This window comes from Phyllobacterium lublinensis, assembly GCF_020164435.1.
Classification (GTDB): domain Bacteria; phylum Pseudomonadota; class Alphaproteobacteria; order Rhizobiales; family Rhizobiaceae; genus Phyllobacterium; species Phyllobacterium lublinensis.
Genome location: NZ_JAIUDQ010000007.1, coordinates 1 through 115,343, shown reverse-complemented (window position 1 = coordinate 115,343; position 115,343 = coordinate 1). Strand labels below are relative to the sequence as shown.

101 protein-coding genes, 1 tRNA gene and 1 pseudogene (1 of these 103 running past the window's edge) are annotated in these 115,343 nt (G+C 58.2%); 42 read left to right on the top strand and 61 right to left on the bottom strand.

All coding sequences use genetic code 11. The features are described 5' to 3' along the window. A protein-coding gene (locus K9U38_RS11480) for a hypothetical protein (RefSeq protein WP_224494463.1) crosses the window boundary here: on the top strand, positions 1 to 614 show its final stretch. Its footprint begins 1,468 nt before the window's first position; 614 of the gene's 2,082 nt are visible here — the last part of the coding sequence; its start codon lies beyond the left edge, outside the window; it ends in the stop codon at positions 612 to 614. A gap of 3 nt (positions 615 to 617) precedes the next feature. On the opposite strand, the gene K9U38_RS11475 is transcribed toward K9U38_RS11480, so the two are convergent. Further along, a complete protein-coding gene (locus K9U38_RS11475; protein WP_224494462.1) occupies positions 618 to 1,130 on the bottom strand; it encodes a GNAT family N-acetyltransferase in 513 nt (170 codons plus the stop codon). A 236-nt stretch (positions 1,131 to 1,366) separates the two neighbouring features. Continuing rightward, positions 1,367 to 1,837 (bottom strand): NUDIX domain-containing protein, encoded by a 471-nt coding sequence (locus K9U38_RS11470; RefSeq protein ID WP_224494461.1) that lies wholly within the window; start codon positions 1,835 to 1,837, stop codon positions 1,367 to 1,369. 84 nt (positions 1,838 to 1,921) lie between these two features. On the opposite strand from K9U38_RS11470, the gene K9U38_RS11465 reads away from it, so the two are divergent. After that, on the top strand, positions 1,922 to 2,851 hold the full coding sequence (locus K9U38_RS11465; RefSeq protein WP_224494460.1) for a metallophosphoesterase family protein: 930 nt from the start codon (positions 1,922 to 1,924) through the stop codon (positions 2,849 to 2,851). On the opposite strand, the gene K9U38_RS11460 is transcribed toward K9U38_RS11465, so the two are convergent. The 8 genes from K9U38_RS11460 to putA all read right to left on the bottom strand — a co-directional run bounded on the left by K9U38_RS11460 (position 2,835) and on the right by putA (position 15,758). Continuing rightward, a complete protein-coding gene (locus K9U38_RS11460) occupies positions 2,835 to 3,515 on the bottom strand; it encodes a hypothetical protein (protein WP_370631904.1) in 681 nt (226 codons plus the stop codon). The two genes, K9U38_RS11465 and K9U38_RS11460, sit on opposite strands and share 17 nt — an antisense overlap. Positions 3,516 to 3,647: 132 nt before the next feature. Next, positions 3,648 to 5,351, bottom strand: coding sequence for a 2-isopropylmalate synthase (gene leuA, locus K9U38_RS11455; protein ID WP_224494459.1), 1,704 nt, complete (start codon positions 5,349 to 5,351; stop codon positions 3,648 to 3,650). 306 nt (positions 5,352 to 5,657) lie between these two features. Next, complete coding sequence (locus tag K9U38_RS11450) at positions 5,658 to 6,605, bottom strand: alpha/beta hydrolase (protein WP_224494458.1); 948 nt, start codon at positions 6,603 to 6,605, stop codon at positions 5,658 to 5,660. 296 nt (positions 6,606 to 6,901) lie between these two features. Beyond that, on the bottom strand, positions 6,902 to 7,483 hold the full coding sequence (locus K9U38_RS11445) for an NUDIX domain-containing protein (RefSeq protein WP_224494457.1): 582 nt from the start codon (positions 7,481 to 7,483) through the stop codon (positions 6,902 to 6,904). A 24-nt stretch (positions 7,484 to 7,507) separates the two neighbouring features. Next, positions 7,508 to 8,416 carry a cation diffusion facilitator family transporter gene (locus K9U38_RS11440; RefSeq protein ID WP_224494456.1) on the bottom strand — a complete coding sequence of 303 codons (909 nt, stop codon included), beginning with the start codon at positions 8,414 to 8,416 and terminating at the stop codon, positions 7,508 to 7,510. A gap of 2 nt (positions 8,417 to 8,418) precedes the next feature. Further along, a complete protein-coding gene (locus K9U38_RS11435) occupies positions 8,419 to 10,602 on the bottom strand; it encodes an anthranilate synthase (RefSeq protein ID WP_224494455.1) in 2,184 nt (727 codons plus the stop codon). A gap of 282 nt (positions 10,603 to 10,884) precedes the next feature. Beyond that, on the bottom strand, positions 10,885 to 12,564 hold the full coding sequence (locus tag K9U38_RS11430) for a formate--tetrahydrofolate ligase (RefSeq protein WP_224494454.1): 1,680 nt from the start codon (positions 12,562 to 12,564) through the stop codon (positions 10,885 to 10,887). A gap of 101 nt (positions 12,565 to 12,665) precedes the next feature. Beyond that, complete coding sequence (gene putA, locus K9U38_RS11425; protein ID WP_224494453.1) at positions 12,666 to 15,758, bottom strand: bifunctional proline dehydrogenase/L-glutamate gamma-semialdehyde dehydrogenase PutA; 3,093 nt, start codon at positions 15,756 to 15,758, stop codon at positions 12,666 to 12,668. Between the two features lie 110 nt (positions 15,759 to 15,868). Here putA and K9U38_RS11420 point away from each other — a divergent pair, with 110 nt between their 5' ends. Beyond that, entirely contained in the window at positions 15,869 to 16,330 is a 462-nt protein-coding gene (locus tag K9U38_RS11420) for an Lrp/AsnC ligand binding domain-containing protein (RefSeq protein ID WP_027233468.1), read from the top strand. 251 nt (positions 16,331 to 16,581) lie between these two features. Here K9U38_RS11420 and K9U38_RS11415 read toward each other — a convergent pair whose 3' ends face one another. The 6 genes from K9U38_RS11415 to K9U38_RS11390 form a co-directional block, all read right to left on the bottom strand. Then, a complete protein-coding gene (locus K9U38_RS11415) occupies positions 16,582 to 17,706 on the bottom strand; it encodes a DUF2333 family protein (protein ID WP_224494452.1) in 1,125 nt (374 codons plus the stop codon). A gap of 169 nt (positions 17,707 to 17,875) precedes the next feature. Beyond that, a complete protein-coding gene (locus tag K9U38_RS11410) occupies positions 17,876 to 19,162 on the bottom strand; it encodes a DUF6638 family protein (RefSeq protein ID WP_224494451.1) in 1,287 nt (428 codons plus the stop codon). After that, complete coding sequence (locus K9U38_RS11405) at positions 19,162 to 21,072, bottom strand: AAA family ATPase (protein ID WP_224494450.1); 1,911 nt, start codon at positions 21,070 to 21,072, stop codon at positions 19,162 to 19,164. The genes K9U38_RS11410 and K9U38_RS11405 overlap by 1 nt, the downstream gene beginning before the upstream one ends. A gap of 24 nt (positions 21,073 to 21,096) precedes the next feature. Continuing rightward, complete coding sequence (locus tag K9U38_RS11400) at positions 21,097 to 22,248, bottom strand: hypothetical protein (RefSeq protein ID WP_224494449.1); 1,152 nt, start codon at positions 22,246 to 22,248, stop codon at positions 21,097 to 21,099. 10 nt (positions 22,249 to 22,258) lie between these two features. Next, on the bottom strand, positions 22,259 to 23,341 hold the full coding sequence (locus K9U38_RS11395; protein ID WP_224494448.1) for a hypothetical protein: 1,083 nt from the start codon (positions 23,339 to 23,341) through the stop codon (positions 22,259 to 22,261). 124 nt (positions 23,342 to 23,465) lie between these two features. Further along, the gene (locus tag K9U38_RS11390; RefSeq protein WP_224494447.1) at positions 23,466 to 24,068 is read right to left on the bottom strand and encodes a thymidine kinase; all 603 of its coding nucleotides are present in this window, start codon (positions 24,066 to 24,068) and stop codon (positions 23,466 to 23,468) included. A 190-nt stretch (positions 24,069 to 24,258) separates the two neighbouring features. Here K9U38_RS11390 and K9U38_RS11385 point away from each other — a divergent pair, with 190 nt between their 5' ends. From K9U38_RS11385 to choV, 3 genes are all read left to right on the top strand, one after another. Next, positions 24,259 to 25,200, top strand: a complete 942-nt coding sequence (locus tag K9U38_RS11385; RefSeq protein ID WP_224494446.1) for a choline ABC transporter substrate-binding protein — start codon at positions 24,259 to 24,261, stop codon at positions 25,198 to 25,200. A gap of 110 nt (positions 25,201 to 25,310) precedes the next feature. Next, positions 25,311 to 26,153, top strand: a complete 843-nt coding sequence (gene choW, locus K9U38_RS11380; RefSeq protein ID WP_224494445.1) for a choline ABC transporter permease subunit — start codon at positions 25,311 to 25,313, stop codon at positions 26,151 to 26,153. Next, a complete protein-coding gene (gene choV, locus K9U38_RS11375) occupies positions 26,150 to 27,193 on the top strand; it encodes a choline ABC transporter ATP-binding protein (RefSeq protein ID WP_224494444.1) in 1,044 nt (347 codons plus the stop codon). Before choW ends, choV begins: the two co-directional genes overlap by 4 nt. Before the next feature lie 134 nt (positions 27,194 to 27,327). Here the strand turns inward: choV and K9U38_RS11370 are convergent, their stop codons facing one another. From K9U38_RS11370 to K9U38_RS11345, 6 genes are all read right to left on the bottom strand, one after another. Next, a complete protein-coding gene (locus tag K9U38_RS11370) occupies positions 27,328 to 27,585 on the bottom strand; it encodes a hypothetical protein (protein ID WP_224494443.1) in 258 nt (85 codons plus the stop codon). A gap of 184 nt (positions 27,586 to 27,769) precedes the next feature. Continuing rightward, complete coding sequence (locus tag K9U38_RS11365; RefSeq protein WP_224494442.1) at positions 27,770 to 28,603, bottom strand: ABC transporter ATP-binding protein; 834 nt, start codon at positions 28,601 to 28,603, stop codon at positions 27,770 to 27,772. Further along, positions 28,600 to 29,454: an ABC transporter ATP-binding protein gene (locus K9U38_RS11360; protein WP_224494441.1), complete on the bottom strand. Its 855-nt coding sequence runs from the start codon at positions 29,452 to 29,454 to the stop codon at positions 28,600 to 28,602. Before K9U38_RS11360 ends, K9U38_RS11365 begins: the two co-directional genes overlap by 4 nt. A 4-nt stretch (positions 29,455 to 29,458) precedes the next feature. Then, entirely contained in the window at positions 29,459 to 30,319 is an 861-nt protein-coding gene (locus tag K9U38_RS11355) for an ABC transporter permease subunit (protein WP_224494533.1), read from the bottom strand. Positions 30,320 to 30,382: 63 nt separating this feature from the next. Next, entirely contained in the window at positions 30,383 to 31,390 is a 1,008-nt protein-coding gene (locus tag K9U38_RS11350; RefSeq protein ID WP_224494440.1) for an ABC transporter permease subunit, read from the bottom strand. Positions 31,391 to 31,445: 55 nt separating this feature from the next. Next, positions 31,446 to 33,050: an ABC transporter substrate-binding protein gene (locus tag K9U38_RS11345; RefSeq protein ID WP_224494439.1), complete on the bottom strand. Its 1,605-nt coding sequence runs from the start codon at positions 33,048 to 33,050 to the stop codon at positions 31,446 to 31,448. Positions 33,051 to 33,382: 332 nt separating this feature from the next. Between K9U38_RS11345 and K9U38_RS11340 the strand changes: the two genes are divergently transcribed. The 4 genes from K9U38_RS11340 (at position 33,383) to K9U38_RS11325 (ending at position 36,595) form a co-directional block, all read left to right on the top strand. Further along, positions 33,383 to 34,144 (top strand): 3-hydroxyacyl-CoA dehydrogenase, encoded by a 762-nt coding sequence (locus K9U38_RS11340; protein WP_224494438.1) that lies wholly within the window; start codon positions 33,383 to 33,385, stop codon positions 34,142 to 34,144. Positions 34,145 to 34,270: 126 nt separating this feature from the next. Next, positions 34,271 to 35,470 (top strand): hypothetical protein, encoded by a 1,200-nt coding sequence (locus K9U38_RS11335; protein ID WP_224494437.1) that lies wholly within the window; start codon positions 34,271 to 34,273, stop codon positions 35,468 to 35,470. Next, positions 35,467 to 36,057, top strand: a complete 591-nt coding sequence (locus tag K9U38_RS11330) for a protein-S-isoprenylcysteine O-methyltransferase (protein ID WP_224494436.1) — start codon at positions 35,467 to 35,469, stop codon at positions 36,055 to 36,057. The genes K9U38_RS11335 and K9U38_RS11330 overlap by 4 nt, the downstream gene beginning before the upstream one ends. Before the next feature lie 148 nt (positions 36,058 to 36,205). Continuing rightward, entirely contained in the window at positions 36,206 to 36,595 is a 390-nt protein-coding gene (locus tag K9U38_RS11325; protein WP_224494435.1) for a DUF930 domain-containing protein, read from the top strand. Positions 36,596 to 36,624: 29 nt separating this feature from the next. On the opposite strand, the gene K9U38_RS11320 is transcribed toward K9U38_RS11325, so the two are convergent. Then, positions 36,625 to 37,539, bottom strand: a complete 915-nt coding sequence (locus K9U38_RS11320; RefSeq protein ID WP_224494434.1) for a cell wall hydrolase — start codon at positions 37,537 to 37,539, stop codon at positions 36,625 to 36,627. A 238-nt stretch (positions 37,540 to 37,777) separates the two neighbouring features. Between K9U38_RS11320 and K9U38_RS11315 the strand changes: the two genes are divergently transcribed. From K9U38_RS11315 to K9U38_RS11305, 3 genes are all read left to right on the top strand, one after another. Then, a complete protein-coding gene (locus tag K9U38_RS11315; protein WP_224494433.1) occupies positions 37,778 to 37,969 on the top strand; it encodes a hypothetical protein in 192 nt (63 codons plus the stop codon). 82 nt (positions 37,970 to 38,051) lie between these two features. Next, on the top strand, positions 38,052 to 38,816 hold the full coding sequence (locus K9U38_RS11310; RefSeq protein WP_224494432.1) for a HugZ family pyridoxamine 5'-phosphate oxidase: 765 nt from the start codon (positions 38,052 to 38,054) through the stop codon (positions 38,814 to 38,816). 11 nt (positions 38,817 to 38,827) lie between these two features. Continuing rightward, on the top strand, positions 38,828 to 39,670 hold the full coding sequence (locus tag K9U38_RS11305) for a TrmH family RNA methyltransferase (protein ID WP_224494431.1): 843 nt from the start codon (positions 38,828 to 38,830) through the stop codon (positions 39,668 to 39,670). On the opposite strand, the gene K9U38_RS11300 is transcribed toward K9U38_RS11305, so the two are convergent. Both K9U38_RS11300 and K9U38_RS11295 read right to left on the bottom strand, forming a co-directional pair. Beyond that, positions 39,638 to 40,690: a coiled-coil domain-containing protein gene (locus K9U38_RS11300; protein WP_224494430.1), complete on the bottom strand. Its 1,053-nt coding sequence runs from the start codon at positions 40,688 to 40,690 to the stop codon at positions 39,638 to 39,640. The two genes, K9U38_RS11305 and K9U38_RS11300, sit on opposite strands and share 33 nt — an antisense overlap. A 123-nt stretch (positions 40,691 to 40,813) precedes the next feature. After that, positions 40,814 to 41,347, bottom strand: coding sequence for a DUF1134 domain-containing protein (locus K9U38_RS11295; protein ID WP_224494532.1), 534 nt, complete (start codon positions 41,345 to 41,347; stop codon positions 40,814 to 40,816). A gap of 355 nt (positions 41,348 to 41,702) precedes the next feature. Between K9U38_RS11295 and chpT the strand changes: the two genes are divergently transcribed. The 3 genes from chpT (at position 41,703) to K9U38_RS11280 (ending at position 43,292) form a co-directional block, all read left to right on the top strand. Then, positions 41,703 to 42,332, top strand: a complete 630-nt coding sequence (gene chpT, locus K9U38_RS11290; RefSeq protein WP_224494429.1) for a histidine phosphotransferase ChpT — start codon at positions 41,703 to 41,705, stop codon at positions 42,330 to 42,332. A gap of 123 nt (positions 42,333 to 42,455) precedes the next feature. Then, positions 42,456 to 42,812 carry a response regulator gene (locus K9U38_RS11285; protein ID WP_224494428.1) on the top strand — a complete coding sequence of 119 codons (357 nt, stop codon included), beginning with the start codon at positions 42,456 to 42,458 and terminating at the stop codon, positions 42,810 to 42,812. A 93-nt stretch (positions 42,813 to 42,905) separates the two neighbouring features. Beyond that, positions 42,906 to 43,292, top strand: a complete 387-nt coding sequence (locus K9U38_RS11280; protein ID WP_224494427.1) for a cupin domain-containing protein — start codon at positions 42,906 to 42,908, stop codon at positions 43,290 to 43,292. Positions 43,293 to 43,363: 71 nt separating this feature from the next. Here the strand turns inward: K9U38_RS11280 and ctrA are convergent, their stop codons facing one another. Then, on the bottom strand, positions 43,364 to 44,065 hold the full coding sequence (gene ctrA / locus K9U38_RS11275; RefSeq protein ID WP_106714380.1) for a response regulator transcription factor CtrA: 702 nt from the start codon (positions 44,063 to 44,065) through the stop codon (positions 43,364 to 43,366). A gap of 478 nt (positions 44,066 to 44,543) precedes the next feature. Here ctrA and K9U38_RS11270 point away from each other — a divergent pair, with 478 nt between their 5' ends. Beyond that, the gene (locus tag K9U38_RS11270) at positions 44,544 to 44,927 is read left to right on the top strand and encodes a flagellar export protein FliJ (protein WP_224494426.1); all 384 of its coding nucleotides are present in this window, start codon (positions 44,544 to 44,546) and stop codon (positions 44,925 to 44,927) included. An 84-nt stretch (positions 44,928 to 45,011) separates the two neighbouring features. Here K9U38_RS11270 and K9U38_RS11265 read toward each other — a convergent pair whose 3' ends face one another. Further along, positions 45,012 to 45,308, bottom strand: a complete 297-nt coding sequence (locus tag K9U38_RS11265; protein WP_224494425.1) for a GNAT family N-acetyltransferase — start codon at positions 45,306 to 45,308, stop codon at positions 45,012 to 45,014. An 80-nt stretch (positions 45,309 to 45,388) separates the two neighbouring features. On the opposite strand from K9U38_RS11265, the gene K9U38_RS11260 reads away from it, so the two are divergent. Then, positions 45,389 to 45,847 carry a paraquat-inducible protein A gene (locus tag K9U38_RS11260; protein ID WP_224494424.1) on the top strand — a complete coding sequence of 153 codons (459 nt, stop codon included), beginning with the start codon at positions 45,389 to 45,391 and terminating at the stop codon, positions 45,845 to 45,847. Positions 45,848 to 45,898: 51 nt separating this feature from the next. On the opposite strand, the gene sciP is transcribed toward K9U38_RS11260, so the two are convergent. Continuing rightward, a complete protein-coding gene (gene sciP / locus K9U38_RS11255; protein ID WP_081816000.1) occupies positions 45,899 to 46,174 on the bottom strand; it encodes a CtrA inhibitor SciP in 276 nt (91 codons plus the stop codon). A 301-nt stretch (positions 46,175 to 46,475) separates the two neighbouring features. Between sciP and mnmA the strand changes: the two genes are divergently transcribed. Beyond that, positions 46,476 to 47,666 (top strand): tRNA 2-thiouridine(34) synthase MnmA, encoded by a 1,191-nt coding sequence (mnmA, locus tag K9U38_RS11250; protein ID WP_224494423.1) that lies wholly within the window; start codon positions 46,476 to 46,478, stop codon positions 47,664 to 47,666. 193 nt (positions 47,667 to 47,859) lie between these two features. Here the strand turns inward: mnmA and K9U38_RS11245 are convergent, their stop codons facing one another. After that, complete coding sequence (locus K9U38_RS11245; protein WP_224494531.1) at positions 47,860 to 48,984, bottom strand: DegT/DnrJ/EryC1/StrS family aminotransferase; 1,125 nt, start codon at positions 48,982 to 48,984, stop codon at positions 47,860 to 47,862. A 230-nt stretch (positions 48,985 to 49,214) separates the two neighbouring features. Then, entirely contained in the window at positions 49,215 to 50,177 is a 963-nt protein-coding gene (locus tag K9U38_RS11240; protein ID WP_224494530.1) for a Gfo/Idh/MocA family protein, read from the bottom strand. A gap of 446 nt (positions 50,178 to 50,623) precedes the next feature. Here K9U38_RS11240 and K9U38_RS11235 point away from each other — a divergent pair. After that, a tRNA-Met gene (locus tag K9U38_RS11235) sits at positions 50,624 to 50,700 on the top strand. A 222-nt stretch (positions 50,701 to 50,922) separates the two neighbouring features. On the opposite strand, the gene K9U38_RS11230 is transcribed toward K9U38_RS11235, so the two are convergent. Together K9U38_RS11230 and K9U38_RS11225 are read right to left on the bottom strand one after the other, a co-directional pair. Then, complete coding sequence (locus K9U38_RS11230; protein ID WP_224494422.1) at positions 50,923 to 51,549, bottom strand: LysE family translocator; 627 nt, start codon at positions 51,547 to 51,549, stop codon at positions 50,923 to 50,925. A 2-nt stretch (positions 51,550 to 51,551) separates the two neighbouring features. Beyond that, complete coding sequence (locus tag K9U38_RS11225; protein ID WP_224494421.1) at positions 51,552 to 52,676, bottom strand: radical SAM protein; 1,125 nt, start codon at positions 52,674 to 52,676, stop codon at positions 51,552 to 51,554. Positions 52,677 to 53,523: 847 nt separating this feature from the next. Here K9U38_RS11225 and K9U38_RS11220 point away from each other — a divergent pair. The 3 genes from K9U38_RS11220 (at position 53,524) to K9U38_RS11200 (ending at position 56,272) form a co-directional block, all read left to right on the top strand. Further along, entirely contained in the window at positions 53,524 to 53,700 is a 177-nt protein-coding gene (locus K9U38_RS11220; protein WP_224494420.1) for a hypothetical protein, read from the top strand. A 260-nt stretch (positions 53,701 to 53,960) separates the two neighbouring features. Continuing rightward, a complete protein-coding gene (locus K9U38_RS11205; RefSeq protein ID WP_224494529.1) occupies positions 53,961 to 54,728 on the top strand; it encodes a calcium-binding protein in 768 nt (255 codons plus the stop codon). A gap of 575 nt (positions 54,729 to 55,303) precedes the next feature. Beyond that, positions 55,304 to 56,272 (top strand): calcium-binding protein, encoded by a 969-nt coding sequence (locus tag K9U38_RS11200; protein ID WP_224494419.1) that lies wholly within the window; start codon positions 55,304 to 55,306, stop codon positions 56,270 to 56,272. Here the strand turns inward: K9U38_RS11200 and K9U38_RS11195 are convergent. After that, the gene (locus K9U38_RS11195; RefSeq protein ID WP_224494418.1) at positions 56,262 to 56,474 is read right to left on the bottom strand and encodes a hypothetical protein; all 213 of its coding nucleotides are present in this window, start codon (positions 56,472 to 56,474) and stop codon (positions 56,262 to 56,264) included. The genes K9U38_RS11200 and K9U38_RS11195 overlap by 11 nt on opposite strands. A 243-nt stretch (positions 56,475 to 56,717) precedes the next feature. On the opposite strand from K9U38_RS11195, the gene K9U38_RS11190 reads away from it, so the two are divergent. Then, positions 56,718 to 57,350, top strand: coding sequence for a LysE family translocator (locus K9U38_RS11190; protein WP_224494417.1), 633 nt, complete (start codon positions 56,718 to 56,720; stop codon positions 57,348 to 57,350). Between the two features lie 20 nt (positions 57,351 to 57,370). On the opposite strand, the gene K9U38_RS11185 is transcribed toward K9U38_RS11190, so the two are convergent. Then, positions 57,371 to 58,264 (bottom strand): LysR family transcriptional regulator, encoded by an 894-nt coding sequence (locus K9U38_RS11185; RefSeq protein ID WP_224494416.1) that lies wholly within the window; start codon positions 58,262 to 58,264, stop codon positions 57,371 to 57,373. Between the two features lie 124 nt (positions 58,265 to 58,388). On the opposite strand from K9U38_RS11185, the gene K9U38_RS11180 reads away from it, so the two are divergent. After that, on the top strand, positions 58,389 to 59,021 hold the full coding sequence (locus tag K9U38_RS11180) for a pyridoxamine 5'-phosphate oxidase family protein (RefSeq protein WP_224494415.1): 633 nt from the start codon (positions 58,389 to 58,391) through the stop codon (positions 59,019 to 59,021). 8 nt (positions 59,022 to 59,029) lie between these two features. Here K9U38_RS11180 and K9U38_RS11175 read toward each other — a convergent pair whose 3' ends face one another. From K9U38_RS11175 to K9U38_RS11160, 4 genes are all read right to left on the bottom strand, one after another. After that, positions 59,030 to 59,191, bottom strand: coding sequence for a hypothetical protein (locus tag K9U38_RS11175; protein ID WP_224494414.1), 162 nt, complete (start codon positions 59,189 to 59,191; stop codon positions 59,030 to 59,032). A 104-nt stretch (positions 59,192 to 59,295) separates the two neighbouring features. Next, positions 59,296 to 60,045: a response regulator transcription factor gene (locus K9U38_RS11170; RefSeq protein ID WP_224494413.1), complete on the bottom strand. Its 750-nt coding sequence runs from the start codon at positions 60,043 to 60,045 to the stop codon at positions 59,296 to 59,298. A 201-nt stretch (positions 60,046 to 60,246) separates the two neighbouring features. After that, positions 60,247 to 61,347, bottom strand: coding sequence for a helix-turn-helix transcriptional regulator (locus K9U38_RS11165; RefSeq protein ID WP_224494412.1), 1,101 nt, complete (start codon positions 61,345 to 61,347; stop codon positions 60,247 to 60,249). 171 nt (positions 61,348 to 61,518) lie between these two features. After that, a complete protein-coding gene (locus K9U38_RS11160; protein ID WP_224494411.1) occupies positions 61,519 to 63,114 on the bottom strand; it encodes a peroxidase family protein in 1,596 nt (531 codons plus the stop codon). A gap of 260 nt (positions 63,115 to 63,374) precedes the next feature. Here K9U38_RS11160 and K9U38_RS11155 point away from each other — a divergent pair, with 260 nt between their 5' ends. After that, entirely contained in the window at positions 63,375 to 66,041 is a 2,667-nt protein-coding gene (locus tag K9U38_RS11155) for a patatin-like phospholipase family protein (RefSeq protein WP_224494410.1), read from the top strand. On the opposite strand, the gene K9U38_RS11150 is transcribed toward K9U38_RS11155, so the two are convergent. The 7 genes from K9U38_RS11150 to K9U38_RS11120 form a co-directional block, all read right to left on the bottom strand. Continuing rightward, positions 66,034 to 70,728 carry a hypothetical protein gene (locus tag K9U38_RS11150; protein ID WP_224494409.1) on the bottom strand — a complete coding sequence of 1,565 codons (4,695 nt, stop codon included), beginning with the start codon at positions 70,726 to 70,728 and terminating at the stop codon, positions 66,034 to 66,036. The two genes, K9U38_RS11155 and K9U38_RS11150, sit on opposite strands and share 8 nt — an antisense overlap. A 26-nt stretch (positions 70,729 to 70,754) precedes the next feature. Further along, positions 70,755 to 75,134: a hypothetical protein gene (locus K9U38_RS11145; RefSeq protein WP_224494408.1), complete on the bottom strand. Its 4,380-nt coding sequence runs from the start codon at positions 75,132 to 75,134 to the stop codon at positions 70,755 to 70,757. 334 nt (positions 75,135 to 75,468) lie between these two features. Then, positions 75,469 to 77,067 carry a CYTH and CHAD domain-containing protein gene (locus K9U38_RS11140; RefSeq protein WP_224494407.1) on the bottom strand — a complete coding sequence of 533 codons (1,599 nt, stop codon included), beginning with the start codon at positions 77,065 to 77,067 and terminating at the stop codon, positions 75,469 to 75,471. Between the two features lie 223 nt (positions 77,068 to 77,290). Then, a complete protein-coding gene (locus tag K9U38_RS11135; RefSeq protein WP_224494406.1) occupies positions 77,291 to 78,226 on the bottom strand; it encodes a homocysteine S-methyltransferase family protein in 936 nt (311 codons plus the stop codon). A gap of 120 nt (positions 78,227 to 78,346) precedes the next feature. Continuing rightward, the gene (locus K9U38_RS11130) at positions 78,347 to 79,018 is read right to left on the bottom strand and encodes an HAD-IA family hydrolase (RefSeq protein ID WP_224494528.1); all 672 of its coding nucleotides are present in this window, start codon (positions 79,016 to 79,018) and stop codon (positions 78,347 to 78,349) included. A 188-nt stretch (positions 79,019 to 79,206) separates the two neighbouring features. After that, entirely contained in the window at positions 79,207 to 79,779 is a 573-nt protein-coding gene (locus K9U38_RS11125) for a Holotricin-3 precursor (protein ID WP_224494405.1), read from the bottom strand. A gap of 127 nt (positions 79,780 to 79,906) precedes the next feature. Then, positions 79,907 to 80,533, bottom strand: a complete 627-nt coding sequence (locus K9U38_RS11120; RefSeq protein WP_224494404.1) for a TetR/AcrR family transcriptional regulator — start codon at positions 80,531 to 80,533, stop codon at positions 79,907 to 79,909. Between the two features lie 205 nt (positions 80,534 to 80,738). On the opposite strand from K9U38_RS11120, the gene K9U38_RS11115 reads away from it, so the two are divergent. From K9U38_RS11115 to K9U38_RS11105, 3 genes are read left to right on the top strand one after another with little or no spacing between them, the layout of a single operon-like run. Continuing rightward, positions 80,739 to 81,215, top strand: a complete 477-nt coding sequence (locus tag K9U38_RS11115; protein WP_224494403.1) for a (2Fe-2S)-binding protein — start codon at positions 80,739 to 80,741, stop codon at positions 81,213 to 81,215. Then, positions 81,212 to 82,195 carry an FAD binding domain-containing protein gene (locus K9U38_RS11110; RefSeq protein WP_224494402.1) on the top strand — a complete coding sequence of 328 codons (984 nt, stop codon included), beginning with the start codon at positions 81,212 to 81,214 and terminating at the stop codon, positions 82,193 to 82,195. Before K9U38_RS11115 ends, K9U38_RS11110 begins: the two co-directional genes overlap by 4 nt. Beyond that, positions 82,192 to 84,486: a xanthine dehydrogenase family protein molybdopterin-binding subunit gene (locus K9U38_RS11105; protein WP_224494401.1), complete on the top strand. Its 2,295-nt coding sequence runs from the start codon at positions 82,192 to 82,194 to the stop codon at positions 84,484 to 84,486. Before K9U38_RS11110 ends, K9U38_RS11105 begins: the two co-directional genes overlap by 4 nt. A gap of 67 nt (positions 84,487 to 84,553) precedes the next feature. Here the strand turns inward: K9U38_RS11105 and K9U38_RS11100 are convergent, their stop codons facing one another. Continuing rightward, complete coding sequence (locus tag K9U38_RS11100) at positions 84,554 to 85,567, bottom strand: Tim44 domain-containing protein (RefSeq protein ID WP_224494400.1); 1,014 nt, start codon at positions 85,565 to 85,567, stop codon at positions 84,554 to 84,556. Positions 85,568 to 85,767: 200 nt separating this feature from the next. Here K9U38_RS11100 and K9U38_RS11095 point away from each other — a divergent pair, with 200 nt between their 5' ends. Then, positions 85,768 to 87,525 (top strand): adenylate/guanylate cyclase domain-containing protein, encoded by a 1,758-nt coding sequence (locus K9U38_RS11095; protein ID WP_224494399.1) that lies wholly within the window; start codon positions 85,768 to 85,770, stop codon positions 87,523 to 87,525. A 33-nt stretch (positions 87,526 to 87,558) separates the two neighbouring features. On the opposite strand, the gene K9U38_RS11090 is transcribed toward K9U38_RS11095, so the two are convergent. The 3 genes from K9U38_RS11090 to K9U38_RS11080 form a co-directional block, all read right to left on the bottom strand. Continuing rightward, a complete protein-coding gene (locus tag K9U38_RS11090) occupies positions 87,559 to 88,332 on the bottom strand; it encodes a molybdopterin-binding protein (RefSeq protein ID WP_224494398.1) in 774 nt (257 codons plus the stop codon). Further along, on the bottom strand, positions 88,322 to 89,206 hold the full coding sequence (locus K9U38_RS11085; protein ID WP_224494397.1) for a cytochrome b/b6 domain-containing protein: 885 nt from the start codon (positions 89,204 to 89,206) through the stop codon (positions 88,322 to 88,324). The genes K9U38_RS11090 and K9U38_RS11085 overlap by 11 nt, the downstream gene beginning before the upstream one ends. An 81-nt stretch (positions 89,207 to 89,287) precedes the next feature. Continuing rightward, positions 89,288 to 89,557, bottom strand: coding sequence for a hypothetical protein (locus K9U38_RS11080; RefSeq protein WP_224494396.1), 270 nt, complete (start codon positions 89,555 to 89,557; stop codon positions 89,288 to 89,290). A 228-nt stretch (positions 89,558 to 89,785) separates the two neighbouring features. On the opposite strand from K9U38_RS11080, the gene K9U38_RS11075 reads away from it, so the two are divergent. Both K9U38_RS11075 and K9U38_RS11070 read left to right on the top strand, forming a co-directional pair. Continuing rightward, complete coding sequence (locus K9U38_RS11075; RefSeq protein WP_224494395.1) at positions 89,786 to 90,340, top strand: sigma-70 family RNA polymerase sigma factor; 555 nt, start codon at positions 89,786 to 89,788, stop codon at positions 90,338 to 90,340. Continuing rightward, complete coding sequence (locus K9U38_RS11070) at positions 90,327 to 90,968, top strand: NrsF family protein (RefSeq protein WP_224494394.1); 642 nt, start codon at positions 90,327 to 90,329, stop codon at positions 90,966 to 90,968. The genes K9U38_RS11075 and K9U38_RS11070 overlap by 14 nt, the downstream gene beginning before the upstream one ends. A 49-nt stretch (positions 90,969 to 91,017) precedes the next feature. On the opposite strand, the gene iolB is transcribed toward K9U38_RS11070, so the two are convergent. The 6 genes from iolB to K9U38_RS11040 form a co-directional block, all read right to left on the bottom strand. After that, entirely contained in the window at positions 91,018 to 91,815 is a 798-nt protein-coding gene (iolB, locus tag K9U38_RS11065) for a 5-deoxy-glucuronate isomerase (protein ID WP_224494393.1), read from the bottom strand. Between the two features lie 61 nt (positions 91,816 to 91,876). Further along, positions 91,877 to 92,089 (bottom strand): DUF3329 domain-containing protein, encoded by a 213-nt coding sequence (locus tag K9U38_RS11060; protein ID WP_224494392.1) that lies wholly within the window; start codon positions 92,087 to 92,089, stop codon positions 91,877 to 91,879. A gap of 14 nt (positions 92,090 to 92,103) precedes the next feature. Further along, positions 92,104 to 93,021 (bottom strand): myo-inosose-2 dehydratase, encoded by a 918-nt coding sequence (iolE, locus tag K9U38_RS11055; protein WP_224494391.1) that lies wholly within the window; start codon positions 93,019 to 93,021, stop codon positions 92,104 to 92,106. Between the two features lie 220 nt (positions 93,022 to 93,241). Then, positions 93,242 to 95,092, bottom strand: a complete 1,851-nt coding sequence (iolD, locus tag K9U38_RS11050) for a 3D-(3,5/4)-trihydroxycyclohexane-1,2-dione acylhydrolase (decyclizing) (protein WP_224494390.1) — start codon at positions 95,090 to 95,092, stop codon at positions 93,242 to 93,244. Positions 95,093 to 95,118: 26 nt separating this feature from the next. Beyond that, on the bottom strand, positions 95,119 to 97,047 hold the full coding sequence (locus K9U38_RS11045) for a bifunctional 5-dehydro-2-deoxygluconokinase/5-dehydro-2-deoxyphosphogluconate aldolase (protein WP_224494389.1): 1,929 nt from the start codon (positions 97,045 to 97,047) through the stop codon (positions 95,119 to 95,121). A 302-nt stretch (positions 97,048 to 97,349) separates the two neighbouring features. Further along, the gene (locus K9U38_RS11040; RefSeq protein WP_224494388.1) at positions 97,350 to 98,183 is read right to left on the bottom strand and encodes a MurR/RpiR family transcriptional regulator; all 834 of its coding nucleotides are present in this window, start codon (positions 98,181 to 98,183) and stop codon (positions 97,350 to 97,352) included. 129 nt (positions 98,184 to 98,312) lie between these two features. Here K9U38_RS11040 and K9U38_RS11035 point away from each other — a divergent pair, with 129 nt between their 5' ends. Together K9U38_RS11035 and K9U38_RS11030 are read left to right on the top strand one after the other, a co-directional pair. Continuing rightward, on the top strand, positions 98,313 to 99,422 hold the full coding sequence (locus K9U38_RS11035; RefSeq protein WP_224494387.1) for a Gfo/Idh/MocA family protein: 1,110 nt from the start codon (positions 98,313 to 98,315) through the stop codon (positions 99,420 to 99,422). A gap of 148 nt (positions 99,423 to 99,570) precedes the next feature. Next, positions 99,571 to 99,722 (top strand): annotated as a pseudogene (locus tag K9U38_RS11030) (Gfo/Idh/MocA family protein); the annotation flags it as partial. A 173-nt stretch (positions 99,723 to 99,895) separates the two neighbouring features. Here K9U38_RS11030 and iolG read toward each other — a convergent pair. The 4 genes from iolG to K9U38_RS11010 form a co-directional block, all read right to left on the bottom strand. Then, entirely contained in the window at positions 99,896 to 100,885 is a 990-nt protein-coding gene (gene iolG / locus K9U38_RS11025) for an inositol 2-dehydrogenase (protein WP_224494386.1), read from the bottom strand. 120 nt (positions 100,886 to 101,005) lie between these two features. Next, the gene (locus K9U38_RS11020; protein ID WP_224494385.1) at positions 101,006 to 102,034 is read right to left on the bottom strand and encodes an ABC transporter permease; all 1,029 of its coding nucleotides are present in this window, start codon (positions 102,032 to 102,034) and stop codon (positions 101,006 to 101,008) included. A gap of 22 nt (positions 102,035 to 102,056) precedes the next feature. Then, positions 102,057 to 103,598: a sugar ABC transporter ATP-binding protein gene (locus K9U38_RS11015; protein WP_224494384.1), complete on the bottom strand. Its 1,542-nt coding sequence runs from the start codon at positions 103,596 to 103,598 to the stop codon at positions 102,057 to 102,059. Positions 103,599 to 103,734: 136 nt separating this feature from the next. Continuing rightward, positions 103,735 to 104,664, bottom strand: coding sequence for a sugar ABC transporter substrate-binding protein (locus tag K9U38_RS11010; RefSeq protein WP_224494383.1), 930 nt, complete (start codon positions 104,662 to 104,664; stop codon positions 103,735 to 103,737). A gap of 439 nt (positions 104,665 to 105,103) precedes the next feature. Between K9U38_RS11010 and K9U38_RS11005 the strand changes: the two genes are divergently transcribed. From K9U38_RS11005 to K9U38_RS10995, 3 genes are all read left to right on the top strand, one after another. Continuing rightward, positions 105,104 to 105,760, top strand: a complete 657-nt coding sequence (locus K9U38_RS11005; protein ID WP_224494382.1) for a phytochelatin synthase family protein — start codon at positions 105,104 to 105,106, stop codon at positions 105,758 to 105,760. A gap of 255 nt (positions 105,761 to 106,015) precedes the next feature. Continuing rightward, entirely contained in the window at positions 106,016 to 108,505 is a 2,490-nt protein-coding gene (locus K9U38_RS11000) for a GH92 family glycosyl hydrolase (protein ID WP_224494381.1), read from the top strand. A 345-nt stretch (positions 108,506 to 108,850) separates the two neighbouring features. Next, positions 108,851 to 109,261 carry a GFA family protein gene (locus tag K9U38_RS10995; RefSeq protein ID WP_224494380.1) on the top strand — a complete coding sequence of 137 codons (411 nt, stop codon included), beginning with the start codon at positions 108,851 to 108,853 and terminating at the stop codon, positions 109,259 to 109,261. Positions 109,262 to 109,312: 51 nt separating this feature from the next. On the opposite strand, the gene K9U38_RS10990 is transcribed toward K9U38_RS10995, so the two are convergent. Both K9U38_RS10990 and K9U38_RS10985 read right to left on the bottom strand, forming a co-directional pair. After that, positions 109,313 to 110,140, bottom strand: a complete 828-nt coding sequence (locus K9U38_RS10990; RefSeq protein ID WP_224494379.1) for a TIM barrel protein — start codon at positions 110,138 to 110,140, stop codon at positions 109,313 to 109,315. Between the two features lie 299 nt (positions 110,141 to 110,439). Beyond that, positions 110,440 to 111,471, bottom strand: coding sequence for a LacI family DNA-binding transcriptional regulator (locus tag K9U38_RS10985; RefSeq protein ID WP_224494378.1), 1,032 nt, complete (start codon positions 111,469 to 111,471; stop codon positions 110,440 to 110,442). 188 nt (positions 111,472 to 111,659) lie between these two features. Between K9U38_RS10985 and K9U38_RS10980 the strand changes: the two genes are divergently transcribed. The 5 genes from K9U38_RS10980 to K9U38_RS10960 form a co-directional block, all read left to right on the top strand. Beyond that, positions 111,660 to 112,745, top strand: coding sequence for a fatty acid desaturase family protein (locus K9U38_RS10980; protein WP_370631906.1), 1,086 nt, complete (start codon positions 111,660 to 111,662; stop codon positions 112,743 to 112,745). Positions 112,746 to 112,771: 26 nt separating this feature from the next. Then, positions 112,772 to 113,086, top strand: a complete 315-nt coding sequence (locus K9U38_RS10975) for a MocE family 2Fe-2S type ferredoxin (RefSeq protein ID WP_224494377.1) — start codon at positions 112,772 to 112,774, stop codon at positions 113,084 to 113,086. A gap of 5 nt (positions 113,087 to 113,091) precedes the next feature. Then, the gene (locus K9U38_RS10970) at positions 113,092 to 114,324 is read left to right on the top strand and encodes an NAD(P)/FAD-dependent oxidoreductase (RefSeq protein ID WP_224494376.1); all 1,233 of its coding nucleotides are present in this window, start codon (positions 113,092 to 113,094) and stop codon (positions 114,322 to 114,324) included. A gap of 8 nt (positions 114,325 to 114,332) precedes the next feature. Next, positions 114,333 to 115,130: a 3-methyl-2-oxobutanoate hydroxymethyltransferase gene (locus K9U38_RS10965; protein WP_224494375.1), complete on the top strand. Its 798-nt coding sequence runs from the start codon at positions 114,333 to 114,335 to the stop codon at positions 115,128 to 115,130. Positions 115,131 to 115,133: 3 nt separating this feature from the next. After that, the coding region (locus tag K9U38_RS10960) for an ACT domain-containing protein (RefSeq protein ID WP_224494374.1) at positions 115,134 to 115,343 on the top strand (210 nt) is incomplete at its 3' end.

Genomic DNA, 115,343 nt, shown 5'->3' with positions numbered 1-115,343 from the left:
CACGCGGCTTCGAAGGCGGCGGCCCGCATGCGGCCCTGTACAGACGAATTGCCCATTGGCTGATGAAAGAGCCTGATCTGGAAGAGGAAGCGCTGACCGCAACCGGCAGCGGCCGCAACCTCGAGATCCATCGCCAGACAATGAAGAAGACTGCCGACCCTGCCAGCATTATTACGCCATCGGGCAAAACACTGTCAGTTCCCCTGACCGAGACAGAGCCCGGCGTATTTACCGCTACATTGCCGACCGATGAAATCGGTCTTTACCAGGTCGCGAACGGAGACCTGACAACCCTTGCGCACGTTGGACCTGTGGACGCGCCGGAATTTGCTGACAATGTTTCCACCACGGCAAAGCTCGACCCCCTCGCCCGGGAAACGGGTGGCGGTACCCGCCGCCTGCGCACCGACGCGGATCAGAGCACAATCGAAGTGCCCAATATCGTTGCCTCCCGTGGCATCGCGAGTGCCAGCGGAGACAACTGGATCGGGCTGAGACCCACCAACGAAACCGTCCTCAAGAGTGTCGACCGTCTGCCGCTGTTTTCTGGCTTTCTTGGCCTTGCTGCAATGATTCTCGTCCTGGGCAGCATGTGGTACCGCGAAGGAAAATAAGCTTCAAATCCCGCCGGAATGCGCATGACGCACCTTGCCCGCAACATCGTACAGGGCGCGGGGTTTGAGTTCACAGGCCAGGAACCGTGCCGGATCGACTGGCGCGGGCATCTCGATCTGGTGACCCGAAATCTGGCGAAACCCAAAGGGCGCATAGTAGGGCTCGTCACCCACCAGAATAACTAGGTCATGACCGGCCAGACGGGCAGCTTCCATGCTCGTTCGCATGAGCGCAGCTCCAATACCCTGATTCTTCCAGGCCGGGCGGACGGCTAATGGCCCGAGGAGCATGGCAGGCGTGGGGCCGATCAGAATCGGGGTCAACCGGATCGACGCAATCACATGCTCGCCGTTCAGCGCGACGAAGGACAGGCTCCGGTCGTGTGGGCCGCCCTCACGAATCCGGTAGGCAGCACGGGTGAAGCGCCCGGGACCAAACGCTTCCCTGTTGATCTCTTCTATGACGACATCATGCACCGGCTCTTCCGGCGCATAGGCCACGACATGATTCAGCATGCTAGGTATCTTTTCGAAGGAGTAGACAATCGCCTTGGGCTGCAAGCCACATTGGCAATACAGGAACATCCGACGCAGTCTGAGCGCCGGCCGGGTTTCATCGTCGGATGAAAAGAATTCCTGTCACAAGATGTCTCCTTTTCTGCTCGCCTAACATCAAACAAGATGCAGGTAAACCGAAAATCGCTTCAGGCGCGAAAAAGTGACGTTCCTTCACGTGCCATCAGCTGGCGCATCTACCAGGTCAGCGGCACTTCCCCGCCGTCCAATATCTCGGATAGCCTTCGCCGCGTGGACGGCGTGATACCTTCTGGCAGGGAATCGAGGTTGAAGAACTTCGCTTCGGCGATTTCCCGATTGGGCACAAACGGAGCAACCTGCCGGAACGACCGGCAGATATATAATGCAACATGGTCCCGCCGTGAGGCATGGGCGTTGTGATAAATGGCAAAAAGCTCCGGTCGTCCGGTCAGCTCGATATTGCCCTCCTCCATCAGCTCCTTCGCCAGGGTTTGCTCTAGCGTGTGTCCGGTTTCCACGCCGCCGCCCGGAAACTGCCAGCCGGGAACATAAGTATGGCGAATGAGCATCACCGAGCGCGTCGCCTCATCAATGACAACGCCGCGTGCGCCCAGGGTCATCGGACGACGAAAAAGGAAATAGGTGTGAAACAGGTGGTGACGCCATCGGGCGCGTTGCTTGACCATTCGTCAGACCTTGAGTGGAACCCTGGTGCCGTGCGACGGTTGTTTCACTGGATTTCGCTCCCATACTCTCATAAAGCTGAAATGATGTTTCGCCTCGCCCACATTTCTGACATCCATCTGTCGCCACTTCCAGCGCTGACTTTGCGCGAATTGGTTTCCAAGCGTATTACCGGCTACATCAATTGGCGTTCAAACCGCAAAGGCTCGATGACTGGCGGTACATTGGAGAACCTTGTTGCCGATATGCAGACCCAGGAACCCGATCATATCGCAGTGACGGGTGATCTGGTCAATCTGGCTCTCGATGAAGAACTGGAAACCGCACAGCGCTGGCTCAAATCACTGGGCGATCCCGCCAAGGTCTCGGTCGTCCCCGGGAACCATGACGCCTATGTGCCGGGTGCACTGAAAAAAACACGCCGCTACTGGGAACCGTGGATGCGCGGCGATCGTGAAGCTGCTGCCAACAGTCCAGTTGAGTTTCCATACTTGCGGGTACGAGGCGACGTGGCGCTGATCGGCGTTTCTTCGGCCCGCGCCACAGCCCCCTTCATGGCCACCGGTGATATTCGTGACCGGCAGGCGCGCAAGCTCGGGCAAATTCTCGATGAGACTGGCGAGCGCGGATTGTTCCGGGTGATCATGATCCACCATCCGCCTGTGCGCGGTGCGGCTCCTTCTCACAAGCGTCTGCTTGGTATCGGCCTCTTTCAGCGAACCGTTCGCGAGCATGGTGCTGAACTCGTATTGCACGGCCACACCCATCTCGCTACCCGTTATGAGATCAACGGACCTGACTGGACGGTTCCCGTCATATGCGTACCCTCGGCAAGTCAAGGGTTTGGGGGAAACCACAAGCCGCCTGCCGCTTTCAACCTGTTCTCAATCGCAAGAACGAATGCGGGTTGGTCTTGCCGGATGATCGAACGAGGAATTGTCGACGAACAGATGACAATCCGCACCACTCGCGAGCTGGATTTGAAGGTGGGAGCAGTCTTTAATCCGGCCTTATGAAGGGAGCAATATGTTCCCAGAAAAGGAGCAGGAGCGCACCGGCACCGGCCGACGCGCCGATCAGGAACCAGAACGTTGCCGTAATGAACGCACTCAAGCGCGATCGCTGGGGAGCGGCGGCATTAGCCAGGTTCTTCGCTGGCGAATCCGCTTCCTTGAAGGGTTCGGTTGGAAGCAAACTGATCCGCTTTCCTTCCATTAATCTTTGACGCTCGACAATACGCTCGGCGATATAGTTCGTAACTGCGTCCGCAATCGGCCTTATTTCGGGCGATTCTGCGACGACAATCCGCCCCAGCCGGGTGTCCCGGACGAACCTGTAAGTGCGTCGGTCGCGCCCCATCATTACATGTGAAGTTGCATCGATCCACAGCCGCGGCTGCCCGCCCTTGGAGACTGCGAAGTCCCATTGCAGATCATCGATCGGAACATCCTCGAAAACCGGGCGCAAATCGTCAGCAAGGATTTCGATCCGCGCAAGGTCCGCTTCCTTCGCATCCATTGCGATGTCGCCCCGATCGGCTGCACTGACTTGCGCGCCGCGTATTGCGTCGGCAAGTTTCAGCCTGTCGTCGTGGGTCTTCTCTCGCATGAAAGCTTCCACCATCCAGTCCGCACGGGTGTGGTCAGGTCGGTCCTGTTCTTGAATTTTCAACTTGGACATCATTAACGATCCGGCCTGCTATTGCACCTTAAACTTGTCCGAATCCGGCCTATCCTTTGGCTTAAGCAAGGATTTACCTACGAATTTACTACTCTTTCGGGTGACAGGAAAAAGGCCCCGAAGGGCCTTTGACTAGCTGCCGATAATCCGGTTTGCGGCTGAGATGATGCCCTCGAGCGAGGCTGTGACGATGTTCTTGTTGATGCCCGCACCAAAGATCTTTCCGGCCGGGTGCTCGATTTCCATATAGCTGATGGCGGCGGCGTCGGACCCGTGCTGCAACGAATGTTCCGAGTAATTCACCACTGACAGACGCATCCCGAGATAATGCGATAACGCATCGATAAACCCGTCGACAGGTCCGGTCCCCCGCCCCTCGATCCTCTTGGTTTCGCCACGATCCGTAATTTCAGCGGCAAGTATCCGCATGCCTTTTTGCTCAGTGTCCGGATAGGTGTGATGATCGACGAACTTCAACCGGGCGTTGGGTTGTTCGACGTAAAGATCCTGGAAGCGCTCGTAGATGCGCTTGGAGGGCATCTCTTTGCCTTCCTCGTCGGTTATCTGCTGGATATCCTCGCGGAATTCAACCTGCATGCCGCGCGGCAGGTTCAAACCATAATCGGCCTGGAGAATATAGGCGATCCCCCCCTTGCCGGACTGCGAATTGATGCGAATGATCGCTTCATAGCTGCGTCCAACGTCCTGCGGATCGATCGGCAAATAAGGCACCTCCCAGAGGGACTTGTTCGCCTGCTTGATCGCTTTCATGCCCTTGTTGATCGCGTCCTGATGCGAACCGGAGAAGGCGGTATAAACCAACTCGCCGACATAGGGGTGCCGCTCCGGAATCACCAGTTGATTGGAGTATTCGTAAACATCCTTCATCCGGTTGATGTCGGAACAGTCGATTTCAGGATCGACGCCTTGAGTGAACATGTTGAGAGCCAGCGTGACGATGTCGACATTGCCTGTCCGCTCGCCATTGCCGAACAAAGTGCCCTCGACACGGTCCGCACCAGCCATCAGGCCAAGTTCGGTCGCCGCTATACCTGTGCCGCGGTCATTGTGCGGATGCAGGGAAATGATCAGGTTTTCGCGATTGTCGAGCTGCCGGCACATCCATTCGATACGATCCGCATAGATGTTGGGCGTCGACATCTCCACCGTGGAGGGTAGATTGATGATCAATTTGTTGTCCGGCGTCGGCTTCACGATCTCGGTCACTGCATTGCAGATTTCCAACGCTACCTCGAGTTCGGTACCCGTAAAGCTTTCCGGTGAGTATTCGAACCGGTAGCCGCCACCAGCCTTGGCCGCCATATCGGTAATCATCTTGGCTGCGTCGGTGGCGATAGATTTGATTCCGTGTACATCCTTGTTGAACACAACCCGGCGCTGCAACTCACTGGTCGAGTTATAGAAATGAACGATCGGCTTGTGGGCGCCTTCCAGAGATTCGAACGTGCGGGTAATCAACTCGGGCCGACACTGCACCAGCACCTGCAGCGAAACATCCGGAGAGGAATTGCCTTCTTCAACGCACCAACGCGCGAAATCAAAATCCGTCTGTGAGGCGGAAGGAAAACCGATTTCAATTTCCTTGAAACCCATATCGAGCAGCAAAGCAAACATCCGGACCTTGCGGTCATGCCCCATTGGATCGATGAGGGCCTGATTGCCATCTCGCAGGTCCACCGAGCACCAGATAGGTGCCTTCTCGATGCGCTTTGACGGCCATCGCCTGTCTGTGAGGTCAACGAATGGATAGGGCTCATACTTCTTGGCTGCGCCGGGCATGCCCGCATTTTTTCGAGGGGCGATCATATCGGTCATTTGCTTCTCGTTTCTGGCCGGATGCGAGCGGTTTCTCGCGCAATCTCGGCACTTTTCTTAAGCGTTACATTCAACTTGTAAAGGGAGAAGGAGCGACAGCCTCGCGGCGGTTTCGACCGCCGGACGCTCCTCTTAACGAGCCCGGCGGTCGCCGATAAGGTCGAGAAGAAGCGGAAGCAGGAACGCGCGATTCGTCAGGCCCGCAAAGGCGGACTTGGCGAAGGACTGATGAGCCGGGCGCATTTTCATAGTTCAGACAAATAAACGACTGACTGGTCCGATGCAAGCGGAATGGTTTCGGGTCACTCAGTTCTTCTTGAGTTGTGCAGTCGCACCGGACAGCCATTCGCTGACGACTTTGACGTCATCTTTGCCAAGACCGTGATCCGACTTGATGGAACGCGCCTCTACGCGAGCGCCATGTGCCCGTAACATTTCCTCCAGAGCGGGCGCATAAGGCGCGTAAAGCTGGTCGGACGCCCCTGAGACTGTGAGTACGCGGGCATTGGCGAGGTTCGCTTGCACTGTTCCGGTCAAGACCGGCATCGAGCGCAGCAGCACGGCCTGCTTGACCAGATCCGGATACAGCATCATGACCGCGTTGATGAGGTTGGCACCATTGGAATAACCGAGAAAGGTCGTGCGGTTCGGATCGATTTTGTATTCCTGTGTCACCTGCTTCAGAAATTCCGCAAACGCCTTTGCTTCCGAGCGAATGTCCTTCTGGTCGAAACTGACTGGGGTAAGCCGGCGATACCAGCGATTCGATCCGTCCTGGATCACGCGTCCGCGCACAGCGAGGAGCAATGCGTTGGGTGCTATCTTCGCCCCAAAGGAAACAAGGCTGGTTTCGTCCTGTCCCGAACCATGCAACAACACCATCGTGTCGCCATTTGGTGCTTGCGGGCGATAGATGCGATACTTGAATGCCAAATTCTCATGGAGCGACCCCTCGTCCCGCGGACGAATTTCGCCTTTGATAACCTTTTTCAAACTGCTTGCACTGCCTGTAGCAACGATGTTGATGGGCGCAACCTTCGCCGGCTGCTGCTGCGAGACAGCCTTGTTCTGCGGCGAACAGGCATCCGCCTTTTCATTCTTATCAACATCAGGAACAGGATCAACCGTATCGGACAGAATTTCCGCCTTGGCTGTTTGCTTGTCACAATCGGCAATGCTGCGGGCGCTCGCAGGAGGCGCCACGGCAAGGAGAGAAATGCCTGTGATCAATGCATAAAAGTACAGTTTACCCATAAGTTAATCCTGGCAGTTAAAGGTTAACTAATTTTGTAAACAGCCGCGGTTATCCGCTCGGCGCTGCCATGCGTTATTGGCGCTCGATCCTCAATTTCAGGAACTGATGCGTGCCGCCAAATTTACTGTCCCCTGACGTACGCCCCCGGCGTCGCATCGAGATATGGAGAATTGCATTGCTAGGGTGACATGTGCCCCGGCAGCATTTCTATGTCAACATAATTGTAACGAAATCATGACGCTCTGAAATAATCCGTTACAAACGTTGCAGGTCTGCATCGGCTATTGGCAAAAAATCAGGCGATAAGTCCCTTGAGTTTGACATGCTGCAGCAACATGACCGTCTTGGCGTCGACTATCTGATGGCTCTCAACCATGGCCAGGGCATCGTCCAGCGACATTTCCAGAACTTCGATGTCCTCGCCTTCGTCCGCATGACCCCCTCCATCGGAAATCCGGTCTGCGGGATCGTAGGCCGCAATAAAGAAAACCAGGCGTTCGGTTACACTGCCCGGGCTCATGAAGACGTCGAATACACGCTCGATGTGCCGCAAGCGGTAACCGAGTTCCTCCTCGGTCTCCTTGCGCGCAGCCGTTTCAGCGTCATTATCGTCCAGGAGGCCAGCGCACGCCTCGATCAGCATGGGATCGTGCCCAGCAACGTAGGCCGGCAGACGGAATTGTCGTGTAAGCAGAACCTTTCCGCTTACCGGATCATAGGGCAGGACCACCGCACCATTGCCGCGATCATAAACCTCTCGCGATTGGGGCTCGGTCTGCCCGTCGCGCCGTACGAAATCATAGCTGTATTTCTTCAGGGTTCCCCAATTGTCGGAGAGCACTTCAACTGACTTCATACGGACAGGGCTGTCGCTCATGCGAAGAAACTCCAGGGATAAACACTAGGCGAAAGGAATAGCGGCCGTGCCGATCGGCAACTTCGCTTCGTCCTCCGGTTCGACATGAATAACCACGCTGGCATCAGGAATCTGTTGCATCAGCGCGTTCTCGATACGGTCGCAAATGACGTGTGCGTCGCCGACGCTCATGCTCGCTTCGACCACTAGATGAAACTCGATGAATGTCATGCGGCCGGCAATGCGGGTCTTGAGATCATGGACCTCCAGCGCACCGCCCGCATTGGCGGAAATGACATCGCGAATGCGCATCGTTTCCTCGGTGGCAACGCCGACGTCCATCAATCCCTGCACCGAACTGCCAATCACATTCCAGCCTTGCCACAGGATGTTCAGCGCGACGATGAAGGCGAGAAGCGGATCAAGGAACGACCAACCGGTCAAGATGGCTCCAACAAGACCGGCGAAAACGCCTACCGACGTTATAACATCCGTCATGATGTGCTTGCCGTCGGCCTGCATGGCCGGGGACCGGTGCCTTCGTCCAGCATTGATGAGCAAGGTTGCCCAGAAAGCATTGACGATCGTTGCCACGCCGTTGATCGCCAGGCCAAGCCATGGCTGTTCCAGCGTCCGCGGTGTCGCCCAGACAATCCAGACCTCGCGCAGGATCAAAAGCGCGGCGACGACGATCAGCACGCCCTCGAGCACTGCTGAGAAATACTCAGCCTTGTGGTGCCCAAAAGGGTGGTTCTGGTCGGCCGGCTTGTAGCTGACGCGGATTGCCCACCAGGCAGCCAGTGCCGCGACGACGTTTACGATGGACTCCAGCGCGTCGGAATAGAGCGCAACCGAGCCGGTAACGTAATAGGCACCATATTTCAGGATCAGCACCGTGATCCCAATAATAATAGACCAGAACGCCAGACGCTGAACCGTCGTGCTCTCACTCATGCTTAGGCCGCTCGCTCCTTGGCGCGTCTTGGCAGATGGGCCACGACGTTTTCGATCATGCGCATACCAGCATTGTGGCCAAGTGTCATGATCGATTCCGGGTGAAACTGAACCGCGGCGATTGGTTCGCTCTTGTGCTCGAATGCCATGATGACGCCGTCTTCGGTCTCGGCGGTAACGACAAATTCGTCAGGCAAACGAACCGGGTCGGCGAAAATCGAATGATAGCGGCCGACTGTCACTTCCTTGGGCAGACCGGAGAAGATCTTCCCCTGCTTCGTGATGCGGATGCGTGATGGTTTGCCATGCATCGGCACATGGAGCTGGCGGAGCGTTCCACCATATGCCTCAGCCAGGGCCTGCAAACCAAGGCAGACCCCGAAAATCGGCAGATTCCGTTTGCGCGCTTTTTTGATCGTCGCCTTGCAGTCAAAATCCTCCGGCGTGCCCGGTCCTGGGGAAAGCACGACGAGATCCGGTTTGATCCGATCGAAGATTTCTTCCGGTACCGGCGTTCGCACCGTGCTTACCGTCGCACCTGTCTGGCGGAAGTAGTTCGCAAGCGTGTGAACAAAGGAATCCTCATGGTCAACGAGAAGGATTGACAGTCCCTCACCGACGCGTGCCACAGCCCGTTCTTCAGGAAGGATGTTGCTCTTGTGCGCCTCGCGGACGGCAGCAATCATCGCCGAAGCCTTAAGTTCGGTTTCGGCCTCTTCCTCTTCAGGCACCGAGTCGTAAAGTAGCGTTGCGCCAGCGCGAACCTGCGCGATGCCATCCTTGATGCGGATCGTACGCAGCGTCAACCCGGTATTCATGTCACCATTGAAGTTGACCATGCCGATCGCACCGCCATACCACGCGCGAGGGCTTCGCTCATTCTCTTCGATAAAGCGCATGGCCCACAGCTTGGGTGCACCGGTCACGGTCACGGCCCATGCGTGCGACAGGAACCCGTCGAACGCATCCATGTCTTCACGCAAGCGCCCTTCAATATGATCGACCGTGTGGATCAGTCGCGAATACATTTCGATCTGCCGCCGGCCAATCACGCGCACCGACCCCGGCTCACAGACTCGGCTCTTGTCGTTGCGGTCGACATCCGAGCACATGGTGAGTTCGGATTCATCCTTCTTCGAGTTCAGCAGCTTGATGATCTGCTCGCTGTCGGCAATCGCATCTTCACCGCGTTTGATCGTCCCGGAAATGGGACACGTCTCGATGCGTCGGCCGACTACGCGAACGAACATCTCCGGAGAAGCTCCCACCAGATACTCATTATCACCAAGATTGATATAGAACGAGTAGGGAGACGGGTTGATGGCCTTGAGGCGCCGCGAAATGACCGACGGGCTGGTCTCGCAGCGCTCATAGAATGTCTGGCCAGGCACGACTTCAAAAAGGTCTCCACACTTGAAGCTGTCCTTGGCCTTCTTGACGAGTTCCGCATAATCCCCGGGTTGATGATCGCCGCGACCCGGAATGTTATCGGTCAGTTTGAATGGAGCTGCAGCAGTCTCCCGCGGCAAACCCTCCGTCGAGTTGCCATCAAAGGAATACTCGTATCGATCGAGCCATGCCTTGGCTGCATGATGGTCGACGACCAGGATTTCGTCGGGTAAGTAAAGCACGATGTCGCGCTGATCTTCCGGGCGCTTCAGCTTGTATTCGACTGGATCGAACTGGAATGCGAGGTCATAGCCAAATGCTCCGTAGAGACCGAGGTTGGCGTCATCTTCCGTAAAGAACAGGCCGACAATTGCACGCAGGACAGTGAACACGGAAGGAACGCGCGAGCGCTCTTCTTCCGTGAAGGGACGGGTGGGTAACGCTATTTCGAGTTCCAGCCTTGTCGCGCCTGCCGCTGTCAGGGATACATCCTCCAGCGCCGCAACTGTCTGCTGGATGGGAGCAAGCAGGATTTCCCCACGCTTGTTCAGTGCATCGATCGTCATGTGACGGCCGTTCGAGGTGATGACAACCGGTGGATCGACAATGGCCGTGTCCCAACGCGTATAGCGGCCCGGATACTCGTAATTGGACGAGAACACTGCGCCACGCCGCTCATCGAGCGCATCGACATAGCCGTCAATCGCACTGGCGTAAACCGTTGCGACACGTGACCTGGAGATCGTGACTCCGCCCGCCGTGTCGAATATTTCGACGTCACCCTCAATTCTATGCATCCTGATCTCCACTCTGTTGCATTTGGGCCTTGGGGGCTTCTGGCGGTCAAACAAAAAGGCCGCCCGGAAAACCCGTTGCGGCCCTGATCCCTTTTCACAAAAATGCAAAAGGCTGCGTGGCCGCTATCAGCGAGCCCACCACCAGCCATTTGAAAGAATGCGCGTGTTCATGGCGCTGATTGTTAGCTGCATGCGGCGCTGCTTGCAACAGCAAAAATAAGAGATGCCTGCAGTCTAGATCCAATCGACATTCAAGGTTTGGAGCGTGGTGTGTCGTTGGACCTAGAACAGGCCCTCGATCAATCCATCGCCATTGAGATGAATACGTTCGGCTGACGGGGACTTCGGCAGGCCGGGCATGGTCATGATCTCTCCACAGATCGCCACGATGAATCCCGCCCCGGCGGAGAGGCGCACTTCCCTCACATGGACGACATGATTGACCGGCGCACCACGCAAATGCGGATTCGTCGAGAACGAGTACTGGGTCTTTGCCATGCATACAGGCAGATCGCCATAACCGGCGTCTTCCCATTGACGCAGTTGTTCGCGCACGCTGGCATCGGCGTCCGCCTCGGCGCCGCGATAGATGCGTTTGACAATCGTCTCGATCTTGTCGAACAGCGACAGTTCATCCTCGTAAAGCGGTGAAAACTGTGCGGCTCCACTTTCGGCAAGCGTGGTCACCTTATGAGCCAACTGCTCGATTCCAGCGGAGCCTTGCGCCCAGTGCTTGCATAGGATCGCCTCGGCGCCATGCGCCGCAACAAACGCTTTCACCGCGGCAATTTCGGCATCCGTATCTGCCGTGAAATGATTGATGGCCACAACCACCGGCACGCCAAACTGCCGGACGTTCTCCATGTGGCGCCCGAGATTGGCGCAGCCTGCCTTGACTGCGGCAACGTTTTCACGACCGAGATCTTCCTTCGCCACACCACCATGCATCTTCATCGCACGGACGGTTGCTACGATGACAGCAGCCGCAGGATTCAACCCTGCCTTGCGGCATTTGATGTCGAAGAATTTTTCTGCTCCGAGGTCTGCTCCAAATCCGGCCTCGGTCACCACATAGTCGGCAAGTTTCAGCGCCGTTGTCGTGGCGACGACCGAGTTGCAGCCATGGGCTATGTTGGCGAACGGCCCGCCGTGGACGAATGCCGGGTTGTTTTCCAGCGTCTGCACCAGATTTGGCTGCATTGCATCCTTTAGCAAAACCGCCATTGCCTTGTCGGCTTTCAGGTCGCGGGCATAGACTGCCGTTTTGTTGAAGCGATAGCCGATAATGATTTCGCCCAAGCGCCGTTCCAGATCGCCCAGATCAGTCGCCAGACAAAGAATGGCCATGACCTCCGATGCAACTGTGATGTCGAATCCGGACTCCCGCGGAAATCCATTGGCTATCCCGCCGAGCGACGAAGCGATGTCACGCAGGGCACGGTCGTTCATGTCCATTACGCGGCGCCAAGTGATCCGACGTGTATCGAGATTCAGCTCGTTACCCCAGTAGACATGATTGTCGACCATTGCCGCGAGCAGGTTGTGCGCCGCAGTCACCGCGTGGAAGTCGCCGGTAAAATGCAGGTTGATATCCTCCATGGGGATGACCTGCGCATAACCGCCGCCTGCGGCTCCCCCCTTGGTCCCGAAACAGGGGCCGAGCGACGCCTCTCTGATGCAGACAATCGCCTTCTTGCCGATACGATTGAGCCCGTCACCGAGTCCGACTGTCGTGGTTGTCTTGCCTTCACCTGCCGGCGTCGGGCTTACCGCCGTGACGAGGATGAGCTTGCCATTTTTCGCGCCCCGCTTTGAATGGATGAACTCCGCAGACACTTTGGCCTTATCGTATCCATAGGGTGCAAGGTGTTCGGGTGGAATGCCGATTTTTGCACCGATCTCGAGAACTGGCTTTTTCGCAGCCGAACGCGCAATCTCAATATCGGATTTGACCATAGCCATCGACAGTCCCCCCAAAATCGGAACTACTCAAATAGCATTCTCAATGCAAATTGGGGATAGCCCGAACTGACTATCCCCAATTGCCGCGATTCTCGGACTGCCTATTCGCCCATGGCAATCAGGCTTGCATTGCCACCGGCAGCGGCGGTGTTTACCGAAACCACCTGCTCAAGTGCAAAGCGTGAAAGGTAGGCTGGGCCGCCTGCCTTTGGCCCCGTTCCCGAAAGACCCGAGCCGCCAAACGGCTGTGTCCCGACAACAGCGCCAATTGTATTGCGGTTAACATAGACATTGCCGGTGTCGAGCCGGTCGATGACCTTCGTGACCGTTGCTTCAATGCGTGTGTGCAACCCGAACGTCAGTCCGTAACCGGTTGACGCAATCTGATCGAGGACCTTGTCAAGGTCCTTGGCCTTCCAACGAACCACATGCAGTACGGGACCAAAGACTTCGCGTTCCAGCGCTTGCGGACGGTCAAGTTCGACGATGTGCGGCGCAAAGAACAGCCCGTCCTTCGGTGCATCGCCGGCATAACGGACTTTCTGGCCCTTGCGCATCGCCGCAATATGGTTCGCAAGCATCCCGAGCTGTGCCTCGTCGATAATCGGCCCGATGTCCGTCGAAGGCAGCGCCGGATCGCCCAGCGTCAGCTCCTTGGCGGCACCCTCGATCATTTCGAGCATGTTGTCGGCAATATCCTCCTGCAGATAGAGGATACGAAGGGCCGAGCAGCGCTGCCCCGCGGACCGGAATGCCGACATCACGACATCATCCGCCACTTGCTCCGACAGCGCCGTTGCATCAACGATCATGGCATTGAGGCCGCCTGTTTCTGCAATCAGGGGAACAATCGGTCCCTTCTTGGCAGCCAGAGTGCGGTTGATTGCCCAAGCCGTGTCTGTCGATCCCGTAAAGGCAACACCGGCGATATCGGTGTGTGACGTGAGCGCAGCGCCAACAGAGCCATCGCCGGGAACATAAAGGACTGCGTCCTTCGGCACGCCGGCTTCGTGCAAAATGCGAACAGCTTCGTAGGCAATCAGCGGTGTTTGCTCGGCAGGCTTGGCAATGACCGTATTACCTGCGGCGAGAGCTGCCGTTACCTGGCCAAGGAAAATTGCCAGCGGGAAGTTCCACGGGCTGATGGACACGAAAGCACCCCGGCCACGATGCCGCAATTTGTTGTCCTCGCCCGTTGGCCCGGGCATGATCTTGTCGGTGCCGAATTGCCGCCGTGCCTCGGCAGCATAATAGCGGCAAAAGTCGACCGCCTCGCGGATTTCCGCAATTCCATCATCGATCGTCTTGCCCGCTTCGCGTGACAGGAGATCGAGAAACAGGTTGCGCTTGTCTTCAAGAAGGTCTGCCGCCTTCTCCAGTGCCTTGGCCCGGATCTCCACGGGTACGCGCGACCACGATGCGAAGCCCTTGCGGGCAATGCCTACGGCTTTGGCAGCTTCATCGGAAGTAGCAAACACCACGGTGCCAACGATCGATCCGTTGACGGGTGAGACGATGTTCTGGGATTTGCCGGCAGCCTTGATACCGTCAATCAGCGGAACTGCATCGACGCTGCGAGAGGCCTTGGCGACGCCGCTCAGCAATCCGGCAAGCTCCTTCCGGTCGCCAAGTTCGACACCGGCGGAATTGGCACGTTTGCCATAGAGCTTCGCGGGTAGCGGAATATTTGGATGCCTGTAACCCTTGCCGTCGTTCAGCTTTTCGGCTGGCCGGACCAGCAGATCAGCAATCGGCACGTCATTGTCGCCTACCACCGAAACGAATGAAGAGTTTGCACCGTTTTCGAGCAGACGGCGTACGAGATAGGCCAGCAGATCGCGATAGCCGCCCACTGGAGCATAGATACGGCAGGCTATCTTGTCGTTCTTCTCGGTGATCTGCTTGTAGAGACTCTCGCCCATGCCGTGCAGGCGCTGGAATTCGAAGCCGGTCTTATCCGACCCTGCCATCTCCAGGATCATCGCCACCGTCAGTGCATTGTGCGTGGCAAATTGCGGGAAAATGCGCGGGCGCGCATCCAGCATGCGCTTGGCGCAGGCGAGATAAGACGCGTCAGTCGCCGGCTTGCGCGTGAAGACCGGATAGTCAGGCAGGCCGCGTTCCTGCGCCCTTTTCACTTCCGTATCCCAATAGGCGCCCTTGACGAGGCGCACCATCATCTTGCGGTTGTGCCGCGCTGCCAGCCGGTCGATATGATCGATCACTTCGAGCGCCCGCTTCTGATACGCCTGTATGGCGAGACCGAATCCGTCCCAACCCTCAAGCGAGGGATCCGCGAAGACCCGGTCGATCACGTCCAGCGACAGTTCCAGCCGGTCGGCTTCTTCGGCATCGACAGTGAAATTGAGGTCATAGGATTTGGCCTTCTGCGCCAAGGCGAGGAGATCCGGCACCAGTTCTGCCATGACCTGATCATGATGGGTCGCAAGATAGCGCGGATGCAGCGCGGAAAGCTTGACTGAAATGCCCATGCGATCCGGGAGTTTCTTGTTGCCCGTTGCCCGGCCGATGGCGTCTATCGCGTCCGAATAGGACTTGAAATAACCGCGCGCGTCCTTGCGGGTTCGAGCACCCTCGCCCAGCATGTCGAACGAGTGGCGATAGCCCTTTGCCTCATTGCTGCTGGCGCGCTTGAGGGCATCCTTGATGGTTTCACCAAGGACGAAATGGTGTCCAAGGTAGCGCATCGCCTGCTTGGTGGCCGTGCGTACAGTTGGCAGACCGATACGCTTGACCAAGGAGGAAATGACCCCTTCGGGCGTTTCACCCGGCTTGATGACCTTTGCCGACAGCCCAAGCGCCCAGGCGGATGCTGAGACAAACCACGTATCACCACTTGGCTCATGCTCGGACCAGTGGCCCTGCTTGAGCTTGTCCTCGATCAGTTTGTCCTGGGTAGCCGCATCCGGCACCCGCAGCAGTGCTTCCGCCAGGACCATCAGTGCCAGTCCTTCGCGGGTAGACAGACCGTACTCGCGCAGGAAATCCTCAACACCGCCAATCCCGCTCGCCTCCTTGCGAATCGTGGCGATATACTTGCTGGCTCGCGCATCGATACGGCGATTTACCTCTTCCGGGAGGCTGATCGTCTTCAGCAGCGACGCAACGAGTTGCTGGTCATCGACGGCATAGGGCGCAGAAAAATCATTGGTAGTCGGCAATTGCACGGTCATCAGGCTTCCCCTTATTGATTTTTCCCATATAATCTATTCCAAACGGGCATTCTCACCAATGAATGTTGTGTAGTTGGTGCAAAAAACTAAAAATGGGGAACAATTTAGTGATGAAAAATCTGGACAGTCTCGACCGCAGGATTTTGCGCGAGCTGCAGAAGGACGGACGCCTCTCCAATACGGAATTATCCGAGCGCATCAGCCTGTCCCAGACCGCGACAACCGAACGCGTCAAGCGCTTGACCCGTGATGGCTATATTCTTGGATACACGGCGAAACTGTCGCCTAAAAAGCTTGATCGCGCAATGCTTGTGTTCGTCGAAATCAAGCTGGACCGGACCACCCCTGACGTCTTTGCTACATTCGCCGCTGCAACGCGCCGCAATCCGGACGTCATGGAATGCCACATGGTCGCTGGCGGCTTCGATTACCTGATCAAGGCGCGCGTCGCGGATATGGAGCACTACCGGCGCTTTCTCTCGGATGCACTTCTTTCCCTACCGGGAGTGCGCGAAACCCACACCTATGCGGTGATGGAAGAAGTCAAGGAATCCTCGGCTCTGCCGGTTTGACAGCACACCCCTCCGCAACCGGGTACAGCATTCGCCACAGGCTGCTCCGACTGCGGCATCATCCATGCCTTTAACCTTGGAGATGTATGCGCGTGCGGTGTTTGCCGTTCAGCATCACCCTGGACGTGAAGAGGATCCGGAATCGCTGGCAAGTGCTCCTCCGGGTCCAATTCACAGTCTAGGAAACGAGGGTGGGCGAAAGCTCGCCCTCACTCCACAACAAATAAAGCAATCTTGCAAATCCAAGTCCACTACTGCTGCAAGACCTGCTTGATGTCGATCAGGTTCGAGCGGACGCGGAGAATATAGAAGCCCATCGTCGTCAGATGGTTTGGCAAGAGCCAGCCGCTCTCCTTGCCATTGGCGATGATCCACGGCTTGATATTCAGCGCGGCTCGGAGCTGGCCGTCCATGCCGTCCCAAAGCGGCGTCAGATGTTTCTCCTGCAAGACCTGATTGAAATCGACCTGTGCCGCATTCATCAGGCCGTAATAGGCATAGAGCTGCCCATAGGCGAACCAGAAGCGGTCGTCCGCCCGCGTGTCAAACCATCCGTAATTGTTGTTCTCGGACCTGTCTTTCAGGATCGCGGAAGTCGCGCCGATATCATTGGCGATACGATCGATGAACTGGATAAGATTGTCGGCGCGCGCATCGAATATGGCGTTGCAATTCTCCAGCTTGGAATTGAAGGTCCGCAGATCCTTCACGGCCGCGCGGTAATAGCTTGGGGTCGGCGTCTTCGGACCGAACGGATTCAAGCCGAAATACCATGCGTCTTCGGTAAATTGCAGATTGCCGCGCGCTTTCTGCAAATCAGCATCGATCTGCGAAGTGCCCCGCACACGGCCAAGTGTATCCACAAGCTCAACCGCCGTGCGCCGCACTGCATTGTTGATACCACGCTGGAAAGAAGCCTTGTTGTCCAGGAAGGGCGTATCGTCCCAGTCGATCCCGAAGAAACCGAGCTTGTAGAGGAGCATGGACGATATCCAGCCATTCTGATTGACATTGAGATCAATAAGGTCGGCGGTTACCTCGACAATTGCAGAGCGAGCGCATGTTCTCGCCCCGGTGGCAGCTGCCTGTGCGGCAACCGGCTCACCAGCCGGCGTATTCCGGCTCTTGAGGTCATAGGTATCGACGTAATCCGGATTGAAATTGCTCCAGACCTGCGTGTTATAGAAGAAATAGCCATATAGGCCGAGCCAGACGACGGCTGTGAGACCGAGAACAGCCTTGAGGATAATGCCACGCTGTCCATACCACCTCCCGAGCCATATGAACGGCCACAGCAGCAACCCGATCACGAAACCGATGCCGCGCCCAATGTAGTAGAAAACGCGGCTGAAGAAATTGATCACGGGCTCGAGCATTGTGTTTCCTTGTTACTGTTCAAGTCCATAGAGCCGTTTCAGCAGCCCTTCATTAACCCACATAGGTTGTTTCACAAGGAACGACAATGCATTCCGGAAACACGCCACCTCCAACATCAGCACAAATTGTTGGGCCGGTGAAGATGGTCACGGGTTGGCTAACCCAAAGCTACGACGTCAACCCGTATAATCTCTTCCGCAGCGTTTCCTTGTCCTTCAGATATGTAGTCTTCAGAATGTCGACAACGTGCTTCTGATAGGAGGGGCTCCAGCCCTCATAGTCGGCAAAGAATCCCTGCTTGTTGAAGACATAACGCGACAGGAAATCCCAGGGCACAAAATCACTGATCAGGTGATTGACCAGCCAGGCGTCGGGGTGCTGTGGCAGCGCGCGGACGACGAGGAAACGGCGCTTCGGATCGATCTCCGCCATGTTCAGTTGACCGGTCTGGCCGACTTCGCGCTTGACCGAGTTCAGGAACGGCCAGGTACCATCATGATTGATCAGGCCCGCATTGGCATGGATCCACGTTTGCAGCCAGATGCGGTCGATATCTGTCAAATCCCTTTCAGGCTCCAGCGACTGGATGAGATGCCGGATGATCATCTCCCCGCGATTTTCCAGATAGCCGGACTTCTCGATCCATGAGGCACGTGGCAGTTCGATACGCGAGGTGGAGGCAAGAAACTGGAATACCTGTTCGGCGTCCCTGATCGAAATGTAGTTGACCTGCCAAGGGCGGGAGCGCCGGAATCCTGGCGCCGATGGGTCGCCGATAACCGTCGTCGTGTTGTCATCCACGAAAATATACGTCCCGCCAAAATGGCTGGTCCAGAAAGCCCTGTGACGGAACAAAACCTTGTCCGGGACCATCGAATTCTCGCGGATGTCTCCCGTTACCTTGGAAAGCTCGACCATGCGGTTCAGAAGTTCGTTGTTGCGCCAGGCATCGGGCTCGTTCTGTAACCGGTCGACCAGCAGACGCAGTTCGGCTGCCTGGCCCATCACATTCTCGGCGGAGAGGACCCGGAACTCCACCTGATTGATGGACAGGAGGTCCTCGATGTCATTGACAACCGAAACAGAGTCCTCGATCTCCCCATAAAGGACGTCCTTGATCGTCAAGGCATTGATCGCGCGGGCATTGCTCGTGAAAAACTCATACATCAACTGGGACGTGTTGGAGAATTGTGTATGCACGACCGGCAAATCCGCTTGGGCCGGTGTCAGGATGATGAATCGGCGGTTGACGCCATTCGGATCGAGATAGGACGGATCCTTCAGTTCCCTGGCGATCTCCGGCGAGAAGCCGGTCCGGTCAATGTCAAAGCTCTTGAGTTTCGTCGCCCGGAAACCAAAGGATTTGAGCGCACGATTGTAGCGTTCGATCAGATGCGGCTGGTCCACTGTCAGCAGCCGTCCGTAGATCAACTCGTTTTCATAAAGAAGGTCCATCAGACGTCCCATTGCCCCTTGGCTTTGAGGGTCTCGACTTCGCGCACCGCCCGCTCGCGCAGCCGCGCGTCTCGGATCATTTTTTCCACTGCCGCATCATCGGACTTGTCCGCGTAACGGAACTCGGAATCGGCGTACCGATTGGTTTCCTGCAGCACCATTTCCATCGTGAACGGCTTGCGCAACGCCTCGATCATCGCCTTCTTGTCATCATAGCTTTTGTGCATGAACGCTTCCGGCTTTTCAAACCATTCGTCCGGCAACTCAACATCCATGGCACGCATCTTGATTGCGTCCGTGACGTTCTTGATGGCACGGCCCGTAAAGCGTGGTTCCCGCTCCTTTATCATGTGCAGATAGGTGCCTATGTCAGTCAGAGTTTCGGGTTCACCATTCTCCGCGATGAACCGGTCATAGACAATCTTCAGCCCCTCTTCTTGGGGCTTCGACAGTTCATCATAGGCGGTTTCAACTGCCCGCTCGATTTGTTGGGCTTCAAACAGCTTGTGGTCGCCGAGGGGAATCTTGTGATTCTTCCCGGCTAGTAGGGCAAAAATGTCGATATAATCGTCGCGTGTCTGGGGTCCGTCTACCAGCCACCGCGCCCCGGCGCGCTGCCTCAGGGCGTCGTCGACATTTTCCGGATAGTTCGAAAACATTCCAAAAGCACAATTGCCGCGCACTACAGTCGAGGCACCGGAAAATGCCTCCATCAGCACCCCTGTGATTTCGTGTTGACCTGATGAGGCACGGTCGTCAGAGCGCTTGGCGGCCACCTGATCGATATCATCGATCGTGCCGAAGCCGATCGCCCGGGGGTTGAGAACATTGGTCACGAATTGCTTACAGTTCTGGCCGGATTTGCCCTGATAGGACGAGATCTGGTCCACGCCGAAGTTCTCGTAGTGGAATGTATAGCCGGCCACCTGGCAATAATCGTTCACAAGACCGGCGATCATCTGGATCAGCGTGGTCTTGCCCGTTCCCGGCGCGCCATCGCCGATGAACGTGAAGAGAAAGCCGCCCAGCTCGACAAAAGGATTGAGCTGCCTGTCAAAATCATAGGCCATCAGCATCTTCGAAAGCTTCAATGCCTGGTATTTCGCAATGTGATTGCCCACTACCTCATCGGGCTTCTTGAACGTCATCACCAGCGGCGTGCGCTTCTTCGACGGCGCAACGTCGAAGCCATCCAGGGTGAAGTCATCGCTGTCCAGCCGCAGGTGGATGTCCTCGAAACTGCCTAGTCCGTCAAAGCGCCCTTTGCGTTGCAGCAATCCATCGATGGCCAGCGCGGAGTAAGCCTTGGCGCGGGACAGCATCACCTGTTCGTCACCCGCCCCCGAAATTGCACGGTCAAGCCCGGCAACCACGGACTTCAGCGCGTCATGCGCCGTGTCGAAAACGAATTCAGGAACCGCCACGTCATTGGCCGGCTCCACATCCGCTTCGATCAGTTGTCCGAGATAAGCAGCAAGCGTAAATGCGGCGACGTAGGAAGCGGCGGACAATAGCCGCTTGAATTGGCTGGCCTCATCGCCCTGCAACGGTGCTGAGGCATTGCGCGCCATGAGGCTTTCAAGGTCCGTCTGGCGCCCGAAGACATCGGCAACGGCCAGGGCGATGGCGATACCACGCCGTGTCCGGAACAGCAGCGTGTGCTGGGCGACCGACAGCATCTGATCATCCGGCCGCACCGAGTGGATCGTGTTGGCAAGCTCCACTTCCCGCGTCTTGCGCAGGCCACCTGTCGAAACGGTCGGAACAAACCGCCTGCCCGTTCCTGCAATCTCGGTACCGGACTTCGCCTCACCGGCGTCCAGGGAAACGAAACGCGTCACCATCGCCTGGGCAACGGCAAGATGCTTGACGATGTCCTTTTCCTCAATCGTGGTCAGGCCGACATCCATGCTCGTTCCTCCTAAAAATCGGTCTCAAATGCCGCTGATTACCTGGCCATTGGAGAGAATATGCGTGGCAAAGCCGTCAAACACCCGGGCAGCTTCCCCGGAGGCATAGAGCGCCTGATAGGCTTCATGCGGCACCAGGGCGTGCCGTTCATAATGGCTCACGCCCTGCCGCGTTGCCTCAAGGTCATCAGTGTTGATGTGGAATTCCTCTCGCGAGGGCTCGGACGACCACAGGCCGCGTTTGCCGGGCTTTTCCGCCGTCGAGAAGACCTCCTGCAAGGTCCATGTCAGAAGCCACGCATCCTCCGGCCTGCGAACAAGTTCGAGCACGTCGGCAACCTTCTGGTTATGTTCCGTGATCCCGGCGGTATAGAAGGGTCCAAGCACGACACGCCGCAGCTGCTTGGGGTGAAGTTCGGGAAAATCCTGATCAAGGCTTGTCGCAATCGTGACCGGCGAAAGGGAAAACGCGGAGTTCTTCGCGGCAAAATCATCGAAGCGGCGGGCGAGATCGGGGTTGAGAAGTCCCCCAACCGGCAGCGGTATCTTGACCTCGCTGTTCAGTTTTCCATCCTTGTCGACGAGCGTCTCCACCATGTTTTCGGAGGAGTCTTCAATGACTGCCATATAGATCAGTGGCAGGTTGGCCGCCCCATCGAAGGTTCCCCAATGCACGACGTAGAAAGGCCGCATCGTTTTCGGATTGACCGAAACACGGATGGTGACGGGAAGCAGGAAGGGCGAGAAGACCTCCCCTTGCGCGACAGTTTCGAGGTAAATCCGTTCTGCCATCGATTTTTGCAAGGCGCGCGGGAAATCTCGGTTACGCAGAATGAAATCTGCCATTTCACTGCGCAGTGCTTCCGCCGGCGGAATCGCCGCCAGCCGTTGCTTCGCGTCTCTCTTATCGTTCTCAAGTTCGAGGACGTTCTGAAAAACCGGAAAGCCGCTCTCAGCTTTGGATATGCGAAAGCGTTCGGCAAAGCCCAATCGGTTGCGCCAGCATTCAAAGGAAGTGTCCAGCCGCTGCAGATACTCTGAGACGGTCTGTGCCACCAGACCATGCTTGTAAAGCGGTGAATCCTGGTTATTCAGAAAGACTTCCAAACCATCCAACGCAGCGCGGATGGCGCCGAAATAGCGCTCCGCTGCCGCGAGGTCTGCATTGCCGTTCATCGCGCTAGCTCTACACGTAATCGGCGGAGTTGTGCTTCTTCAGGACTTCGGAAAACCGGCGTGAGAAGGCATCATCGGCCAGCTTCTTGCGGCGCTGGATGTCCTGCGAACTGACCATGTTTTTCTCGTGCATTTCGAGCAGGTCGCCGATGTGCTTCTGTGCAGCAGCACCGACGCCGGCCATGGTCTCCTCCGCCGCAGTATCCACCTTGCTGCCCAGCGTGTTGATCTTGTGGGCCACGTCTTGCTGGGCTGCTGTCTTCAAGGAATCTTCAAGCGCCTTGTAGAGGACTATGCGCTGTTCTGTATCGATCGCCAGCTTGTTGATCAGTGTGCTCTGTGCCGCGATCTGGTTGTTGAGCGAATCGACAAAAGTCTGGAACATGGAGGTGTAGCGTTCGAGCGTCTGGCTCTCGGCAAGGAGTTCCTGCTCCTTGGCCTGGCGTTCATTGTACTCGGTAGCAAGCTTTGACCGTTCGCCTTCAAGCTCGGTACGGGTTCCCTGGTCGGTTGACGCAGCGATGCGGTTCTCAATGTCAAGCAAAAGCGGATTGAGCTCCTCGATGCGCTTTTGTGTGGCCTCCAGATTGGCGATCGTCGCCTTGCGCCGTTCGATCACCGTTGCGAGGCTGGCCTCCGAAGTCTTGTAGCGCTCATCAAGGACCGCCTTCTGTTCCTTCAGGATGCCGACAATGCGATCGGATTTGGAGAGAAGCTCCTGCAGATTTCCCGCAAGCGACATGTTGCGAACGCGGTCGGAGCGCAGGCGCTGCGCTTTTTGCTTGGAAAAGACGCCAACGAATTTTTCCCAGCCCGAAAAGCCCTTCATGCTTTCGAACTCCGAGCCGAAGACGTTGGTTGCGTCCTCAAGGCCGATGATGAGTTCGGCAATATTGCCTTCCATTACCTTCTGCTGGCGCAGGACATCGTCTATGCGCGCATTCTCGATGTCGAAGTCCGAAGCCCCGATCTTTTCGTCAGCCTTGGCGAATTTGTCGAGCACAACGCTCGATTGGTCGATTTTCGTCCGCATCTCATTGACCATGGTCTTGGTCTTTTCGATCTCGGCATCAAAACTTTGCAAAGTCGCCATCTATCTCTTCCCCTGAATGCCCAAGAAAAATTTCTTGCTCGCTGCGAATATAGACATGCCACATTGCGAAAAAAAGCCTATCGGAAAATGACAGCCAGGGAAGAAAACCTGCAACAAGTTCGATTTACACTGCCGAGGGCGCATCAGGCGCAATGCGCCCGGTCTCCTCTTCCCAATGTTTGCGGCAGAGGGAAACATAGACGGATTTTTCAATCGCCACCTGATCGCCCTCGATCAGTGCCTTGCCCTGGTGGTCGTGTCGCACAACCATTGTCGCCTTGGCGCCGCAATGGCAGATGGTTCGGATCTCCCGCAGTGTATCGGCGATCGCCAACAGCTCTGAAGAGCCAGGAAACAGCTTGCCCTGAAAGTCGGTACGCAGCCCAAAGCACATGACCGGGATACTGAGGCGATCGGCAACACGCGCCAACTCCCAGACCTGGTCCCTGGTCAGAAACTGCGCTTCGTCGATGAAGACACAGCTCAGCCTGCTTTCACTGTCGGCCGAAGCGATACGCTCGAACAGATTGTCGTGCTCACGATAGAGCTCCGCTTCGGCGCTGACGCCAAGGCGGGAAGTGATGCGCCCAATTCCGTTCTCGGCATAGTGCGCGGCCGTGAACAGCATCGTACGCATGCCACGCTCCTGGTAGTTGTAGGAAGCCTGCAAGAGCAATGTGGACTTTCCGGCATTCATTGCCGAGTAACTGAAATAAAGTTTTGCCATAGCGTGCTTTAACCTGACTTGGATCGTCGCTTGAAGCCTCACACACCTCCTACATGCAACTTTTGTCGGAATATCAACAACTGTCGCTATTTGACTGGATTTATGCGCGCCCATGCTTGAATGACCGCCGATTTGGTGCTTGGTTCTTGCAGGTATCAACCGGGAGAAACCCGGAGAGGGAGAACTAACGATGAAAGTGTTATCCAAACTCACCATTTCTCTGGCTCTGGCGCTGTCCGCAAGCACCGCATTTGCAGCGGAGCCCGAATCTTGCAAGACAGTCCGATTCGCCGACGTGGGATGGACTGACATCACCGCAACTACGGCGGCCACAAGCGAAGTCCTGAAAGGACTTGGTTATTCAACCGATACTAAGGTGCTTTCCGTACCTGTCACTTACGCTTCGCTTGGCAAGAAGGACATTGACGTGTTTCTCGGCAACTGGATGCCGACCATGTCTGCCGATATCAAGCCGTATCTGGAGAACAAGACAGTTGACGACCTCGGCCCAAACCTGACCGGTGCGAAATACACCCTCGCCGTGCCGCAGTACCTTTATGACAAGGGCCTGAAGGATTTCAAGGATATCGCCAAGTTCAAGGATGATCTCGGCGGCAAGATCTACGGCATCGAACCAGGCAATGATGGCAACCGCTTGATTCTCGACATGATTTCCAAGGATCAGTTCGGCCTCAAGGGCTTCGAGCTCGCTGAATCGTCCGAGCAGGGCATGCTGGCGCAGGTCGCTAAGGAAACGAAAAGCGAAAAGCCGATTGTTTTCCTCGGCTGGGAGCCGCATCCGATGAATACGAACTTCAAGCTCGCCTATCTTTCCGGCGGCGATGACGTATTTGGCCCGGATTTCGGCGGCGCCATCATCCATACCAATGTCCGTGCGGGCTACACGACCGAGTGTCCCAATGTCGGCAAGCTGCTGACAAATCTCAAATTCAATCTGACGATGGAAAATGAGATCATGGGCAAGATTCTCGATGACGGCGAGGATGGAGCGAAGGCAGCGACGGAGTGGCTGAAGGCCAATCCCGCCATTCTCGACACCTGGCTGGCAGGCGTGACCACTTTTGACGGCAAGGAAGGACTCCCGGCAGTCAAGTCAGCGCTTGGACTGTAATCGCGATCTCGACCGGGATCGGCTGTAAGAACAAAGTGAACACCAACTGTCCGGCTTTCGTGCCGGACAGGTCTTTCCATTATTATCATGTGACAGAGGGATAGTTTCGCTTGGACTGGTTAACGCAAGACAAGATTCCAGTTGGCAGGACGGCGAAGGCCATCGTCGATTGGCTTACGAACAATTTCGCCTGGTTCTTTGACGGCCTGGCGACAATCATGCAGGCTTTCATCGACGGGCTTATGTTCCTTCTGAAATACCCGCATCCCTTGATCATGATCGTGATCTTCGCGGCTATCGCCTATGCGCTGCGGCGATCGATCGGCGTAACGTTGCTTACCGTTCTCGGCTTCCTGTTCATTCTCAATCAGGGTTACTGGCAGGAGACGATGGAGACCCTCACGCTCGTGCTTTCTTCCTGCATTCTGTGCATGGGCATCGGCGTGCCGATCGGTATCATCGCTGCACACCGCCCGAAGTTCTATGCGGCCATCCGTCCGGTTCTCGACCTGATGCAGACATTGCCAACTTTCGTCTACCTGATCCCCGCAATCGTCTTCTTCGGCATAGGCATGGTTCCAGGCCTGCTGGCGACTGCAATCTTCGTGCTGCCGGCCCCTATAAGACTCACTCATCTCGGTGTCTCGTCGACCCCGCTGCACCTGGTCGAGGCTGGCGAAGCGTTTGGTGCATCGTCGCGCCAGCTGTTGTGGAAGATTGAATTGCCCTATGCCATGCCGCAAATTCTGGCAGGCCTGACCCAGACCATCATGCTGTCGCTTTCGATGGTCGTCATCGCCGCACTGGTCGGCGCCGATGGCCTGGGCGTCCCGGTCGTTCGCGCGCTGAATTCGGTCAACACCGCCCTGGGTTTCGAGGCAGGACTTGTCATCGTGGTGGTTGCCATCGTGCTTGACCGAATCTTCCGCCCGGGCAAGGAGGTAGGCGAATGACCGCGATCACTCTCGAAAACGTCTGCATCATCTTTGGCAAGAAGACGGACGATTCGCTTGCGCTTGCCGACAAGGGAAAAAGCCGCTCCGACATCCAGGCGGAAACCGGCCACGTGCTCGGCGTACACAATTGCTCGATCACCATTGCCGAAGGCGAGATTGTCGTCCTGATGGGACTTTCTGGCTCCGGCAAGTCAACCCTGCTGCGTGCCATCAATCGCCTCAACCCCATCTCGCGGGGCTCGGTTGTCGTCCATAATGGCGGACGTTCCATCGACGTCGGCAAAGCCGACAAGAACACGCTGCGTGACCTGAGAAAGCACCTCGTTTCGATGGTGTTCCAGCAGTTCGGCTTGCTACCCTGGCGGACAGTGGAAGAGAATGTCGGCTTCGGCCTCGAACTGTCTGGGGTTCCCAAGGAGGAGCGCGCGAGCGCGGTGCAGCAACAGCTCGAGCTCGTCAATCTGAAGGATTGGGCCAAACGCAAGGTCGGCGAACTCTCGGGTGGCATGCAGCAGCGCGTAGGTTTGGCGCGCGCCTTTGCAACCGGCGCACCCATCCTGCTCATGGATGAACCATTCTCCGCACTGGACCCTTTGATCCGCACCCGGCTTCAGGATGAATTGCTGAGCCTGCAGGAGCGCCTGAAGAAAACCATCGTCTTTGTCAGTCATGATCTCGATGAGGCGATGAAGATCGGCAACCGGATTGCCATCATGGAAGGTGGCCGGATCATTCAATGCGGCACGGCCCAGGATATCCTGCTCAATCCCGCCAATGATTATGTCGCGGATTTCGTTGCCAACATGAACCCGCTCGGTGTTCTGACTGCGGCCGATATCATGGTACCGCTCGACCGTTCGCGTCCCGCTGACCGGCCTTTCGCCGCCACTGCGCGCCCTGAAACGCCGGTACGCGAGATCATGCAGGCGGTGGCGAAGAACAATGGCGACGTGGGCGTTGTCGACAAGGGCACGATTCTCGGCGTGATTTCCGCCGACGACATCGTCCGGGGCCTCCTGAAACACCAGAGAAATTAAATTATCCGGCTGGAACCCCATCTGGCTTGGGTCATTGAGGGTTTTGCCGGGGTGCGTGGTTCGCCAGCATCTTGCGAGGTACCGAGTGTTCTCCTTCTCTCCCTGGCCGAGGAAAGCGCGGCTCGGAAAATACCCTACTCTGCGTCCTCTTCCTCATCGCCAGCCTTGCCAGCGGGCTGCCAGGAATGGGGCGAGACCTTTTTCTGGGTGTTCGAATCCGTGAATATCCACCAGCCGGCGTCGGTTTCATCCCACTGGCCGCCGGTGGCCTTCAGCCGGTCAAGCGAACGAAACTGACCAATCGATTCGTTCTCCTGTCCGTCCTCATCGGTCCAGAAAACCTGGACCTTGCTGCCATCTTTTGGCGCCGTAGCAATCGGCTGCTTGGTCATAACTTCCCTCTCGCTGTGCGTAACTCGACAAGCTCACGATGAGGGAAGTGTTTTGACAGCAGAGAGTCAAGTCTGGCCGCAGCTATTTGTGCAGCCAGCCATTTCCCTCATGGTGAGCTTCGTCCTGAGCTTGTCGAAGGGCGAACCACGCGCAACTCCTGAGCCACACAGCAGCAGGAATCAATCAGGCCGCAGCCTTCTTCTTGGCCAGACGTGCCCTGATGCTTTCGACGTCGGACCTCGGTGTCGCTGCAAACAGCGTCTTCGTATAGCTGTGCTGAGGATTGGAGAACACCTCGTCGCGCGTACCATATTCGACGACTTCGCCGTAGTACATCACCATCACCTCGTCGGCAATGTAGCGTACCACTGACAAGTCATGGCTGATGAAAACGTAAGTGAGGTTGAATTCGTCCTGTAGATCGGCAAGCAGATTGAGCACTTGCGCCTGAACAGACAGGTCGAGCGCAGAAACCGGCTCGTCCAGCACCAGAAGGCTCGGGCTCAGCATCAAGGCACGGGCAATGGCGATGCGCTGGCGCTGGCCACCCGAGAACATGTGCGGATAACGATTGTAGTGTTCAGGACCGAGCCCGACCTTCACGAGCATCTGCATGGCCAGGTCACGGCGCTCCGCTGCGGTCTTGTTGGTGTTGAGCAGCAGCGGTTCGCCGAGCACTTCGCCAATCTTCTGGCGCGGGTTGAGCGAGCCATAGGGGTTCTGGAAAATGATCTGTACTTTCCGACGAAGCTCGGGCGTGACCCGATCGCGGGCAATGTTGATCGGCTTGCCGTCGATAAGCAGCTCCCCCGATGTCTGCGGATCGATCAGCGTCAGAATACGACCAAGGGTTGACTTGCCGCAACCGCTCTCGCCAACGATGGCAAGGGTCTTGCCCTTCTCAAGCGTGAAGCTGACACCCTTGACTGCATGCACAGTCTTGGCCTTGCCGAACATGCTTCCGCCTACATGGTAATCGCGAACGATATTGCGCCCTTCAAGCACGATCTCCGTCATGATGGGGCTCCTGAAATTGCTGCTTCCTGTTTCATGAAGTCCGCGACGGTCGACAGCCGGTCACCTGTTGCATTCTCCGGCAGGGCAGAAAGCAGCGCGCGTGTGTAGGGGCTCTTGGGCGACTCGAAGAGTGAAAGCACATCGGCCTCCTCCATCTTGCGTCCCTTGTATTGCACGATGACACGGTCGGCTGTTTCCGCGACGACACCCATGTCGTGCGTAATCATGATCAGGCCCATGCCGTACTTCGCTTGCAGACTGACCAGCAGGTCGAGAATCTGCTTCTGGATGGTCACGTCCAGCGCGGTCGTCGGCTCGTCGGCAATCAGCAGTTTCGGGTTGCAGGCAATCGCGATGGCAATCATGACGCGCTGGCATTGGCCGCCGGACATCTGATGCGGAAACGAGTTCAGGCGCTCTTCAGGAGTAGGAATTCCCACTTGCTGCAGCAACTCGATGGCCCGCTTGCGCCGTGTCGTTGCGTCCATCTTCATGTGAAAGCGCAACACTTCCTCCAGCTGAAATCCGACTGTGAAGCAAGGATTGAGACTTGCCATCGGTTCCTGGAAAATCATGGCCACGTCGCGACCGACGATTTCGCGCCGCTGTTTGTTCGTCATGGTCAGAAGGTTATGACCATCAAAGGTCATGCTGTCGGCAGTGACTGTCGCCGTCTTGGGCAACAGTCCCATCACGGCGAGCATGGCCACGGACTTGCCGGAACCGGATTCACCGACAATGGCCAGCACTTCACGCGCATCAACCGAAAGATCGATGCCCTGCACGGCCATGAACTGGCCGGTGCTGGTGTCGAAGCCAACCGAAAGGTTCTTGATTTCGAGCAGTGCCATGATCTCAGCTCCTCTTCAGCTTGGGATCGAGGGCATCACGCAGGCCATCGCCAACGAGGTTGATTGCGAGCACCGTAATGAGAATTGCCAGGCCGGGGAACGTGACAACCCACCAGGCGCGCAGGATGAACTCACGCGCTTCGGCGAGCATAGTGCCCCATTCAGGCGTTGGCGGCTGCGCGCCCATGCCGAGAAAGCCGAGGGCAGCGGCTTCGAGGATGGCGTTGGAGAACGACAACGTTCCCTGCACGATCAACGGCGCCAGGCAATTTGGCAGGATCGTCTTGAACATCAGGCGCAGGTGGCCCGCGCCCGCCAGCTTCGAGGCAATCACATATTCGCGGTTCTTTTCACTCATCACCGCCGCACGTGTCAGGCGGGCAAAGTGGGGCTGCAGGACCAGCGCAATGGCGATCATTGCATTGAACAGGCCAGGTCCCAGAATGGCGACGAGCACCAGGGCCAGAAGCAATGGCGGGAAAGCCAGGATGATATCCATGATGCGCATGATCAGCGCATCGACCCAACCGCGGAAATAGCCGGCAAGGACGCCGAGTATCACGCCGCTGAACATGGCTATGGTCACAACGATGAGACCGATGAACAGCGAGAACCGGGCGCCGTAAATCAGGCGGGACAGAAGGTCACGGCCAACTGCATCAGTGCCAAGCAGGAACATCGAATTGCCGCCTGCCTGCCATGAGGGCGGCGTAAGCAGGGCTTCGCGGTACTGTTGGTATGGCGCATGCGGTGCAATAAGCGGCGCAAAGATTGCGACCAGCAACAGGAACACCAGGACGGCGAGACCGATCACAGCGCCCTTGTTGACGCTGAAATAGAACCAGAATTCCGAGAACCGTGCCATGCGGCCCGAGCTCTGGGCGGCGGCAATCGGTACGGGCGGGGAAACTTCGTTAGTCACTGTTCCTCACTTTACGCGGATGCGCGGATTGACGACCGCATAGAGCAGATCGACGATCAAATTGACGGTCATGACGATGAGCGCGACCAGCATGAGACCACCCTGAACGACGACATAATCGCGTTTGGCGATCGCATCGATCATCCACTTTCCGATACCGGGCCACGAGAAGATGGTCTCTGTCAGAATGGCGCCGGCCATGAGAAGACCCATCTGCAAGCCGATGGTTGTGATGACGGGGATCATGGCATTGCGCAGTGCATGCACGCCGATAACCCGCTTTTGTGCAAGGCCCTTTGCTTTTGCGGTACGCACATAGTCCTCGCCCAGGACTTCCAGCATGGCCGAACGCGTCTGGCGAGCAATCACCGCAAGCGGGATCGTGCCGAGCACGATGGTTGGCAGGATGAGATGCGAAACCGCCGATTTGAAAGCGCCCTTGCCGCCTGAGATCAGGCTATCGATCAGCATGAAGCCGGTCGTCGGCTTGAAGAAGTAGATCAGATCCATCCGGCCGGAAACCGGGGTCCAGTGCAGTATGCCGGCAAACAGGATGATCAGCAGGATACCCCACCAGAAAATCGGCATGGAGTAGCCAACCAGCGCAATGCCCATGCTCAGCTGATCAAAAATCGACCCGCGCTTGACAGCAGCGAAGATTCCGGCGGGAATGCCAATAATGACGGCAAACAACATGGCACAGATGCTGAGCTCAAGCGTTGCCGGGAAAAGGGTCAGGAAATCTGCGAGAACTGCACGTTTGCTGGCTATCGACGTGCCGAAATCGCCATGGAATATGTTCCACAGGAACGAGAGATACTGTTCCCAGATCGGCCTGTTGAAACCGAACTGCTCCATCAGTAACTGGTGCCGTTCAGGGGTCATGCCGCGTTCGCCGGCAAGAGCGATGACGGGATCTCCAGGAAGCAAGCGAATGAAAATAAAGGCCACAAAGCTGATGCCAATGAACGTTGGGATCAGCAGCAGCACTCGGGAAGCGATATAACGAAACATGATAACCTGAAAAAAAGCGGTACCGGCCAAAAGCCGGTACCGCGAGGAGTTTTAATTACTCGGCGATGTCTACGTTTTCGAAGTTGTGCACGCCAAATGCGCTCGGCACATAGCCGCTCACACTCTTGTTCATTGCAGTCGTTACGAGCGAATGAGCAAGCGTTGCCCACGGAGCTTCGCGCTTGAACACAGCCTGGGCTTCTTCGTAAAGCTTGGTGCGTTCGGCAACGTCGGACGTAACGGCCGCCTTGTTGATCAAGTCGGTGAATTCCTGGTTGCACCATGCAGCGCGGTTGGAGCTGCCGACAGCCTGGCAGGACAACAGCGTTGCGAGGAAGTTGTCCGGATCGCCATTGTCACCGGTCCAGCCGATGATGACAGCGCCATCATGCTTCGGATCGGAAGCGCGCTTCAGATATTCCTGCCAGTCGTAGCTGACGATCTCGACCTTGACGCCGACCTTGGCAAAATCAGACTGCAAGAGCTCAGCCGTACGGCGACCGTTCGGCATGTAAGGACGAACAACCGGCATTGCCCAGATCTTAAGCGAGAGATCCTTGACGCCAGCCTTTTCGAGAGCTGCCTTTGCCGCTTCAGGATTGTATTCGTCATCCTTGATCGACTTGTTGTAGGACCACATCGTTGGCGGGATCGGGTTGATCGCAGGCGTACCCTGGCCAAGATAGACGGCGTCAACGATTGCCTTCTTGTCGATTGCCATGTTGAGCGCCTTGCGCACTTCAGCCTTGTCGAACGGTGCCTGCGTCGTGTTGTAGGCAAGGGTCGAAACGTTGAGGCCGCTTTCCTGCATGACGGTGAGGTTCGAATCTGCCTTCAGGCCCTCGACATCTGCAGGATCCGGATAGATCGTCAGCTGGCATTCGCCGGCCTTGAGCTTCTGCACGCGGACAGCCGCGTCTGGCGTGACCGCAAAGATCAGGTTGTCGAGTTTGACCTTGCCCTTCCAGAACGTCGGATTGGCTTCGTAGCGAATAGCTGTATTCAACTGATAGTCAACGAACTGGAATGGACCCGTGCCTACCGGCTGTTCGTTGAATTTCTGCTGAGTTCCATCAGCCTGAAGCTTGTCGGCATATTCCTTGGACACGATGGACGAGAAGTCCATGGCCAGGTTTGCGATCATCGGTGCGTTCGGCTTGGTCAGCGTGATCTTGACGGTCAGGTCATCGACCTTTTCAACCGACTTGATCAGCTTGGGGAAGTCCATGCCTTCGAAATACTCATAGGAAGCGCCGTCGACATACTTTGCCCATGGGCTGCCTTCCTTCTGGCGTTCGAAGGAGAAGACGACGTCGTCAGCGTTGAGGTCGCGCGTCGGCGTGAAATAGCTTGTGGTCTGGAACTTGACGCCCGGACGCAGCTTGAATGTGTACTGCAGGCCATCATCGGAGATGGTCCAGCTTTCGGCCAGCGCAGGCTCAACCTCGGACTTGCCGGGCTTGAACTCGACCAGTTTGTTGAACACGGCCTGTCCTGTTGCATCGAGTGTTTCACCACCCGTGTAGAGCGCCGGATCAAAACCGCCAGGAGCAGCTTCGGAGCAATAGACGAGCGTTTTGGCCGAGGCTCCACCTGCCATCAGCCCACCCGTCAGCATTGCGAGCGCCGTCGCCGCAAGGAGTTTCTTGTAGGTATTCATCTTTTCCACCTTCAGAGGTTTTTTATGTTGCAGGCCCCCATGCCTACAACGAAGGTTGCATGGAAGCCTTTGCAATGTCGCAATGCAAGCAGATTTATTCGCAGTCAACCCGTCACATGCTGCATAATTGACGATTCTGGGGAAAGTCACCCTACAAGACGAAAAAACAGTGAAATTCACCAAAAATTCGTCCACTGAGTTCCGGTATGCGGTGTAGGCTCAAATTGAAATTAGCGTGAAGAAATGAATTTCGAAGGGCAAAAGCAGTTCCCAGTCTGGCTAACTAGCGTAACTCGTGCAAGAAGACATCGGGACTAAAGGGAGGAGCCATTTTGAACATCCAAGGCCATACAGCGATCGTAACGGGCGGAGGTTCGGGACTGGGCGCAGCAACGGCGCGGGCACTGGCCGAAAAAGGCGCCGAGGTTGCCATTTTGGACATCAACTTGGAAGCCGCCCAAAAAGTGGCCAATGAGATTGGCGGAATCGCCCTCAGCTGCAACGTTTCGAGCGCCGATGATGCTCAGAAGGCCGTATCCCGCGTGACCGATGAATTGGGAACGCCCCGCATTCTGGTCAATTGCGCTGGCATTGCCAATGCCGGCCGTATCGTGGGCCGCGATGGGCCACACGATCTGGAGCTATATCGTCGGGTAATCGAGGTGAATCTGATAGGTTCATTCAACATGCTGCGCCTTGTGAGCGATGCAGCGTCAAGGCTCGAGCCGCTGGAAGGCGGTGAACGTGGTGTGATCATCTCCACCGCCTCGGTCGCAGCTTTCGACGGGCAGATCGGCCAGGCGGCCTATGCGTCGTCGAAAGCGGGAATCGCCGGCCTCACCTTGCCGGCCGCGCGGGAACTTGCGCGCTTCGGCATTCGCGTCATGGCAATCGCGCCAGGCATTTTCGGAACGCCCATGCTGCTGGCAATGCCGCAGGACGTTCAGGATTCCCTTGCTGCCTCCATTCCGTTTCCCTCCCGGCTCGGCAAACCCGAGGAATATGCTGCGCTCGCACTGCACATCATCGAAAACCCGATGTTGAACGGCGAGACGATACGCCTGGACGGTGCAATCCGGATGGCTCCGAAATAGTGCCTGACATGATCCGACCCATCATTTTAGAACGATTTCAAATCAGCATTCTGTTAATATATGCAATCTGGAATCGAGTTGAGTTTAAGGCAGATTGCTGAGACCCGGATGCTGGAAGAAAAACAGATGACGGTTGTCAATCGTCTGGTCGTGTTGTTGCCAGGCTTTGAACATATGCCTGTAGAGGCTCACCATCGTCGCTTTGTGCGCGAGGCGGCAAAGACAGCGCCTGTCTATGACATGCAACTGACCGAAACGGCTCCACTCAAGACGTCCCGTCCCGACGCAGAAGTTGCCACCGGTGAGTTTAGCCTGCACACGTCAGGCAAAGACTGGGCCACCCAAACGGATTTTGTGCTTTACGGTCTCGGCGACATTACGATGTTCTATGCATCGAGAAATCCGCTCGTGCGTTTACTCAGTGGAACCGGCGCCCTTCTCGACTTCATCGTGACGGGAACATTCTTCCGCTTCGTTGCCGTTAGCTGGCGATATTCGCTGTTCTTCCTCTACCCGGTGATACTTCTCGGCCTGGTCGTTGCGGCGTCATTTGGCGCCTATGACGTCGCATCAGGCCTGGTGTCGGGGTCTATCATCGTTCCGCTGGTCTGCGCGCTGATGACGGCAGGCATTTTGTGCTGGTTCGCCCACCGCAAGCTGCACTTGCTGCTTCTACTGGATGACTGGACATTCGCCTGGGATATCGCCCGGGGCCAACGGCCGGGTGTGCTGCAAAAACTGGATAAAGTCGTCGCCGATGCAGAAACCCGAATCGGCAGGACTCCGGCAGGTACTGAAATTGTCGTCGCTGCCCACAGCCTTGGCGCAATCTGTGCGCTTCAGGTCCTGGATGCTGCTCTACGCCGGAATGCGCCGCGCCGTTATGGTCTTCTCACTGTCGGGTCGAGCCTCTTGAAAGTGGCGCTTCATCCCTCTGCCAGGGCACTGCGCGAGAGCGTCGGAACCGTTGCGCGCAGCAACGCGACCTGGATTGATGTGCAGTCGCTGACTGATCCGATGAACTTCTACAAATCCGATCCTGTGCGCGATCTGCATATCCAGGACGCCAAATCCCCGGTTTTGGTGAGGGTGAGGTTTCGCAATCAGCTTCGTGACGAGGCATACCGTGCCATACGGCGAAACCTGTTTCGGGTTCATCGCCAGTTCGTTTTTGGAGTTGAAAAGCGAACGCATTACTCCTGGCATGCCATTTTGTGTGGACCGGAGTCATTTGCGGATATTGCCGCTCGGGGCGGATTGCCTTGTGATCGGCCCAAGCCAGCTGCTCCGGCAGCCATCAAAATTCAAGGATCTGCTGCACGATGATATCTCTGGTGACCGCTGGCAAGGCTCTTTGGGTCATGCTTGTTACGAGCTGGTATCTCTTGCGCCGTCCATTTGACCGGCGTGCCCGCCGTACAAAACTCACCGTCGACCGGCGCCCTGGCGCCGATACCGTGCGCCTTGCGATCTCCTTTACTGGCTTTGGCATCATCCCGGTCATCTATGTTCTGACCGGACAGCCGCGCTTTGCAAATTATGAAGCCCATCCGGTGCTGCTCACGCTTGGCGTGATTTCCGCCATCGCCGCACTTGTCCTCTTCCGCCTCACGCACAAGGCACTTGGAAAGATGTGGTCGGTCTCGTTGCAGCTCAAACAGGACCACAAGCTCATTACAAACGGCATCTACAGGCGCGTCCGACACCCCATGTACACGGCATTCTGGCTCATGGCCCTGGCTCAGGCCTTGCTACTGCCGAATTATGTCGCCGGGCTCTCCGGACTGGCCGGATTTGGCTTTCTGTTTTTCTCCCGCATAGGCCCGGAGGAGGCGATGATGGAAGAGGCGTTTGGAGAGGAATATCTGCAGTATCGCGCGCGCACGTGGCGCGTCCTGCCCTATGTCTACTAAACACTGCGTTTAGGCGAAGGCGGCCCGAACGTTCACAATTTGGTCCCAATCCAACTGGTATTGATGCGCGCATGAGCGACGCGACCGGAACAGCACACCCGCGCCAACAGGAACTCCCAAACTTTCAAGATTCAGAAAGCAGGCTTCGATGAGAACAATTGGTGTCATGCTCTTGCTGTCCGTTACCTTGGCAACTCCGGTGCGTGCGATGGATACAGGCACCGCTCGCGAGCTGGAACGCCTCGATCCGCAAACGCGTCTTGAACAACGGTGCGACGTCGAGGCAATGGAGCGCATACATAAGGATCCCGCCAAGCTCGTACCCGACGAATTGGTCGCCTACGCCTTTGAAGAACCGAAGATCAAAGGCGACAAGATCCGTTCGGCCGGCGCTGCATTCCGCAGCAAGGGTGAATGGTATCACCTCTCCTATTCGTGCTCGACATCGCCCGACCACATGACGGTGCTGGCTTTCGAATATGCCATAGGGGATATAGTGCCCCACAGCGAATGGGCGCACCATTATCTGGTACCCTGACGCCGTCCGCATCAGAGCTCTATCTTTGCTTAAAGGGAGTTCGGCCGATCCTGCGCCAGCAGCATCTGGCCGATCGCATCAACCGCCTTGCCGTTTGGTGCTTCATAAGCCAGCAGGCCGGGCTCCGTCGTCGACCGTACCGGCTGGGCCGCCGGCGCTGTTCTGTAATCCATGGCCTGCGGCGGCGGGTCCATTGGCACCGCGACTTTCGACGTGTCGAACGTCATCGGAGCGATATCCGCCTGGGCAACGACGACAGGCTGGTTCATTACCCGGCCAGACGTCGGTGTCGACGAGGTCGTCGCAGCCGGCTGGGACGCGCTGGCAACCATGACCGTGTTCGCCGGCTTGGCGCCGGCCATTCGCGTGCTGGCAATATAGGCATTGGCGATTGCCACGCTCGCATCCTTGGATGCGATTTCGGCCGTATGGTAGCGGTCGCGCTTCTCATAGAAGGCGTTACCCCCGGCAACAACCGTGTAGTGCATGTTCTTGTAGGGGAACCGCAGGCCAGCCGTATGGAAGAACATGGCGTTCTTCACCTTTGGATTGCGTTCACCCTTGAGCACCGCGTCCGCTGCAGCCTGGACGTCCGGCAGCGCGGCGGATTTCATGGGTCGTGACAGCACACCAGGTGCAAACTGTCCCTTCTGGCCGACCACGCCGCAAATCGTATTGCCCCATTTGCCCGAATCGAGCCGGTTCATGACCACCGTACCAACGGCCATCAGGCCCTCTTGGCTCGAGCGGTTGGATTCAAAGAACATTGCCCGTTCCAGGCATTCCTTGTCCTTGGGCGTATAGGCGTAACTTTTGCTAGTCCGCGTTGTCAGGTCGGCCGAAATCTTGGAATGCGACCCGGTCTGGGTGCAGCCGCTGGCGAGCCCGGCGACCGCGATGATGCCCGCGATAGGATGGATTTTCCACTTAGCGAAGCCGATCACGAAGCAATTCTCATCGCTGTTGTTCCTGCTGGTGAAGGTGCTCTCAGAATGATGCCATTTGGGGCCAAACAATGGCAAACATGACCGTTGTGTAATGATACCTTATCATCCATTTGAAATTAACCAGTTATTTTAACCGACACAAGCACAAAAAAATTTCAAAAATGGCAAAATTAAGAATTCATTTACCCTATTTGCCTTAATCTTTACGCAATGGATCAAGCTCAGAGGTCGTCCTATGCGCACGCATTCCGCTCGGTACGATACCCGCGAAACACTGATGGAAGCACTCCGGGAACTGATCGCTCTTCAGGTTCCGGCCGAAGACGTTGCTCCCGTGCTTTGCACCATTGGCCCGGTAGACCTCGACCTGCTTGCAGACTGCATGAATGATGTCGGCCTAAACGACAATCGATCCCTCGCCGCCTGAATCCGCTGCCCCTCTCAAATCCCTTGTTCCCCTTTCGCTAACGAACTATCAATCGGTTGTTCGCTGACATGAGGGGCCCGCTTTGACAGAAAATATTGACGTCTTCCGTGACATTGATGATGGAGCAATACGCCTTGCGCGTACATTGCTGCGCTCGGCTCGCCACGCGGTCATAGCAACTCTCGACCCTGCATCCGGCGACCCGATCGCCACGCGCGTTGGATTTGCCACGGACCATGATGGCACTCCCATCATTCTGGTTTCTGCTCTGGCTGCCCACACGCCGGCGCTTCTGGCAGACCCGCGCTGTTCGCTGCTGGTCGGCGAACCGGGCAAGGGCGACCCTCTTGCCTCGCCGCGCATGACCATTTCGGCCAGGGCACGCGAAATACCTCGCAATACGTCGGACCATGCGCGCGTCGAATGGCGATACCGGTCACACCTGCCGAAATCCAAGCTCTATGTCAGCCTTGGCGATTTCCTGTTTTTCCGGCTCGAGCCCAAGAACGCCCGGCTGAATGGGGGATTTGGCCGTGCCTATCAATTGGATGCGTCCGAATGGCTCAGTCTCTATCCTGTCAACGAGGAACTGGCAGTTGCGGAGCGAGGCGCAGTCGAGCACATGAACGAGGATCACTCCGAAGCTATTGCGCTGTATGCCCGCTTCTACGCCCAGGCGGCGGATGGCAACTGGCGCATGACGGGCATCGATGCCGATGGCTTCGATCTGGCCGAGGGTGACAATGCCTTGCGCATCTTCTTCAAGGAGCCGCTCACCTCAGCCAAGGACATGCACATGACGCTTGTTCGCATGGCTGGTGAGGCCAGAGCCGGATTGGAATCCTAACAGACATCATTATGACATCGGTTGCGCACAACCCCGACTGGCTGGAGCATCGCATCACCCGGATCGTCGACGCCGACGATGAGCGGCTTGCACCCTACCGCAACGTACGCGAACGCGACCTGGTGGGACGTGAGGGCCGGTTCATCGCCGAGGGCAAGGTCGTTCTGAATGTCCTGTTGTCCAATCCGGCCCTCGTCGTAGAATCGCTGCTCATCCTGGAGAATCGGCTTGCTGGACTTCGCGACCAGCTGAAAGCCTGTCGGGATGACATTCCGGTATACTGCGTTTCGCGCCAGACTATGGATGCCATTGCGGGTTTTCCGATGCACCGAGGTATTTTGGCAGTCGGCAGGCGCAGTGAGCCGCCCTCCATCGATGCGCTGATCGATGCCTTGCCGGAACGGGCGCTGACTGTGGTTCTGTGCGGCATCTCCAATCACGACAATATGGGCTCGATCTTTCGCAACGCTGCTGCATTCGAGGCGAATTGTGTCCTGATGGACGAGTCCAGTTGCGATCCGCTCTACCGCAAATCGATCCGGGTTTCTGTCGGGGCGGCACTCAAAGTGCCTTTCGCGCGCGGGCACTCGATCGAGGAAATAGTCGGCAAGTTGCAAAGCTGCGGGTTCGAAGTGTTCGCCCTCAGTCCGTCGGGCACGACTGCCATCTATGATGCAGCCCTCGCGCCGCGGACGGCACTGCTGCTCGGCACGGAAGGTGAAGGGCTGCCAAAGTCGCTGCTGCAAAAATTGCAAACTGTATCCATCCCGATGTCGAGAAGTTTCGACAGTCTCAATGTGGCGACGGCGTCGGGCATAGCCCTATCCAGGTTCAGCCGTTTTTCTGGCATTTGAGGCCGCGGCCTGCAGCGCACGGATTCGCTCGGCGAGGCTGACGATCACTTCACCATTTTCGTCATAGACCGCAGACGTCTCGCCCCCCGCCTTGGCCAACAGATCGTTCACCGGGGATGACGGCCCCTCCAGCCGCGCAACCATGGCCACCACCTGCGATGCGAGTGCGTTCATCTCCTCACGCAGGCGGATGATCTCCTGCGATTGGAGCAGCGCTTCCTTTCCGCGCGGCGGCTCCAGAAACGAAGAGCCCTGCTTTCGGCCGTCCGCCAGTACCTTGCGCAATCGCTCATTGATCCGGTCGATTTCCTTCTCACGACGCGAGAGTCTCGCCTCGCTGTCTGACAGTTGCCTGAGCAGCGCGCTCGAACGCTTTTCCAGTTCGGCGCTGCGTTTCACCTCCTGTTCCAGGGCATGCTGGCTCGCCTTCAGGTCGGTCTCAGCCTTGCGCCTGCGTTCATCACTATCGCGCTTGTCCTGCCGCGCTTCCCGCAGTTCGTCTGCCAGATTCTCGATACGGGTCGACTGAGCGGCGACTTCGATCTGCAGGCTATCCGCGTTCATTGCAAGGCTGGACATCCTGCGATGCAGGAGTTCCAGTTCTGCCAGGCGCTGTTCGAGCGTACGTTCGTGGCCAACGATCACCTTGGCCGCCTTTCCCAGTTCACTGTCCCGGTTGACAAGGGTAGAACGCAGATCTGTCACCGTCGCATCGCGGGCAGCCAAATCCCCTGTCAGATTGCGCACCGTACGATCTTTCTCGCTCAGTTCGGCCAGTTGCCGGGCGGATTTCTCGCTGACTTTTTCCAGGCTCAGTTCAAGCTTGCGTTCGGCAATGGCGTGCTCTGCGCGCAAACCGTCGCGCTGCGCCTGTATCTCGTTCAGGGTCAAAGGCGTCTCCGCTTCGACACGCTTGCGCGTGAGAAGCGTTGCCCTTCGCCAGATCGGAGGGGCAAAGAGCAGGGCCAGCAAGACAGCGCTCAGAAATCCGAAAGCAAAATAAAGCACAGACTGGATCAAGGCAGGAGTCCTGTTAGAGGTCTATCTCGGCATGTCTAGTGGAGCCACTCCTGCCTAGATAAACGCAAAGACGCGAACTGAACAGTCCGCGTCCTATCGAAGCACGAGCGTGGTATCGGTGGATCAGAATGGATTCCAGGTCGGCGATTGCGTCAACTTCAGATAACCGACATTGACACCGAGGCGTGCGCCAACGCCTGTCCTGATCGGGACGAGGAGGACCTGGTTGCGCTTGAGCACATTGAAGCCGACACCTGCAAAGAGATAGGCGGAGCCGGCAACACCGACGAAACGGCCATACAGGTTCTGCACATCGTCCAGGTTGTAGACGAGCATCATGACACGGGAACCCTGCCCGCCAAAATCCCAGCCGATCGACGGCCCCTGCCAGAACGTCTTATGGTCACCGGCATTTTTGGTATAGAGCGTTCCTTCGCCATAGGTCAGGCCGCCGATCAATGCGCCGGACCCCTCCTCACCCAGTACATAACCATTGGGCAGGCCGTAATTCTGGAACACCTTTTCGACGGCCGTGGCGAGCCCACCCGATGTTGATCCGAAAAACCGTTGGCCGGAATTCACGATCTCATCCATCGTATAGGTTTCTTGCGCGCTCGCCGTCTGCGCCTGCGCGACGACAAGCGACACAATGGTCATGAGGAGGAGAAAGCCACGGTTCAAAGACAAGAGTAGAGACGCCATCATAATTCCTTTTGGCTGTTCGCTTCTTTGTCTGACGCCTGTTGCAGATCTTGCGCCTGCTTTTCGTATTGAAGCTCTATTTAAGGCGGTAAACCTTGTATAAAAGTTTATGAATCGATCTTGGCATTTCAATGTCTGGCAATGATCGGCAAAAACGTAAGGATTTCAGCATTTTCACGCTTTAAGCATGACGTTCTTGCCGATCAGGATCAGGCTATGTAACCAAATGGATCGGATATCGAAGTGATTCGCGCCAGGTAGTGATTCGCGATACCCCGCGCCAACCAGAGAACTTTCAGGAGAATCCATCATGACATTGCCCGTTATTCTCTCGGCAACGGACCTTGGAGCGCTCCTCTCAAGCCGTATTTGCCACGACATCATTTCGCCGGTCGGCGCCATCAATAATGGGCTGGAACTCCTCGAGGAAGGTGGTGCCGACGAAGATGCCATGAACCTCATCAAGTCGAGCGCGCGGAGTGCTTCCGCCCGTCTGCAATTCGCGCGAATTGCCTTCGGTGCTGCCGGCTCGGCCGGTGTCCAGATCGACACGGGCGATGCGCAGAACGTTGCGAACGAATATATGAAGGGAGAGAAGGCGGAACTGACATGGGAAGGACCCCGCGTTCTCCTGCCGAAGAACAAGGTGAAACTCCTCCTCAATCTCGTTCTGATTGCCAATGCGGCGTTGCCCCGCGGCGGTAGCCTTTCTTTGGTGCTCGAAACACCCGATACACAACCTCGCTTCGTTCTGACATCACGCGGACCAATGTTGCGTGTGCCGCCGAAATTCCTTGAACTGCACAGTGGCAAGGTTCCCGAAGAACCCATCGATGCCCATGCCGTACAGCCCTATTACACCCTTCTCCTCGCTCAGGAGGCCGGCATGACCATTTCGATTCACGCCACGCCGGAAGAGATTGTCTTCACCGCCGCGTGAACTCCTCCTAAAAGTTGCACTAAAATTTACCATCAACCTTGGGTATTTGTTCACCCAAGGCCTGCTAGTGTCCGATCCCAGCACAAATTGGGCCAACGCGGAGAGCAACCTTTGTTACGGTGCATGATTGTTGATGGATCGCCTGTGGTCAGGAAGGTTGCGCGCCGGCTCATCGCCAGCGATACCACCGTTGTGACCACGGCGGATACCGGCTATCAGACCGTCGCCGCCTGCAGTGTCGAAATGCCCGATGTGATCATTCTCGACAGCGCCCTGACCGATATGCCGGCTCCCGACATCATTGCCCAGGTTCGTGCCCTCCCGGGCGGCGAGACCAGCAAGATCTATCTCTGCCTGCCCGAAATCGACGTGACGAAGATCATGCGCGCCAAGCGGGCCGGCGCCGCGGGGTATCTTCTGAAGCCGTTCAACCGTGCTTCCATTGCCGAAATATTGCCGCAGCTGCCGCTGGCTGGCTAGAGACAGCCGATTTAATCCGGCTCTTGCACAAACGTCCAATATCGCTTTGGGGATGGCTGCTACACCTCCCGGAAACATTCTGAGGAGTTGCAGATGCAGACAAACGAACCACAAACGCCCTACATCCCGATCAACTTTGCCGAGAAGTTTGAGCTTTTTTCAGAGCGATGGCTGCCCAAGGTCATCGCAGAGCTCAATGATTATCAATTCAAGCTTGCGCGAATCGAAGGCGAATTCATTTGGCATGACCATCCTGACACCGACGAAGCCTTCCTGGTCATCGAAGGCAACCTGCGGATCGATTTTCGCGATGGTTGCGTCCATCTGGCGGCCGGCGAAATGTTTGTGGTTCCACGCGGCGTCGAGCACGAGCCAGTTGCCGAAAAGGAAGTCAAATTGATGCTGATCGAGCCGCGCGGCGTGACCAACACCGGTCGTGTAGGCGGAGAGCGCACCGCACGGAACGACGTCTGGATTTGATGCATGCCATTGCGCATTAATAAAAAGGCCCCGCGTTGCGGAGCCTTTTTGAAGAGAAAGCTGCGCGCCGATCAGGCGATTTCGCGCATTTCCGTTGCATCGGGTTCACGCAGGACATAGCCGCGGCCCCAGACAGTTTCGATGTAGTTGATGCCGTCCGATGCCGAGTCGAGCTTCTTGCGCAACTTGCAGATGAAAACATCGATGATCTTGAGTTCGGGTTCGTCCATGCCGCCATAGAGGTGGTTGAGGAACATTTCCTTGGTGAGCGTCGTACCCTTGCGCAGGGAGAGCAGCTCAAGCATCTGGTATTCCTTGCCCGTCAGGTGAACGCGCTGGCCGCTGACTTCCACCGTCTTGGCGTCGAGATTGACAATCAGATCGCCGGTTGTGATGACCGACTGGGCATGGCCCTTCGAACGACGCACGATCGCATGGATACGGGCCACCAGTTCGTCCTTGTGGAAAGGCTTGGTCATGTAGTCGTCGGCGCCGAAGCCGAGACCGCGAACCTTGTCCTCGATTCCGGCCATGCCGGAGAGGATGAGGATCGGTGTTTTCACCTTCGACAGGCGCAGGGTCCTCAGGACTTCGTAACCCGACATGTCCGGCAGGTTGAGATCGAGAAGAATGATATCGTAGTCGTAGAGCTTGCCGAGATCGACACCCTCTTCGCCCAGATCCGTCGTATAAACATTGAAGCTTTCCGACTTGAGCATCAATTCGATGCTCTGGGCCGTTGCACTATCGTCTTCGATTAAAAGAACCCGCATATCATTCCCCTTTTCCCGCCGCTGAAATGGGTTGCCGTGCAATCCCGAAGTCAGGTCGCGAAACAAGCCGTTTCCATAACGTTAAGATTGCCACCGAATGGTTAACAAAATCTAATTCCGCTTTGCAAGTGCCTTTGACTCTTAAATTAAGGATCATTGGCACAGCATTGATTCATAAGGTCAAGTCGCCGGTCAAAAACCATCAGATTGAACATCAGGTTCCAGCCCTAAGCGATTCATTCGACTCGATAAATTCCCTGCCTAAAAACTTCAGGTTCGGATTTACCGAGCTTTAAGTCTTAAGGCGTATGATTAATGCTGAATGTAAAGGAAAGGTTACCAGAGAGGGCAGCCTTTAAGTTTTTGTTTCATTTTCCCGAAGTGATTCGGGTGAAATGGCGGCCGGAAGATCGTCAGCCAGGGTCTTGGCGGGATTTTGAGTACCGGCTTCATGTAAGGCGTTTAGGGGGTAAGACAGATGAAATCGCATGAAGGTTTGGTTCGGCTCAAACTCTTTCAGGTCAAGGAAAAACGCCGTCAGCTCGGCCAGCTCGACCTGATGATGGGCGAGTTTGAGCGCATGGCCGCCGAACTCGACGCACAGATTCTGTCGGAGGAAAAGAAGGCCGGCATCAACGACACCTCCCATTTCGCCTATCCGACTTTCGCCAAGGCCGCTCGCCAGCGCCGCGACAACCTGTTTGTCTCAATCCGCGATCTCAAGGCGCAGAAGGACGATGCAGAAGCAGCGCTCGCCGAGTCAGAAGCCGAACTCGCCAAGGCCGAAGCGCTTGAACAGCGCGACGGCAAGCCTCGCGACGAAGAAATGCCGGTCACCGACCGGCGCGCCATGATTGGCTAGCAGACAGTGACCCTCAGGCCGGTGAGCAGCGGAGGCGCGTGAAAACGCATCCGCTGTTCCACCTGTCGAGATTCAAGTGCATTTTCAACGTTGCTGTATCACATCCGCCCACTCGGCATGCCGAAGCGACTGGGCGCGCATGAACGGACACAGCGGAATGATCTTCCATCCCCCTGCCCGCGCATCCTCCACCGCATGCAGTGCCAGCGCCTGGCCAACACCCTGACCGCGCAAGGCATCGGGCACCGCCGTATGATCGACGATGATCAGATGCGGGCTCGCACGCGAAAAGGTCATCTCGGCCTCGTGGCCGGAGACGATCGCAACATAGCGCCCACCCTTATCCGTGGCCTCTTTCTCGATTTTGACTTCGCTGGTCATCGATCTGCTCCTTGACGCGTATGGCATAGTGCCTTCATGCATTAGCCTGGATCAGCTTACAAGGCACAGTGAACATCATCATGCCGGTGCGACTTTTCATTCCCCTCCTGCTATTCGTCGCCACATTTTCGCTGGCACTCGGCTTGACCATGCCGTTGATGAATGTCAGCAGGTTGTATTTCTTCGATGACAATCCATCCCTTCTTGGCATCATCGCCTCCCTCTGGACCGGCGGCGATTGGCTGCTCACGATCGTGGTCGTGCTGTTTTCGATCATTCTGCCGGTGACCAAGCTCGCTGTCGCGCAATTGGCGGCGGCACAGATCCCGGCCGCCAGGCAGATTCTGCACAGATGGGTTGTCGTCCTGTCAAAATGGTCAATGCTGGACGTGCTGCTTGTCGCGCTGGTGATATTCGGTGCAAAGACAAGCGGGCTCGCGACGGCCATCGCGCAACCGGGCCTTTGGTTCTTCACCGCATCGGCAATCCTTTCGGCCGTGGCGACGCACTTGATTGTCCGGGAAGAAACAACCGCGTAAGCGAAAGGGCTGACCCTGCGGCCAGCCCTTTCTTTGCATGCGCACCATCATCTAATGACGATATTGCTGTATCCGGGTCGTTCGAAGACCAGCCAGCCCATGATCGGAGATCGAGGACTGCCAGGACAGGAACTCCTCCACCGTCAAAGTATAGCGTTGGCAGGCTTCCTCAAGACTAAGAAGACCACCGCGTACAGCGGCAACCACCTCAGCCTTGCGGCGAATAACCCAACGCCGCGTATTTGCGGGTGGAAGATCGGCGATGGTCAGCGGGCTGCCATCCGGGCCGATTACATATTTTACTCTCGGTCGAACAAGATCGGTCATTGTACTCTCTACACTAAACTTCAAGACCTATCGCAGCAGACATTACAGGGAGGGCTTTAATAATTGCCTAAACCGTCAGTCATTCTCTGGTAACTTCGGTTAATGGATTGGCGGCGTTTTCATTAAACTTTGCACCAACTTCGGAAAATTCCGGGGCTTCGCCCGTCAAAGTGCCACTCCCCCTTCGGACACAGAAAAGCGCAACCTTTGCGACTCCCTGTTGGCAAGGCCGGGGCAATAACCTATATAGGCCCAATAACAGCACTGCGCCTTTATGCCGCTGCCAGAACCGGATCCGCCTATGACACTGAATAATCTCGATCTACCGGGAAAGCCGGAAGACACCCGTATAGTCGTTGCCATGTCGGGCGGCGTGGATTCTTCTGTCGTTGCCGGCATCCTCAAACGCCAGGGCTATGACGTCGTTGGCGTCACGCTGCAGCTCTATGATCACGGTGCATCCACCCACAGGGCCGGCTCCTGCTGTGCGGGTCAGGATATCGAGGACGCTCGCCGTGTTTCCGAACGTCTCGGCATTCCGCACTACGTGCTCGACTACGAGGCACGATTCCGCGAGGCCGTAATCGATCCCTTTGCGGCCAGCTATGTCAGTGGTGAGACGCCCATCCCTTGCGTTTCCTGTAACCAGACCGTCAAATTTGCCGACCTTCTGCAGACGGCTCGTGACCTCGGCGCAGATGCATTGGCGACAGGCCATTATATTCGCAGCCATGCCAATGGCGATCATCGTGCCCTTTACCGGCCCGTCGATACCGACAAGGACCAGAGCTATTTCCTCTTTGCCACCACGCAGGAGCAGATCGACTATCTGCGCTTCCCGCTCGGTGGCATGACAAAGGCGGAGACGCGCGCAATTGCCGAAGAGCTTGGCCTGACGGTCGCCAACAAGCAGGATAGCCAGGACATCTGCTTCGTGCCCCAGGGCAAATATTCCGACATCATCTCAAAGCTGAAGCCGGAAGCTGCCAATCCCGGCGATATCGTTCATATCGATGGCCGCGTGCTCGGACGCCATGAGGGTATCGTGCACTATACGATCGGCCAGCGCCGCGGCATTGGCGTTGCCACCGGCGATCCGCTCTATGTCGTTCATCTCGACGCGCAGAACGCGCGTGTCGTCGTCGGACCGCGCGAGGCGCTGGAAACCCGCAAGGTATATCTGCGCAACGTCAACTGGCTCGGTGACGGCTCGCTGTCGCATATTCCGGGAAGCGGTGTCGAGGTCTACGCAAAGGTTCGTTCAACCCGTCCGCCGCGGCCCGCCGTCCTGCATCATCAGGGTGGTGAGACCTGGGTCGAGCTTGTCGATGGCGAAAGCGGCATCGCGCCGGGCCAGGCCTGCGTGCTATATTCGGATGACAGCAATACAGCGCGCGTCTTCGGCGGTGGCTTCATTGGCCGTTCGGAGCGTGCTCCACAGGCCGAAGCCATGCTCAAGCGGCTGGCGCAACAGGGCCACGCCGCAGCCTAGGGACCTTATCTCTCCCCCTTGTAGGAGAGATAAGAATTTTCCTGGATTTAGCGTCTTTGCTAATCCTTGGAAAATCCAAGAGAGGGGGCAAAGGCAGATGCCAATCCCCCCTGACGATTTCTAGCACTTAGCTGGCGCTAAGATGCTGAAATCGCTTTCTCCCCCACGAGGGGGGATTGCCGGGTAACCAACCTCAAGCAGACTTCTCCTGAAACTCCCGGATAGTCCCGATGATGCGGTCCTGGTCAGCCGTGCTGAGATAGGGATGCATTGGCAGGCACAGGATATTCTTCGGCAAGGTCTCCGAGACAGGCAATCCGCCAGGTGCGCGCATGTAGCGCTCATAGGCCACCTGCAGGTGCAGCGGCTTCACGTAATAGATTACCGACGGAATGCCGTTTGCCTGCAAATGCGCCTTGAGCGCATCGCGGTTCTTGGTTTCGATCGCATACTGCGCCCAGGCCGAACGCGACCCTTCCGGCATGACCGCTACCTTGACCACATCCCTTAATCCGCTGGCATAACGTTTCGCCACCGCCTGGCGGGCTTCCATCTCATCTTCGAGAATGGCCAGCTTTTCGATGAGAATCGCAGCCTGTATCGTGTCGAGGCGTGAATTCAGCCCGATACGCACATTGTCATACTGGGTTTCACCCTTGCCGTGGAACAGTACAGACCGCAGGACTTCGGCGAGTGCACCATCATTGGTGAACATCGCGCCGCCGTCGCCATAGCAGCCGAGCGGCTTGGCCGGATAGAAGCTGGTTGCTGCCACATCGCCGAACGCACCGCACATGGCATTGTCGCGCTTGCCGCCGATGGACTGGGCGGCATCCTCGATCACGAACAGGCCTTCACGCGCCGCCACGGCCGAAAGCGACGTATAGTTGGCGGCAAGACCGAACAGGTCGACGGGAATGATCGCCTTTGGCTGCAGCCGGCCTTCGGCGCGCACGGCGGCGATTGCCGCCTCAAGCTGTTCCACGTTGATGTTGTAAGTGTCTGGGTCGACATCGATAAACACGGGCTCGGCGCCCGCGAGCGCGACCACTTCCGCCGTAGCGGCAAAGGTGAAGCTCGGGCAGAAGACAGCATCACCGGGGCCAATGCCCTTCGCCATCAGTGGCATCAGCAAGGCGTCGGTGCCGTTGGCGCAGGCAATCACGTGTTCGACGCCCACATAGTCGGCCAGGCGCTTCTCGAATTCCGCAACTTCCGGTCCGAGGATGTACTTGCCTTCACGCACAACCTTGGCAATTGCCGCATCGAGTTTGCCGCTAATCCGTTCACGCTGTGCGCCGAGATCGATGAAATGCATCATTGCTCCAATATTAAACATGCCAGCGATCTGCCGCGGGCAACCGGTCCGGCTCCTCTTTAAAAGGGCAGATCAAGGTCTGCCAGAGGTCCGTCATTCAAAGTTTGCCTCTGCTTGTAACAAGGCGTGGGCCTTGTACCAACGCTTTGCTCCAAGGGCAATGTCAATGCACACCGAATGTCTGGTTCAGTGTTGGGGCCGGCCGGGATACCCGGGATTCGGCAGCCGATTTACTTGGCGATATTGTGCGTGACAGTCCCCGCCGTCAGGATGCGCAGGACCCGGATCGCCTCTTCGCCGTCGGTCTTCGGCTGGACGCGCGTCCGGATGGCATCGATGAAGTTCTGCAATTCCCGGGTCAGCGGCATGCCCTGGGCGATCTTCACATAGGTCGGCTCTTCCGTCGTCGACGCCCACTGGCCATTGTCCTGCCAGATCGAATGCTTGTAGACGGCCAGTTTCCTGTCCCAGGTCTCCATGTCGTCGAAGACGGCCATGGCCTTGGTACCCACGACAGCGAGGCGCCGCTCGCGATAGGGATTGAGCCGCGAGGCGAAGAGATGCCCGCGGACATTGTTGGGAAAGCTCAGGTGCAGGTGCGCGAAATCGCTCAAATGGTCGAGCACCGCGGCACCCTCACCGCGCACCTCGAGCGGTTCGGTCCCGGTGATTGCCAGGATCATCGAAAGATCGTGCGGCGCGAGATCCCACAGCGCATCGTTTTCCGTGTGGAATTTGCCGAGGCCAAGCCTGTGCGAATGGATATAGCGGACCTTGCCGAGATCGCCGGACTTGACCAGCTCCAGCAGCTTCTCGAAGGCAGGATGAAACCGAAGGACATGGCCGACCATGAAGATCCGGCCATTGTCGTGCGCAGCCTTAACCGCGCGCTCCGCATCGGGCACGGTCAAGGCAATCGGCTTCTCGACCAGCACGTCCTTGCCGTTGGTTACAGCACGGATTGCCGTCTCCGCATGGAATTGCGGCGGCAGGGCCATGACGATGGCATCGACATCCGGATGGGTGAAAAGGTCTTCGACTTCGATATGCGCAACGCCCTGCTCTGCGGCGAATCCCGCGGCACGATCGCTGTTCTGATCGGCGACCGCATAAAGAGCACCGAGGCTCTTCAATGTACGGATATGATTGCTGCCCCAATAGCCGCAACCAAGCACTGCAATCCGTGGAGCCATATTTTCAGCGTTCTTCATGTCGGCATCCAATATCCGGACGGTGAAAAGATGACAAGCCTTCGATGCGTAGCATTTGCGTGTCGGGCACACCAGCCTGCGCCGCGGGCGGATTCGCCATGAGAGAAAGGAGGCTGGTCGCAAAACCCCAATTGACCTGACCGCTCCACGGGGCGCAGACTTCCCCCATGGTCAATCCCCCTTGAAACACGCGCAGCAGGTTTGGTAGGCCCGACAGGGCGCAGACTTCCCTCATGGTGAGCCCGTCGAACTACGCACAGCAATTCCGCAGCCAGAGGGACTCACACATTCAGATGCGATTGCGGCGCAAGATTGCTTGACAGCTTGTTTATCCCCACATATACCCCGCCCGTCCCTGTCGAAAAGATAGCGCGGCCTTCCGGTTCCTTTTGCAAGGCGCACCGTTCACGGATCGCGATGACACATGGGGCGAAGTAGCTCAGTAGGTTAGAGCAGAGGAATCATAATCCTTGTGTCGGGGGTTCGAATCCCTCCTTCGCTACCATTCCCTCCCCCAATTCCGGTTTTGGCCGGACGCGCGGAACTTAGCACCATACTGAAACGTAGTAGTGACGCTGTCACGTTGGTCCAAATCATGTTGGCCCTGTGCATAAGGAAAACCCCGCTGGATCGGCGTTCTATGCATTGATTCCAGATCATGCAAATCTTCAAGCGCTGCAAATGCAGTTGAAGCCTTTTGCATGCGGAAGGTGGCCCCGCCCCGCCATTAACCTCCCGTCGCAGTGTTGAAGAGCGCCCAGCAACCCATCGCCACGAAGACCGCTGCGAGAGCAGTGTTGACGACGTCAGCAAGACCACCTTTGGCTGCCAGCCATTTGATGCCGGTCCCGAACACTGCATAGATAACAAAGCAAAGAAGGGCAATAATGGCAAAGGCGGCGGTCATTGCGATTACAAGAGATGCGGAGTATTCATCTTTCGGAACAACCTGGGGGAACAGCGCAAGAAAGAACATGATAGCCTTCGGACTGAGAAGTGTTATCATGAAGACATCCGCAAAGTCCTTCCAATGACTCCTGCTTGTGTAAGGCGTTGCGTCCGAGGAGAATCGGAACGGGTTAGCCTTGTACAATCCTATACCTAGATAGATCAGGTATAACCCACCGGCAGCCATCATGAAGGTAAGCAACCTGTCGAGGCTTTGCGCAATGGCGCTAACGAGTGCAAGCGATAGTAGCACCTGCACGACCGAGGCGAAGACGTTTCCCATGGCTGCTGGAAGAGCTCTCGTTACGCCACGCCTTGCCCCTGCTGTCATGGCAAGGAGCATGATCGGTCCGGGGATAAAGCCTCCGACAAACACCGCAAGCGAATAGGTAATCCATTGATGCATCGTCACGCGGCTTCACCTCGCGGAACTCGCGATGCAAGGTATTTTTCGAACAGCACCTGATTGTCCCTCGAAACATCCGGGAAAAACTCATACCGCCGAACGACATCGAACTCTGAATCTTCGCGGTTCCAGCGCACAGCATTTACTTCGGAGAGGTAAAACATGATCTCGGCGTTGCGCAACTTTCCCTTGGCCGTCATGGCCAGTCCGCTTTCATCGGAGGAAAGGAGCTCAAGCGCCAGCAGCGCCTCCACCACGTCATCAAGTCGTCCGGGTGCACTTGACTGAGCTGCCTTCCGCTGGCGAAACACCGCATCGGATGGCTTGAACATCAAGGGGTATAGATTGATGGCGTCAATTTGTCGGATCGACGTGAGAACGCGCAAGGTTTTTTCGAAGGATTCGAGTGTTTCGCAAGGCAAGCCGGTTATGTACGCTGAGCCAATACTAGGGATGCCTTCTTCGGCTGCGATGTTGATGAGCTTTTTGAACCCATCGCACGAGGTATTGCCACGGCTGATGGACTTCAATACTTGAGCGTCCGTTGCTTCGAGATCGATGATCGCAGTCGTGAGGCCAAAGTCGCGAAGCACGCGCAAGCGCTTTCGGTAGCCATCGAGATCGTTGGCCATGTCTGGGTGAAATTCAAACTTCACCTCTGACAGAATTGACAGGTCAAATCGGGCCCGGAGACCGGCCAACAGGGCAGTCAAGCCGTCAATCGAAAGTGCCGAAGGTGTGCCGCCGCCAAACTGGATCGTTCGCGGCTGGATTTTTTGTTGAAACAGCTTGGTGTACGTTTCTAGTTCGGCAAGAACGCCTTCGATATAGAGTGCTTCCAAGCCGTTATCTGTGTTGCGCGGTATAATTTCCTTGTAGAAGTGGCAGAATGAACAGTTGACGTGGCAGAAGGGGACATGGATGTAGATGTCGACCTGGCCGTCGGGTTCTGCACCCAATGTTGCGGCGATCGCTGGCGAGAGAATCTCGGCAGGCGTCATGGCGCCTAGGGGATGATATAGCCCAGCGAGATAATATTCTTCATCCCATCGACCAAGCCCCTTGCTGTCAAGAGTCTGGATATCAAATGACTTAAGAACACGTTTCGAATCGTCGATTGCAGTCATTGGTGCTCCGAAAAAGCGATGAAGGATTGAAATATCCGGAAATGCGAACTTTTCGACCTGAGCCGCTGTTGTGGTTGAATGGTAGTCTGTTTGATTGATAAGCTTCCCCCCTCCCCAATACTCCCACATCTAAGCGTGGACACATGCTCGCTTGAGGTCAATTCAACGAAAGACCTATGACCAGCGGACAACGTGCGGGGCAATCTCACGGCGTTCCCGAGTGTTCCAATTTCAGATGTCCAACAACAGACAGTTCAAACTGGACACGCTTGCGAGGCGTCCGGCTTACAGCCACCCCAACTCATCTAACCCATTGTGATTAAGCCTTGAGCTAGCCGCACGTGTCGCCCGCCTCATTCACCGGGTGTAGTGTAAGCCGTTGGTTGCAGGGCGGCAGGTGACCTGGGGAGGCTACCAGTTCGTGCAACCCGCTTAGGGGAGTGCACTCATGCCCCCGTCGATTTTCACAATTCGTCTTTGATTGGTTTGACACCGGCAACGGACCCTTGACGCCGTTCGCGGTGCATCGGTCCTTGCCCTTTTGACGCGGGCGCGGGCGCAGCATGACTGCTGCCCTCGCCAATGGCGCGCAATTTTAGCGAACACGTGCCGGGGTTGTTCGGCACCATGATGGCGGTCGCCCCGGCAGTGCGAAGGGGAGGATGAAATGGCTATCAACTTGGCTCAAGGTAGGTCTGCTCCAACTGCTCGGTGTAACGGACAGCCCTTTGATCAACCTGACCAATGGCAATGACGCGTTTTCAAGCACCGGCAACATCGAGGCAACGATGCCCTCAAAGGCGGCAAGGGCATCGACACGCTGGCCTATTCGCTCTCGTCGGCCGGGGTGACCATCGCGCTGACAAACACCGGGGCTGGCAACGGTATCGGCGGCGATGCGCAGAACGATGCCTATAGCAACTTCGAGAACATCGTCGGCTCGGCCTTCGTCGACAGTCTCACCGGCAAAATGGCGTCAATGTTCTGGCCGGCCTTGGCGGCAATGACACGCTGCGCGGCATGAATGGCGACGACATTCTCGTCGGTGGTGCCGGTGCCGATCTTCTCGATGGCGGCAATGGCCTAGACACGGCCGATTATTCGACCAGCAAGAGCCCGGTGCATCTGGTGCTGGGCGGCGTGAGCAGCGGCGGCGATGCGCAAGGCGACACGCTCGTCTCGTCGGCACTTCAGGGGCGGATGTCTTCGACGGCTCGGCCAGCCTCAGCGGCTTTTCCGCCGATGGAGGCGGCGGGGCAGACTCGATGTTCGGCGGCTTCGGCAATGATACTTGAGCATCGGCGGCGCAGCTGGACTTGCTGCCTTCGCCGCACTTGCCGAGGAGGGCGGTACGCTCGACGGCGGCGATGGCAACGATACGATCATGGTTTTGGCGGCAATGATTCGATTAGTGATGGTAATGGCGACGATACCATCGACGGCGGCGACGGCGACGACTGGTTTACTTTCCTCGGCTTCGATGGATCGGAAACGGTCAATGGCGGCGCCGGCATTGATACTGTCGACTACAGGGGTGCCATCGGGTTTATTGAAATCAACCTACTTCAGAGGACCGCACCGGGGGCCGCCAGTGGCGACCGTTTTTCGAATGCTGAGGTCTTCATAGGCACCAACTTCAATGACAGAATGACAGGCAGCCTTAACGTCACGGAAATCCTCATCGGCGGCGCCGGCGCCGATACGCTCAACGCATTGGGATTCGGCGACACTTTGATAGGCGGTTTGGGTAGGGACATATTGAACGGAGGGATTGCAGGAGAGATTCGATTCAAGTTTCAATCAGAGGACGATTTTGCAGATGGCGATCAAATCAACGATTTTGTTGGTGGTGAAGACAAAATCGATCTCTCGGAAATCGATGCAGACCCCACCACGCCGGAAGATGATGCATTTGTTTTTGGAGAAAGCGGAATCACAATCACGGATGTAAACGCCGATTCAATCATTACCATAGCAAGTTCTGCCGGCTCAATCAGGGTGACCCGTGAATCAGGCACCTCCACGTTAGTCGAATCCGATTTCATACTCTAGGCGCAGCCCAAGCAGAGACGGCGGCCTTGGTGTCGTCACCGAGGCGGTCCATCAAGCGACGCTTCACCGCAGGCCGCGTTCGCCACATGCGCTGCGGCGCGGAACCTTCCTGCCGCCACGCACTTCGGTCCACGGTCTGGCCAGTCCAAAAGCAGGCGGGCGACGGAGGCGGCCTGCGGGTTGTTGAAACCTTTTTAGGGTCATGCCCCAGTTTCGGCCTTTGAACCCATAGCATAAAGACCAGCGCAGGATCAGTATCCGGTGCTTTTTTTGGACCATTCTTGCGTCGGCTGGTAAGATTCGTCCTGATCGGTCAGACCTTCTTGGTCCATCCGATTGGCCCATAATCATGCATGAAAAGTTCCGGTTCAAGGTGGGAGTTCCGGTCAGGCAATGCGCTGCAGCGATCAAACGCACCACCAACGCCCCCATACAACAGCTAAATACACCCCGGAACTACATCGAATTGTTGCCCGCCTCGCCCATCGGGCGTATAAATGCGCGGTTGGCTGCAGGATGGCTGGCCCTGGGGAGGATACCGGTTCGTGCAGCCCGTTCGAGGGGGAGGCATGATCATGCCCTCATCACTTCCACAATCAATCTTCACAATTCTGGATGTTTACAATGGAGGCTGGACGCCCCTGACGGTGCCCAACCCGCCCCTGCTTGTTCAAGGAACCGCAGGCAATGACGATATCACGTTCACCCCGGTTCTCCTGTCTGTCGTTGACGCAGGCGACGGCAATGACCGCATCACCATAACAGGGGGCCTCGCCGCCGGTATCAATGGCGGCAATGGCAAAGACCAGATTTTCGGCGGCAACGGAGCCGATATCGTCGATGGCGGCGCCGGCAATGACTATATTGTCGGCGGCCGCGGCCTCGATGAGCTGAACGGCGGTGCCGGCAACGATACGTTGAGTTATGAGAGTGCGATCTCGGTGCGCAGCGGCCCGGGCATCACGCTTACGCTCAATGCCAATGGCGGCGTCAATGTCGGCCAGTTCAATGCGGGTTCGACCGATGCCGGGGTCGATCTCATCACCGGCGGCTTCGAAAATGTGGTCGGCACGAACGACGATGACAGGATCACCGGCAATGCCGGCAACAACATACTTGTTGGCCTCAATGGCGAGGACACTCTTACTGGTGGCAACGGCAATGACACGCTCATAGGAGGCCGCGACAGAGACGGTCTAATAGGTGGCGGCGGTAATGACACGTTTGTTTTCTTGGCAATGAGCGATTCAGTGGGTGGTAATGCGGCAACGATTGATTCGATTTTGGACTTCGGGGTGACAACTGGTGACCACGACATCATCGATGTCTCACGGATCGACGCAAACCTTAATCAGCCCGGTGACCAGGCTTTCCAGCTCGTCGGGCTTGTCCGCAGTAGAGACGACGTACACGCAGGTCAGATCGGTTACACGGCTGTAGACAGCGGCGACACTGTGCAAGTTGTCGCTGTGCAGGCCGGTGGCGGTCAGATGGTGATAAATCTGTCTGACCAGGATGTGGCGGCGCCTGATTTCATTCTCTGACGCACACTGACGATGGCCTGTTGCCGGTCACAATGATCGGCAACAGGCTGTTCCGTATGCCGCCTTTGGCGTCGCCACGCATGCGCTGCAGCCAGCGACCTGCCTGCCGCCGCGCAATTCGGCCACGGTCTGGCCAGACCGAAAACAGGTCTGGTGTCGGACGTGTTGACTGGAGCAATTCAAGTTTTGACTGAAACGGCATTTCACCCCACTCCGGACCTTTGGTCCGATTTGCCGGGGCAAGCCACGGGTCTTGCCCGTCCTACGGACCTCATCAAGGGGAGGGTGAAGAGATGGAAACGCTTGGCACCCCACCTCCCCTTTTATGGGGGGCGAAGCGGGGGTGAACCATCTGCTTCCGAACAAGCAGATCCTCTTGCGCCCGCCATGAATGCGTAGTCTAAGGTCAGCTCAGATCATCAGCCATTGCGGGACAGGAGCCGGCATGCCCTCGACAGAATTGTTCATCGCTTTTCTGGCCACCACGGCGATCTTTGCCTATATCCCCGGCCCGGCCATGCTTTATGCGGCCGCGCAAACCATGGCGCGCGGACGAGGCGCCGGGCTCATGGCCTCGCTCGGCATTCATCTTGGCTGCTATGTGCATGTCTTCGCTGCCGCAGCGGGACTGTCGGTGCTCTTCCATGCGGTGCCCTTGCTCTATATGGCGGTCAAGTTTGCCGGCGCGGCCTATCTGGTGTGGCTCGGCATCTCGCTGTTCCGCGCCAGATCGCAAGGCGATGTCACCCTGCCGGGAACCTCGCCCAAATCCGGACGGCGCGCCTTTGTCGAAAGCATCAGCGTCGAGGTGCTCAATCCGAAGACGGCGATTTTCTTCATGGCGTTTCTGCCGCAATTCATCGATGCGCATGCGGCCTTTCCCGTCTGGGTCCAGTTCGTCATCCTTGGAACGATCGTCAACCTGATGTTTTCTTCGGCCGATATCGTCTGCGTCATTCTGGCCGGTGCCGTGCTCACCCGCTTGCGGCGTTCCAGTCGCGCCCAGCGCCTGATGCAGCGCGCCGGCGGCACCCTGCTTGTTGCCCTCGGCGCCCACCTCGCTTTTCAGAAAAGCTAGCACGACAGGCGGAAACCCGCTTACCCCATACGCTCGCGCAGTTTCGGCACGGCAAAATCCAGAAATGCCCTCAGCTTCAATGGCGTGGGGCCCTGCGCAATGTGTATCACGCTGACCGGCCATTGCAGCGGCTCGAAGGCTTCAAGCACGACCTGCAAATCGCCTGCCGCGATGGCCCGGGCAGCCTGATAGGACAGGATGCGGGTAACACCCAGTTCTGCAACCGCCGCATCCACCGCAGCTTCCGCCGTCGTCACGCTCAGCCGGGAGCGCACCGGGACGGCGATCTCCTTCCTGCTGCGCATGAAAGTCCATACCGCAGGCGACGCGAACCCTTCAAAGGTGATGCAGTCGTGCCCGGCGAGATCCTCGGGCTTTTGCGGCGTACCATGCCGAGCGAGATAGGCCGGGCTGGCATAGGCCGCCCGGCGGATCGAGCCCACCTTCGTCGCGATCATGTTGCTGTCGGGCAGATTGCCGATGCGGATGGCAACATCAATGTGGTCCTCCACCAGATTGACCTGGCGGTCGCTGAGACTGAGACGCAGGTTGATCTCGGGATAGGCCTTGAGGAATTCGACCACCACCGGCAGCACATGCAGGCGGCCGAAAACGACCGGCGCCGTTACGGTCAGTTCGCCCCTCGGTGCGCTGTACTCGCCTGCGGCGGCACGTTCGGCCTCATCCAGCTTCTCCAGGATGACCCGGCTCGCATCGACAAAAGCGCGTCCCGCATCCGTCAGCACGAGCTGGCGGCTCGAACGGATCAGCAGGCGCGTGCGCAAATGGGCTTCGAGATCGGCAACCTTGCGGCTTACCGTGGCCAGCGGCATGCCGAGACGGCGGGCGGCTGCCGAGAGGCTTCGCGTTTCGACGGCAGCAAGCAGCACTTTCATTGCGTCCAGGCGATCCATACAACCTTCCATTTTTCAGGAGGAACAATCCCGATATCCCCTTCTACAGCGATTCAGTGAAAGATACTAGATTAGGCGAGCGAGCCAATGGCGGCCCGCGTCCGACCACTCAAGGGATCTGGCCATGTCGTCTGTTTCCGCATTTTCAAGCGATATTGCATTCACGCCGACCGTCAAATCGATACAGGCGCGCAAGGGCTCTCGGGATGGTTATGCCAGCATGGAGCAGCGCGGCGGCTGGCGGACCGGTATCACCCCAGACCTTGCGCAGTTCATCGAAAGCCAGATCAGCGTGTTCTTTGCCACGGCCAACAGTGATGGCCAGCCCTATATCCAGCACCGTGGCGGACCCGCCGGTTTCCTGCATGTGCTCGACGATCAAACGATCGCCTTTGCGGATTTTGCCGGCAATCGCCAGTATATCACGCAAGGCAATCTCGCCGATAATCCGAAGGCCTATCTGTTTCTTATTGATTATCGCACGCGTCAGCGGGTCAAACTCTGGGGCGAAGCGCGGGTGGTCGAAGGGGATCCGGAATTGATGGCGAGGCTGATGCCCGGCAATTATCGCGCCCGCGGGGAACAGGTCATCCTGTTCAAGGTAGCCGCGTGGGACATGAATTGTCCGCAGCACATCCCACTGCGCTTCGATGCCGCCGAGGTCGAGGCCATCATTGCCGTGCGCGACGAGCGCATCAAGGCGCTGGAGGCCGAAGTCGCCCGGCTGCGTACCGGTCAATCGGCCGATGCAGGCTGATGCAGTGCCTACTTTTTGCGTTTGCGTTTTGCTGCGGCGGGCTTGGCGTCAAACAGGTCTTCGCCGCTCGCGGTTGCCGGGTCGGCGCTGGCAGTTTGGGCGTCGGCCTTCGCAGGCTTCTCGTCAACCGCGCCAGCCTTCGGGTCTTTCAGTGCGAACTTGATCGCCATGCCAATAAGCCTTTTCGAAAAGGATGTGAGTAATCGCCCGTCATAGACCATCCAGCGGGGATGACCAGCATGAAACGGCAAATATCCCGCGCGAATTGTGTGATTCAGTAATCGGTGGCGATCTTGAAAATGGCTTCGGTCCGGTTCGTCGCCTTCAGCTTCTTCATGATGTTGTGGATATGCACCTTGACCGTGTTGGCGGCCAGCTGAAGCTCGAAGGCGATCGATTTATTGGCCTTTCCCTGACGCAACAGGCGAATGATATCGCGCTCGCGTGGGGTGAAAAGACCGACGTCGCTCGTGTTCATTCGCTTCTTCGCCAGCATGCCCTGAAGATCGCTGGTGTTTTCGGCGGCAATGAAAACGCCGCCGGCAACGGCCAGCGATATGGCCTCGATGCAAACGTCAACGCCGACATTTGACGAAATATAACCGCGGATTCCGTAGTGAAGGGCTGTCGCCACCTGCTGCAGGTCGTCATTGTCGGACTGGATGACAACCGGCACGCCACGAAACGACGATACCAGTTTGCGAATGCTGCGTCCGACCGGGCCATGCACGATGTTGTCACCGCCCGCATGGATCAGAATGACCGCCAGCGGCAAGGAATCGAAGCCGTGAACGGCATCGATATCGTCAAAGGTGACAATGCCAAGCCCAAGCCCGCTCATTTGCAGCGTCCGCGCCAGACATTCGCGGGCCAGCACCCTGCCATCGACGATTGCAAGAACGGGCGTGTGCACCGAGGTCGGCTCGCGGCCACGCCCGCCGGCACTGACGGGCGTGGCGCGGTCCCCCTCTGTAAAGGCCGCAATACCTTGACTGTGATGGTCCACAGTTGTCCGGGACAGCATCGTTCCCCCTCATCGCCGATCATCGAGCCATTAAGGAAAAATCCCGAAGATCGCCGTTCATACTGTTCCCCGATCGGCTCCATGCAGACGAGTATTCATCAACATCGCTGATTGGCGCTAAGCACTCTTGCCTATTTTATTTCGGTCCGCTTCACCCCTCAGGGTTAAGCCGGCGGGACATTTGCGCGGGGCAGTTGGGACCTAATTCGACGACAGGAACGTCACAAGCCGCAACAGCTCGACATGGCTGCGCACATTGGCCTTTGCATAAAGGCTCTTCACCTGCGATCTGATCGTTTCCCTGGAAAGCCCGGCGTCGGCAGCGATCACGTCAACGGATTTGCCCGAAAACAGGCCGCGCAGCGCGCGCGTCTCTGCGGCCGTCAGCATGTATCGATTGGCAAAATCGCGCAGGTCAGCCGGGGAGTAGCGGTTGCTGCGCGGCTCGAGAAGGAGCACTGCCGTTGGCCCTTCGAAGAGCGATGACAGTTGGTCCTTCTGCACGCCGATGATCGTCATTCTGGTGTTATCGAGCAAAAAAGTCTGGAACTTTGGTGCCTGGCTGTTGCTGCCGAGCACCCTGTACAGCATGCGGTTCGCCACGGACGAATTGATCTGGAGCTTGCCGCTGAACGACAGTCGAATGTCGGTCCCTTCATCAAGCATGGACTGGGCGCGCGGGGATATTGTCTTGATCGTTCCGCCTGCCCCGACCACGACCACGCCCACGTCGAACAGGTCCAGAAGCCTTGTTCCGGCCTGGGCAACCGATCTGTGGATGGAAGCGGCCTGATAATGCTGGAAGACCCGCGCCAGATGCGGAGCAAGTCTTGTGAGAAGTTGAGCCGAAGGCAAATTCTGGTCGTGATCTTGCCTCGACGTCAGCACGCTGAGGAAAAACGATCGGTCCTGGTCTTGCAGGATCGTAACTCCCACAGCTGACTTAGTACCCATCGGCAACAGGAAGTCATTGTAGAACTCGGTCTTGTCGAGCTCGCCATGCGAAAGCATCTGAGTTGCCGTGACACCGACGCCGACCTCCCGTTTCAATGCCTTCGGCATCCAGGGATTGAGGCGTGAATAATAATTGGAATAGTCGCTGACCTGGCTTTCGGTGAGACCCGATTGCAGCGAAAAAGCACCTGACCCTGAAGCACGATCGTGAAAGAACAGCGTGGATCGACCTTCGGGCATGGTCATGGCCAGCCTGTCGAGGAACTCTTGCCAACTCGATTCCTCTAGCAATGACGAATAGATCAGATCGACCAGTTCATTGTCGACGGCATTCAAGTCGTGTCTCATCCCGGACCGCCTGAGCTTTGTAGTGCGGCAAAATTTCCGTTTAACAGCAACAACATGCGGCAATTCGATAGTGTCAGGATAAGCATCAGCCGTGATTTTTGCAACCGACACGAGCAGAGGCGGGTGTAGCGGCGGGATGCGGCCGCCGCTGTCCACATGTCCTTTCGCCGGTCAATCGCCAATGGGATTGACGTCGTCGACGAAGCCGAGAAGGTCAGCCATGGTAAAGTTTCCGGCCTGCTTCGAAGGAAGTGTCGGCTTCCAGTTGGAGTGCCGCCAAAGGTATGAATTCTGATCACCATGAACGAGTCCGACGAACACTTCCGATATGATGGTCGAACCGACCGGACCGAGCCGCTCACCGTTGTGACGCACCTTGGCTTCCTTCAGGATGTAGTACCAAAGTGGCGTCGAGGTGTGCAGACCCTTGGCTTTCGCGACGGCTCCATCCGGGCCCGACGCAATTTCATTCGGGGTCAGCGGATTCTTGATCTTCATGTGGGTTGCCACCGACTGACCCGAAGGCAGACCAAGGTTGACCCCGCGCTTCAGGTTGCGGAATGCCAGATTGCCACCGCCGCCAGGAAGGTTATGCAAGGAGGATGCAAGGAATGGATCGATACGCCGTGATGCGTTGAGGTCCACATGTGCGCCGCCCATGTCTCCAAGTTCATGGAAGCGCCGCCAATCGATGATCCAGTTGCTGGGCAGCGTGGGGAAGGCTGTGTTCGGCGGCGTGGTCGGCGGTGTCGGTGCAAGATCGCCGACCAGTCCCCCGGATAGACCCGTGAATTCGAAGAAAAGCAAGAAATCCGCCCCGGTGAAGACGCGGTTATGCGCATATCTTTGGCGGACCATGCTGTGTCCGAGACGGTAGGCCGCCGCCGAAAATTCGACCGGCATATATGGCACCCGCTTGAAGCGGTAGAATTTCCGGCCATCATGCAGGATTTTGGCGACGATTCCCGGCTCGGTCAGCCGTTCCACCCAATCATGCAGCACCATCCACTGATAATGCCACGTCACGACCTTGCGTGCTTCAGCGAAGATGTCCGCCGGCGGATTGGGCTGTGAACTGATTCTGTCGCACACCTTGTTGTGAAATTTCAGCATGGCGACATGGGTTTGCGCGACAAGCAGATTTTCGTCGTTCCGATGATCCGCGATAAGGGCAAAGCCTTCCGGGCTGCGGGGCAAATCATTACGGAATTCGCCCTCTCCCGAATTGAAATTCTTGCCAATGAGGAACTTCGGCCCATGTTTCCGGCCGGAGCCCTCGCCCGGGTTGCGTGCATAGAGATGCGGGCTCCCATCCGGTCCAAGGCCATATATGGCATCGAGGTCGAGACTGGGCGTCCTGAAATTCTCGATTCCAAGCGGGTCCTTTTCCTTCTCGCCAAGCGATGTCAGATCGAGCGTTATGTCATGATCGACAAATTGCCCCAGATAGGTGAACCCCGCAGGGATGTTCGGATTGTTCCCCGCCGTGATGTTGGGGTCATTGTCCACCATCGCATCGGCAAGCGCCTGAAGCTTGTCGTCGCTGACCGAAAGCGCCGGCAGTTTTGGAAACATCCGCCCGAACATGCCGGGATCCCTGTGGCCCGACAGCGCATCGAGCAACTGCCGCGTCGCATGCCTGCCTGCCATGCCGTGGCCCGGCGTCGTCTTGACTGCCTGGACCTTGCTCTCAAGGGTTGCCAGCAATTCGATGGGCAGGCCCAGAGGTCCCGTCTTCACCGTTGTCGTCTTGGTCTTGAGGGACATTGCGTTTCTCCTCTTTGCTATCGTCAAACCGATGCCTGACGTGCCTAGCCACGAGCGGGACATACTTACGCGCACGTCAATTCTGTCGGAACATTTACAATTTTATTCAATATTCTTATGTATATCCGGTTGAGAGATTCAAAAACTACAGGTCAGGAATCGTTTAAACCATCAGCCGAAATGAATTAGCCCATTATCATTAGAGTGGGTTTTGCCTAAATATTGCTATTGTCTACTCTGAAGCCTGGGCGGAGGAAAAGATGAGCGCGACAAACCCGGACGCGGAAAGGAAGAGCGTAGGTTTTGATCAGGTGCTCCTCGGTGAATATCAGGCGATCACGGAACGCCGTCAGGCACTGGGCATCTCGGTAATTCCCTCTTTTGGTGAATCCAGGTCGATCCCGCGCGAAATATTCGGCGTGGCCCTTTCCGGCGGCGGCGTGCGATCGGCCTGCTTCTGTCTTGGCGCATTGCAGGCGCTCGACCGGTACAAGCTGATCCCGCGCATTGATTATCTTTCGACCGTTTCAGGCGGTGGCTACATTGGCGCAAGCATGGTATCCGCACTGACCCGCAGCAATGGCGAGTTTCCGTTTGCGGTGGCCGAACAGGAGAACGGCGACGTCCGTGACAACGAACCGGTCAGCCACATTCGCGATCACAGCCGCTACCTCGCACCGAAAGGGCTCTCCGACCTGCTTCTGACGGTGGCGGTCGTCTTGAGAGGACTTGCTGTGAATCTGTTGCTCGTGCTCTCCGTGCTCTTTCCGCTGGCCACCTTGACGATCCTGGCCAACCCGTCAGGTTTTCACCTCCGGCACAACATCCTTTATGACCTGGCCCGCTATTTCGAACCCCCGGCCGGGTGGAAGGCTGAGCCCCTGACCTCCGGCTACGACTATCTGCGCGATCCGTTTCTGCTGACAAAAGCGACAGGCGTCCTGCTCGTGCTGTTTCTCATCGTCTGGGGTCTGCGTCGATCCTATCTGGAACGGCACAGCATCCAGAGGCCGCAGCGTATTTCCGAGCCAAGGAGTCGCTGGACTCGCGCTGCGGCGCTACTCCTCGTTCTGTTTCTTCTGGTGGTGATCATAGAGGTCCAGTCCCGCGTCCTCGCCCGCATCATTGACTGGTACACGCAGGCCGGTCCCAGCGGAACGAGCATCGTCTCGTTTGGCGGAGTGCTCATGACGATCATAGCAAGCACGGCGCTCTTCCACGAAAGATTGGTCAGTCTGATTCAGAAGGCACTCAGCAACCCGACGATCGGCGCGCGGATACAGGCATGGAGTGCGAAGCTGGCGCTCTATGCGGCAGCCCTGGCGCTGCCGGCACTGATCTACCTGCTGTTCCTGACCCTGTGTGTCTGGGGCATTGCAACGGCCGCGGGCACATATCCGCTTGCCCCGTCCGCGCTTGCCGACCCCGGCATTGGCCTTGCCCGCTACGTCGGATTGGCACTTCTCATTTCGTTCGCAATCTGGCTGGTGCTGTTGCTGACACGCCCGACCGGGCGGGAGATTTTCTCCAGCATGAGGGCGACGCTGTTTGAGCACGGCTGGCGTAGCCTGGCCGCAATCGTTCTCACGCTGATGTTTGTCTCAGCTTTGACCGCGACTGCCATCGCGACAAGGGCGCCTGGCACATCCTGGTTCATGCTCTACAACTACCTTGCCATTTCCGCCTTCATCACCTTTCTGGCGATGAACTTCGCCGAAAATGCCAACGCACTGCATCGCCTCTACCGCGATCGGCTGAACATCGCTTTCAGGCTCGGTAAGGGCAGATTGGGAATAGCGTCCCTGCCACTGGGCGAACTGGGAACGAAGTCACCTTATCTTCTGGTCAACGGCACGCTTAACGTCCGCAGGTCGACCCCAAGAAAGCGCCGGGGCTCCACCAGCCCCGAACCCGCCACCGATAGCGACGGCGGGACCGGGGCAAACACACTGCCAAGTACCGACCCGGCAAAACGCGGTCGCAACGCAGAGTTCTTCCTGTTCTCCAAAGGCTTTGTCGGCAGCGACGCCACCGGCTATGCCTCGACCGAGGCCATGACCGCGAATGAGCCGCAGCTGGACCTGGCGACAGCGGCGGCAATTTCCGGAGCAGCCGTATCGTCCAGCATGGGGCGTGTCGGCGCGCGAATTCTCAGCCCCACGCTCGCGCTTCTCAATCTGCGGCTCGGCTATTGGTTGCGTAACCCCCGCTATGTGGACGATGCCCAGGGCCCGGCACCACAGGATGCGGCGCAGCCTGCGGCGCGGGTCAAGGCAAGCTGGTACGACTTTTTCCGCTTTTACCTTGCCGCTGAAGCATTCGGCATCCTTCGCTCGGACAGTTCGCGCATATTCGTCAGCGACGGCGGCCACATCGACAACAGTGGGCTCTACCAATTGCTCAAACGCAAATGCCAGATGATCATGGTGATCGATGCCGAAGCAGACCCAGCCATGAACTTCGGCGCGCTGGTCGATGTGCAGCGCTTCGCGCGGATCGATCTCGGCATCAGGATCGCCATTGACTGGGAAGCGATGCGCAACGCCATGCTGAAGCGTTCCGCCGACAGGGCAAAACGCATTCCACCCGACGACGAGGCGCACTGCCAGCATTTTGCTGTCGGAAAGATCATCTATGACCAGGCCGGCACCGAAGGTATTCTCGTCTACGTCAAGGCGTCGGTTACCGGGGATGAACCTGACTATGTCCTGGATTACGAACGCCGCTATCCGCTTTTCCCGCATGAATCGACCGGCGATCAGTTCTTCTCCGAAGAACAGATGGAGGCCTATCGCTCGCTTGGCTTCCATGCCGCCAATTGTGCGCTCAAGGAGCAGAAATCAAAGGCGATCGGCCCGATCCCGCAGGCAACGGTGATCTCCGAGTTCAAACGGCGGCTCGGCATCGCCGGGCAGACGATCAGCTGAGATCGAAGAACGCGGTGTAGACAAGCCGCTCCTCGACGACGCGCCGGCGCAACACCTGGTTGCCGCGTCGCTCGGGAACGGTGCGGTCCGTGTAATATCGCTCATATTCGCGAATTGCGACGCGCGCCGGTTTTTTGATCGTTCCGGGCTCGGGAAGAGTAACGTGCGTGTCCCAGATCGCGGGATCGATTAGATCAAGCGGAAGCAGATCACCGCCGAGGCCCTCAATATCGGTCAGATTGATTGCCTCAAGCGCAATTTTCCGCCCCAGCCGGCTCGTGACCGTTGCCGTTGTCTCGACCCTGCGGGCGGTCAGGTCAAAAAGACTTGCATCAGCAAAAAACGGCGGTGTACCGACTGGGGCGACAAGGGTGGACGCCAGCACTTTCACATCCGACCAGGCCAGGTCTGAATCAATGTCCGGGTCGCGTGACTGCAATACGAGCTCCACCTTGTTTCGGCCGGTTTCCGTTGGCTGCCCGGGGAAAGGTATGAAGGAAATGCCGAGATATTCTGAGTCGATCGGGAATTTCATCGGGCCGTGGCTTGGCACCGAGCCGCGCAGCTTGACCGATAGTACGGCACCTTCCTGTTCGAAATATGCGCGCCTTCGCGGCAGAACCTGCGAGAAGTCTGCAAGAACCACTTTCGAGATCTTGGCCGATGCCAGCGCATTGGGCTGGTATCGCACCAGCGCCAGCCTGACAAATGGCATGTAGCTGCGTCCCGGATCGAGCTCGATATCGCAATACCAGAGCGAACGTTGCGGATCCCAATGGACGCGGTGACCGATCACATGCACCTTGGTGTTGACGTTCGGGTTGAACGGGTCCTCAAACTCGCGCAGCGATACGACCTCATCGGCCACGCGAGCCGGAAAGTCCGTTACGCGCGTGGTGTTCTTGGGCAAGACAGTATCCCATAACGGGTCAAGGCCCCATTGGGTGACGAGCGGAACCAGATGGGTCGGAATATCCGTGAACCGGCCATTGTTCTGCAGAATGACGACACCAAGCAGTTCACCATTGCCGGACGAGAACCAGGGCCGTTCCAGCCATACCCTCAGGCCGTTGCCGTAGCGGGTTGTGTCGAGAAACTGCTTGCTCGACTTGTCTTCCCAGCGAAAGGTTGGAACAACATAGAGAATTCGTGGCTCGTCCGGATGAGCGCTCGATGGGACGATCGTGTTCAACGCCGTGCCGGACGTTACCAGGCACGGAGCGCCGGGATCGTCATCGGCACCAATCGCCATTTTCGGGCCTTCGGCGACCGGTCCGATGCGGGTCACTTCGTCCCGCTGCGCATAAAGCGACGGCGGGAGATATTCGCGAAACCGCGTGGTTGCGCGCAGCGTGTATTCGATCAGCCGGAATTTGGTGTCGCCGAATTCATGGCGGTCGCCGCGTGCGCGCGGGCGGTTCGGATCATGCTCCTGGGCATTGATGGCGCTGGCGAGGTCAAACGTGTTGCCATGGTTTTCGGCCAGAAGGACTTCACCAAGTGCGCCTTGCGACGTGATGAGTTCAGGGCCTGGCTTCTCCAGATCGTCAACCCATTCCTTCCAACTGGCCTCGACTTCGAATTTGCCGCTGCTTGGGCCATGCAGACGGACCGTTGCACGCAGATTGGCATGCTGATCCCCCGTGGAGCGGCTGATGCCCAGCTTGATAAGTTCCGGCAGGCAGACCGGCTGCTGCGTGGCATGAACCAGCGTCAGGTCCCGGTAGGGCGTCATCATCCATGCGCAGCCGAGCTGGGCCATATCGCGAAAGAAGGCCCGTTCGCCATCCGTATCTATCCAGGTCGGGAGGCCGAACGTATCGATGAGTGCCTTGTGGACGATGCTGGAATAGCGCAGCCGGGCGATGCGCCCCTTGGCGACGAACAGCGTCAGGACCCGCTCGTCCTCATCCCACGCCGGCGTTCCGTCATCGGCGAAAGTTTCATCGCAGGGCGGGTCCTTGAGTGCAGCTTTTCGCTCCTGCAGGGCAATTCTGAAACCCGTCGAATCAGGCCAGTCCTTGGCATGGGCCACCACGAGCACAAGCTCCTGGTCCGGAGCGCGAACGATCGCCGCACTGGGGCCCAGCACCAGTGGAACCGTAACGCCGGGAATGGAATGGCCGGGCATCGCCCGCAGGGCAAAGCCCCCGGAAGCACCATCGGGCAGATAGGGAGTGGTAACCTGCGCTTCGCGATGAATCACGTACTGCCCGGCGGCAAGCCGGTCGCCTGTCGGGTTGTCCGGTGACGGCAGGCGCAGCGGCAGCGACTGACGCGTGGCGATGCCCGCGACAGACGTCGGCGTAATCAATTCGACGACTGCCGTCGGATTGGCGTCATTAAGGGTACCCGCCTCGCGTGCAGCGATGGCATAGGCCTGCTTGATCGCATTTGGGTCCGCGAAGAAGCTGTCGAACAGCCCATGCTGCTCGCACTGCAATTGCGATGATTTCGGCGGCACGACATGTCGCTCGTTAACGGCCTCATACTCGAAGTCGTCCGACGCCGGTAATTGCACCGCAGCGGTGAAAGCTGGCGTGCCAAGATAGGCCTGTGGGTCCACATTCCAGTTGCTGCGAATGACCATGCGCTCGAGTGACTCGCCCTCGCTGGTCCGGTTGCGGTGCACGAGCACTGGCGGGTCAACCGGCTCGAACCGCCAGTAGCCGACCGGCTCGCTCACCTGAACGTCAGTATCGAGCGATCTGTCGGCAATGCCCAGACTGTTCCCGGCAAGGTCGACGATACGCGCACGAAAACGATAGGACGTTCCGAACCGCAAGCGCGGCAGACTGTTCTTGGCCGCTACGAAGTTGACCGAAAGGCCATTGCCGCCGCTCGTGGCCACATCGGTGACGTCCTCAGGCGTTTCGCCCTGCACGCCGCTTGCAGAGTCGTCACGCGAGCGCAATGTCTTGCCAGGCCGTTGCGTGACCAGGCTCCATCCTGCCCAGCGAAACATGGACTCATGCAGATAATGATCATCGGGATCTGTGTCTTCGCTGGCGGAGCTCGTCGTCGACGCTCCCTTTACATAGCCCTCATCATCCGGAAATTCGATTTCGGCGTTCTCCTCGATGAGCCGGTAAGTGCCGTTGCGTCCGCAGAGCGAATGCCATGCCTGCTCGACGACGCCCTTGATCGGCCGCACATCCACGCGGTAACCGCGCAGTACGTCCTCAGTGAAAAGGACCACCTTCTTCGAAGCCGCCGCGCCGGACTTCACCGCCGCATCCTTCAGCGCCGCCGATGCAGCACTCTGCGCTATGGCGAGTGCCCGCCCGTGGCGCGAAACGCCCAATCCGCCCGATCGCAGCGCCGCGACCGGCTGCGTGTCGCCGGTGGTGTAGGTTACCTCGCCATCGGCGCCGAGAGCCAGGCTTTTACCCACCAGTCTCTGCGCAGAGAGGACGAAATCGACGGTCTTCAAGGCGGCACCATCCGCATCGACCTGATAGATGTCGAACAGGCTGCGCTTTTCGGCATTCCAGTCGTCGTCGGCATGCTGCAGCCGCAAGACGCCGCGTTCGTGATCGGCCGTCCTCGGCCGTGTTGTAAACCGTTGCTTGTCGGCCTGCCATGCCGTGCGCGGACAGGAATCATCGGCGGAATCGTGCGCGCCTGCCCAGCGAAGCACCAGTGACATCAACCCTCGTGCCGGTGATGCGGCCATGATGGCTTGATCGATCGGTGAGTTGGCTGGCAATACACAGTCAATGACCAGCCCGAGCCGGCGCAGCAGTTGCGGATAATCGCTATAGGACGCCACGATCTGGTGAAAATCGAACTCCGGTGGCTTCGGGGGAGCCGGGACATCCGTGAGTTTGGGCCGCCGCAGTTGTTCTTGCTCCTGCAGTTTCTCCAGTTTCTTCTGGGTTAGCGGCTCGCGCCGGTAGAAACGATCGGCCTGGTAGAAGGCGTATTCGGCTGCGGAAGAGAATTGCGCCATCAGTCCGGCATCTGCACCCCCTCCAGCCGGATTGTGCCAGTCCGGCGGCAGGACGCGCGCCGGGAACTTGCCGCCAGGTTTCGGATTGCCCTGGTCATCGTCCTCCGCGGCAACCGCTTCGGCGCGGTAGGGTGTCTTCGGACCGAATACCGTGTCCCGCAAACGCTTCTCGACACCCTCGCGATTATCGTCGTCAAAGAAGCGGTTGAACCCCGGCAGCATGAACTCGATTTGCCGGTCACCGAGGCTGATGGTCTGGGTTCTGGTGCCGAGATCGCCCAGCATGCCCTTGAGACTTGGATTCGCCAGGCTCCAAGGTAGAAGCGTCGGGGGATTGGCGGTCGTTTGAACGGCGATATCCCTGTAATGCTTGCGCACGGTGCCAAGGACATTTCGCATGGGAAACGAGCGAAGGTTGACTTTGCTCATATCCTTGAAGACAAAACCACTGACCGGCGTTTCCTTGAAGAACAGCTTGGTCCATAGCGTGGAATCGCTCGTGCTGATCCGGTCGAGCTGCACCTCCTGTGCGCCAATCCTGAGACCAAATTTGACATTCGTCAGCGTCTTTGGCCAATTCACCCACTCCGGAAACGCCTTGAGCTTCTGCTCCGCGACAGTGTCCGGTGTCAGGCGCGGTGAGGCGACGATCGAGACGCGCAACCGGCCCGCAAACGGCCCCTCTTCCATGCGCCCGTGCGGCAATACGGTCCAGAGAATGGTTTGCTTTGCCATGGTTCTCTCTCCCTAAAGGTCCTGACCTAGGCGAACGCTTCGACGTATTCGCGCCACGCATACTCGGTATCGACGCCGATCAGCGCCAGCTCATCGTCAAGAGGCAGCGCGGAATCCACGCCCATCAGATCACGGAAGGTGGGATCGCCATTGGAACCGGCAAACTTGCGTTCGCACGTCACCGTGACGCTCGTTGAGAACATGAATATCTCGACTTCGATCGTGAGCTGTGCCTTGCCAACGCATTTGCCCGTCTCGAATTCGTAACGCAGCTCCAGATAGAGCTCGAGCGACGCCGATATCAGGCCAAGCACGCTGACATAGCCGCCAAGGCGGAAATACCCGGTCAGTGAGCAGGCGCTGTTTTCCATGCGAAAGTAGATGCCCGCCATGACGTGGACGCCGCCCGATGCCACACCGAGATCTATGGAAATGCTGGCGCCGAACTCAAAGGACGCTTCAAGGATCTGTATCCCATGCGGATCGAGCGTGATGCCGAAGAAGCCGCCTCCTCCGAACAGCGATACAGTCAGGTTGAAAGGTTGCTCACGCGTACAGAAATTGAATCGGACGGAGAGCGGCTGGCCGATGAACGGAACGGTGAACCCCGCTCCAAGGCTCAGATTGCTCAAATTGAACAGGCCGATCGCAATGCTGGGCAGTGTCAGCGAAAAGCCGGCATCGATGCCCTGCGGTGTGATGTCCAGGAAGGGCGGATCGGAAAACCCATCGAGCGGAATGAGGTCGCGCAAGGTTTCGACGAAGCTCAGCGGTCCGACAAACTTGATGTCGTTGAGCAGGACATCGACATCCATCTTCGCGCCGCTGTCGACGCGAAATTCGATCTTTTCGAAATTGAGCTCGATGAAGCTTGCAGGCGCAATCAGGACAAGGTCGAAATGCTTGAGGCTGCATACAACGCTCATCTTGGGGGCGCTGCTGCCATTCTTCTTGACCTTGGCTTCGACGGCGACGAGGAAGCCGCGCTTGTCATTGGCGCGGAACAGCGGATCCTTGGCCCGATCCACGCCGGGCAGTGCCCAGTTATCGATGGGTGGATTCCAGTCAAAACGAATCGTCAGCTCGTCGCCTGTCAGCATTTCTAGGAGCTTCAGCAGGTCAGCCGCTGCATCGAGAACCTGAAGGACAACGTCCATCGCCCCGATGACGGCCTGCTTCGGCGCCCCATCCAGCAGCCGCGATCCGGATACCGTGGAGCGCAGGGGGCCCATCGCATTCTGAACCGCCGCCAACCGGGTGCCGAGCTCGCCCGGATCACCCAGGAGATCAGCGAGTTGGTCCGGCTGGCCCACAATGGCGTCCAGTGCCTGGAAGAGTGTCTTTCCCTGCGTGATCAGGGTCGTGATCGTCCCGATATCGCCGAGCGTCGTTTCGATTTGATTGGCGATCTGCAGCAGCGATTGGCGGAACCCCGCGGGAAGGGAAACGCCGCCGACCTGGGCATTGGCGGCGGTACGCAGCTGGTTCGCGGCATTCTGCGCAGTCGTCAGAGCCCCGGCGAGTCCGGCCAGTGCGGGCGCCGTATCGATGCTCGCCACCGTCAGCAGCGGCGCGATCTCGGTTTTGACCGCAAGCAGCGCGGTCTTGAGATTGTTGATCCGTGTTTTCACATTGGCGACAAGCGCAGCCTCATAAGCTGCGGCCTGATCGAGCAGGTCATCCAGCGTGTTCTTGATAACTTCGATCGCCGCGTCAGCAATCGCACCCGGCTGTTCAGCAAGCCGGCTGACAAAGTCGAAGAGCCGCGCAAGGCCACTGATGAAGCTTTCCACCTGCGTACTGGCTTCGCTTGCAAATTTCGGAATCTGCTCGGGCTTTCCGGCAAGGCCGCTCACCGCCTGGATCACATCGCCAAGCGGGATGCAACCGAACAGCAACGGCAGGGGCAAATCGGACAGTGTTGCGGGAAATGCATCTGCTCCAGTCATGTTCCCGGCGATGAAATTGCTCACATTGCCGGTAACCGGCCCCGTAAGCCGCGACAGGGCACTCGGCGTCAGATTGGGTTGGACAAACCCGCCTGCGCGATCGCCCTGCGTGGAGAAATCGAGTTGGGCCATGCCAAGTTCGGAGACAACATTGACAAAGACCTGGCCCTGATTGTTCGCAGCGAACCCGTGCTGCAGGTAATGGGCATTCCACTCCACCTTGTTGGATTTGCCGCTGCCGGCCAGCTGGGATAGTGCAGCAATGCGAATATCGGCGCGTTCCACCTTGGGATAGAAGATCGGCCTCGACAGATTGTCGCTGTAACTGCGCAGCTTGAAGTTCTTCTTCTCCGAGAACCCGTCAAAACTGACCGAAACGGCCTCCACGGACGTATCGCCTGCCTTGACGCTGGGAGCCAGCGCTATGCGCTGCTGCTTCAATTGCGCCACGCGCCGGCCGGCGCGTGATGGATCGGTCCAGGCGTCATGGGCGATTTGAGCATTGGCTTCGGCCAGATCGAAATCGGCAATAAGCTTGTCGCCTATCAATGTCCTCGGGCTGGCAAGCGTGTTGTCCATGAAGATCATTGGCAATTCAAACTGCACGGTGCGCCCGTCAATATCCGTGGCAGCCATTTCGAACTTGAAAGGTGCATTGCCGACGCAGGGCCAGAACAGCGTCTGGCCAAAACCGCCGATCAGGCTTTGGGCGCTGGTTGGCTGATCAAGGCTGGGTGTAACTGCCGTAAGGATGCGCACACTGGAAAAGGGCATCTGCCGGTGCAAGGCGATCGTTGCGGCAATATTGGTCAGATCCGGATCGGCAAAGCGGCGTTCGCGCTCACGCACAACGATGAAAAGCCGCTGCCGCAGATAGGCCGTGTTGCCGGGAACGGCTTCCGACGTGCCCCTGCCATTATGAAATTTCCGCTCGCTCACCTTGACCAGGGCCACGCGGTGACCGAACGGGTACAGGAACCCCTTGTAGACGATGCGGACATAATGGTCGCGGCCCATCGTCCCCCGGTGGACCCATTCCTCGACCGACAGTCCAGGCGGATCCCAATTGCCGCGCGAGTCGAGCCATCCGCCAAGCGCCGACAGCATGAGCAGGTTTGTGCCAACGGGCTGCGGCTTGTAATTCGACACCGAAAAATTCGACGATAGATGGGTAATTTGAAACCGGTCGAAATCATCCATCGGCATGCGGAAGGGAATGGTGTTTGGCAGCGGCAAGTCTCCGGCCACCGGAAATTTCGAAATCATCGGCTTTGGCGAGCCCTCGCCGGTCAAGGCCCAGACCGCGCGCACCGTGCGCCGCGAATCCGGATTTGGCGGTTCAGTCACATCGCCATTGGCCTGTGGAGCAACGAGCCGTGAATGCCACAGCTCGGTATGGCCCGTGCTTGCAGAATCACCGGGCTGCTTTGCATGTCGCCAGCGCTCATCGATATGCGGGCTGAGGATCAGCCGCCAGGGCAGTTCGATCGCCGTCTGCCGCGGGCCCGGTGCGGCCGGTCTCGGACCGCGAGGTACCGGAATAAAGCCCGGATCCACTAACGCGCCGATATCGACCAGATCTGAATCGCTCAGTTTGCGCGCCTTCAGTGCCTTGAGGCCGGGACCGCCTGTCGCCTGTCGCAGTTCGATCGTGCTCCTGTCGGCTTGTACCGCGGCGATCCGCAGGCTGCGTGCGGCGAAACTCGTCAGCGCCGCCCGTTGCCGCGCGCTCAGCTTGGCGACGCTGGTCGCAAACAGGTCCGTAAAGCGCAACGGCGTGTCGATCTCGACGGGCGGCCGCGCATTGGCCGGGACCGAAAGCTCAAGCGTTTCGCAGGCCTCGAGTACGCCTTCCAACGTATAGGGGACATCGAAACCATCCGGAACCTTGAAAGCCAGCCTTGACTCCCCGGCAATGCGGGCTCGAACCGGCGGCCCGGTCAGCGCCTCGGCACCGCCGGGCTCCGGCTTCGGCGGCGTGGGTCGCGGCGGCGGCGGGTTGCTGGTCCCGGAAGGGGGCGTTTCAAAGAAGGTCTGTTCCGTAATGGTCTGCGGCGGGAAATGCACGATCAGGTGCGCTGGTCCAGCGCCAGCCTTGGTCAGGCGGGGCGACTTTCCCGGTGAAACAGCAAGGTTGTTGAATTCCAGACGCAGGACCACCATGTCGCGCGGCCGAACGACGGCAGATCCCTTGCGACTTCTGTTGAAGAAATTCTCGTTGGGGTTCGGATCAGCGAATACATCCGGAATGTCGATTATTGGTCCCGTGACGATGTCGACAGCCACTTCGCTGGCGGCCTTGACCGCCGATTTGACCGCTTTCCGCTTGCGTGAGGGAGCAGGAGATCCAGCTTTCGGCTTCTTCGGAGACATGACGAGCCCACCTTTCACGAAAAGACCAGCACCACTTTCGGCGGAGATGTCGAGAACCGGCACCACGCGACGGCGGGCTTGCATTTGCAGGTCTCACACAGCGGGGTTTGACCGTGCATGAAGACCCGAACTTTCATCTTGTCGTCTCAGAATGCTTCAGATCGAGTATTCTTGTTGTCTTGACCTGATCAGTATTTGATCTTTGGGATATGCTTCATGCACTGCATTATCGCTGCATTCCAAATACACTTGCCAAAAGAACACCGGCGAATGAAACAGATCGATGAAAACCAGTCGATTATAATTTTAATCAATAATTCGATGTATTTTTATCCTGGGTAATTGAATATTACATCGTTGAATGGGGCGTGCAACTAACCCATAAGCATTAGCCGTGAGGACGTGCTGACCGTGAGCTTCAGCGCGTCCAGAATGGTGTCGTGCGTTTGAACTTGCGCCATCTGCGCTTCATCCGGTTGGCTCCGGCCAGCGCCACATGTCCCTGCCAGCCGATGACAGCGCCAATGGCGCGATGTACGGCGGGATGCTGGCTGCTCTGGCTGACATCCGACAACAGGGCTCGCGAGGTTATGATGTCATTGGCTTCGCCGAGAATGTCCTGCAGGCGTGAGAGTTGCTTCAGATATTTGTTGGCCGCCCCCTGATCCGCGTATAGCGGCAGGAAGAACTCCGCTGCATACCGCAGTTTTTTCAACGTTATCCGGAGTTTATGACGCTCCTGCGGGTGAAGGTGACTGAATTTGCGCCCGCGCTCCAGGGCCTTGTGCTCGAGACCGTCCAGTGCACGCGAGGCAAATTTGGTCATCGGCTCGGCCAGGATCGCCAGCGACTCGCTCGCAATGTCATTTCGCCAACCCCGCTGCTCGATCGCAAGCCCGAGCCTCAACAGAAAACGGTTGGTCTGGGGATCGCCCAGGCTTTCCCGAACGGCATGATGGCCCTTCTCCCGGAACGGCTCGCTCGCCTCGCGCAACGCCGAAAACGCTATAGGGGAAAGGTCTGCTTTTTCGATAGTGGGAAGGGTCTCATTGACAAACACGTCCCAGTTTCGGGCAGGCCCGAGCCTTTGCGCGAACCTTCGGGCATCGGCATCGAGCGCCTGCAGCAATGGCGATTTCAGATCGCGCCTGATCAGATAGAGCGCCGTCCGCAGGCGACGCAGTGCCACGCGCAACTGGTGGATGCCTTCCGGTTCGCGTCCGCTCTGGGCCGCACAGAGATTTGCCAGTATCTGCTGCTGGCAGCCGGAAAGAAGCTTGGCTATTCCCTCGTCAACTGTGTCCTCGCGGCACACGCTTGACGTGCCTGCCTTTACGGCCGAAGCGCGGAGGTTCAGGGCCAGCGCGTAACCGCGCGAGGATTTGCTTTGGGTTTCGAGGCAAAGCGGCGATACGTCCATCAGGTCGAGGCCAAACCGGTATAGCACGGCCGCCTTGCCATGCTTCAGTTCCAGTTCTATCTCCGACAGGGACTCCCGCTGTTCTCCGGCTTCGATCATGCCGTCGTCAAATGCAATCTCGATCTCGCCATCGGGTACATCGAGCGCAATCGCATGCCGGCGCACCCTGGTAACGAAGACGGGTGCGAGATCGCTGGCACCAATTCTGCTGAAAATTCCATCGATTTCGCCAGTGGGCAACGCGCCCAGATTCGGCGCTTGCTCCTCGACCGGTGCTTCCCACTCGTCGCGCTCCAGCGGGTTCTTGGCCGACAGGCGCTTGATCGTTTGGGTAAAGTGTTTGCCGCTGCGCCGGACCCGCAGGGAAAGACCTGCGCCAAACAGTTGGTGATCGGCAGTATCGTAATAGGTAGCCTCGAGCCGGCGGATCGTGCCCTTGTTGCGGGCCGACTGCAGGACGGCTGGCGAGCCGCGGATCGCATCGAGCGTGCCCGGCGGAGCAAGCAGCTTCAGCTCGGTTTCAACGGGAGCCGAGTTGGGCGGGACATCACGGTCACCGCCTGCTAGCGTCACCGCATTACGAGCCAAATTCGCCATCCTCACATTCCCGCCCCACAAGGAGCCGCCTTACCCAGTACGGTCTACGACACTCGCGGCATCTGAAGCGCGAAAGCTCCAACGAATGCCGGGATATCCGTCGCACCAGCCTTTCAGGACGAGCTCCACAGACTGATATACTACAGATACCGGCAGAGCCGTAAACTCCCATTTTTGGCGGCGCTTTTCGGTCTTGTCCCGACGGAACAGGTCGCACCCAGCTTTAAAGGCAGGCCTCGCAGATCGCCGCGACATGGCGATGGTCGGTACCACAGCATCCGCCCAGCACGCGTATCTGGGGGAATTGCTGCCTCAACGTTTTGTAGCGTTGTCCAAGATCAAGCGGGTCGCCGGCATCAAGGCTCTCCGATTCATCGAGCTCCGCATGGCTTTTCGCCGAGGCGTTTGCCTTGGCTCCATACACGCGGTCGATCCAGGGCTCGCCCTTTTCGAGAGACTGCATGAAATGGGTCGGGTGCGCGCAATTGATCAGATAATAGACGGGAGACGCACCAGTCGCCTCGTCAACGCGGTTGATCGCATCACCCAGTGACAGGCCCGTTACCAGTCTGCCATCCGTCTCGACCGTAAAGGATATCGCGCAGGGCATGGCGTTGAGCTTGGCCGCCCGTGCAATCCCGATCGCCTCCTTGTAGTTCGTCAGCGTATAGGCCGAGACCATGTCCGCCTCCGTCTGCGCGAAACTTTCGACCTGCGCGGCATGGTAGGTTTCGGCCTCTCCTTCATCCATATCGCCGGCCTTGTAACCATCTCCGCGTGGCCCGATGGCGCCGCTGATGACACATGGAAACCCGGCTGGTTGGAATTCCTTGCGCAGCTCGACCAGCAGGGCGACGGAATCCCGGTTGATTGTGCGCAGCTCCTCCGGTCCATAGCCGAGCAATGCACCCCAGTCGGGATTTGCCCGCCAGGTGGGTGTATCGAGAATGAAGCCAGTGTGATGTTTCCGGGCAACCTCAAGGTAACGGATATAATAATCCTTCAGTTGCCGCCTGCCCTCTGGCGTGGACATCAGCACGAATGATGCGAAATGCGGCAGTTCGACCCCTTCTTGAAAGATCAGGGTCGTTTCCATTCCGCCGTCGCTGAGAAAAATGTCTCCGGCGAGCTGCGGCAAGTCCTGACGATATTTGGCCATGCTGTTTCTCCTCCTTCGGCCATCCAACGCGTCCGCGTATGCAATCCCCTCTTATTGCCTTTGAATTTTCGGTTGGGCACCGCCCGCGGTTCTTTCACCGCCTGGGCGCGATCAGGTGCCCTACTCTTTTATCAGAGATAGCCGGCCTTCGCGATCAATATGAACACCCAAGCCCCGATAATGCGCGATCGTCGTATGGGCAGTCTCGACAGCGTGGCTATGCGTTGCCGTTATCACCATGACGTCGGCGCCGGTGGCGTCTCCCGCCAGGATACCGGGAACTGCATCTTCGAAGACCAGGCAGTCAGCCGCTTCAACGCCAAGCCTGCTTGCGGCAAGCAGATAGCAGTCAGGATTGGGCTTGCCGACTTTCACGTCTTCTGCAGTTACAAGGTTTGCCGGCACAGGAATTCCCGCAGCGGCCAGACGGCGTTTTGCCAGTTCGAGGGGCGATGAGGTTACGATCGCCCACTTGTCCTCGGGTATGGCGCTGAGAAATTCCGCTGCTCCCGGAAGCGCAACGATCCCATCCACGTCAATGATCTCCGCCTCGGTGATCTTGACGGCCTCCGCTTCGGGGTCAACGCCCGGCAGGCCCAGCCTGCGAACAGTATCCACGGCCCGGGCCCCATGCATGGTCGGCAGGAAGGTCTTCACATCGAGGCCATGCTGTTCGGCCCATCTTGCCCAGACGCGTTCGGCCGCCAATGTGGAATTGAGAAGTGTACCGTCCATGTCAAACAGGAATGCTGCGTAATTCTTGTCAAATGCCGAAGATGTTGCTGGCACGATGGTCTTTTCTTTCTGTGATGATTGTTGTCGGTGGACCCGGGCCCGACCCTAGGTCAATCCCTCGACATATTGCTAGTGCCAAATCGCGCATACGCAATTCAGTCGACCTTCGTTCTGGCTCGATCCTCTCCCTTAACGAACAGCGGCCCGAAGGCCGCTGTCACAAACTCGGAACAAAAATCGCAGTCTTACTGGCGTGCATCCAGCAAGTCGTTGACGCGATCGACCTGCGCCGTGGTCAGGGTGCGTCCGAATGCGGTTTCGAGGTCGACCACCGCATCCTCAAGCGCTTCTTCCCGAAGGATGGGATCCTCTATTGCCAGAGCATCTTCCCGAGCACGTTCATACGTGGCGATCTTGCCGACCGAGGAATTGGGTGCGGCGCGTTCCCTCGCCCGCGCGGATGCATGAGCGGCATTGAGCGGACCCAGCGTGTTCGGTTCATCGGTGTTTATCGATGCCTTCTGAACTTTCTGAACCTTCTGAGCTTTCGTGTTCAGCGATGCTCTCTGAACTCTCTGCGACTTGGATTTGTCCTGAGCACTGGCTGACTTGCCGCGATCGGACGATTTTCCACTGCTTTCGCCGCCCTTCCCGTTTCCGTTGCCATTTCCACCACCGTTCCCGCCGCCATTGCCACCACCGTTCTTGGCAAAGGCTGATCCTACCGGGCTGAAACTATCTGTGGTCGACAAAGCCGTGCCGGCTACAAACAAGCCAAGGCAGGCTGCCAGGACGATACCACGTTGGAATTGAGCCATATTTACCTCTCCCAAAACTACACAATTGTGATTATACCCGAAACTGAACGTTCGTTTAAGGCTCCAATGTGGCCGCACGCAATAGACGTGCTCACATATTGTTTTCAACCGACACTTAATCATCTCCCTACGATCGCGGCTTGGCGGCGCCCCAGCGCAGTCCATCCATGAGCAGCGAAACAATACGGCGCGAGCGCTCGCGCCAGTCGGGGGTATCGGGGCTCGAATATATTCCCGATAGTGCCTGAAGCACATCGGAGCTGTCGATGTCGCTGCGAATCGATCCATCTGCAATCGCCGCGGCGACGAGACCGCGCAGGGCCCCCGTCACCATCCCGGCCGTGTTGGCAAAGACGTCGGAATTTGCGTCGAAGAGTATTCGCAGGCTGTTCGCCATGCCTCGCTTGGCAGCTATGTAATCGACAAAACGCTGCATCCATTCGGCAAGCGCAACGTCAGGCGCATTGTGCTGCGCCAGTTCGTCTGCAGCGGCGCAAAGCGCCTCGACCTCGCGGCGATAGACAACTTCGACGAGATGTTCCCGTGTCGGGAAATGCCGGTAGAGCGTACCAATGCCGACACCTGCCTGCCGCGCGATGTTCTCCAGCGAAGCATCGCCTCCATGCTGGGCAAAGACGATCCCCGCTATCTCCACGAGTTTCTCCCTGTTGCGGCTGGCATCGGCGCGCAACGGCCTGGCAGGCGGAGAAAGCTCGATCTCCTGCAGCTCTGGCGGCGGCCCCTTTGTACCCAATATTCCAACTCCAGTACGATTAGGCCTTGAACCCGCAGGGGCAAGCCGCTATGTTTCATAAACGGAGGAGCCTCCGATTAGTTCGTCACCTTCGGACTATTACCCCATTTAGGGCCTGCATGTCATGTTTTTTGCGCCTTGAACGCAGTCAAACAGAACCGGCGGCCCAATTTATTTCCAATGAGCGTACTGGAGCAGGACGCCGATGACAAATCGAACCACCATCCATCTGGAAATCAACGGGCAAAACCAGGCGCTTGAAGTCGAGCCGCGTGTGACCTTGCTCGACGCGCTACGTGACCACCTGCAGCTGACCGGAACCAAGAAAGGCTGCGACCAGGGCCAATGCGGTGCCTGCACCGTGCATGTTGATGGCGAGCGGGTGCTCGCGTGCCTGACCCTCGCGGCACAGGCAGAAGGGCGCAAGATCACAACCGTCGAGGGGCTTTCCGAACCCGGCGGCGAACTGCATCCGGTCCAGGCTGCTTTCCTTGATCACGACGCCTTCCAGTGCGGCTACTGCACGCCCGGCCAGATCATGTCAGCTGTTGCCTGTATCCGCGAAGGCCATGCGGGGTCGGATGATGACATCCGCGAATATATGTCGGGTAACCTCTGCCGCTGCGGCGCCTATCCGCACATTGTCGAAGCAATCCGTGAAGCAGCGAAGGTGATGTCATGAGAGACTTCTCATATCTGCGCGCAAGTTCGGTCGAAGAGGCGCGGCGTGCGGCGGCGATGCCCGCAACCATGCTGCTGGCCGGCGGAACCACGTTGGTCGACCTTGCGAAATGCGGCGTCACCGAGCCAGAACGGGTAGTCGATATCTCCCACCTCAAAGGGCTCGACACGATCCGCGTCGACGCCCAGGGCGCTTATATCGGCGCATTGGCCAAGATGAACCGCGTCGCTGCGGATGCAGCCATCAAGTCTGCGTTTCCGGCGGTTTCAGAATCGCTCTGGCAGGCCGCTTCAGCGCAGATCCGCAACATGGCGACGATCGGCGGGAACCTCCTGCAACGCACGCGCTGCGCCTATTTCCGCGACCCGGCAACCTTCCCCGCCTGCAACAAGCGTGTTCCGGGCAGCGGCTGTTCAGCACTCGAAGGCGTCAATCGTGGTCATGCCGTCCTTGGCACCAGCGACGACTGTATCGCGACCTATCCGGGCGACCTCGCAGTGGCGCTCATTGCCCTTGAAGCCGTCGTGCACCTTGGTGATCGCACAGTCGCAATCGATGATTTCTTTCTCCTGCCGGGGACCACGCCGCAAAAGGAACACGCCATGCAACCCGGCGAATTGATCACGGCAATCACCATTCCGGCATCGCCGGCAGCACGGCGCTCGACCTATCTGAAAGTGCGCGACCGCCAATCCTATGAATTTGCTGCGGCAAGCGCTGCTGTCGGCATCGAGTTCGAGCCGGACGGTGAAACAATTCGCGATATCCGCATCGGTCTTGGCGGCGTTGCTACCAAACCATGGCGCGCCCGTGCAGTGGAAGATGCGCTTCGCGGCAAGGCCATAGAGCCGGACATCATCAAGAGCGCCAGCCGTCTGGCTGTCGAAGGCGCGGTTGCCCATGGCGGCAACCACTACAAGATCGAGCTCGCCCCGCGCGTTGTTGAACGCGCCATCCTCAAAACGGGAGCCATGGCATGACAATTGTCGACACAAAGATCAAACACGGCGATGCCTCGGATGGCATTCTCGGCGGCCGCCTGTCCCGCATTGACGGACCTGCCAAGATTACGGGATCTGCCGACTATGCAATGGAGCATTTTCCCGAAGGCATGGTCCATGCGGTCATCATTGACAGCACGATCGCGTCTGGCCGGGTACTCGCCATCGACGCTGCGGCAGCGGAGGCATATCCCGGCGTGCTGCTCGTTCTCACACCAGACAATGCGATAGCCATCAAGACCGCCACGGACTGGACCGGAGCGCCACCGCCCGCTGTTCCCTTTGAACCGTTCGCGCGCGAGATCACTTTCAACGGCCAGCATATTGCCGCTGTCATTGCCGAGACGTTCGAACAGGCGACAGCTGCCGCCGCACTCGTCAAGGTCACCTATGACAAGACTGTCCCGATTTCGACCTTCGACGACCCAAGGGCTGGTGAAGGCTACCCGATCGACATGATGACCAAGGAATGGGGTGATGCAGAGGCCGCACTCGCCACGTCTCCCGTCCGCATCAAACAGGAATACCGGACACCGCGCGAATACAACGTGCCGATCGAGCCGCATGGACTGATCGCCCAATGGACTGGCGATATGCTGACCCTCTGGGAACCGAGCCAGTGGATCGACGGCATGTCCCGCACCTATGCAGAATGGTTCGATATACCCTTCGAGAACGTGCGCATGCTGTCGCCCTATATCGGCGGTGGTTTTGGCTCGAAGGCGCTGCCCACGCGTTACGGCGCTGTTGCCGCCATCGCTGCGAAGATGCTCGACCGCCCCGTCAAGCTTGCCATCACGCGGCCACAGACCTTTACCGCCTTCGGCGGGCGTCCGGCGACACGGCAGACCATCGCACTTGGCGCTACCCGCGAGGGCAAATTGCTGTCGATCCTGCATCGCGGCGATAATGAGACATCGATGAATGACGTCGCGGTCGAACCGCTGGGCTCCGTCATATCGATCATGTATGCGACGCCGAACTTCTCCTCGCGCCAGAACCTCGTGCCGGTGAATACGGTCAAGCCGGGTGCACTTCGCGCGCCCGGCGAAAATCCCAGCGCCTTCGGCATTGAATGCGCGATCGACGAGCTTGCCTACGAAGTCGGCATCGATCCGCTCGATATCCGCCTGCTCAACTATGCGGAAGAAGATCCGAGCGCCAACAAACCCTGGTCGACTCGCCGGTTGCGCGAAGCCTATGCGGCAGGCGCGGATGCCTTCGGCTGGGCCAAGCGGAACCCGAGACCACGCTCGATGCGCGACGGCAAGCAGCTTATCGGTTATGGGGTCGCTGCAGGTACCTATCCGGTACGCCGCACGCCTGGCGAAGCAATGGTCCGCATCCTGAGCAATGGCACGATTGAAGTCGCAAGCAGCGGGATTGATATGGGTCAGGGTACCTATACCATTCTCGCCCAGACGGCCGCAGAGGCAATTGGCGTGCCCGTCGAGACCGTCATGGTGAAGCTTGGCGATTCCTCGCTGCCGCGCGCACCGGTTGCCGGCGGCTCACAACTTGCCAATCTCATGACCGGCGCAGTGCACAAGGCAGCGCTTGCTGCCCGCGACGAACTGATCGGGATCGCCATCAATCATCCCAACTCGCCGTTCCGGGACCTGCAGGCCAATACGCTGACCATCGAAGCCGGGCGGATTTCGTCGCCGCGCGATACGGGTGCAGGCATAGGCATTGCCGAAGTCATGCGCCGGACCGGCCGCGACCGTATCGAGGCATTGCGCAACACGCTACCGGAAGAGCACCAGAACGCCAAAGATCATTTTCGAAACTTCACGACGATTGCGACGATGAAATCGCCGACCGAGGGCGACTATTCGCTTCACAGCTGGTGCGTGCATTTCGTCGAAGTGCGGGTGGACGTGGATTTTGGCACGGTTCGCGTCGCGCGCATGGTGTCCGCGCTCGATTCCGGCCGTCTCTATAATCCGAAGCTTGCCGAGAGCCAGTGGAAGGGCGGCATCATCATGGGTATCGGCCAGGCGCTGCTTGAAGAGGGGCTTGTCGATGACCGGTATGGCCGGGTCATGAACAACAATCTCGGCGATTATCTCGTTCCCACCAATGCCGATATTCCAGATCTGAAGGTGATCTCGGTCGGCATTCCCGATACCCATGCTTCCGTGCTGGGCGGCAAGGCGGTGGGTGAGCTGGCCATTGTCGGTGTGGCGCCCGCAATCGCCAACGCGGTCTACCATGCCACCGGGGTGCGGGTCCGTAACCTGCCGATTACCCTGGAGAAACTGATCTAGGAAAAACTGGACGCTGTGCTCTCCCCCTGTGTGGGGGGAGAGAAAAATCGGGATCAGCTACTGCAGCTTATGCGGCATCCTGGATCGCCGACAGTTTCCAGTCGGAATCGCCCTTGCGCACGAAGGTCCATACCTCCGTTGTCTGCGTCGCTTCCTCGTCGCCATTGACGACACGTCCCGTATCGCGGTCCAGCATCGTATCGACACTCGAATACCGCATGGCCGTCGTCGCATATTGCGTATCGCCCTCGGCCCAGGCTTCCGCAATGTCGGCTTGCAGGAGCTTCACGTCCGAAACGCTGTTGCGCAAACCATCGGTGGCATTCTGGCCAAGTTCTTCCGCAAGATAGGACATGGCCTCTGGCGTGGTCAGCTTGCGCAGGGTGGCGTAGTCTTCCTTGCCATAGGCCGTCTGCACTTCGGTCAGAAGCTCTTCGAAGCGGTCAAGATCGTCCTGCTTCAGGCCGATATCATCGGATGCCACCGAAGCCTTTGGCGTGGTTGTCTGGCCATATCCCGCCGTGCGGCCCTGCCCCGAACCCGAGCCGATGGTCGGGATCCGGAAGGACGAAGATGCGGGCTGGTCACTGTTGTAGGCATTGCGGCCGAACGACTGGCCGGCACCCGCTGTTGCAGTGGACGGCTGACGCGACCGGAAAAAGCGCATCGCGAGCATGACGGCACCGATAACCAGGGTAACCTGCAGCAGCATGCTGAGCAGTCCGGCCGCACCGCCGAAACCGGATCCGAACAACGTTCCGATAAGACCACCGAGCAGCAGGCCTCCGATCAGCGAACGGCCCATGCCGCCGAAAAGTCCGGGACGCTGTTGTTGCCCGGCGGCCGGTTGTGCGGCGCTGGGCTGGTTCTGTGGCCGGGGAGTCATCGAGCGCTCGATGGGAGCAGCGGGAGCAGGCGCGGTCCGTGTTGGTGCAGGTGCCTGGAACGTGCGGGTCCCGCGGCTGCCGAACCCGCCGCCGGCACGCCGGGCGTCAGCCTCGTAGACAGCGCTGAACGAGACCGCCAATCCAATCATGAATATGGCGGCAATTCGGCTGAGACGGGAAAGAACGAGCGGCATGCAGACAGTCTCCTCAAGCATTGTGTCGGTTTCACCCGCGCATATGGGGAAAGCGATCGACGATTTGAAGGATCATCCTGCAAATAACGGCAACTATTCCCTCATGCCCTCATCCATTAGGTTTAGGAGTTTTGCCGAGCGCACCACAATGGGCTCATGCTATAGTGCCGCGCGTGGAGTTAACGGGGAGGTCAAGGTCTGTGGGTCAAGCCCAGGTGGAACGCAGGCTGGCGGCGATTTTGGCCGCCGATGTCGCAGGTTACAGCCGGTTGATGGGAGTCGATGAAGCGGGGACGGCGCGGGCCTTGCGGAGCCATCGCGAGGCGATATCGCCAATCATTGCGAAACAGGGTGGCCGCATCGTCAAGACCATCGGCGATGGCGTATTGCTGGAATTTCCGTCTGTCGTTGCTGCTGTCGCATGCGCAGCAGCCATCCAGAGGCTGATGTCGGAGCGAAATGCGGCGTCACCGGCCGATCAGCGGATGCTGTTCCGCATCGGCATCAATCTTGGCGATGTCCTGATCGAAGGCGACGACATTCTTGGAGATGGTGTCAACGTCGCCGCCAGACTCGAAGAGATTTCCGAGGCCGGAGGAATCTGCATTTCAGAAGACGTGTACCGGCAGATCGACGGCAAGGTCGACATCAACTTTGCCGACATGGGTATGCACCACCTCAAGAATATTGCGCGCCCGATGCGCACCTACCGGGCGCACCTGGAGCAGATCATGCCGTTGCGGGCGCCTCGACCCACGCTCCCGGACCGGCCATCGATCGCCGTCTTGCCGTTCGGGAACATGAGCAGTGACACGGCGGAGGATTATTTTGGCGACGGCGTCGTCGAAGAAATCATCATCGGGCTGTCGCGCATTCGCTGGCTTTTCGTCATCGCGCGCAATTCCAGCTTCACCTATAAGGGACGCCCCGTCGATGTGAAGCAGGTCGGGCGCGAACTCGGCGTACGTTATGTGCTGGAAGGCAGCGTGCGGCGCGCGTCCAACCGGGTGCGCATCTCCGCCCAGCTTATCGAGGCCGCCACGGGGGTGCATATCTGGGCAGATCGCTTTGAAGGCGGGCTGGAAGACATTTTCGAACTTCAGGACCAGGTCACCGCGAGCGTCGTCGGCGCAATCGGGTCAAAGCTCGAGCAGGCGGAGATCGAGCGGGCCAAGCGCAAGCCCACCGAAAATCTCGACGCCTATGATTACTTCCTGCGTGGCTCTGCTGCCCTCCACCGCTGGAGCCGGGAAGGCAACAATGAAGCCCTGCGGCTGTTCTATCGCGCCATAGAACTCGACCCGGACTATGCCGCCGCTTACGGCATGGCCGCCCGCTGCTATTCCCAACGCAAGGCCAGCGGCTGGATGGTCGACCGCGCGGCAGAGACGGCGGAAACCGAGCGGCTGGCCCGCCATGCCGCCGCCCTGGGAAAGGATGATGCGGTCGCGCTCACCACCGCCGGAATCGCTTTCACATATGTTCTCGGCGCCCATGACTATGGCGCTGATCTGCTGGATCGCGCGCTTGCGCTCAATCCCAATTGGGCCTCGGCCTGGCTGTTCAGTGGCTGGGCGAGGATCTGGCTCGGCGAACAGGACGTGGCAATGGATCACCTCATGCGGGCCATGCGCCTCAACCCGCAGGATCCCCAGATGTTCAATGCCCATGCTGCAATGGCCACGGCCTACTTCTTCTCCGGACGGTACGAGGATGCGTCGTCGTGGGCGCATTCGGCCATTCGTGAGCAACCGGTCCACTTCATCGCTACCTGTGTCGCTGCGGCGAGCCATGCACTGGCCGGCCAGGCTGCGGAGGCCAAGGACGCGATGAAGCGCTTGCGCCAGCTTCATCCCGACCTTCGCCTGTCGACCCTCAACGATTGCTTCCCTATCAGGCGGCCGGAGGATGCCGCCCGATGGGCAGAAGGCCTGAAAAGCGCCGGCCTGCCGGCGTGATCGGTCGTACGGGCAATTGAGATTCAATGGGCTCTAGATTCCCGCATACCACTCGTAGCCGCGATCTTCCCAGAAGCCGCCCTTGCCGCCCCAAAGGCCCTTGAAGCTGTCGATGAGCTCGATGCGCATGACATATTTGGCATGCTTGTACCCAAGCTGCCGTTCAACACGCAGCCGCAGCGGCGCACCATGGGCGACTTCCAGGTCCTTGCCGTTCATGCCATAGGCCAGGATCGTCTGCGGGTGCCACGCATCAACCAGGTCGATGCTTTCATAATATTGGCCGCTGCCGTCGAGCGTCTTCTCATATTCATCAGCACAATGGAAAACCGCATAGCGAGCTCCCGGAGCGATCCCTGCCCTTTCCAGGACCAGGCCAAGGGGAACGCCTGTCCATTTGCCGATGGCGCTCCAGCCTTCGACGCAATCGTGCCGCGTGATTTGCGTGCGCGATGGCATGGCCCTCAATTCGGCCAGCGACAGCGTGAGCGGCCTTTGCACCATGCCGTCCACCACGAGCTTCCAGTCCGCGAAATTGCTTACCGTCAGCCGGGCATATTCCTCACTGTCGGGCTGCGTGGAACCATTGGCCTTGAATACGGGCGATAGATCCGCCTCGGTATATTCGCGTGCCAGCGGCTGATGCGACATCAGCAGGCGCTGTGCCCCCATTGTCAGGGACTCTGCCTTCTGCAGGACATCGTTGACCTTGGCGTTTTCCACCAGTGCATCGCAGCCGGTCAGAATGCCCGTTGCAGCGACGCCTGAGCCGATAAGGAAACGGCGGCGTGTGAGATCAAAGCCCATTTGACTGGTCCTTTCCCGGTTCGACCCTCAGGGTGTAATAGCCGGTGATCATCGAGCGCAGATTGTTCCAGACGCCGGACACCAGCACCATGACGATGTGTACGACAGCGAAGGCGACCAGCAGCGACGCACAGATGAAATGGATCGTACGCGCCGATTGCCGTCCACCGAAGACATCGAGCAGCCAGGGGAAGATCGCGTTGAAACCTGGCGACATGGTGAGCCCGGTCAAAACGATCAGGGGCAGTACCACAAAGATCACGCCCACATAGGCCAGCTTTTGCAGGGAATTGTAGTGACGCGCCGCCTCGCCCTTCGGAAAGCGCAGCCGCGCATGCTCGGCAATCTCATGCGCCAGATGTCTGGGCGCCAACTGCTCCCTGCTCGGGACAAGGTCGCGGCGTACGTGCCCGGCAATGAGACCGTAGAGCAGATAGATGAGGCCGTTGATGACGAGAAACCATGCGAAGAAGAAGTGCCAGCGGCGGCCGGTCGCCAGATCCTGATAGCTCGGGATCGTTATCCAGGATGGAAATGCACGGGGGCTGAGCTCTCCATCTTCCGTCGAGGCGCCGAGGATGCCCGTGGTGTTCAGCGACAGCGACCCTATGCGGGTAATACCCTTGATAGTATCGCCGTCCTCAACCGCCCCGATGGAAATGAAGGAGCGATCGGGCAGCGCGTCAGCTCCGTATTGCCCCCAGTAAAGCGATGGATGGGCATTGAATATTTGCAGCCCGCTCATCAGCAGGAAGCTCAGGCACAGGACGTTCAGCCAGTGCGTGACACGCACCGCCACGGAGTGGCGATAGAACCGGACCTTCTTGGGCATGACCATTCCGGTATTGCCGGTGCCGGTCGTTACGCTAGTCATTTTAAGCCTCCTCGGGAGTTGCAGCGCCTGTCTCTCCCCTGTGGGGAGAGATGGTCGGTATCGTCTGCACAAGCATTTCGCTCACTTCTTCTTTGGAGCCATCGCGTCGGGCGCCATGGCGTCCTTCTTCATCGGTTTCATTGTATCCTTCTTCATCGCCATCGTGTCGCATTCCTTCACCATGGCATTCATCTTTGTCGTGTCCTTCTCCATCTTGGCTTTCGCCATGCAGTCGGACTGCTTCATCGGATCGGCCTTCATGGCATCTTCGGCAAAAGCCAGGCTGGCACCGGCGAGTCCGGTCGCGAGAACTAGGGCAGACAGGCTGATGTGGCGTGTGAAACTGTTCATGATTGTCTCCTCGGTTTGAACAAGACACGATCAAATGCGCCAGGAAGTTTCGGGAGCCTCTGATCAGGGTCACATCAGGCAGTTCGCGCGGCAGTGAGGTCCGGTTACAGCCATCACGCATTGGTGATCATTGTTGCGTGGATTTGCGTTTGGAGGATTGACCTGCTGCGGGCTTCCGTCTCATCTGTAACTTTTTCGCCGCTGCCACGAATTAAGGAATGAATCGGAGTGCACTCGGTCGAAACGCGATTGAAAGAGTTGATGCTCGCAAGTCTGGCGGGTGATGCGCGCAGCTATGGCGTCCTCCTGGATGATGTCGCCAGGCACCTGCGCGCTTATTTCCTGCGCAGGCTCGCGGATGCCCACAAGGGCGACGCTGACGATCTCGTGCAGGAGACGCTGATGGCCTTGCACACGAGACGGGCAACCTATGAGGTAGACCGGCCCTTTACGGCCTGGCTTCATGCGATTGCGCGCTACAAACTGATCGATCATTTCCGGCGCAACCGCATCCGGGCTACCGTTCCGCTCGATGATGTGGAGGATTTGTTTGTGCAGGACCAGTCCGACGTCACCGCCGACCGCATGGACGTGGAGCGGCTGCTGCAATCGGCGCCGGAAAGGTCAAGGGACCTGATCTACCGTACAAAGATCCAGGGTCAATCCATCGCCGAAGTGGCGCAAAGCACCGGCCTTTCGGAAACGTCGGTTAAGGTCAGCATACACAGGGGATTAAGGGCGATAACCGCTAGGTTGAAGGGTCATGCAAATGACGACAAATGATCTGATTGCGCGTCTCTCTGCCGAACTGAAGCCGGTATCGCGGTTCGCCGTCATCCGGCGTGTCCTGATGGGTCTTGGCCTCAGCCTGATCGCGTCTGCGGTTCTCATGTGGATGTGGCTCGGCATGCGTGCGGACCTTGCCGATGCGGCAACGACCATGCCGTTCTGGAGCAAATTTTTCTATACGCTCATCCTTGCAGCCGCCGCGACCTGGGCAGTCAAGCGCATCGCTCACCCGCTTGGCTCCATCGGCGTCAGTCTCGGCGTGATTGCCGCAACCATCGTCGTGATGATCATTCTTGCACTAGTGCAAATGGCGATGAGCCCCCCCGAGGAATACATGGCCATGCTGAAAGGCCGTTCGGTCGCGGTCTGCACCTTCAACATCGTCATGCTGTCACTGCCGTTGCTGGTCGGCGGCTTATGGGTACTGCGCGGTCTCGCTCCCACCCGGCTTGCGGTTGCCGGAGCAGCAGCGGGCCTTGCCGCCGGTGCAATTGCTGCCTTCGTCTATTCGTTCCATTGCAGCGAAAGCGCCATGCCTTTCATCGCCGTCTGGTACACGCTCGGCGTGCTCGTTCCTGGCCTGATCGGCGCGATCACCGGACGATATATTCTGCGGTGGTAGCTGCGCCTATCTCTCCCTCAAGGGGAGAGATGATCGGCATGCTCGCAGCTCACCGATTCATCAGCCACTCATGCTCCACAGCATTGTGAAATTTCCAGGTGCGCTTTGGACCAGCCATCACATTGAGGTAATAGAGATCATAGCCATGGCACGCGGCGCAGGGGTGATAGCCCTTGGGGACCATGACGACGTCACCATCCTCGATCGCCATCGCTTCATCCAGTGACCTGTCATCGGTATAGACCCGCTGGAATCCGAACCCTTGAGGCGGGTTGAAACGGTGGTAGTAAGTCTCCTCCAGGTAGGATTCGGCCGGAAGGTTATCATGGTCGTGCTTGTGCGGCGGATAGCTGGACGTATGGCCGCCCGGGGTGATCACTTCGACCACGAGCAATGAATCCGCAGGCTCGTTCTCCGGCAGGATATTTGTCACGTAGCGGGTGTTGGTGCCCTTCCCGCGCGTTTCCTGGCCGAGATCGTCAGGCGAAATGACCCGGACGGGCAGACCGCCGCCGAGCCCCGGCGCTGAGCAAACGGCGAGTTCCAGATCCGTATCCGCCGTCACCGACCAGTTGCTGCCTTCCGGCACATAAACTGACCATGGCTTGCCATCGAACGGCGACATCCGCTCCCCGAGCAGGCCAAGATCGCGACCGTTGACAGTGACGACTCCCTTGCCGGTAACGAAGACGAGGCAGACTTCCTTGTCTTCGCTGCGGCCAGCGACCAACTGGCCCGGCGCCGAACGATGAAGATCAAAGCCGACATAGGTCCAGCCGGCACTTTCGGGCGTGACATGCGCCACATGCCCGGCGCCTGGCTTAGCCTTCAGCAAGAGTTTCGACATGGTTTCACTCCTTCCCAGCATGATCCCGAAAGTTGTCGGACTTTTCGGATATGATCATGCGTCAATCAGATTTGTCCTCTGGCGCCGCGGGTTCCGAAGCATCGTAGATGATAAAGAACTGCCAGACGCCATATGCGGCGAAGCCCAGCGCCAACACGCCCCAAAACGGCGTACCGGTTGCAAATTCGAAGATTGCCCAGGCAACGCAGAAGGCGACGACTGCGACGCGTCGCCAGAGCGGACGAAACCAGGGATGATTACTGTCTTTGTTCATTTCGAACCCATTTTTCAACCCTTGGGGAAACCCTGGGTCTCGACCGTATAGCCGGCGGCCGTCATGACCCGCATCAGTTCCTTATACCCGACTTGCGCCATCTTGAGCGGTGGATTTTTCTTCGGATCCTGTTCAGCCTCGACCACGAACCAGCCTTCATAGCCGTAATCGGCAAACTTTTGGACGATTGCACCGAAATCCAGCGAGCCGTCACCCGGTACGGTGAAGGCGCCGAGGGCAACGGCATCGAGGAAGGACTGGCTCGAGCGGTCCAGACCGTCGATCACCGGCATGCGGACATCCTTGACATGTACGTGGTTGATCCGCCGGTGATGATTGTCGATTGCGCGCAGCACATCGCCGCCGGCAAAGGCCAGGTGGCCGGCATCCAGCAGGAGCGGAATACCCTCGCCGGAATATTTCATGAAGGCGTCGAGTTCCGGTTCGGTTTCGACCACAGCCGCCATGTGATGATGGTAGGAGAGCGGCATGCCCTGCTGTGCGCACCATTCACCGAACTCGGTGACCTTGCGGGCATATACCTTCATTTCCTCGTCGCCAAGTTTCGGCTTGGTGACCAGCGGCTTGGATCGATCGCCCTGGATCGAGCGGCCGACCTCGCCGTAGACGATGCAGGGTGCATTCACGGCCTTGAACAAGTCGATCATCGGCTGGATGCGGTCCTTGTTCTTTGCCAGATCCTCGTCAACCAGCGTACCCGAGAACCAGCCGCCGCACAGCGTAACATCCGCCTCGCGCAGGATCGGCAGCATCACATCCGGATCGTTCGGAAAACGGCGGCCCATTTCCATGCCGGTAAAGCCCGCAGAACGCGATTGGCGCAGGCACTCCTCCAGCGAAACGTCGTCGCTGAGCTCCGCGAGATCATCGTTCCACCATGCGATCGGGGACATGCCCAGTTTTGCCTTCACGTCATTACTCCAATTGATACTTGCATTTGTTGTTGGTTTGCTGCTCCGGGGACGAGTAGTGTTATTCCACGCTGTTCTCTCCGTCATCTTCGGGCTTGACCCGAGGATCCATTTTTCTAGTTCGCGATACCGAGCGATGGCTGGATCCTCGGATCAAGCCCGAGGATGACGGATGAAAGCTAAGGATGGCAGAGGAGTAGCAAAGCATTCCAAACTCATCCTAGTTCCCGACCGACCTAAGCCTGATCGCTTCCTCATAGGCCTTGCGCTTGGCATTGACCTCGCTGCGCTTGCTGACTTCCGGGACGGCGACATCCCACCAGAATCCACCCTCCTCGGTGGATATGAGGGGGTCGGTATCGATGACGATGACCGTCGTTCGGTCGTTGCGTTTGGCCCGCTCCAGAGCGCTCTCCATGTCGGCAATGGAGCTCACCTTCTCGGCGATCGCCCCGAGGCTTCGCGCATGCGCGGCAAAGTCGATATCCGGCAGGATCTCATGCTTCGAGTCCTTCAGCAGATTGTTGAAGTTGGCGCCGCCAGTGCCCATCTGCAACCGGTTGATGCAGCCATAGCCGCGATTGTCGAGGAGCACGATATTGATCTTGTGGCCGAGCATGACCGACGTTGCGATCTCGGAATTGAGCATCAGGTAGGACCCGTCGCCGATCATGACGACAACTTCGTCGTCCGGCTTCGCCATCTTGGTGCCAAGTCCGCCTGCAATCTCGTAACCCATGCAGGAAAAGCCGTATTCGGCATGGTACGATCCCGGCGCGCCCGCCTGCCACAGCTTGTGCATTTCGCCGGGCAGACCGCCTGCCGCGTGCAGGACTGTTGCTTCGCTGCCCATGGTTCGTTGAACGGCACCGATGACCTGCGCATCGGATGGCAGCGACACATTTGTCGCGCCTGTGACCTTTGCCGCAGCTCTCTGCCAGTCCGCCTTGCCATTCTCGGCTTTCTCAGTCCAGCTTTTCGGCGCGCGATAGTCCTTGAGCCCGGCGGCAAGCTCGACCAGCCCCTCCCGTGCGTCAGCGACCAGAGGCAAGGCCCGGTGCTTGGCCGCATCGAACGGTTGGATGTTGAGCCCGATGAAGGTCTTCTCGCTGTTCTGGAACAGCGCCCAGGAACCGGTGGTGAAGTCCTGGAGCCGGGTTCCGACCGCGAGGATGACATCGGCTTCTTGCGCCAGCCGGTTGGCTGCGGACGTCCCAGTGACGCCGACAGCCGCCATGTTGAGCGGGTGCCGGTCGGGCAGCGAAGATTTGCCGCCTTGGGTTTCGCAGACCGGAATTCCGGCCGCCTCGACGAAATCGGCGAGTTCCCTGGAGGCTTCGGAATAGATGACCCCGCCGCCGGCGATCACCAGCGGCTTTTCGGCCGAGCGGAGCGCGCCGATTGCAGCGGCAAGTTCGCCAACATCGGGCCGCGGTCGCCTCGGCGCCCAAAGCCTCTCCTCGAAAAAGCTTTCAGGATAGTCATAGGCTTCCGCCTGCACATCCTGGCAGAGGGCCAGCGTTACAGGCCCGCATTCTGCAGGATCGGTGAGCACGGTCATCGTTCGCTGCAGGGCAGGTATGATCTGCTCGGGGCGCGTGATGCGGTCGAAATAACGCGAGACAGGGCGGAAGCAGTCATTCGCCGAAACCGTACCATCACCGAATGATTCAACCTGCTGCAGGACCGGGTCCGGCAGTCGGTTGGCAAAGACGTCGCCCGGCAGGAGCAGGAGTGGCAGTCGATTGACATGCGCGAGCGCGGCTGCCGTCACCATGTTCGTTGCGCCGGGGCCGACGGAACTCGTCACCGCCATCATGCGCCGGCGAAACGTCGCCTTGGCAAAGGCGATAGCCGCATGCGCCATGGCCTGTTCGTTGTGCGCCCGGTAGGTCGGCAGCTCTTCCTGCACCTGGTAAAGCGCCTCACCGATGCCAGCGACATTGCCGTGGCCGAAAATGGCCCAGACACCGGCGAAAACCGGCATCTTCTTCCCATCCACAATCGTCATCTGCCGGCTGAGAAAGCGCGTCAGGGCCTGAGCCATCGTCAGGCGTATCGTCTTGGTCATGTTACTCTCCTCCCAGGCTATCTCTGCTATGCCGCTTGTCTGTTGCGGCTGGCAAGCCAGGCCTTGGTCAATTTTTCGAAACGATCGGCCATGTCGTCAATGGCAGCCTCATCGGAAATGCGACCGGAGAGCCAGTTTTCGGCCGCATCCATGAACAATGTACGCCCTACGGCGAAGCCCTTCACCACCGGCGCATCGGCCGTTGCGGCGAATGCGGCCTCCAGTTCGTCCTGGGGAGCTTCAAGTCCGAGCAGCACCACGCCGCGGCACCAGGGATCATGCTTCGCGATCACGGACTCGATCTGCCTCCAAGCGGCCGCGGATGCCTGCGGCTCAAGTTTCCACCAGTCAGGCTTGATGCCGAGCGCATAGAGCTCCTCGAGCGCCTGGGGAATGGTGTTGTCGTCGAGCTTGCCGTGCTTGCCGGCGATGATTTCAATCAGCAGTTCGCGCCCGACCTTGCGCGCCGCCTCGAACAGGGTGCGCAACTTTGCCTGCTGCTCCGCCTTCAGTTCCGCCGGATCATCCGGCCGGTAGAAGCACAGGCACTTGATGCAATGGTCGACCGGCCATTCCGCCAATTGCGAGCCAATATCCTGTGAGAACTCGAATCGGAGCGGCCGCGAACCCGGCAATTCTACGGGACGCCCCAGCCAGTCGAAATTGTGGCGGGCGAATTCGAACATCGCCTCCCGGCCGAACTTCTCGTCGAGCAGCATGCCATAGCCGCTGCGGCCATTGGCCACTTTCGCCGCCGCCTTTACCGCCAGTTCCTTGAACGCATGGATTTTGTCTGCATCCGCGCCAAGCTTCTGCGCAAGGTCTTCGAGCTGCACCCGGTGATCGATGGCGAAGGCCATCATTGACGGGATTTCATGCCGGCGCGTCGTTGCCCAATGCACGTGGTTGATCGCCTCATCCTTGCGCAGTGCATGGTGCGGGCTGCCGTGCTTGAGGAAATACTGCAGTTCCTCGAAAGTCGGAATTTCCGGCGCGCACAACAGCCGCGAAACCGCAAAGGCCCCACAGGCATTGGCCCAGGTCGCCGCCGTTGCCAATGGCTCGCCACCGAGCCAGCCGCGCAGGAAGCCCGACATGAAGGCATCCCCTGCGCCAAGGACGTTGAAGACCTCGATCGGAAAGCCCTTGCCGACAATGCCATCCTCGAGATTGTCGGAAATCGCCCCTTCATAGACGATGCAGCCCATCGGGCCACGCTTCAGCACAATGGTGCCGCCTGAAAGCGCCCGAATTGTCTTCAAGGCGCTGAGCAAGTCGGCCTCTCCCGAGGCGATCAGTACTTCTTCCTCGGTGCCGACGATCAGGTCGCAATCGGCAAGCACAGTCTTCAGGTGATTGGAAACGGCGTCGGACGCAATGTAGCGGCTGTCCCCTGCCGCGTGTCCGGCAAGCCCCCACAGGTTTGGCCGATAATCGATATCGAACACCACCTTGCCGCCTGCTTCTTTCATCAGGCGGATGGCCTTGCGCTGCGCAGCGTCGGTGTTGGGCTTGGAGAAGTGCGTTCCGGTCACGACAACGGCACGCGCCGACTGGATGAAAGCCGGATCGACGTCGCCCTCGTTCAGTGCCATGTCGGCGCAATTCTCGCGATAGAAGATCAGCGGGAAGCTTTTGTCGTTCTCGACCGACAGGATGACCAGCGCCGAGAGCCGCTCCGGATCCGTGATTACGCCATCGGTGGCAACGCCTTCACGCGCCATCTGTTCGCGGATGAACCTTCCCATCTGTTCATCGCCGACCCGCGACAGAAGTGCCGAGCGCAGGCCGAGACGCGCCGTGCCCACGGCAATGTTGGCCGGGCAGCCGCCAACGGATTTGGCAAAGGACGCGATATCCTCCAGGCGTGAGCCGATCTGCTGGCCATAAAGATCAACCGACGAACGGCCTATCGTGATGACGTCAAGCGGCTTGCTCGCATCAGTTCTGTCCATGATAGTCCTCCCGATAGGCTGAAGTGTCCGGCATCAAGTGGCCAGGAATTTTCCTATATGAAATAATAATTCTATCGAATCGTCAATATGGAATGCCTGTTCTTTTTCAGATTCTATCGTTTGAAGGCGATTCAGATGCTGCAAAATCATTGTGCGTGGTTCGACATTGTTGGCGAGGGCGCGGTCTGGTTGCGATGCCAATCGCACACCGTGGCGCCCTGCAATCCTCTACGCCCCTCATGGTAAGCTTCCTGAGCCTGTCGAAGGGGGAACCACGCACAGGCGCGGTAATTGTATTTGAATCACAAGCTCCGCCGCTTTTCCGCGACACTCACCGTCAGCGCCATCGCGAGGGCCATGGTGCCGGATAGCGAGCGGAAGCCGGAAAAGTCGCCTTCCGCCGCCTCGAACCATACCTTCGCCGACTGGGCGAGTGGCGAGAACGCACTGTCGGTAATAGCCACGACCGGCACATTTCGCGCCGCCAGGGCTGCCGCGTGCTCGATTGTCGCCGAGGCATAGGGGGAGAAGCTGATGGCGATGGCGGCATCCTTGGGGTTGGCGAATGAGAGTATTTCCGGATCGATACCCGCCGTTGATTCGATCAGCTGGTTGCGAATTTTCAGCTTGCCGAAGGCATAGGCCATATAGGCGGTGATCGGGTAGGAGCGGCGCCGCGCAATCAGATAGATCGTCTCGGCGCCCGCCAGGATGTTGACGGCCGCTTCCAGCACCTCTTCTTCGACATTATGCGAAATTGTCTCGATGGAGTGGCTTGCTGCCGTGAGGAACCCGTTGAGTATAACGCGGTTCTTGGAGAGGCCGTGCGTGTCGCCACGCAATGCCGAAAGGCGTTCTTCATAGGAAACCTGCCGTTCACGCAAGCGCTCACGGAACACCGACTGCAGGCTCGTGAAGCCGTCGAAGCCGAGATGCTGGGCAAAGCGGATCAGCGTAGAGGGCTGGACGCCCGCAGTCTGGGCGATGCTCGCCGCTGTCCCGAAAGCAATCTCGTCCGGGTTGCTGAGCGCGTACGCAGCTATTTGGGCGAGACGCTTCGGCAGGGCCTCACGGCGATCGAGGATCATGGTGCGCAACGCATCAAAATCCCGCGGTAATGCGACGTCATTATCCATGCTGCCCACCAAATCGCTCCCTCTTACCCGCGTCCTTGTTGTAAAATATTTGTATCAAGACGGATCAGTTATTCCATTTTGTCCTGTTATAGATTATTTCAATCGGAAACTGCAAGCGTGGAGAGAGCGATGTTAGGTGTAGGATTGATCGGAACGGGATTCATGGGCAAATGCCACGCGCTGGCCTGGAACTCGGTTCGCGCCGTGTTCGGCGATGTCGCGCCTGTGCGCCTGGTGCACCTCGGCGAGGCCAATCCGGAACTCGCGGTGCGCCGCGCCAACGAGTTCGGTTTTGCGAAAGGCTCGGGTGACTGGCGCTCGGTCATCGATGACCCGGAAGTCAATGTCGTCTCCGTCACCACGCCAAACCAGTTTCATCCGGAAATGGCCATTGCAGCGCTCAAGGCCGGCAAGCATGTCTGGTGCGAAAAGCCGATGGCGCCCTCCTTCAACGATGCGGAGGCCATGCTCTCGGCAGCAAACGCATCCGGAAAGGTCGCAGCGCTTGGCTACAACTATATCCAAGGCCCGGCCATTCGCCACATCCGCAAGCTCCTCGCCGAAAAGGTGATCGGCGATGTCAATCACCTGCGCATCGAGATGGATGAAGACTTCATGGCCGACCCCGATGCGCTGTTCTACTGGAAGCACGCGGCTACATCCGGTTATGGCGCGCTCGACGATTTTGCGGTGCATCCGCTCTCGCTTCTGTTCACGCTATTCGGCCGCGTCTCACGGGTCATGTGCGACATGTCGAAGCCCTACCCCGCCCGCAAGACGCAGGACGGCAGTGATCGTCCGGTCGAAACCTACGACAGTGCCAGCGTGCTGATGCATATGGAAAACGGTGTTGCAGGCACGCTGCAGGTCAACCGCTCCGCCTGGGGCCGCAAGGGCCGCATCGCATTGCAGGTTTTCGGCTCCAGGGGCTCAATCCTGTTTGACCAGGAACGCGCCAACGAATTCCAGCTCTATGTCACCGCGGACCGTGCCACCGAACAGGGCTACCGCACCATCCTGACCGCGCCGCACCACGAACCCTATGGCCAGTTCATTCCGGCGCCCGGCCATGGCCTGGGCTTCAACGATTTGAAGATCATCGAGTGCCATGAGCTGATCAAGCGCATCAATGGCCAGCCGGCGCATCTGATAGAATTCGCCGACGGGCTCGAGATCGAGAGGACCGTGCATGCCATGGCACGATCGTTCAACGAGCAGCGCTGGGTGGATGTAAGGTAGATCTGCAGATATCACGTGCGTGGTTTAAGGGTGCTCACCAACCATGAGGGAAATTGTTGTGCCGCAGGAAGACGCCAACGCTGTCCCTGCAATCAAACAATCTCCCTCATGCAGAGCCCCGTCGAACCACGCACGACTCACCTGCTGTTTCATTCCAGCGTCCGGCCATGGCCTGGGCTTCAACGATTTGAAGATCATCGAGTGCCACGAGCTGATCAAGCGCATCAATGGCCAGCCCGGAGGACCGTGCATGCCATGGCACGCTCGTTCAACGAGCAGCGCTGGGTGGATGTGAGGTAGATCTGCAGATATCACGTGCGTGGTTTAACGATGCTCACCAACTATGAGGGAAATTGTTGTGCCGCAGGAAGGCGCCAACGCTGTTGGCCGTAGCTCCCTGCAAATCAAAGAATATCCCTCATGGTGAGCCCCGTCGAACCACGCACGGCTCACCTGCAATGTGATTTCGTCAACTACACCGTGATCGTCTTGCCTTCCTTGACCGACCTTACGGCCGCATCGGCAAGCGCCAGGGCGATCAGTCCGTCCTCGCCGCTGGGTGATGCCTTGACGCCCGTGGCTATCGCGTTGATGAACGCTGCGATCTCATTGGCATAGGCTTCCGTGTAGCGGGTCATGAAGAAGTCGTGCAGCGGCGGCCGCGTATAGCCGCTGCCATTGGCAATCTCGATCGAGACCGGCCGCTGGTTCTCGGCCTGCGCCATGCCCTTCGAGCCGTGCACCTCGATACGCTGGTCATAGCCATAGGTGGCGCGGCGGGAATTGGAGATGACACATTGCTTGCCCGATGCCGTCGAGAGAATGACGCTGACACTGTCATAGTCGCCAAGCTGGCCAATCTTCTTGTCGACCAGCACCGAGGCATGCGCCGTTACTGCAACAGGATCTTCGCCGAGCAGGAAGCGGGCCATGTCGAAATCATGAATCGTCATGTCGCGGAAAATGCCGCCGGACCGGCTGATATATTCGGCCGGCGGTGCACCCGGATCGCGAGAGGTGATCGTCACCATCTCCACATCGCCGATGGCGCCGTCATCGATCGCCTTGCGGACAGCGGCGAAATGCGGATCGAAGCGTCGGTTGAAGCCAACCATCAGGGTCGCGCCGGTTTCCCGGACCACGGCAAGGCACTCCTCGACACGCTTGACGTCGAGATCGATTGGTTTCTCGCAGAAGATCGCCTTGCCGGCGCGGGCGAAACGCTCGATGAGGTCCGCATGGGTGTCAGTCGGCGTGCAGATGATGACGGCATCGATGTCGGATGCCTTTTCGATTGCCTCGATGGTGCGAATTTCGCAACCATGCGCGGCGGAAAGGTCCTTGGCCGCCTGTTCGAAAGCATCGGCGACGGCGACGAGCTTCGCCTGCGGGTTGGATGTTACGGCCTTCGCGTGGACCTTGCCAATGCGGCCAGCGCCGAGAAGACCAAAACGTACAGTCATTTCATTACCTCTTAAGTGAAGCCCGGAAGGATCCCGGGTGTTAAAGATTGGTGGCCAACAGTGCCGCGCTTATCTCCCCTTCGAGGGGGGAGATATCCGGCGTCAGCCTTTGTGATGGTTCTAAACCTTCCGCTTCTTCTGGCGATACACGTCCACGATGACAGCAGCAACGATGATCACGCCCTTGATGATTTCCTGATAGTAGGCGTCGACGCGCAGGAACGTAAAGCCGGAGATCATGACGCCGAGAATAATGGCACCGATCACCGTGCCGGTAATGCGACCGACACCACCCGTCAGCGAGGTGCCGCCGATAACAGCAGCCGCGATCGCATCAAGTTCATAGGTCACACCCATGCCAGCCTGCGCCGTCTGGGCTCGGGCGGCAGTGACGATCCCGGCCAATCCGGCCAGGAGCCCGGCAATGGCATAGACCTTGATTAGGTGCTTCTCGATATCGATACCGGAAACGCGAGCTGCCTGCGCGTTCGCGCCGATGGCATAGGTGAACTTGCCGTAGCGTGTATAGCGCAGGGCAACGTGGAAGATCAGCGCCACCAGCAGGAAGACGACCACCGGCCAGATGCCCGTGCCGATGAAATTGAACTGGTCGGTCAGGCCCGATACAGGCTGCCCCTTGGTGTACCACTTTGCGACGCCGCGGGCGGACACCATCATGCCGAGCGTGGCGATGAACGGCGGTATCTTGGTGTAGGCGATCAGCCAGCCATTGACGATGCCCGCGAGAAGCCCGATGCCAAGGCCAACGCCGATCGGGATGAAAAACGGCAGGTCTGTCAAAGCGGGATAGACCGGCCGCGCCCAAGTGGAGGACTGGGCGAAACTTGCGGCAATCATCGCGGTCATGCCAACCACGGAGCCGGAGGAAAGATCGACGCCACCGGTGATGATCACCTGTGTCACGCCGACGGCGATGATGCCGATGACCGACACCTGCAGGATGATGATCCGCAACCGCTGAAAGTTCATGAGGAAGCTCTGCCCCGCAAAAATCCAGCCGAGAATCTCGAAGATCAATGCGATACCGACCAACACCAGAAGGATATTGACCTCGGGCGGCAGCCGTCGGCGGCTCTTGGGCGTCAGTGTCGGCGTCGTTGTCTTGGCGGTTACTGGTTCGCTTGTCATTGCTGGTTCCTCCCGGGGCCACTCACTTGGAAGCGAGCTCCATGACTTTTACCTGGGTTGCTTCTTCGCGATCGAGAAAACCGGTAACCCGGCCTTCATGCATCACCATGATCCGGTCGCTCATGCCGAGCACTTCCGGCATTTCCGACGAGATCATGATGACCGCCACACCTGTCTTGGCGAGCTGCGATATCAGGCGATGGATTTCCGCCTTGGCGCCTACATCGATACCGCGCGTCGGTTCGTCGAGAATGAGAATCTTCGGGTTCGTGAGCAGCCACCGGCCGATCAGCACTTTCTGCTGGTTACCCCCGGAAAGGTTTTCCACTGTTTCCTGGAGGTTCGGGGTCTTGATCCGAAGCGTGTCACTCATGGTCTTGCAGGCTTTGGCGATCTGCTTTTCGGCCACGAAGCCGTATTTGACAAAGCGATCCTGCAACACGGCGATCTGCATGTTTTCCAGGACGTCGAGAATAAGCAGGCATCCGGTATCCTTGCGATCCTCGGTGAGGAAGGCCATGCCATGAGCAATCGCCTGCGTGGGCGTGTTGATCTTTACCGGCGTGCCGTTGATCGAAATCGTGCCTGTCGTTGCCGGCGTAACGCCAAAGATGGTTTCGGCGACATTGGACCGGCCCGAGCCGACCAGTCCGGCTATGCCGAGGATCTCCCCTGCACGCACGTCAAAGCTCACATCACGGAACACCCGTTTCAGCGAAAGGTCCTTAACCGAAAGGACCACATCCCCGATCGGCACAATCTCCTTCGGGAACATCTGCGTGATCTCGCGCCCGACCATCATCTTGATGATGTCGTCGCGCGTCACATCGGTCGAGGCGTGGGTGCCGATAAAGCGGCCATCGCGGAACACGGAAAACTCGTCGGCGATTTCGAACAGCTCGTTCATCTTGTGGGTGATGTAGACAATGCCGATGCCCTGGGCGCGCAGGTCGCGGATGATCTGGAACAGGTGCTCCACCTCGCGCTCGGTCAGCGCCGAAGTCGGCTCGTCCATGATCAGCACATCGGATTCGTAGGATACGGCCTTGGCGATTTCCACCATCTGGCGGTTGGCGACGCTCAGGTCCCGGACCTGGCTTTCGGGATCAAGCGAAATGTTCAGGCGCTTGAACAGCTCCGCGGTCATCTCGTACATCTTGCCGTGATCGACAAATCCGAAGCTGTTCTTGGGCTCGCGCCGGATCCAGATATTTTCGGCCACCGTCATGAATGGCATCAGGTTGAGTTCCTGATGGATCATGGCGATCCCATTCTCCAGCGCATCCAGGGGTGATTTGAGACGGATCGGCAGACCCTTCAGGTAGACTTCGCCCTGATCTGGAATATATATTCCAGCGAGGATTTTCATGAGAGTGGATTTACCGGCGCCATTCTCGCCCATCAGCGCATGCACAGTGCCGCGCTTCAGCCGGAACTGCACATTGTCCAGCGCAAGCACGCCGGGAAATTCCTTCCTGACGTTCTCGGCGTTCAGGAGATATTCCGCTTGCGGCACGGCACCACTGGCGCGCACGGCGGCCATGGTCGAGGGACTGACTGACATGATCATCTCCTCCCAGAGAGGCTCTCAGAGCAATTCCAAGAAAGTCCGAAACGGGCTTTCCGTCCGGAATTGCGTGAATATGTAGTATATACCGGAACGCACCGGATTTGATGCGTTCCGGATTGTTGAAAACTGCTTAATTGGCCTTTTGGTACTTCGAAAGATTATCAGGTGTTACGAGCTCAAAGGGAACATAGACCTTAGACTCAACCTTCTCACCTTTGGAGAGCTTCAGCGCGGCATCAACCGCGCCCTGGCCCTGGCCGGCGGCATTCTGGAACACCGTCACGTCGAGATCGCCCGCAGCCATGGCGGCAAGCGCGTCCTGGGTTGCGTCGACACCGCCAACCACGACCGAATCCATCGAGCGGCCGGCAGCCTTGAGAGCCTGGATGGCGCCGATGGCCATCTCGTCATTGTTGGAGATGACCGCATCGAATTCGAGACCGGCCGAGAGCCAGTTCGTCATCAGATCGGCGCCTTGCGTACGCGACCAGTTGGCGGTCTGTTCTTCAACGATTTGAAGGCCTTTGCACTCGTCCGTAGCAATGACGTCATGGATGTCCTTGGTGCGCTGACGTGCGGCCTGGTTGGACAGTTCGCCCATCATGACCACGACCTTGCCCTTGCCCTTGAGCAGGCGGCAGACTTCCTTGGTCTCGAGCGTTCCGGACTCAACTTCGTTCGAAGCAACGAAAGCCTGCTTCTCCGGCAGTTCGTTCACGTTCACCGGTTCGCGGTTGACATAAACCAGGGGGATACCGGCTTCCGCAGCGATTTTCGACATTGCTGCCGTCGCATCGGTATCGACCGGATTGACGATGATCGCATCCACCTTCGAGGCGATGAAATTCTGGATCTGGCTCTGCTGCTTGGCCACGTCGTTCTGTGCGTCCTCGACCTGCAGCGTCACGCCGTCCAGTGTCTTGGCGTAATCCTGCATGCCATTGCGCAGGACGGTGAGGAAGTTGTCGTCGAACAGGGCCATCGAGACGCCGATATTGGCGGCAAGGGCCGAACTGCTCATAAGGGCTGAAACAGCCACAGTCATCAAAAGCTTCTTCATTTCATCTCCTCCACAAATGGTGCCCGGCTGCACCGGTTTTAATCCGGAATCTCCCCACGCCTTGCACATGCGCAGCCAACCTACCCATGGCTGCGAATGTCCGGTCGCTCGGAGTGCGCGAAGTTTCACGCAACTTGATTCTGAACGTCAAATACGGAATATACAGACCGCCGCGCTCAGTTTCTGAAATATTTATTCCATTTTATCATTGCAGCGTCAAGCGGGATTCCACCCGTCGAAGGCAATTATTGCAATAAGACCATTTGCATAGCTGTGCACTTTCCCGGGGCCCGCTTATGCTGGTGTCGCAGTGTCGAGGCGGTCGCAAACGCACAAACGCAGGGTCGTATTGTGCTTCCGGAAGCCATGCAGGCTGGACAGGCAACGGAGGAAGAGTAAAGCTGCCATCGAAAAGGAGTTGGGCTGAGGGCCGGTCCCGATGAAGCGTCTTCTGGTTTATGGCGCCATCACATGCGCCGCCTTGCTGGCCGGTGCGGCATTGATTGTCACCGGGCAAACGGCCGTGCCTCCAGGTGCCATAGAATCATCCGTCATCCGCACACCGGAATTGATCGCCCTTGCCTGGCGGTTGCCGGCGGCAGCAACCTACAAGCAGCAGGTCAGCTGGCAATCCAACGGCTCGCGCTGCGGTCCGGCAAGTCTTGCAAATGCGTTCCGCTCGCTGGGAGAAGAGGAGACGAGCGAAGCGGCAATCCTCGACGGCACGGGCAAGTGCTGGACCGGCTATTGCATCATGGGGCTGACCCTCGATGAGCTTGCCGAGGTCGCGCTACAGCACACCGAGCGGGAGGTTTCCGTACTCCGGAACCTGACGTCCGAAGAATTTCAAGAACATCTCAGACATGCGAACGACCCCAATCGCCGGTATATCGTCAATTTCAGCAGAAAGCTGATTTTTGGTGCCGGCGCCGGCCATCATTCGCCGATCGGCGGATATCTCGAGAACGAAGACAAGGTCTTCATCCTCGATGTGAATGAGAATTACAGGCCCTGGCTTGTCGAGCGCGAACGATTGTTCCAGGCAATGGACACGTTCGACGGAGGCCAGAAGCGCGGCCTGCTCATGATCGAGTAGGATCGCCATCGCGTAGCTGTGTCGCCAGAGGCACAACGCCCCCCAATCCCGCGCATTGCCTACTCAGACTTTGGTCGAATTGACCGGCGGATGGTCGGACGACTATCCCTTTGAGCGGGAGGTAAGTTGCATCAATAGGGAACGGCATCCGTTCCCGCGGCGCGCAATTGCGGCGCGCACGCGCCGGACCCCACGCGGGGTCCGCCAATGCCGGATTTAACCGGTTCTTATGTTCAATGTTTTTGGGAGGAAACAATGATTTCAAGAAAGACATTTATCGCCGCGCTGCTGGCCGGCAGCATGCTCGCCGGCTGCAACGATGGCAACAAAACGGACACCGATGGCACGTTTGCGGCTCCGGCCGCCGGCAGCAACGGCTCCATCGCGTCGGGAAGCGATTCTTCCGCCAATGTAGGCAAAGGTAACGGCGGAGATACGGACAAGACCGACGTGAACCGTCCGCCGACCCGAGTCAATATTCCGCTGACGCAGTTCGTCGATCCATTTATCGGCACCGGTCCGGGGCAACATCATGATGGTCCCAATCGCGGCAGCGCCATGGGCGCATTTACCTTCCCCGCCGCAGGTCGGCCATTCGGCATGGTCAACTGGGGACCAGACACGAACACACCCGGCGGCTATTCCGTCAAAGGCTATCACCATGAGATGGGCCGTATCACCGGTTTCCCCCTCACCCATTTGAGCGGCGTCGGTTGCAATGCAGGCAGTGCCATTCCGTTCCTGCCCATGTCCGCGACAAGCGAGACAGAACCTGTCCTTGATCATCAGAACGAAGCCGCCGAGCCGGGCTACTATTATATCAAGTTTCCGGAAAGCGGCATCGAAACCGAATTGACCGCCACGACACGCACGGGCCTTGGCAAGTTTACCTATCCGGCCGGAAAGAATGCGCTGTTGCGGATTGCTGCTCAATCAAGCACAGGGTCTGGCACACTGACGGTAGACACCGCAGCGCAAATCGTTTCCGGTTCGACCCGTGATGGCGGGTTCTGTGGTTCCGGAGGCTGGTTCAACGTCTATTTTTACGCAACGTTCGAGCAGGCCTTCACTTCATCGGTCTCAGGCAATTCAACGACACTCGCCTTCACGACAGCTGCAGGCGCATCCACAATTGTCCGTGCGAAAGTCGGTCTTTCATACGTTAGCGTGGACAACGCCAAGGACAACCTTGCAAAGGAAGCCGCGACCCTGACATTCGAGCAAGTCCGCCAGCAGGCAAGCGCCGACTGGAACAAGCGCCTGAACGCGATCCAGGTTGAAGGCGGCAGCAGCGACGACAGGAAGAAATTCTACACCGCACTTTACCATTCCCTGCAAACGCCTTCGACGTTCAGCGACGTCAATGGCCAATATCTCGGGTTCGACGACAAGATCCAAACGCTGCAACCGGGCCGTGTCCAGTATTCGAGCTTCTCAAGTTGGGATACATATCGCTCGCTCATCCCTCTGCAAGCCATGTTGTTCCCCAATGAAGTGAGCGACATGATGGGCTCGCTCGTCAACGACGCCAACCAGTGCGGTGGCACTTTTCCCATGTGGGTGCATGGCAATTCGAGCAGCCCGATCATGCCCGGCGACGGCGTCTCCATCATCGTAGCGCAGGCTCACGCCTATGGCGCAAGGGATTTCGATAGGGCTGCCGCCAGCAAGATCATGCGCGATACTGCCTTCGGCCGTGCAAGGACATGCGATGGTGTCACGACACTGCCGGGTTTGGACCATTACATGACCAAGGGCTATATTCCTGCAAGCGCTTCAGTCCGGGGCCCGACCTCGTCCAATATGGAATATACGAGCACCGACTTCGCCATTTCGCAGTTCGTGGCCGCACTCGGCACAAAGGACAGCCAGTTGGTTACCGGCGGTCCCCTGGACGAAGCCGCATCCTTGCGCACGCGCTCCGGCAATTGGCGCAATCTCTACAATCCCGACTGGAAGCAAGTCGCCGGCCAGCAATACCCGCAGATTCAGCCGCGCTCAAGCGACGGCAGCTGGCCATCGGGCTGGGTTGGCAACAATGGCGGCTACAATGGCAGCTATAGAGAGCAATGGGCCGAAGGCAATTCCGAGCAATATACATGGATGGCACCGCATGACATTCGCGGCATTATCAATGCGGTGGGCGGCGAAAAGGCCGCAATCGCACGGCTCGACAGCTTTGTGACCCATGTCAATGCCTATGAAGACTTGCCCGGCTACATGTGGATCGGCAATGAACCGAATTTCGCTTCACCCTTCCTCTACAACTGGACGAGCCAGCCCTACAAATCGCAGGCCGTGGTCCAGCGCATCAGGACCAACCAGTTTACGACGGCCGTTGATGGCATCCCCGGCAATGACGATCTTGGCGCGGAATCTGGCTGGCTGGTATGGGGCGCACTCGGCCTCTATCCGCAAATCCCGGCGGTTCCAGGCTTCACCATCACCAGTCCGCTGTTTGAAAAGGCAGTCATCTGGCAGGGCGACAGGCATCTGATGAGCCTCCATGCCGGCAATGCTGGCAAGACCTATATTCAGGATGTCAAGCTCGACGGCAAATCCCACGCCAGCACCTGGCTTGCTTTCGATCCTGAAAAGGCAGGCCGGACGCTCCATTTCACCCTTGGCGAAAAGCCGACCTGCTGGGGCGCCAAGCCGCCTGCGGACCAGCTTCCCCCGTCGTTTGGTCCAGACGGAAAGGATACGGCCCTCAGCCAGCCTGCAGAGACATGCACCTTGCCGTGAACGCTTACGCACGACATGGGTCAAACTCGACGAGCGCAAGATGAAACCTTCCTGTGGCGGCGTCAGACCCGGCCTCTCGCGATCAAGACCCCCGGCGGCCTGGTCCAGATACAGGCTGGAGTTTGCCGGCACCGAAGCGATTACCGTGCCGGAATTCGAGCTGCTTGGGGAATGACAAACTGCAATGATTTATCCGGGGCCGGTCCCGTAACCGCGCCCCGGCTTGTCGAGTGCGAACGGTTGTTCCAGGCAATGGACGCGTTGATGGAGGCAAGTGAGACCTGCTCATGGTCGACTAACCCTGTATAATGCCTGCTGGTCGGACCGAGCAGGAAGGGTGGAAACATGAGAGTTGATGGCTCGTGCCATTGCGGCAGCATCACCTTTACAGGAGAGGCCGACCCCGGAGACGTGAGCATATGCCATTGTTCCGATTGCCAGACCCTGACAGGGACGGCCTTTCGCGTCTCGGTTCCCGTGGCCGCGAAGGATTTTCATGTCCTGTCGGGGAAACCGAAGGTCTATATCAAGACCGCCGCAAGCGGAGCGCGGCGGCGACAGGCTTTTTGCGGCGACTGCGGCACGCCGATCTACGCCAGCGCGGATACTCAGCAGCCGACCGTCTATGGTGTCCGGGTGGGCACGCTCCGTCAACGTGCGCAATTGCAGCCGACACATGCCGTCTGGCAACGGTCAGCGCTGCCTTGGATACCCGCCATTGCGGGCATAACCACCTACGACGAGGAAGACGATTGACTTCCCGGCCGCACGGACGGGCCGGGAATGCCGTTGGCCCGTCGATTGGACCTAGACCAGACCTGCCTTGATCGTGTCCATGCTCGCGGAAATGGCTTCCGAGGGATTTTCCAGTTCCTGGACCTCCCGCGCGAACGGCTCGAAGGAAAACAGGCCCTCATAGCCCTGTTCGATCAGATCGCGCATCTGCTGGAGATTTCCGAGCCGGTCATCCGCATCGACCAGAACACGATGCGGATCCCGCATGTCGCTGACAGCAATGTCCGGATCGGTCACACCGGAAATATGTACGAGGCCGGTCAGTGCCGGAAAGAGGTCCGGCTCGCCTGCGAGGTGATGATGGAACGTGTCGTGCACCAGCTTGAACCGGTCCTGCCCGCCGACCGCCTCGATCGCCTCGGCAGCCTCGCGCTTCGAACGCAGTGAACAGATCTCGAAGCCGAGCGGCTCGACAAAACCGATGAGTCCACGCTGTTCGAGAATCGGCTTCAGCGCCTTCAAGGCAGTGCGCAGGTTCGCCTGGCGCTCGCCATCATTCTGCCCTGAGCCATCATTGACCGGAACCAGAACCAGCGCCATGGCTCCAACGTCCCTGGCATAGTCGGCAAGTTCTACTGCCTCCTTCTCGCGTGCCGGCGACCATTCGTTGAAACGCTGCAATGCGTTGATCGTGGCGATGCGAACGCCAGCCTGCTCGGCCAGCGCCCGGACCTCCGCAGCGGGCATGCCGTTCAGAATGGCATTGCCGTCGAGGTCATTGCGGATCTCGACATGGCTGAGACCGAGAGATTTCGCCAGCTGGAAGAACTCGCGCGGCGAAAGATTGGGGGCGACCATGTGGTTGATCGCGAAAACTGGTTGAGAACTTTTATTGGTCATTCAAAATACCTCCGCTGAGAGAGCTTGCTGCAGATGGTTGCAACGGGCCGCAAATATCGGGCGCACCATCTGTGGAGGACACCTTTGCGTCAATCGAAATCCTATCAAAAAAACTATCATTTCTGATAGATTCCGACATGTCGGTCAAAACGACCGATCTCGTCGTGCTCTGGTCTTTTTAATCCAACCTGCCCGAATTCGAACAGGAAAACGCAAAAATGACTCGGGAAATGGCGATTCCTGAGGAGAATTTTCAATCATAACGGGAAATTTGACTGTGGTCGCGTGCAGACGTCCACCTAGATGTTCTCCGGCAGATAGATGTCGAAGGGCAGAAGTGTCTGATCAGATGCATTGGCGGTACCGTGCTCGATGGCGTGGCCCATGAGGTCCACCAGTTCCCGGCAGAGCCGCGGCAGCGGCGTTGCAATCGCCATCGTCACGATATTGTCCGCCAGCGCAGCCCGTGATTCCGGCGTGATTTCATTGACGATCATCACCGGCGGCGGATCCATCCTGGCCTCACGCAAGGCGGCGATGGCGCCTTCCATGCCGCCGCCCGCTATATAGCATCCGGCCAGATCCGGATGACGCCGGAGCAGTTCGCGCATGGTTTCGTGCGTGATCTGCCGCGTCTCGAGATTGACCATCGTGTCGAGTACTGTGAACTCCGGTGCCTGTTCGCGAAAGAAGGACCGGAAGCCTATTTCGCGCAGTTCATGGCCATGAAAGCGATGGCTTCCGACGAAAAGGGCAACTTTTCCCGGTTTTCTGGCGGTTTTTGTAATCATCCACGCCGCCGTGCGCCCAACCTTGCGATTGTTCACACCGACATAGCCCTCCCGCGAACCCGCCGCGAAATCCGACAGGATCGAGAACACCGGAATGTCATTGGTCTTGAGCTCGTCGATCGCCACGGCAATCGCCGGGTGGTCGGGGGAAACCAGCCCGATCGCGCGGCAGCGCCCGGCCAGTGCTTTCAGCCGCGCGACGATTTCGTCCGGACTTTGCGACGCGCAAAAATCGATGACCGGAACGCCGCGAAAATGCATCGCCGCGTTGACGGCGGTTTCGATTTCGCGCGCAAATTCCTGGTAGAACTGTTGGCCCGGCTTCTGCAGGAGGAAACCGAGCCTGTATTCCGGCAGTTCCTGGCGCATGCGCTGGCGGATCAGTCCGGCGGCATGGTAGCCGATGAGATTGGCCGCCTCATACACGCGCCGTGCCGTCTCTTCGCGTACCGGCAGCCGGTTGTTCAATACCCGGTCCACGGTCGCGACGCTCACGCCGGACTCGCGCGCCAGATCCGCAATGGTAGGCCTGTTTGCCACCTCATACACTCCATGATAGAATCTATCATATCAAACTACCAATCATTGATTGAAAATGATAGAATTTTGTCATCCTTGATTGAGCCGAGTTGAGCGCAAGCGTAGTATCCCGCCATTCAGCCGGAAGGTGAATGCCTTTTCCGTTGCTCGATCAGGGAGGTCTCGCAATGAATGCTGCCGCGCTCGCAATGCCAACCAAACGGGATTACAGCCTCATCGGCCGTGACGCCCGGTTGGCCGTTGAATCGGGCCTCGCCGCCGCCGAGTGGTATCACACCGACATTCCTCGCAAGCAGATGAAGGAGCTCATGAAGCGCTCCGACGGCCCCGCCATTCGGGACACGGCGATCTGGCTGGGCAGCATGGTGATTTTCGCTGGCCTCGGCGTGGCATTTTGGGGAAGTTGGTTCTGCGTGCCGTTCTTCCTTGCCTATGGCGTGCTGTACGGGTCCGCATCGGACAGCCGCTGGCATGAGTGCGGCCACGGAACGGCATTCAAGACCCGCTGGATGAATGACGCGGTCTACGAAATCGCCTGCTTCATGATCATGCGCAATCCGGTAACCTGGCGCTGGAGCCATACACGGCATCATACCGACACTGTAATTGTTGGCCGCGATCCCGAAATAGCAGTGATGCGCCCGCCGGACCTACTGCGCCTCGTGTTGAACTTCTTCGGCATCCTCGATGTCTGGCATGCAATGGTCGACCTCGCCCGCAACACCTTCGGCGTGCTCAGCGCCGAAGAGAAAACCTTCATTCCCGAGCAGGAACAGCCGCGGGTGGTGCGGATAGCGCGTGTCTGGTCGGCCATCTATGCCGTCACCATCGGCCTGTCGCTTTACATGGGATCAATCCTCCCACTTGTGCTCATCGGCCTGCCGCGCCTCTATGGCGCATGGCACCACGTTCTCACCGGCCTGCTGCAGCATGGCGGCCTGGCCGACAATGTCACCGACCACCGGTTGAACAGCCGCACCGTTCTCATGAACCCGGTGAGCCGGTTCATTTACTGGAACATGAATTATCACGTCGAGCACCACATGTTTCCAATGGTGCCCTACCACGCATTGCCGCAACTGCATGCGATGATCAAGCACGACCTGCCAGCGGCCAATCCTTCGATCCTGCATGCATATCGAGAGATGGTTCCCGCATTCCTGCGCCAGTTGCGCAATGAGGACTATTTTCTCATTCGCGAACTGCCGCCCACGGCAAGGCCTTACCGCGAGGAATTCCACAGCGACCCCGCGACAGCCGCCGCAGCCGAATAACCACGACACATCAGGGAGGACTGAAAATGAGCAACTGGATAGAAGCGTGCACGTCGGACGAGATCGACGAAGAGGACGTCATGCGCTTTGACCATGATGGGCGCACCTTCGCGATCTACCGCAGCCCCGACGACGAGTTTTTCGCCACCGATGGCCTGTGCACCCATGAACATATCCATCTTGCCGATGGTCTGGTGATGGACGAGATCATCGAATGTCCCAAGCATAACGGACGCTTCAACTACAAGACCGGTGAGGCAAAAGGGGCGCCCGTCTGCGTGAATCTCAAGACCTACCCGGTCAGGGTCGAGGCCGGCAAAGTCCTGATCGAGGTGGGGTGATCGCGATGCAAAACGGGATGGTCATCATTGGCGCTGGAGAATGCGGCGCGCGCGCAGCCTTCGCCTTGCGGGAAAACGGGTATGACGGACCGGTGACGTTGATTGGAACCGAGCAGCATCTCCCCTATGAGCGGCCTCCGCTTTCCAAGGATGCCATGGTTTCCGATTCCCATCCATCGCCGCGAACAATTGCGGGCGACGAACAGTTCAGCGAAAAACGCATCGATTTCATAGCCAGATCCACAGTAGCGGCCATCAACCGCCCGGCGAGACACGTCGTACTCGAAGATGGCCGGCAAATTGGCTACGATCGGCTCCTGCTTGCGACGGGCGCGATCCCCCGCGCCTTGCCGCTCGCTGCAAACAGCAAGCATTGCGTCACCCTGCGCAGCTTCGAAGATGCGATGGCCATACGAGCTCGGTTTCAGCCCGATGCCCGGATCGTCGTAATCGGCGGCGGGTTCATCGGCCTTGAACTCGCGGCAAGCGCGCGCAGACGCGGTGCAAAGGTGACTGTGATCGAAGCGCAAGCGCGGATCATGATGCGCGGCGTTCCGGAGGAGATTGCACACATCATTGATTCGCGTCACCGCGCCGAGGGCGTCAGTATCCTCTGCAACACCGGGATCGTTTCCATCGTCGACAATGCGGAAAATGTCGCGATCACCGTTTCAAGCGGCAATGTCATCGCCGCCGACCTTGCCATCATCGGCATTGGCGCAACGCCGGTCACGGCCCTTGCCGAAGCATCAGGCCTGGAAACCGGCAACGGCATTGTCGTCAATGAATGGCTGCAAACCAGTGACCCTGATGTCTTTGCGGCCGGAGACTGCTGCGCCTTCCCGCTTGCCATCTATGGCGGTCGGCGGGTGCGGCTCGAAGCCTGGCGCAACGCGCAGGAGCAGGGCACGCTGGCAGCACGCAACATGCTCGGCGCGCTTGAGCCGCACCAGTCGGTCCCTTGGTTCTGGTCGGATCAGTATGAGCTTGGCCTGCAGGTCGCCGGCCTTGCCGACGAGGGTACGCAAACCGTACGCCGCGATCTCGGCGACGGAGCCTTCATCCTCTTCCATCTTGATGAAAATGGCCGGCTTGTTGCCGCCAGCGGAATCGGAACGGGCAATGCAGTTGCCAAGGATATCCGGCTCGCCGAGATGCTCATTGCAAGGAGCGCCAGGCCGGATCCCAACCAGCTCGCGGAGTCGGCCGTCAAACTCAAATCGCTGCTTGCAGCCTAGGACAGAACATGAAAAGCCAGCGACCCACCGTGGCAGATCTCCTCGCCATGAAGAGTCGGCGCCAGTTGACAATGCTGCGCGTCGAAACGCTTGAAGAGGCGGAGGCTGCTGAGCGTGCCCGCGTCGACCTGTTGTCCGTACCACCCGCGCTCCTGACACCGGAGTTTCGCGATGCCGCCCCAACGGCATTCACGTTTCCGGGGCTTGAATATGGGCAGTTCGTTACAGCCGAGGATTATCTGCGCGCCGCCTTCCAGGCGTTGCGTGCCGGTGGCGATGCCGTCTATTGCGCCGCCAGCCTCGACACCATACGCCGGATGCGCGACGAAGGCATTCCTGTCTGCGGCCACGTCGGGCTGATCCCCTCCAGGGCAACATGGACCGGCGGCTTCAAGGCCGTAGGCAAGACCGCACAGAGCGCACTGCACATCTGGCAGCAGACAAAGGCGCTGGAGCAAGCCGGCGCCTTCGCAGCAGAAATCGAAGTGGTTCCCGTCGATGTTGCAGCCGCGATCTCGGAGCGCACGTCGATGTTCATGATCTCCATGGGTGCAGGCGCAGGCTGCGACGCGCAATATCTCTTTGCAGCGGACGTTCTCGGTTCAAATCGGGGCCATTATCCGCGCCATGCCAAAGTCTATCGCAATTTCACCGCTGAATATGATCGTCTGCAGCAAGAGAGAGTCGCAGCCTTTTCCGAGTTTGTCGCAGATGTGCACGCGCGAAACTATCCGGGGCCCGAACATGTGGTTGGAATTCCGCCTGACGAACTGGACCGTTTCCTGAAAGAGCTTCCTGGAGTCTAATTAATGGATCATCAGCCCCTGAACCATTCAACCGCAACAAGAGCGGCTGAACATACGCATCGCTTTGTCCTTACGCTTTCCTGCGAAGACCGGCCGGGCATCGTTGCTTCGGTGACGACTGAACTCGCCGGCACCGGTGCCAATATCGCCGAGAGCAACCAGTTCTGGGACCGGCAGACCAACCGCTTTTTCATGCGCATCGCCTTCACTGCC

Coding starts and splice junctions, on each gene's coding strand:
- K9U38_RS11475 (WP_224494462.1), bottom strand. CDS start 1,130: ATGCTGAATCATGTCGTGGCCTATGCGCCGGAAGAGCCGGTGCATGAT.
- K9U38_RS11470 (WP_224494461.1), bottom strand. CDS start 1,837: ATGGTCAAGCAACGCGCCCGATGGCGTCACCACCTGTTTCACACCTAT.
- K9U38_RS11465 (WP_224494460.1), top strand. CDS start 1,922: ATGTTTCGCCTCGCCCACATTTCTGACATCCATCTGTCGCCACTTCCA.
- K9U38_RS11460 (WP_370631904.1), bottom strand. CDS start 3,515: ATGTCCAAGTTGAAAATTCAAGAACAGGACCGACCTGACCACACCCGT.
- leuA (WP_224494459.1), bottom strand. CDS start 5,351: ATGACCGATATGATCGCCCCTCGAAAAAATGCGGGCATGCCCGGCGCA.
- K9U38_RS11450 (WP_224494458.1), bottom strand. CDS start 6,605: ATGGGTAAACTGTACTTTTATGCATTGATCACAGGCATTTCTCTCCTT.
- K9U38_RS11445 (WP_224494457.1), bottom strand. CDS start 7,483: ATGAGCGACAGCCCTGTCCGTATGAAGTCAGTTGAAGTGCTCTCCGAC.
- K9U38_RS11440 (WP_224494456.1), bottom strand. CDS start 8,416: ATGAGTGAGAGCACGACGGTTCAGCGTCTGGCGTTCTGGTCTATTATT.
- K9U38_RS11435 (WP_224494455.1), bottom strand. CDS start 10,602: ATGCATAGAATTGAGGGTGACGTCGAAATATTCGACACGGCGGGCGGA.
- K9U38_RS11430 (WP_224494454.1), bottom strand. CDS start 12,564: ATGGCTATGGTCAAATCCGATATTGAGATTGCGCGTTCGGCTGCGAAA.
- putA (WP_224494453.1), bottom strand. CDS start 15,758: ATGACCGTGCAATTGCCGACTACCAATGATTTTTCTGCGCCCTATGCC.
- K9U38_RS11420 (WP_027233468.1), top strand. CDS start 15,869: ATGAAAAATCTGGACAGTCTCGACCGCAGGATTTTGCGCGAGCTGCAG.
- K9U38_RS11415 (WP_224494452.1), bottom strand. CDS start 17,706: ATGCTCGAGCCCGTGATCAATTTCTTCAGCCGCGTTTTCTACTACATT.
- K9U38_RS11410 (WP_224494451.1), bottom strand. CDS start 19,162: ATGGACCTTCTTTATGAAAACGAGTTGATCTACGGACGGCTGCTGACA.
- K9U38_RS11405 (WP_224494450.1), bottom strand. CDS start 21,072: ATGGATGTCGGCCTGACCACGATTGAGGAAAAGGACATCGTCAAGCAT.
- K9U38_RS11400 (WP_224494449.1), bottom strand. CDS start 22,248: ATGAACGGCAATGCAGACCTCGCGGCAGCGGAGCGCTATTTCGGCGCC.
- K9U38_RS11395 (WP_224494448.1), bottom strand. CDS start 23,341: ATGGCGACTTTGCAAAGTTTTGATGCCGAGATCGAAAAGACCAAGACC.
- K9U38_RS11390 (WP_224494447.1), bottom strand. CDS start 24,068: ATGGCAAAACTTTATTTCAGTTACTCGGCAATGAATGCCGGAAAGTCC.
- K9U38_RS11385 (WP_224494446.1), top strand. CDS start 24,259: ATGAAAGTGTTATCCAAACTCACCATTTCTCTGGCTCTGGCGCTGTCC.
- choV (WP_224494444.1), top strand. CDS start 26,150: ATGACCGCGATCACTCTCGAAAACGTCTGCATCATCTTTGGCAAGAAG.
- K9U38_RS11370 (WP_224494443.1), bottom strand. CDS start 27,585: ATGACCAAGCAGCCGATTGCTACGGCGCCAAAAGATGGCAGCAAGGTC.
- K9U38_RS11365 (WP_224494442.1), bottom strand. CDS start 28,603: ATGACGGAGATCGTGCTTGAAGGGCGCAATATCGTTCGCGATTACCAT.
- K9U38_RS11360 (WP_224494441.1), bottom strand. CDS start 29,454: ATGGCACTGCTCGAAATCAAGAACCTTTCGGTTGGCTTCGACACCAGC.
- K9U38_RS11355 (WP_224494533.1), bottom strand. CDS start 30,319: ATGGCACGGTTCTCGGAATTCTGGTTCTATTTCAGCGTCAACAAGGGC.
- K9U38_RS11350 (WP_224494440.1), bottom strand. CDS start 31,390: ATGTTTCGTTATATCGCTTCCCGAGTGCTGCTGCTGATCCCAACGTTC.
- K9U38_RS11345 (WP_224494439.1), bottom strand. CDS start 33,050: ATGAATACCTACAAGAAACTCCTTGCGGCGACGGCGCTCGCAATGCTG.
- K9U38_RS11335 (WP_224494437.1), top strand. CDS start 34,271: ATGACGGTTGTCAATCGTCTGGTCGTGTTGTTGCCAGGCTTTGAACAT.
- K9U38_RS11330 (WP_224494436.1), top strand. CDS start 35,467: ATGATATCTCTGGTGACCGCTGGCAAGGCTCTTTGGGTCATGCTTGTT.
- K9U38_RS11325 (WP_224494435.1), top strand. CDS start 36,206: ATGAGAACAATTGGTGTCATGCTCTTGCTGTCCGTTACCTTGGCAACT.
- K9U38_RS11315 (WP_224494433.1), top strand. CDS start 37,778: ATGCGCACGCATTCCGCTCGGTACGATACCCGCGAAACACTGATGGAA.
- K9U38_RS11305 (WP_224494431.1), top strand. CDS start 38,828: ATGACATCGGTTGCGCACAACCCCGACTGGCTGGAGCATCGCATCACC.
- K9U38_RS11295 (WP_224494532.1), bottom strand. CDS start 41,347: ATGACCATTGTGTCGCTTGTCGTCGCGCAGGCGCAGACGGCGAGCGCG.
- chpT (WP_224494429.1), top strand. CDS start 41,703: ATGACATTGCCCGTTATTCTCTCGGCAACGGACCTTGGAGCGCTCCTC.
- K9U38_RS11285 (WP_224494428.1), top strand. CDS start 42,456: ATGATTGTTGATGGATCGCCTGTGGTCAGGAAGGTTGCGCGCCGGCTC.
- K9U38_RS11280 (WP_224494427.1), top strand. CDS start 42,906: ATGCAGACAAACGAACCACAAACGCCCTACATCCCGATCAACTTTGCC.
- ctrA (WP_106714380.1), bottom strand. CDS start 44,065: ATGCGGGTTCTTTTAATCGAAGACGATAGTGCAACGGCCCAGAGCATC.
- K9U38_RS11270 (WP_224494426.1), top strand. CDS start 44,544: ATGAAATCGCATGAAGGTTTGGTTCGGCTCAAACTCTTTCAGGTCAAG.
- K9U38_RS11265 (WP_224494425.1), bottom strand. CDS start 45,308: ATGACCAGCGAAGTCAAAATCGAGAAAGAGGCCACGGATAAGGGTGGG.
- K9U38_RS11260 (WP_224494424.1), top strand. CDS start 45,389: ATGCCGGTGCGACTTTTCATTCCCCTCCTGCTATTCGTCGCCACATTT.
- sciP (WP_081816000.1), bottom strand. CDS start 46,174: ATGACCGATCTTGTTCGACCGAGAGTAAAATATGTAATCGGCCCGGAT.
- mnmA (WP_224494423.1), top strand. CDS start 46,476: ATGACACTGAATAATCTCGATCTACCGGGAAAGCCGGAAGACACCCGT.
- K9U38_RS11245 (WP_224494531.1), bottom strand. CDS start 48,984: ATGCATTTCATCGATCTCGGCGCACAGCGTGAACGGATTAGCGGCAAA.
- K9U38_RS11240 (WP_224494530.1), bottom strand. CDS start 50,177: ATGGCTCCACGGATTGCAGTGCTTGGTTGCGGCTATTGGGGCAGCAAT.
- K9U38_RS11230 (WP_224494422.1), bottom strand. CDS start 51,549: ATGCATCAATGGATTACCTATTCGCTTGCGGTGTTTGTCGGAGGCTTT.
- K9U38_RS11225 (WP_224494421.1), bottom strand. CDS start 52,676: ATGACTGCAATCGACGATTCGAAACGTGTTCTTAAGTCATTTGATATC.
- K9U38_RS11205 (WP_224494529.1), top strand. CDS start 53,961: ATGATACTTGAGCATCGGCGGCGCAGCTGGACTTGCTGCCTTCGCCGC.
- K9U38_RS11200 (WP_224494419.1), top strand. CDS start 55,304: ATGCCCTCATCACTTCCACAATCAATCTTCACAATTCTGGATGTTTAC.
- K9U38_RS11195 (WP_224494418.1), bottom strand. CDS start 56,474: ATGCCGTTTCAGTCAAAACTTGAATTGCTCCAGTCAACACGTCCGACA.
- K9U38_RS11190 (WP_224494417.1), top strand. CDS start 56,718: ATGCCCTCGACAGAATTGTTCATCGCTTTTCTGGCCACCACGGCGATC.
- K9U38_RS11185 (WP_224494416.1), bottom strand. CDS start 58,264: ATGGATCGCCTGGACGCAATGAAAGTGCTGCTTGCTGCCGTCGAAACG.
- K9U38_RS11180 (WP_224494415.1), top strand. CDS start 58,389: ATGTCGTCTGTTTCCGCATTTTCAAGCGATATTGCATTCACGCCGACC.
- K9U38_RS11175 (WP_224494414.1), bottom strand. CDS start 59,191: ATGGCGATCAAGTTCGCACTGAAAGACCCGAAGGCTGGCGCGGTTGAC.
- K9U38_RS11170 (WP_224494413.1), bottom strand. CDS start 60,045: ATGCTGTCCCGGACAACTGTGGACCATCACAGTCAAGGTATTGCGGCC.
- K9U38_RS11165 (WP_224494412.1), bottom strand. CDS start 61,347: ATGAGACACGACTTGAATGCCGTCGACAATGAACTGGTCGATCTGATC.
- K9U38_RS11160 (WP_224494411.1), bottom strand. CDS start 63,114: ATGTCCCTCAAGACCAAGACGACAACGGTGAAGACGGGACCTCTGGGC.
- K9U38_RS11155 (WP_224494410.1), top strand. CDS start 63,375: ATGAGCGCGACAAACCCGGACGCGGAAAGGAAGAGCGTAGGTTTTGAT.
- K9U38_RS11150 (WP_224494409.1), bottom strand. CDS start 70,728: ATGGCAAAGCAAACCATTCTCTGGACCGTATTGCCGCACGGGCGCATG.
- K9U38_RS11145 (WP_224494408.1), bottom strand. CDS start 75,134: ATGCAAGCCCGCCGTCGCGTGGTGCCGGTTCTCGACATCTCCGCCGAA.
- K9U38_RS11140 (WP_224494407.1), bottom strand. CDS start 77,067: ATGGCGAATTTGGCTCGTAATGCGGTGACGCTAGCAGGCGGTGACCGT.
- K9U38_RS11135 (WP_224494406.1), bottom strand. CDS start 78,226: ATGGCCAAATATCGTCAGGACTTGCCGCAGCTCGCCGGAGACATTTTT.
- K9U38_RS11125 (WP_224494405.1), bottom strand. CDS start 79,779: ATGGCTCAATTCCAACGTGGTATCGTCCTGGCAGCCTGCCTTGGCTTG.
- K9U38_RS11115 (WP_224494403.1), top strand. CDS start 80,739: ATGACAAATCGAACCACCATCCATCTGGAAATCAACGGGCAAAACCAG.
- K9U38_RS11110 (WP_224494402.1), top strand. CDS start 81,212: ATGAGAGACTTCTCATATCTGCGCGCAAGTTCGGTCGAAGAGGCGCGG.
- K9U38_RS11105 (WP_224494401.1), top strand. CDS start 82,192: ATGACAATTGTCGACACAAAGATCAAACACGGCGATGCCTCGGATGGC.
- K9U38_RS11100 (WP_224494400.1), bottom strand. CDS start 85,567: ATGCCGCTCGTTCTTTCCCGTCTCAGCCGAATTGCCGCCATATTCATG.
- K9U38_RS11090 (WP_224494398.1), bottom strand. CDS start 88,332: ATGGGCTTTGATCTCACACGCCGCCGTTTCCTTATCGGCTCAGGCGTC.
- K9U38_RS11085 (WP_224494397.1), bottom strand. CDS start 89,206: ATGACTAGCGTAACGACCGGCACCGGCAATACCGGAATGGTCATGCCC.
- K9U38_RS11080 (WP_224494396.1), bottom strand. CDS start 89,557: ATGAACAGTTTCACACGCCACATCAGCCTGTCTGCCCTAGTTCTCGCG.
- K9U38_RS11070 (WP_224494394.1), top strand. CDS start 90,327: ATGACGACAAATGATCTGATTGCGCGTCTCTCTGCCGAACTGAAGCCG.
- iolB (WP_224494393.1), bottom strand. CDS start 91,815: ATGTCGAAACTCTTGCTGAAGGCTAAGCCAGGCGCCGGGCATGTGGCG.
- K9U38_RS11060 (WP_224494392.1), bottom strand. CDS start 92,089: ATGAACAAAGACAGTAATCATCCCTGGTTTCGTCCGCTCTGGCGACGC.
- iolD (WP_224494390.1), bottom strand. CDS start 95,092: ATGACCAAGACGATACGCCTGACGATGGCTCAGGCCCTGACGCGCTTT.
- K9U38_RS11045 (WP_224494389.1), bottom strand. CDS start 97,047: ATGGACAGAACTGATGCGAGCAAGCCGCTTGACGTCATCACGATAGGC.
- K9U38_RS11040 (WP_224494388.1), bottom strand. CDS start 98,183: ATGGATAATGACGTCGCATTACCGCGGGATTTTGATGCGTTGCGCACC.
- K9U38_RS11035 (WP_224494387.1), top strand. CDS start 98,313: ATGTTAGGTGTAGGATTGATCGGAACGGGATTCATGGGCAAATGCCAC.
- iolG (WP_224494386.1), bottom strand. CDS start 100,885: ATGACTGTACGTTTTGGTCTTCTCGGCGCTGGCCGCATTGGCAAGGTC.
- K9U38_RS11020 (WP_224494385.1), bottom strand. CDS start 102,034: ATGACAAGCGAACCAGTAACCGCCAAGACAACGACGCCGACACTGACG.
- K9U38_RS11015 (WP_224494384.1), bottom strand. CDS start 103,598: ATGTCAGTCAGTCCCTCGACCATGGCCGCCGTGCGCGCCAGTGGTGCC.
- K9U38_RS11010 (WP_224494383.1), bottom strand. CDS start 104,664: ATGAAGAAGCTTTTGATGACTGTGGCTGTTTCAGCCCTTATGAGCAGT.
- K9U38_RS11005 (WP_224494382.1), top strand. CDS start 105,104: ATGAAGCGTCTTCTGGTTTATGGCGCCATCACATGCGCCGCCTTGCTG.
- K9U38_RS11000 (WP_224494381.1), top strand. CDS start 106,016: ATGATTTCAAGAAAGACATTTATCGCCGCGCTGCTGGCCGGCAGCATG.
- K9U38_RS10995 (WP_224494380.1), top strand. CDS start 108,851: ATGAGAGTTGATGGCTCGTGCCATTGCGGCAGCATCACCTTTACAGGA.
- K9U38_RS10990 (WP_224494379.1), bottom strand. CDS start 110,140: ATGACCAATAAAAGTTCTCAACCAGTTTTCGCGATCAACCACATGGTC.
- K9U38_RS10980 (WP_370631906.1), top strand. CDS start 111,660: ATGCCAACCAAACGGGATTACAGCCTCATCGGCCGTGACGCCCGGTTG.
- K9U38_RS10975 (WP_224494377.1), top strand. CDS start 112,772: ATGAGCAACTGGATAGAAGCGTGCACGTCGGACGAGATCGACGAAGAG.
- K9U38_RS10970 (WP_224494376.1), top strand. CDS start 113,092: ATGCAAAACGGGATGGTCATCATTGGCGCTGGAGAATGCGGCGCGCGC.
- K9U38_RS10965 (WP_224494375.1), top strand. CDS start 114,333: ATGAAAAGCCAGCGACCCACCGTGGCAGATCTCCTCGCCATGAAGAGT.